General features: G+C 59.1%; 82 protein-coding genes, 3 tRNA genes, 4 rRNA genes and 1 pseudogene (2 of these 90 only partly in view). 65 read left to right on the forward strand and 25 right to left on the reverse strand.

All coding sequences use genetic code 11. From position 1 onward, the window contains the following. The 5 genes from scpC to ACA059_RS00575 form a co-directional block, all read right to left on the reverse strand. Nucleotides 1-447: the beginning of a succinyl-CoA:acetate CoA-transferase ScpC gene (scpC, locus tag ACA059_RS00555; protein ID WP_497632300.1), read on the reverse strand. Its footprint begins 1047 nt before the window's first position; 447 of the gene's 1494 nt are visible here — the first part of the coding sequence; its start codon is at nt 445-447; its stop codon lies off the left edge, out of view. 180 nt (nt 448-627) lie between these two features. Further along, nucleotides 628-2064 carry an NAD(P)(+) transhydrogenase (Re/Si-specific) subunit beta gene (locus ACA059_RS00560; RefSeq protein WP_497632302.1) on the reverse strand — a complete coding sequence of 479 codons (1437 nt, stop codon included), beginning with the start codon at nt 2062-2064 and terminating at the stop codon, nt 628-630. Next, nucleotides 2064-2387, reverse strand: a complete 324-nt coding sequence (locus ACA059_RS00565) for an NAD(P) transhydrogenase subunit alpha part 2 (RefSeq protein WP_003187010.1) — start codon at nt 2385-2387, stop codon at nt 2064-2066. Before ACA059_RS00565 ends, ACA059_RS00560 begins: the two co-directional genes overlap by 1 nt. Before the next feature lie 15 nt (nt 2388-2402). After that, nucleotides 2403-3524: a Re/Si-specific NAD(P)(+) transhydrogenase subunit alpha gene (locus ACA059_RS00570; protein ID WP_497632303.1), complete on the reverse strand. Its 1122-nt coding sequence runs from the start codon at nt 3522-3524 to the stop codon at nt 2403-2405. A 435-nt stretch (nt 3525-3959) separates the two neighbouring features. Beyond that, complete coding sequence (locus tag ACA059_RS00575; protein WP_201184411.1) at nt 3960-4859, reverse strand: LysR family transcriptional regulator; 900 nt, start codon at nt 4857-4859, stop codon at nt 3960-3962. Nucleotides 4860-5016: 157 nt separating this feature from the next. On the opposite strand from ACA059_RS00575, the gene ACA059_RS00580 reads away from it, so the two are divergent. From ACA059_RS00580 to rrf (ACA059_RS00615), 8 genes are all read left to right on the forward strand, one after another. Continuing rightward, nucleotides 5017-6198 (forward strand): acyl-CoA dehydrogenase, encoded by a 1182-nt coding sequence (locus tag ACA059_RS00580; RefSeq protein ID WP_123369330.1) that lies wholly within the window; start codon nt 5017-5019, stop codon nt 6196-6198. A 13-nt stretch (nt 6199-6211) separates the two neighbouring features. Next, nucleotides 6212-7432: a CaiB/BaiF CoA transferase family protein gene (locus ACA059_RS00585; protein ID WP_123369329.1), complete on the forward strand. Its 1221-nt coding sequence runs from the start codon at nt 6212-6214 to the stop codon at nt 7430-7432. Nucleotides 7433-8075: 643 nt separating this feature from the next. Further along, a 16S ribosomal RNA gene (locus ACA059_RS00590) occupies nt 8076-9614 on the forward strand. An 82-nt stretch (nt 9615-9696) separates the two neighbouring features. Further along, nucleotides 9697-9773: transfer RNA gene (locus ACA059_RS00595), tRNA-Ile, on the forward strand. 27 nt (nt 9774-9800) lie between these two features. Beyond that, a tRNA-Ala gene (locus ACA059_RS00600) sits at nt 9801-9876 on the forward strand. A 249-nt stretch (nt 9877-10125) separates the two neighbouring features. Then, nucleotides 10126-13017: ribosomal RNA gene (locus tag ACA059_RS00605) — 23S ribosomal RNA — on the forward strand. Between the two features lie 157 nt (nt 13018-13174). Beyond that, nucleotides 13175-13290, forward strand: a 5S ribosomal RNA gene (gene rrf / locus ACA059_RS00610). Between the two features lie 107 nt (nt 13291-13397). Continuing rightward, nucleotides 13398-13513: ribosomal RNA gene (rrf, locus tag ACA059_RS00615) — 5S ribosomal RNA — on the forward strand. Together the 16S, 23S and 5S rRNA genes with 2 tRNA genes alongside form the textbook arrangement of a ribosomal RNA operon. Before the next feature lie 162 nt (nt 13514-13675). Here rrf (ACA059_RS00615) and ACA059_RS00620 read toward each other — a convergent pair. The 3 genes from ACA059_RS00620 to ACA059_RS00630 all read right to left on the reverse strand — a co-directional run bounded on the left by ACA059_RS00620 (nt 13676) and on the right by ACA059_RS00630 (nt 17779). Beyond that, on the reverse strand, nt 13676-16177 hold the full coding sequence (locus ACA059_RS00620; RefSeq protein ID WP_497632304.1) for a TonB-dependent siderophore receptor: 2502 nt from the start codon (nt 16175-16177) through the stop codon (nt 13676-13678). Nucleotides 16178-16265: 88 nt separating this feature from the next. Then, nucleotides 16266-17279 carry a FecR domain-containing protein gene (locus ACA059_RS00625; protein WP_497632305.1) on the reverse strand — a complete coding sequence of 338 codons (1014 nt, stop codon included), beginning with the start codon at nt 17277-17279 and terminating at the stop codon, nt 16266-16268. Then, the gene (locus ACA059_RS00630; RefSeq protein WP_497632306.1) at nt 17279-17779 is read right to left on the reverse strand and encodes a sigma-70 family RNA polymerase sigma factor; all 501 of its coding nucleotides are present in this window, start codon (nt 17777-17779) and stop codon (nt 17279-17281) included. The genes ACA059_RS00625 and ACA059_RS00630 overlap by 1 nt, the downstream gene beginning before the upstream one ends. A 314-nt stretch (nt 17780-18093) precedes the next feature. On the opposite strand from ACA059_RS00630, the gene ACA059_RS00635 reads away from it, so the two are divergent. After that, complete coding sequence (locus tag ACA059_RS00635; RefSeq protein WP_497632307.1) at nt 18094-19974, forward strand: methyl-accepting chemotaxis protein; 1881 nt, start codon at nt 18094-18096, stop codon at nt 19972-19974. 154 nt (nt 19975-20128) lie between these two features. Here the strand turns inward: ACA059_RS00635 and ACA059_RS00640 are convergent, their stop codons facing one another. The 5 genes from ACA059_RS00640 to ACA059_RS00660 all read right to left on the reverse strand — a co-directional run bounded on the left by ACA059_RS00640 (nt 20129) and on the right by ACA059_RS00660 (nt 27144). Beyond that, nucleotides 20129-20596, reverse strand: coding sequence for an SRPBCC family protein (locus tag ACA059_RS00640; protein WP_497632308.1), 468 nt, complete (start codon nt 20594-20596; stop codon nt 20129-20131). 22 nt (nt 20597-20618) lie between these two features. Further along, complete coding sequence (locus tag ACA059_RS00645; protein WP_497632309.1) at nt 20619-24035, reverse strand: amino acid adenylation domain-containing protein; 3417 nt, start codon at nt 24033-24035, stop codon at nt 20619-20621. A 13-nt stretch (nt 24036-24048) separates the two neighbouring features. After that, complete coding sequence (locus ACA059_RS00650; protein WP_223433171.1) at nt 24049-24978, reverse strand: diiron oxygenase; 930 nt, start codon at nt 24976-24978, stop codon at nt 24049-24051. Continuing rightward, nucleotides 24975-25751, reverse strand: coding sequence for a DUF3050 domain-containing protein (locus ACA059_RS00655; protein ID WP_497632310.1), 777 nt, complete (start codon nt 25749-25751; stop codon nt 24975-24977). Before ACA059_RS00655 ends, ACA059_RS00650 begins: the two co-directional genes overlap by 4 nt. Before the next feature lie 682 nt (nt 25752-26433). Next, complete coding sequence (locus ACA059_RS00660) at nt 26434-27144, reverse strand: GntR family transcriptional regulator (protein ID WP_497632311.1); 711 nt, start codon at nt 27142-27144, stop codon at nt 26434-26436. Nucleotides 27145-27375: 231 nt separating this feature from the next. Between ACA059_RS00660 and lapG the strand changes: the two genes are divergently transcribed. Continuing rightward, nucleotides 27376-28068 (forward strand): cysteine protease LapG, encoded by a 693-nt coding sequence (lapG, locus tag ACA059_RS00665; protein ID WP_497632312.1) that lies wholly within the window; start codon nt 27376-27378, stop codon nt 28066-28068. Between the two features lie 14 nt (nt 28069-28082). Beyond that, entirely contained in the window at nt 28083-30029 is a 1947-nt protein-coding gene (gene lapD, locus ACA059_RS00670; RefSeq protein WP_497632313.1) for a cyclic di-GMP receptor LapD, read from the forward strand. 121 nt (nt 30030-30150) lie between these two features. On the opposite strand, the gene ACA059_RS00675 is transcribed toward lapD, so the two are convergent. Both ACA059_RS00675 and ACA059_RS00680 read right to left on the reverse strand, forming a co-directional pair. Next, nucleotides 30151-30489, reverse strand: a complete 339-nt coding sequence (locus ACA059_RS00675; RefSeq protein WP_201184392.1) for a tryptophan synthase subunit beta — start codon at nt 30487-30489, stop codon at nt 30151-30153. Between the two features lie 153 nt (nt 30490-30642). Continuing rightward, a complete protein-coding gene (locus ACA059_RS00680; protein ID WP_497632314.1) occupies nt 30643-43560 on the reverse strand; it encodes a retention module-containing protein in 12918 nt (4305 codons plus the stop codon). Between the two features lie 359 nt (nt 43561-43919). Between ACA059_RS00680 and ACA059_RS00685 the strand changes: the two genes are divergently transcribed. The 12 genes from ACA059_RS00685 to ACA059_RS00740 all read left to right on the forward strand — a co-directional run bounded on the left by ACA059_RS00685 (nt 43920) and on the right by ACA059_RS00740 (nt 60058). Then, nucleotides 43920-45272 carry a TolC family outer membrane protein gene (locus tag ACA059_RS00685; RefSeq protein WP_497632315.1) on the forward strand — a complete coding sequence of 451 codons (1353 nt, stop codon included), beginning with the start codon at nt 43920-43922 and terminating at the stop codon, nt 45270-45272. Between the two features lie 42 nt (nt 45273-45314). Continuing rightward, nucleotides 45315-47471 (forward strand): type I secretion system permease/ATPase, encoded by a 2157-nt coding sequence (locus ACA059_RS00690; RefSeq protein ID WP_497632316.1) that lies wholly within the window; start codon nt 45315-45317, stop codon nt 47469-47471. Continuing rightward, nucleotides 47461-48828 carry an HlyD family type I secretion periplasmic adaptor subunit gene (locus tag ACA059_RS00695; protein ID WP_415772568.1) on the forward strand — a complete coding sequence of 456 codons (1368 nt, stop codon included), beginning with the start codon at nt 47461-47463 and terminating at the stop codon, nt 48826-48828. Before ACA059_RS00690 ends, ACA059_RS00695 begins: the two co-directional genes overlap by 11 nt. A 275-nt stretch (nt 48829-49103) precedes the next feature. Then, on the forward strand, nt 49104-50000 hold the full coding sequence (locus tag ACA059_RS00700; RefSeq protein ID WP_056745751.1) for a TauD/TfdA dioxygenase family protein: 897 nt from the start codon (nt 49104-49106) through the stop codon (nt 49998-50000). Nucleotides 50001-50018: 18 nt separating this feature from the next. Continuing rightward, nucleotides 50019-51044 (forward strand): ABC transporter substrate-binding protein, encoded by a 1026-nt coding sequence (locus ACA059_RS00705; protein WP_046047244.1) that lies wholly within the window; start codon nt 50019-50021, stop codon nt 51042-51044. 5 nt (nt 51045-51049) lie between these two features. Next, nucleotides 51050-51910 (forward strand): ABC transporter ATP-binding protein, encoded by an 861-nt coding sequence (locus ACA059_RS00710; RefSeq protein ID WP_348124776.1) that lies wholly within the window; start codon nt 51050-51052, stop codon nt 51908-51910. A 20-nt stretch (nt 51911-51930) separates the two neighbouring features. Continuing rightward, nucleotides 51931-52797 (forward strand): ABC transporter permease, encoded by an 867-nt coding sequence (locus tag ACA059_RS00715; protein ID WP_033058673.1) that lies wholly within the window; start codon nt 51931-51933, stop codon nt 52795-52797. 155 nt (nt 52798-52952) lie between these two features. Next, on the forward strand, nt 52953-53870 hold the full coding sequence (locus ACA059_RS00720; protein ID WP_497632317.1) for a LysR family transcriptional regulator: 918 nt from the start codon (nt 52953-52955) through the stop codon (nt 53868-53870). Between the two features lie 196 nt (nt 53871-54066). Further along, entirely contained in the window at nt 54067-55602 is a 1536-nt protein-coding gene (locus ACA059_RS00725) for an MFS transporter (RefSeq protein WP_497632318.1), read from the forward strand. 26 nt (nt 55603-55628) lie between these two features. Next, on the forward strand, nt 55629-56693 hold the full coding sequence (locus tag ACA059_RS00730; RefSeq protein WP_497632319.1) for an HlyD family secretion protein: 1065 nt from the start codon (nt 55629-55631) through the stop codon (nt 56691-56693). After that, complete coding sequence (locus ACA059_RS00735; RefSeq protein ID WP_497632320.1) at nt 56690-58267, forward strand: efflux transporter outer membrane subunit; 1578 nt, start codon at nt 56690-56692, stop codon at nt 58265-58267. Before ACA059_RS00730 ends, ACA059_RS00735 begins: the two co-directional genes overlap by 4 nt. Before the next feature lie 219 nt (nt 58268-58486). Further along, on the forward strand, nt 58487-60058 hold the full coding sequence (locus ACA059_RS00740; protein ID WP_497632321.1) for a glycosyltransferase family 39 protein: 1572 nt from the start codon (nt 58487-58489) through the stop codon (nt 60056-60058). A gap of 177 nt (nt 60059-60235) precedes the next feature. Here the strand turns inward: ACA059_RS00740 and ACA059_RS00745 are convergent. From ACA059_RS00745 to ACA059_RS00755, 3 genes and pseudogenes are all read right to left on the reverse strand, one after another. Beyond that, nucleotides 60236-60600, reverse strand: a pseudogene (locus ACA059_RS00745) (DUF6124 family protein). A gap of 403 nt (nt 60601-61003) precedes the next feature. Beyond that, the gene (locus ACA059_RS00750; protein WP_129439535.1) at nt 61004-61762 is read right to left on the reverse strand and encodes a slipin family protein; all 759 of its coding nucleotides are present in this window, start codon (nt 61760-61762) and stop codon (nt 61004-61006) included. Between the two features lie 2 nt (nt 61763-61764). Then, entirely contained in the window at nt 61765-62295 is a 531-nt protein-coding gene (locus tag ACA059_RS00755) for an NfeD family protein (RefSeq protein WP_497632322.1), read from the reverse strand. 197 nt (nt 62296-62492) lie between these two features. Here ACA059_RS00755 and ACA059_RS00760 point away from each other — a divergent pair, with 197 nt between their 5' ends. The 15 genes from ACA059_RS00760 (at nt 62493) to ACA059_RS00830 (ending at nt 80489) form a co-directional block, all read left to right on the forward strand. Continuing rightward, nucleotides 62493-62954 carry an aminoacyl-tRNA deacylase gene (locus ACA059_RS00760; RefSeq protein WP_497632323.1) on the forward strand — a complete coding sequence of 154 codons (462 nt, stop codon included), beginning with the start codon at nt 62493-62495 and terminating at the stop codon, nt 62952-62954. A 137-nt stretch (nt 62955-63091) separates the two neighbouring features. Further along, nucleotides 63092-63337 carry a DUF2789 domain-containing protein gene (locus tag ACA059_RS00765; protein ID WP_497632324.1) on the forward strand — a complete coding sequence of 82 codons (246 nt, stop codon included), beginning with the start codon at nt 63092-63094 and terminating at the stop codon, nt 63335-63337. Between the two features lie 126 nt (nt 63338-63463). Continuing rightward, a complete protein-coding gene (locus tag ACA059_RS00770; protein WP_218536767.1) occupies nt 63464-63892 on the forward strand; it encodes a MarR family winged helix-turn-helix transcriptional regulator in 429 nt (142 codons plus the stop codon). Beyond that, nucleotides 63889-65961, forward strand: a complete 2073-nt coding sequence (locus tag ACA059_RS00775) for an FUSC family protein (RefSeq protein ID WP_497632325.1) — start codon at nt 63889-63891, stop codon at nt 65959-65961. The genes ACA059_RS00770 and ACA059_RS00775 overlap by 4 nt, the downstream gene beginning before the upstream one ends. Then, nucleotides 65958-66167 (forward strand): DUF1656 domain-containing protein, encoded by a 210-nt coding sequence (locus ACA059_RS00780; protein WP_033058629.1) that lies wholly within the window; start codon nt 65958-65960, stop codon nt 66165-66167. The genes ACA059_RS00775 and ACA059_RS00780 overlap by 4 nt, the downstream gene beginning before the upstream one ends. Beyond that, the gene (locus ACA059_RS00785) at nt 66164-67051 is read left to right on the forward strand and encodes an efflux RND transporter periplasmic adaptor subunit (RefSeq protein ID WP_497632326.1); all 888 of its coding nucleotides are present in this window, start codon (nt 66164-66166) and stop codon (nt 67049-67051) included. The genes ACA059_RS00780 and ACA059_RS00785 overlap by 4 nt, the downstream gene beginning before the upstream one ends. Next, complete coding sequence (locus ACA059_RS00790; RefSeq protein ID WP_497632327.1) at nt 67048-68496, forward strand: efflux transporter outer membrane subunit; 1449 nt, start codon at nt 67048-67050, stop codon at nt 68494-68496. Before ACA059_RS00785 ends, ACA059_RS00790 begins: the two co-directional genes overlap by 4 nt. 82 nt (nt 68497-68578) lie before the next feature. Further along, entirely contained in the window at nt 68579-69217 is a 639-nt protein-coding gene (locus ACA059_RS00795) for an NADH:ubiquinone oxidoreductase subunit N (RefSeq protein WP_497632328.1), read from the forward strand. Nucleotides 69218-69504: 287 nt separating this feature from the next. Beyond that, nucleotides 69505-71010: a YdgA family protein gene (locus ACA059_RS00800; RefSeq protein WP_497632330.1), complete on the forward strand. Its 1506-nt coding sequence runs from the start codon at nt 69505-69507 to the stop codon at nt 71008-71010. Between the two features lie 251 nt (nt 71011-71261). Beyond that, nucleotides 71262-73331 carry a type VI secretion system Vgr family protein gene (locus ACA059_RS00805; RefSeq protein ID WP_497632331.1) on the forward strand — a complete coding sequence of 690 codons (2070 nt, stop codon included), beginning with the start codon at nt 71262-71264 and terminating at the stop codon, nt 73329-73331. Further along, complete coding sequence (locus tag ACA059_RS00810) at nt 73328-74161, forward strand: DUF4123 domain-containing protein (protein ID WP_497632332.1); 834 nt, start codon at nt 73328-73330, stop codon at nt 74159-74161. Before ACA059_RS00805 ends, ACA059_RS00810 begins: the two co-directional genes overlap by 4 nt. After that, nucleotides 74158-77442 (forward strand): toxin VasX, encoded by a 3285-nt coding sequence (locus ACA059_RS00815; RefSeq protein WP_497632333.1) that lies wholly within the window; start codon nt 74158-74160, stop codon nt 77440-77442. Before ACA059_RS00810 ends, ACA059_RS00815 begins: the two co-directional genes overlap by 4 nt. After that, nucleotides 77439-78407 (forward strand): hypothetical protein, encoded by a 969-nt coding sequence (locus tag ACA059_RS00820; RefSeq protein ID WP_497632334.1) that lies wholly within the window; start codon nt 77439-77441, stop codon nt 78405-78407. Before ACA059_RS00815 ends, ACA059_RS00820 begins: the two co-directional genes overlap by 4 nt. A gap of 326 nt (nt 78408-78733) precedes the next feature. Next, nucleotides 78734-79351: a hypothetical protein gene (locus tag ACA059_RS00825; protein WP_497632336.1), complete on the forward strand. Its 618-nt coding sequence runs from the start codon at nt 78734-78736 to the stop codon at nt 79349-79351. A gap of 187 nt (nt 79352-79538) precedes the next feature. Further along, complete coding sequence (locus tag ACA059_RS00830) at nt 79539-80489, forward strand: transposase (protein ID WP_497632338.1); 951 nt, start codon at nt 79539-79541, stop codon at nt 80487-80489. An 84-nt stretch (nt 80490-80573) separates the two neighbouring features. On the opposite strand, the gene ACA059_RS00835 is transcribed toward ACA059_RS00830, so the two are convergent. Next, nucleotides 80574-82103, reverse strand: coding sequence for an FAD-dependent oxidoreductase (locus tag ACA059_RS00835; RefSeq protein WP_497632339.1), 1530 nt, complete (start codon nt 82101-82103; stop codon nt 80574-80576). Nucleotides 82104-82242: 139 nt separating this feature from the next. Between ACA059_RS00835 and ACA059_RS00840 the strand changes: the two genes are divergently transcribed. From ACA059_RS00840 to ACA059_RS00860, 5 genes are all read left to right on the forward strand, one after another. Beyond that, complete coding sequence (locus ACA059_RS00840; RefSeq protein WP_129439513.1) at nt 82243-82803, forward strand: YbhB/YbcL family Raf kinase inhibitor-like protein; 561 nt, start codon at nt 82243-82245, stop codon at nt 82801-82803. Between the two features lie 87 nt (nt 82804-82890). Beyond that, entirely contained in the window at nt 82891-84600 is a 1710-nt protein-coding gene (locus ACA059_RS00845; protein WP_497632340.1) for a vWA domain-containing protein, read from the forward strand. A gap of 1 nt (nt 84601) precedes the next feature. Beyond that, nucleotides 84602-85168 (forward strand): RNA polymerase sigma factor, encoded by a 567-nt coding sequence (locus tag ACA059_RS00850; RefSeq protein WP_497632341.1) that lies wholly within the window; start codon nt 84602-84604, stop codon nt 85166-85168. Beyond that, nucleotides 85165-85788, forward strand: a complete 624-nt coding sequence (locus tag ACA059_RS00855) for a hypothetical protein (protein WP_497632343.1) — start codon at nt 85165-85167, stop codon at nt 85786-85788. Before ACA059_RS00850 ends, ACA059_RS00855 begins: the two co-directional genes overlap by 4 nt. Nucleotides 85789-85808: 20 nt before the next feature. Continuing rightward, a complete protein-coding gene (locus ACA059_RS00860) occupies nt 85809-86078 on the forward strand; it encodes a hypothetical protein (protein WP_497632344.1) in 270 nt (89 codons plus the stop codon). Nucleotides 86079-86220: 142 nt separating this feature from the next. On the opposite strand, the gene ACA059_RS00865 is transcribed toward ACA059_RS00860, so the two are convergent. Further along, a tRNA-Arg gene (locus tag ACA059_RS00865) sits at nt 86221-86297 on the reverse strand. Between the two features lie 350 nt (nt 86298-86647). On the opposite strand from ACA059_RS00865, the gene gabD reads away from it, so the two are divergent. The 3 genes from gabD (at nt 86648) to ACA059_RS00880 (ending at nt 90915) form a co-directional block, all read left to right on the forward strand. Beyond that, nucleotides 86648-88090: an NADP-dependent succinate-semialdehyde dehydrogenase gene (gene gabD / locus ACA059_RS00870; protein WP_054050229.1), complete on the forward strand. Its 1443-nt coding sequence runs from the start codon at nt 86648-86650 to the stop codon at nt 88088-88090. A gap of 183 nt (nt 88091-88273) precedes the next feature. Continuing rightward, on the forward strand, nt 88274-89551 hold the full coding sequence (gene gabT, locus ACA059_RS00875; protein ID WP_134419251.1) for a 4-aminobutyrate--2-oxoglutarate transaminase: 1278 nt from the start codon (nt 88274-88276) through the stop codon (nt 89549-89551). Nucleotides 89552-89700: 149 nt separating this feature from the next. Then, the gene (locus tag ACA059_RS00880; protein WP_497632345.1) at nt 89701-90915 is read left to right on the forward strand and encodes an HDOD domain-containing protein; all 1215 of its coding nucleotides are present in this window, start codon (nt 89701-89703) and stop codon (nt 90913-90915) included. Between the two features lie 74 nt (nt 90916-90989). On the opposite strand, the gene ACA059_RS00885 is transcribed toward ACA059_RS00880, so the two are convergent. Next, entirely contained in the window at nt 90990-91979 is a 990-nt protein-coding gene (locus ACA059_RS00885; RefSeq protein ID WP_497632347.1) for a GGDEF domain-containing protein, read from the reverse strand. Between the two features lie 246 nt (nt 91980-92225). After that, complete coding sequence (gene desA, locus ACA059_RS00890) at nt 92226-93407, reverse strand: delta-9 fatty acid desaturase DesA (RefSeq protein WP_497632348.1); 1182 nt, start codon at nt 93405-93407, stop codon at nt 92226-92228. A gap of 147 nt (nt 93408-93554) precedes the next feature. On the opposite strand from desA, the gene dibA reads away from it, so the two are divergent. From dibA to ACA059_RS00920, 6 genes are all read left to right on the forward strand, one after another. Continuing rightward, nucleotides 93555-95474: a phosphodiesterase DibA gene (gene dibA / locus ACA059_RS00895; protein ID WP_497632349.1), complete on the forward strand. Its 1920-nt coding sequence runs from the start codon at nt 93555-93557 to the stop codon at nt 95472-95474. 254 nt (nt 95475-95728) lie between these two features. After that, entirely contained in the window at nt 95729-95911 is a 183-nt protein-coding gene (oscA, locus tag ACA059_RS00900; protein WP_007945260.1) for a sulfur starvation response protein OscA, read from the forward strand. Between the two features lie 142 nt (nt 95912-96053). Then, nucleotides 96054-97067 (forward strand): sulfate ABC transporter substrate-binding protein, encoded by a 1014-nt coding sequence (locus tag ACA059_RS00905; protein WP_497632350.1) that lies wholly within the window; start codon nt 96054-96056, stop codon nt 97065-97067. 70 nt (nt 97068-97137) lie between these two features. Then, entirely contained in the window at nt 97138-97956 is an 819-nt protein-coding gene (cysT, locus tag ACA059_RS00910) for a sulfate ABC transporter permease subunit CysT (protein ID WP_007899634.1), read from the forward strand. A 12-nt stretch (nt 97957-97968) separates the two neighbouring features. Then, nucleotides 97969-98838 carry a sulfate ABC transporter permease subunit CysW gene (gene cysW / locus ACA059_RS00915; RefSeq protein WP_347803096.1) on the forward strand — a complete coding sequence of 290 codons (870 nt, stop codon included), beginning with the start codon at nt 97969-97971 and terminating at the stop codon, nt 98836-98838. 3 nt (nt 98839-98841) lie between these two features. Further along, nucleotides 98842-99831, forward strand: a complete 990-nt coding sequence (locus tag ACA059_RS00920; RefSeq protein WP_497632351.1) for a sulfate/molybdate ABC transporter ATP-binding protein — start codon at nt 98842-98844, stop codon at nt 99829-99831. Nucleotides 99832-99945: 114 nt separating this feature from the next. Here ACA059_RS00920 and ACA059_RS00925 read toward each other — a convergent pair whose 3' ends face one another. Beyond that, nucleotides 99946-100470: an Mpo1 family 2-hydroxy fatty acid dioxygenase gene (locus ACA059_RS00925; protein WP_497632352.1), complete on the reverse strand. Its 525-nt coding sequence runs from the start codon at nt 100468-100470 to the stop codon at nt 99946-99948. 85 nt (nt 100471-100555) lie between these two features. Between ACA059_RS00925 and ACA059_RS00930 the strand changes: the two genes are divergently transcribed. Both ACA059_RS00930 and ACA059_RS00935 read left to right on the forward strand, forming a co-directional pair. Beyond that, nucleotides 100556-101242: a Crp/Fnr family transcriptional regulator gene (locus ACA059_RS00930; RefSeq protein WP_497632353.1), complete on the forward strand. Its 687-nt coding sequence runs from the start codon at nt 100556-100558 to the stop codon at nt 101240-101242. Between the two features lie 70 nt (nt 101243-101312). After that, nucleotides 101313-101678, forward strand: a complete 366-nt coding sequence (locus ACA059_RS00935) for a response regulator (RefSeq protein ID WP_223432435.1) — start codon at nt 101313-101315, stop codon at nt 101676-101678. A 156-nt stretch (nt 101679-101834) separates the two neighbouring features. On the opposite strand, the gene ACA059_RS00940 is transcribed toward ACA059_RS00935, so the two are convergent. Next, complete coding sequence (locus ACA059_RS00940) at nt 101835-102839, reverse strand: AraC family transcriptional regulator (protein WP_497632354.1); 1005 nt, start codon at nt 102837-102839, stop codon at nt 101835-101837. Between the two features lie 100 nt (nt 102840-102939). Between ACA059_RS00940 and ACA059_RS00945 the strand changes: the two genes are divergently transcribed. The 8 genes from ACA059_RS00945 to ACA059_RS00980 all read left to right on the forward strand — a co-directional run bounded on the left by ACA059_RS00945 (nt 102940) and on the right by ACA059_RS00980 (nt 110666). After that, the gene (locus ACA059_RS00945; RefSeq protein ID WP_497632355.1) at nt 102940-104013 is read left to right on the forward strand and encodes a fatty acid desaturase; all 1074 of its coding nucleotides are present in this window, start codon (nt 102940-102942) and stop codon (nt 104011-104013) included. Nucleotides 104014-104529: 516 nt separating this feature from the next. Next, nucleotides 104530-105111 (forward strand): alpha/beta hydrolase, encoded by a 582-nt coding sequence (locus tag ACA059_RS00950; protein WP_497632356.1) that lies wholly within the window; start codon nt 104530-104532, stop codon nt 105109-105111. Between the two features lie 75 nt (nt 105112-105186). After that, the gene (locus ACA059_RS00955; protein ID WP_497632357.1) at nt 105187-106116 is read left to right on the forward strand and encodes a sigma 54-interacting transcriptional regulator; all 930 of its coding nucleotides are present in this window, start codon (nt 105187-105189) and stop codon (nt 106114-106116) included. 264 nt (nt 106117-106380) lie between these two features. Continuing rightward, on the forward strand, nt 106381-107163 hold the full coding sequence (locus tag ACA059_RS00960) for a MetQ/NlpA family ABC transporter substrate-binding protein (protein WP_046052269.1): 783 nt from the start codon (nt 106381-106383) through the stop codon (nt 107161-107163). 555 nt (nt 107164-107718) lie between these two features. Beyond that, nucleotides 107719-108384 carry an amino acid ABC transporter permease gene (locus tag ACA059_RS00965; RefSeq protein ID WP_008148239.1) on the forward strand — a complete coding sequence of 222 codons (666 nt, stop codon included), beginning with the start codon at nt 107719-107721 and terminating at the stop codon, nt 108382-108384. Next, a complete protein-coding gene (locus ACA059_RS00970; protein ID WP_008148241.1) occupies nt 108365-109024 on the forward strand; it encodes an amino acid ABC transporter permease in 660 nt (219 codons plus the stop codon). The genes ACA059_RS00965 and ACA059_RS00970 overlap by 20 nt, the downstream gene beginning before the upstream one ends. Then, on the forward strand, nt 109021-109803 hold the full coding sequence (locus ACA059_RS00975) for an amino acid ABC transporter ATP-binding protein (protein WP_497632358.1): 783 nt from the start codon (nt 109021-109023) through the stop codon (nt 109801-109803). The genes ACA059_RS00970 and ACA059_RS00975 overlap by 4 nt, the downstream gene beginning before the upstream one ends. Next, nucleotides 109800-110666, forward strand: coding sequence for a transporter substrate-binding domain-containing protein (locus ACA059_RS00980; RefSeq protein WP_497632359.1), 867 nt, complete (start codon nt 109800-109802; stop codon nt 110664-110666). The genes ACA059_RS00975 and ACA059_RS00980 overlap by 4 nt, the downstream gene beginning before the upstream one ends. Before the next feature lie 117 nt (nt 110667-110783). Here the strand turns inward: ACA059_RS00980 and ACA059_RS00985 are convergent, their stop codons facing one another. Continuing rightward, a complete protein-coding gene (locus tag ACA059_RS00985; RefSeq protein ID WP_497632360.1) occupies nt 110784-111944 on the reverse strand; it encodes an AAA family ATPase in 1161 nt (386 codons plus the stop codon). A gap of 261 nt (nt 111945-112205) precedes the next feature. Here ACA059_RS00985 and ACA059_RS00990 point away from each other — a divergent pair, with 261 nt between their 5' ends. The 3 genes in view from ACA059_RS00990 to ACA059_RS01000 are tightly spaced (each overlapping or abutting the next) and all read left to right on the forward strand, a layout consistent with a single transcriptional unit that may run on beyond the window. Further along, on the forward strand, nt 112206-113309 hold the full coding sequence (locus tag ACA059_RS00990; protein WP_497632361.1) for an efflux RND transporter periplasmic adaptor subunit: 1104 nt from the start codon (nt 112206-112208) through the stop codon (nt 113307-113309). After that, nucleotides 113306-114373 (forward strand): efflux RND transporter periplasmic adaptor subunit, encoded by a 1068-nt coding sequence (locus ACA059_RS00995; RefSeq protein WP_497632362.1) that lies wholly within the window; start codon nt 113306-113308, stop codon nt 114371-114373. The genes ACA059_RS00990 and ACA059_RS00995 overlap by 4 nt, the downstream gene beginning before the upstream one ends. Further along, nucleotides 114370-115343, forward strand: the start of a protein-coding gene (locus ACA059_RS01000; RefSeq protein ID WP_497632363.1) for an efflux RND transporter permease subunit. 2080 nt of this gene lie beyond the right edge of the window; only the first 974 of its 3054 coding nucleotides appear in the window; it begins with the start codon at nt 114370-114372; its stop codon lies off the right edge, out of view. Before ACA059_RS00995 ends, ACA059_RS01000 begins: the two co-directional genes overlap by 4 nt.

Consider the following 115343-nt stretch of genomic DNA (forward strand, 5'->3'; position numbering starts at 1 on the left):
GTTACCCACCGAAGTGGTCGGCACGATATGGCCCTGCTCGGTGATGGCCACGGCCTCAATCACCGCGATGTCCGGCAGTTTTAGCTGCTGGTTGCGCAGTTGCTCCACGGTTTCCGAGAGGTGCTGGTCAATGAACATCACTTCGCCGGCATTAATGGCCTTGCGCAGGGTGCTGTCGACCTGGAACGGCATGCGTCGTGACAATACGCCGGCTTCGGTGAGCTGTTTATCGAGGTCGTTGCCCAGGCTCGCGCCGGTCATCAGGGTGATTTTCAGCGGGGTGATTTTGGCGCGTTCGGCCAGTGCGTGGGGCACGGCTTTGGCTTCGCCGGCGCGGGTGAAGCCACTCATGCCGACGGTCATGCCGTCCTGAATCAGAGCGGCAGCGTCAGCGGCGCTCATCACTTTATCCAACAACGAAGGCAAGCGAGTACGATCACGGTACATGGATTGTTATCTCGGGCAACGAAAGCAAGGTGTGCAGTCTAGTGATTTCAAAAAAATTCCTCCCGCTACCATGGTCGAATGCAGAGCCCTGATTTAGAGCCTTTGGTCGGGTTTTGGCAGGCAATAAAAAACCCCAGCCTACTAAAGGCTGAGGTTTTGGGTATTGCGCTGGAGCAGGTTTTACTCGACGGCTTTGACCATGTCTTCGATGACTTTCTTGGCGTCGCCGAAGACCATCATGGTTTTGTCGAGGTAGAACAGCTCGTTGTCCAGACCGGCATAGCCGCTGGCCATCGAGCGCTTGTTGACGATCACGGTCTTGGCTTTATAGGCCTCGAGAATCGGCATACCGGCAATCGGCGATTTTGGATCGTTCTTCGCGGCCGGGTTGACCACATCGTTGGCGCCGAGCACCAGCACCACGTCGGTCTGACCGAACTCGGAGTTGATGTCATCCATCTCGAATACCTGCTCGTAAGGCACTTCGGCCTCGGCCAACAGGACGTTCATGTGCCCTGGCATCCGACCCGCCACCGGGTGGATCGCAAACTTCACGGTCACGCCGCGATGGGTCAGCTTCTCCGCCAGTTCCATCAGTGAGTGCTGGGCGCGTGCCACCGCCAGGCCGTAGCCCGGAACGATGATGACGGTGTCGGCGTTGGTCAGCAGGAAGGTCGCGTCGTCAGCCGAACCGGATTTCACTGGACGGGCTTCTTTCGAGCCAGCAGGGCCGGCCGCATCCGCCGTGTTGCCGAACCCGCCGAGCAACACGTTGAAGAACGAACGGTTCATCGCCTTGCACATGATGTACGAGAGGATCGCACCGGACGAACCCACCAGCGAACCTGCGATGATCAGCATCGAGTTGTTCAGCGAGAAGCCGATACCCGCCGCTGCCCAGCCCGAGTAGCTGTTGAGCATCGACACCACTACCGGCATGTCTGCGCCGCCGATCGGGATGATGATCAGCACGCCCAGCACGAAGGCCATGGCCAGCATCAGCGCGAAGGCGCTGAGGTTGCCGGTCAGCATGAAGGTGATGCCCAGAGCCAGTGTCGCCAGACCCAGCAGCAGGTTCAGTTTGTGCTGGCCGCCGAACTGCACGGGTGCGCCCTGGAACAGGCGGAACTTGTACTTGCCCGACAGCTTGCCGAACGCGATCACCGAACCGGAGAAGGTGATTGCACCGATGGCCGCACCGAGGAACAGCTCCATGCGGTTACCGGCAGGAATGGAGTCACCCAGTTGCTTGACGATACCCAGCGATTGCGGTTCAACGACAGCAGCGATGGCAATGAACACCGCGGCCATACCGATCATGCTGTGCATGAAGGCGACCAGTTCCGGCATTTTGGTCATTTCAACGCGCTTGGCCATGATCGACCCGGCGGTACCGCCGACCAACAGACCTACGATGACGTAACCGATGCCAGCGGTGGCCAACTCGGCGCCCAGCTTATAGACGAGGCCCACGGTGGTGAGGATCGCCAATGCCATGCCGAGCATGCCGTACACATTGCCGCGTCGGGAGGTCGTCGGGTGTGAGAGGCCTTTGAGGGCCTGGATGAAACAGATCGACGCGATCAAGTAGAGCGTCGTTACAAGATTCATGCTCATTACTTAGGCGCCTCTTCTTTTACTGCTTTTGGGGCTTTTTTCTTGAACATCTCAAGCATCCTGCGGGTAACCAGGAAGCCACCAAATACGTTCACCGCTGCCAGAGCTACCGCCAGGGTGCCCATGGTTTTGCCCAGAGGTGTGACGGTCAACGCCGCGGCCAGCATGGCGCCGACGATCACGATCGCCGAGATCGCGTTGGTTACCGCCATCAAAGGCGTGTGCAGTGCAGGTGTAACGTTCCAGACCACGTGATAACCGACATAAATCGCCAGCACGAAGATGATCAGGTTGTAGATACCGGGGGAGATAAGCTCTTCCATCGTCTGAATCCCTGCTTAGGCGTTTTTGCGGATGACTTGGCCGTCGCGGCACATCAGGCACGCGGCGACGATGTCGTCTTCGAGGTTGATCTCGAACTGGCCTTCTTTGTTGAAGACCAGCTTCAGGAAGTCCAGCAGGTTGCGTGCGTACAGTGCCGAAGCGTCTGCCGCGACTGCGCCGGCCAGATTGGTCGGACCGCAAATGGTCACGCCATTCTCGATCACAACCTGATCAGCCACAGTCAGCGGGCAGTTACCGCCCTGGGCTGCCGCGAGGTCGATGACCACCGAGCCCGGCTTCATCTGCGCTACGGTTTCCGCGCTCAACAGCGTCGGCGCCTTGCGGCCCGGGATCAGTGCGGTGGTGATGACAATGTCGGCCTGTTTGGCGCGTTCGTGCACGGCCAGGGCCTGACGTTGCATCCAGCTGGTGGGCATTGGTCGCGCGTAACCGCCGACACCAACGGCGCATTCGCGCTCTTCATCGGTTTCGTAAGGTACGTCGACGAACTTGGCGCCGAGGGACTCGATCTGCTCTTTTACCGCAGGACGTACGTCAGACGCTTCGATCACTGCACCCAGACGTTTCGCCGTAGCGATCGCCTGCAAACCAGCCACGCCAGCGCCGAGAATCAGCACGCGAGCCGCTTTCACGGTACCCGCAGCAGTCATCAGCATCGGCATGAAGCGAGGATAGTGGTGAGCGGCCAGCAACACGGCTTTATAGCCGGCGATGTTGGCTTGAGAGGACAGCACATCCAGGCTCTGAGCGCGGGAGGTGCGCGGCGCGGCTTCCAGTGCGAAAGCGGTAATGCCGCACTCAGCCAGCTTGGCAATGATTTCATTGCTGAACGGATTGAGCATGCCCACCACAACGGTGCCGCTTTTTATCAGCGGCAGTTCGCTGTCGCTGGGGGCGACCACCTTGAGAATCAGCTCGGCACCAAACGCATCGTTGGCGCTGCCAATAATCGCGCCTGCCGCTTCATAGGCACTGTCGACAACGCTGGCGTTAATACCGGCGCCGCTTTGAACAGTGACCTTATGACCCTGGCCGATCAGCTTCTTGATGGTTTCCGGGGTTGCAGCAACCCGTGTTTCACCCGTCTGGGTTTCGAGAGGAACACCAATGTGCACGTCAAATCTCCTGCGTGATCTTATTGAGTAAACCCAGGCACTTCGGATGGTGCGGCTGGGGCGGCCGATCAGCACGATCCCGCCAAATCAGGGCGGGGCGCGGCATTTTGCAGGCGAACTTAGTGCCCTTCAAGGGTTTATGACGGGTGACGGAAAATTAACTACAAGTCACCCCGTGACCGAATGTCGCAACTGACCGGTTCAATCCCTTGCAGGCCGTGCCTTGTAAGGATTCTTGTAAAAATTGAAGAATTTACGCATCGGTCAGGTGAATGAGTCGTTATTGCTCCGCAATAGAGGCTCAAGGCCACGTTTTCAGGCTCTTGTGGGACGTTTGTACTGCTTGTCGGTACAGTCTTCGAATATGCGACAAATACTTATATCTGTAGTGCTTTGATTTTGCTGACTACGGGGTCAGCTAATAGCGCAAGGCCTTTATCCTTCTAGGCTGTAGCTCTGTGCCTGATTGACCAGCCAATCACGAAATGCCCTTAAAGAGGCCGATTCGACCTTTCGCTCGGGAATCATCAAGTAATACGCCTTGATGCTTGATAACGCCTGGGCGTTGGCAATGACCAGGCGTTTCTCGGCCAGTTCACGTTGAATCAGGAACGGTGGAATCAACGCTATTCCCATATCGTGCATGGCCGCTTGGGCAAGCATGGAGAATAGCTCGTAGCGCGGCCCTGTCATGTCTCGCGGGATATTTAGGTTTTGAGAATTGAACCACTGGCGCCAGGCATAAGGGCGAGTGGTCTGCTGCAACAGGGGCAATTCGGCGATGTCGCCGGGAGACAGGGTTGTCTTTTTCCCCATGAGATTGGGGCTGCACACCGGCATCGGATTTTCACCCATCAGCCTGTGGGATTCGGTACCTGACCAGTCCGCGTCGCCAAAATAGATCGCGGCATCGAAGTCGGTGTCGGCAAACAGGAAGGGGCGCGTTCGGTTGGTGAGGTTGACCGTCACTTCCGGGTGTTTTTGCTGGAAATCCTTGAGCCGTGGCAACAGCCATTGAGTGCCGAAGGTTGGAACCACCGCCAGCTCGATCACGTTGGCACCTTGCTGGCCCATCACTGACAAGGTGTCCCGTTCAACGGCATCGAGTTGGGTGGCCACCCGGCGGCTGTAGGAAAGACCGGCCTCCGTTAGCTTGACCCCGCGTCGCGAGCGACGGAACAGTTCTACGCTGAGGAACTCCTCAAGGCTGGCGATCTGTCGGCAAATGGCGCCTTGAGTGAGCGAAAGCTCCTGAGCCGCCTTGGTAAAACTTTCGTGGCGAGCCGCAGCTTCAAAGCTGATCAGGGCAGTTGTGCTGGGGATTTTCCTGCGCATGTACGTCAACCTCACTAATACATTGCATAAAAGCTACTTTGCGATGTTTCGGAGTGAGAAATTAGCACAACAGTATGCAAAATCCTCGTTTGCCGTAACGCCGAACCCGGCCTAGGATCAGCCCACGTTATTTGACCCGATTCGAGAGGACACACTCATGGGCGGTAAAGCTAGCTTCAACTGGATCGATCCCCTGCTGCTGGATCAACAGCTCACCGAAGAGGAACGCATGATCCGCGACACCGCTGAGCAATTCGCTCAGCAGAAGCTCGCGCCGCGTGTTCTCGAAGCTTTCCGCCATGAAAAGACCGACCCGGCAATCTTTCGCGAGATGGGCGAAATAGGTCTGTTGGGCGCAACGATCCCTGAGCAGTATGGTGGTAGCGGCTTGAACTACGTCAGCTACGGCCTGATAGCCCGTGAAGTCGAGCGCGTCGACTCCGGCTACCGCTCGATGATGAGCGTGCAGTCCTCGCTGGTCATGGTGCCGATCAATGAATTCGGTACCGAAGCCCAAAAGCAGAAGTACCTGCCGAAACTGGCTTCAGGCGAATGGATTGGTTGCTTCGGTCTGACTGAACCTAACCACGGTTCCGACCCGGGCGCGATGATTACTCGTGCGCGCAAAGTGGAAGGCGGCTACAGCCTGACCGGCAACAAGATGTGGATCACCAACAGCCCGATCGCTGATGTGTTCGTGGTCTGGGGCAAGGACGACGCTGGCGACATCCGCGGCTTCGTTCTGGAGAAAGGCTGGAAAGGCCTGAGTGCTCCTGCGATTCACGGCAAGGTTGGCCTGCGCGCATCCATCACCGGCGAGATCGTCATGGACAACGTGTTTGTCCCTGAAGAGAACATCTTCCCGGATGTCCGTGGCTTGAAAGGCCCTTTTACTTGCCTCAACTCGGCACGTTACGGCATTTCCTGGGGGGCGCTGGGCGCGGCCGAGTTTTGCTGGCACACCGCTCGCCAGTACACGCTGGATCGTCAGCAGTTCGGACGCCCGTTGGCTGCTACTCAGCTGATCCAGAAGAAGCTGGCCGACATGCAGACTGAAATCACCCTGGCGCTGCAAGGTTGCCTGCGTCTGGGTCGTATGAAAGATGAAGGTACTGCAGCGGTCGAGATCACTTCGATGATGAAGCGCAACTCCTGCGGCAAGTCCTTGGACATTGCTCGCATGGCGCGCGACATGCTGGGTGGTAACGGAATTTCCGATGAGTTCGGTGTTGCTCGCCACTTGGTCAACCTGGAAGTGGTGAATACCTATGAAGGTACGCATGACGTCCACGCACTGATCCTCGGTCGTGCTCAGACTGGCATCCAGGCGTTCTATTAATAGGAGAACGGCCATGGGCGCGCTTTCGCATCTACGGGTACTGGATTTATCGCGGGTTCTGGCCGGGCCGTGGGCCGGGCAGATCCTTGCTGACCTTGGCGCCGAAGTGATCAAGGTCGAGCGCCCGGGTAATGGCGATGACACGCGCGCCTGGGGGCCTCCCTTCCTTAAAGACGCTTATGGCGAGAACACTAGCGAGGCCGCCTATTACTTGTCGGCCAATCGCAACAAGCAATCGGTCACCATCGACTTCACTCGGCCTGAAGGGCAGAAGCTGGTGCGCGATCTGGCGGCGAAGTCGGACATCCTGATCGAGAACTTCAAGGTCGGTGGGCTGGCGGCATATGGTTTGGACTATGAGTCTCTAAAGGCGATCAATCCGAATCTGATCTATTGCTCGATTACCGGGTTTGGCCAGACAGGCCCTTACGCCAAGCGCGCGGGTTATGACTTCATGATCCAGGGACTGGGCGGTCTGATGAGTCTGACGGGGCGACCCGAAGGAGATGAGGGTGCCGGGCCGGTGAAAGTCGGCGTGGCGCTGACGGACATTTTGACCGGTCTCTATTCGACCGTGGCGATCCTTGCAGCGCTTGCGCATCGGGATCATGACGGCGGCGGTCAGCATATTGATATGGCGCTGCTGGATGTTCAGGTGGCTTGTCTGGCTAACCAGGCAATGAATTACCTGACTACGGGCAATGCTCCGAAGCGCCTGGGTAATGCTCATCCGAATATCGTGCCTTATCAGGACTTTCCTACGGCGGATGGAGACTTCATCCTCACCGTGGGTAATGACGGGCAGTTTCGCAAGTTTGCTGAAGTGGCTGGTCAGCCGCAGTGGGCAGATGATCCACGCTTTGCGACCAACAAGTTGCGGGTGGCAAATCGTGCGGTGTTGATTCCGCTTATTCGCCAGGCGACTGTGTTCAAGACGACTGCTGAGTGGGTGCTGCAGTTGGAGCAAGCAGGTGTGCCGTGCGGGCCGATCAATGATTTGGCTCAGATGTTTGCGGATCCTCAGGTTAAGGCGCGCGGGTTGGCGATCGAGCTGCCCCATGTGCTGGCCGGGATGGTGCCGCAAGTGGCGAGTCCGATTCGTCTGTCCGAAACGCCTGTGGAGTATCGCAATGCGCCTCCTCTATTAGGGGAGCATACGCTGGAGGTTCTGCAGCGGGTGTTGGGTCTGGATGCTGGTGCTGTGGCGGCATTCAAAGAAGCCGGGGTGCTCTGAGGATTTCTTCTATATAGGGGGGAGTGGTTTTACTCTCCTATATAGAGAGGAAGCGGGCTGTTTTCCGGCGTTCTGCAAGTGTTTGATAGAAAAGCGCAATTAAGGGTTGACGGCAGATTCTGGAAGTCTATAATTCGCCCCACTTCCGGCGCAGTCGAAACGGAAAACTCCTTGGTAAACAATGAGTTACGCAGTTTTCGACAGCGAGTTGCTTCAGGTCATCGAAGCCCAGAAGGAGTTGAAAGAGCGGGGTTGTTTGGCTCTTTTAACGATTCGATCTTCTCGGTCGAAAGCGGTGTAAAAGAGGTGTTGACAGCAGCGAGTAACGCTGTAGAATTCGCCTCCCGCTAACGAGAGATCGGAAGCGCAAGTGGTTGAAGTTGCAAAGGAAACTTTGAAAACTTCGAAAAATAACCGCTTGACAGCAACAGAGGCTGCTGTAGAATGCGCGCCTCGGTTGAGACGAAAGATCTTAACCAACCGCTCTTTAACAACTGAATCAAGCAATTCGTGTGGGTGCTTGTGGAGTCAGACTGATAGTCAACAAGATTATCAGCATCACAAGTTACTCCGCGAGAAATCAAAGATGTAACCAACGATTGCTGAGCCAAGTTTAGGGTTTCTTAAAAACCCAAAGATGTTTGAACTGAAGAGTTTGATCATGGCTCAGATTGAACGCTGGCGGCAGGCCTAACACATGCAAGTCGAGCGGCAGCACGGGTACTTGTACCTGGTGGCGAGCGGCGGACGGGTGAGTAATGCCTAGGAATCTGCCTGGTAGTGGGGGATAACGCTCGGAAACGGACGCTAATACCGCATACGTCCTACGGGAGAAAGCAGGGGACCTTCGGGCCTTGCGCTATCAGATGAGCCTAGGTCGGATTAGCTAGTTGGTGAGGTAATGGCTCACCAAGGCGACGATCCGTAACTGGTCTGAGAGGATGATCAGTCACACTGGAACTGAGACACGGTCCAGACTCCTACGGGAGGCAGCAGTGGGGAATATTGGACAATGGGCGAAAGCCTGATCCAGCCATGCCGCGTGTGTGAAGAAGGTCTTCGGATTGTAAAGCACTTTAAGTTGGGAGGAAGGGCATTTACCTAATACGTAAGTGTTTTGACGTTACCGACAGAATAAGCACCGGCTAACTCTGTGCCAGCAGCCGCGGTAATACAGAGGGTGCAAGCGTTAATCGGAATTACTGGGCGTAAAGCGCGCGTAGGTGGTTTGTTAAGTTGGATGTGAAATCCCCGGGCTCAACCTGGGAACTGCATTCAAAACTGACAAGCTAGAGTATGGTAGAGGGTGGTGGAATTTCCTGTGTAGCGGTGAAATGCGTAGATATAGGAAGGAACACCAGTGGCGAAGGCGACCACCTGGACTGATACTGACACTGAGGTGCGAAAGCGTGGGGAGCAAACAGGATTAGATACCCTGGTAGTCCACGCCGTAAACGATGTCAACTAGCCGTTGGGAGCCTTGAGCTCTTAGTGGCGCAGCTAACGCATTAAGTTGACCGCCTGGGGAGTACGGCCGCAAGGTTAAAACTCAAATGAATTGACGGGGGCCCGCACAAGCGGTGGAGCATGTGGTTTAATTCGAAGCAACGCGAAGAACCTTACCAGGCCTTGACATCCAATGAACTTTCCAGAGATGGATTGGTGCCTTCGGGAACATTGAGACAGGTGCTGCATGGCTGTCGTCAGCTCGTGTCGTGAGATGTTGGGTTAAGTCCCGTAACGAGCGCAACCCTTGTCCTTAGTTACCAGCACGTAATGGTGGGCACTCTAAGGAGACTGCCGGTGACAAACCGGAGGAAGGTGGGGATGACGTCAAGTCATCATGGCCCTTACGGCCTGGGCTACACACGTGCTACAATGGTCGGTACAGAGGGTTGCCAAGCCGCGAGGTGGAGCTAATCCCAGAAAACCGATCGTAGTCCGGATCGCAGTCTGCAACTCGACTGCGTGAAGTCGGAATCGCTAGTAATCGCGAATCAGAATGTCGCGGTGAATACGTTCCCGGGCCTTGTACACACCGCCCGTCACACCATGGGAGTGGGTTGCACCAGAAGTAGCTAGTCTAACCTTCGGGAGGACGGTTACCACGGTGTGATTCATGACTGGGGTGAAGTCGTAACAAGGTAGCCGTAGGGGAACCTGCGGCTGGATCACCTCCTTAATCGACGACATCAGCTGCTCCATAAGCTCCCACACGAATTGCTTGATTCATTGAAGAAGACGATAAGAAGCAGCCCGAAATTGGGTCTGTAGCTCAGTTGGTTAGAGCGCACCCCTGATAAGGGTGAGGTCGGCAGTTCGAATCTGCCCAGACCCACCAATTTTGTGTGGGAACCTGTAGAAATACGGGGCCATAGCTCAGCTGGGAGAGCGCCTGCCTTGCACGCAGGAGGTCAACGGTTCGATCCCGTTTGGCTCCACCACTAACTGCTTCTGTTGTTGAAAGCTTAGAAATGAGCATTCCATCCTGGTGATGGTGAATGTTGATTTCTAGTCTTTGGCTAGATCGTTCTTTAAAAATTTGGGTATGTGATAGAAAGATAGACTGAACGTTACTTTCACTGGTGACGGATCAGGCTAAGGTAAAATTTGTGAGTTGCTCTTTATGAGCAAGCATCGAATTTTCGGCGAATGTCGTCTTCACAGTATAACCAGATTGCTTGGGGTTATATGGTCAAGTGAAGAAGCGCATACGGTGGATGCCTTGGCAGTCAGAGGCGATGAAAGACGTGGTAGCCTGCGAAAAGCTTCGGGGAGTCGGCAAACAGACTTTGATCCGGAGATGTCTGAATGGGGGAACCCAGCCATCATAAGATGGTTATCTTAAGCTGAATACATAGGCTTAAGAGGCGAACCAGGGGAACTGAAACATCTAAGTACCCTGAGGAAAAGAAATCAACCGAGATTCCCTTAGTAGTGGCGAGCGAACGGGGACTAGCCCTTAAGTGGCTTTGAGATTAGCGGAACGTTCTGGAAAGTACGGCCATAGTGGGTGATAGCCCTGTACGCGAAAATCTCTTAGTCATGAAATCGAGTAGGACGGAGCACGAGAAACTTTGTCTGAATATGGGGGGACCATCCTCCAAGGCTAAATACTACTGACTGACCGATAGTGAACTAGTACCGTGAGGGAAAGGCGAAAAGAACCCCGGAGAGGGGAGTGAAATAGATCCTGAAACCGTATGCGTACAAGCAGTGGGAGCCCACTTTGTTGGGTGACTGCGTACCTTTTGTATAATGGGTCAGCGACTTATTTTCAGTGGCGAGCTTAACCGAATAGGGGAGGCGTAGCGAAAGCGAGTCTTAATAGGGCGTCTAGTCGCTGGGAATAGACCCGAAACCGGGCGATCTATCCATGGGCAGGTTGAAGGTTGGGTAACACTAACTGGAGGACCGAACCGACTACCGTTGAAAAGTTAGCGGATGACCTGTGGATCGGAGTGAAAGGCTAATCAAGCTCGGAGATAGCTGGTTCTCCTCGAAAGCTATTTAGGTAGCGCCTCATGTATCACTGTAGGGGGTAGAGCACTGTTTCGGCTAGGGGGTCATCCCGACTTACCAAACCGATGCAAACTCCGAATACCTACAAGTGCCGAGCATGGGAGACACACGGCGGGTGCTAACGTCCGTCGTGAAAAGGGAAACAACCCAGACCGTCAGCTAAGGTCCCAAAGTTATGGTTAAGTGGGAAACGATGTGGGAAGGCTTAGACAGCTAGGAGGTTGGCTTAGAAGCAGCCACCCTTTAAAGAAAGCGTAATAGCTCACTAGTCGAGTCGGCCTGCGCGGAAGATGTAACGGGGCTCAAACCATACACCGAAGCTACGGGTATCACTTAGGTGATGCGGTAGAGGAGCGTTCTGTAAGCCTGTGAAGGTGAGTTGAGAAGCTTGCTGGAGGTATCAGAAGTGCGAATGCTGACATGAGTAACGACAATGGGTGTGAAAAACACCCACGCCGAAAGACCAAGGTTTCCTGCGCAACGTTAATCGACGCAGGGTTAGTCGGTCCCTAAGGCGAGGCTGAAAAGCGTAGTCGATGGAAAACAGGTTAATATTCCTGTACTTCTGGTTATTGCGATGGAGGGACGGAGAAGGCTAGGCCAGCTTGGCGTTGGTTGTCCAAGTTTAAGGTGGTAGGCTGGAATCTTAGGTAAATCCGGGATTCTAAGGCCGAGAGCTGATGACGAGTTACCCTTTGGGTGACGAAGTGGTTGATGCCATGCTTCCAAGAAAAGCTTCTAAGCTTCAGGTAACCAGGAACCGTACCCCAAACCGACACAGGTGGTTGGGTAGAGAATACCAAGGCGCTTGAGAGAACTCGGGTGAAGGAACTAGGCAAAATGGCACCGTAACTTCGGGAGAAGGTGCGCCGGTGAGGGTGAAGCATTTACTGCGTAAGCCCATGCCGGTCGAAGATACCAGGCCGCTGCGACTGTTTATTAAAAACACAGCACTCTGCAAACACGAAAGTGGACGTATAGGGTGTGACGCCTGCCCGGTGCCGGAAGGTTAATTGATGGGGTTAGCTAACGCGAAGCTCTTGATCGAAGCCCCGGTAAACGGCGGCCGTAACTATAACGGTCCTAAGGTAGCGAAATTCCTTGTCGGGTAAGTTCCGACCTGCACGAATGGCGTAACGATGGCGGCGCTGTCTCCACCCGAGACTCAGTGAAATTGAAATCGCTGTGAAGATGCAGTGTATCCGCGGCTAGACGGAAAGACCCCGTGAACCTTTACTATAGCTTTGCACTGGACTTTGAATTTGCTTGTGTAGGATAGGTGGGAGGCTTTGAAGCGTGGACGCCAGTTCGCGTGGAGCCAACCTTGAAATACCACCCTGGCAACTTTGAGGTTCTAACTCAGGTCCGTTATCCGGATCGAGGACAGTGTATGGTGGGTAGTTTGACTGGGGCGGTCTCCTCCTAAAGAGTAACGGAGGAGTACGAAGGTGCGCTCAGACCGGTCGGAAATCGGTCGTAGAGTATAAAGGCAAAAGCGCGCTTGACTGCGAGACAGACACGTCGAGCAGGTACGAAAGTAGGTCTTAGTGATCCGGTGGTTCTGTATGGAAGGGCCATCGCTCAACGGATAAAAGGTACTCCGGGGATAACAGGCTGATACCGCCCAAGAGTTCATATCGACGGCGGTGTTTGGCACCTCGATGTCGGCTCATCACATCCTGGGGCTGAAGCCGGTCCCAAGGGTATGGCTGTTCGCCATTTAAAGTGGTACGCGAGCTGGGTTTAGAACGTCGTGAGACAGTTCGGTCCCTATCTGCCGTGGACGTTTGAGATTTGAGAGGGGCTGCTCCTAGTACGAGAGGACCGGAGTGGACGAACCTCTGGTGTTCCGGTTGTCACGCCAGTGGCATTGCCGGGTAGCTATGTTCGGAATAGATAACCGCTGAAAGCATCTAAGCGGGAAACTAGCCTCAAGATGAGATCTCACTGGGACCTTGAGTCCCCTGAAGGGCCGTCGAAGACTACGACGTTGATAGGTTGGGTGTGTAAGCGCTGTGAGGCGTTGAGCTAACCAATACTAATTGCCCGTGAGGCTTGACCATATAACACCCAAGCAATTTGTGAACTCGAAAGAGGCCAGATTGCGGTGTGTGAAGACGAAACGAACCGAAAGTTCGAGATACTCACAAAACACCAAACTATCGCATACCCATTCGCTGGAGCGTGATCCGTAAGGAGAACGACCTGGCTACCGAATTTCTTGACGACCATAGAGCATTGGAACCACCTGATCCCATCCCGAACTCAGCAGTGAAACGATGCATCGCCGATGGTAGTGTGGGGTTTCCCCATGTGAGAGTAGGTCATCGTCAAGATTAAATTCCGAAACCCCTATCTGCGTATGCAGGTAGGGGTTTTGTTTTAGTAGAAGTCACCAGTTTTTCTGGCACGTTACGACTGTAACGGGCTAGTCACAGAATTTCTTGACGACCATAGAGCATTGGAACCACCTGATCCCATCCCGAACTCAGCAGTGAAACGATGCATCGCCGATGGTAGTGTGGGGTTTCCCCATGTGAGAGTAGGTCATCGTCAAGATTGAATTCCGAAACCCCTGTCTGCTAACGCAGACAGGGGTTTTGTCGTTCTGGGCTAGCTAAACGCTCAGAAACGCCATCGCCAAACCAGTGGAATGTTCCCGCAGAGACAACAAAGCCAGCCCCCGGATTCAGGCGCTGGCTTTGTTGGAGTGATGAGTGATTAGAACTGGTAGCTCACTGTCGCGGCGACATTCCGTTCTTCGCCCAGGTAGCAGAAGTTCAGGCTGGCACAGGAGGCTACGTAGGACTCATTCGTCAGGTTGTTCGCATTCAAGCGAACATCCACTCCCTTCAACCCTACTTTGCCTAAGTCGTAACCAACAGACGCATCGAACAGCGTGTAGGACGGCACCTTCATGGTGTTTTCCGCGTCGGCCCAGCTATAGCCGACATATCGCACACCACCACCCAGTCGCAGACCATCGAGTGCCGCGCTGTCGAACTTATAGTCAGCCCAGAACGAAGCCATGTGCCGTGGCGCCTGGGTCGGCGAGTTGCCCTTGTTCTCGATTACGTCGGTGGCCGTGCTCAAGGTGCTGATCATCGACTTCGAGTACTCAATGTCGGTGAAGGTGTAGCTGCCGAGCACTTTAAAGTTGTCAGTCAGCTGCATGTGCGCTTCCAGTTCCAGGCCCTGGGAGCGGACAGCACCTACGGCGCGATAGAAGTTTTCCTGCGGCAGTTTGGTCGCCAGGTTTTCCTGATCAATGCGGAACAACGACGCGGTAAACAAGTTGTCGGTGCCCGGCGGTTGGTATTTCAGGCCCACTTCCCACTGAGTGCCATCGGTTGGTGCCAGGGGATTACCGGCATTGTCCGAGTAGGAGTTCGGGTTGAACGACTCGGAGTAGCTGATGTAAGGCGCAATGCCGTTATCGAACAGGTACAGCGCGCCGGCGCGACCGGTCAGCTTGGTGCGTTTGTCACTAATTTCAGTGCCTTGCGAACGCCCGGTTTCAGCCAGCCGATTCTCATCGGACGTTTCGACCCCGTCTTGGCGCAGCCCGAGCGAGAAGCGCCACTGGTCCATCTCGATCAGGTCCTGCAGGTACACGCCGGTTTGTTCCAGGCGACGCAGATAACTGGTCGGACTGTAGAATTCGATATCCGAATTTCCATACACCGGGTTGAACGCATCAATCGGTGCAAGACCACCGCTGGTCCAGTCGACCACGGTTTTGCGACGCTGGTAGTCCGCTCCCATCAGTACAGTGTGTTTGGTTGCACCGGTGAAGAACTCCGCTTGCAGCATGTTATCGACAATGAATGCATGAAGTTTCTCGTCGCCACCGGTGTAATAACGATTCAACTCATTACTGGTGGGTGTGGTCCAGCCATAGGCATAAACCTGATCCAGCTTCACTTTGGAATCGAGGTAACGGAAGTTCTGTCGTGCAGTGAAGACGTCGTTGAAGCGATGCTCGAACTGATAACCGAAGGACTGCTGATCACGCTGGAAGCCATCAATGCTCGGTTCTCCCTCGAAGAAGTGGGGGGAGATCCGATTACCATTGCGCTGATGGATTGTGCCGTCGGCCGGCACGCCACCGTGATAACCGCCGTCCGGATCGTGTTGCAGATAGGCTTGCAGGGTCAGCGAGGTGTCTTCGGTGAAATCGATGCTCACCGTAGGCGCGAGGGCGAAGCGTTTTTCTTTGTTGTGATCGAACTGTGTGTCGGACCGATCCGCCAGCCCTGTCAGGCGATAGGCGATGCGTTTGTCATCATCCACAGGGCCGCTGAAGTCGAAACCCATGCCGCGCTGACCCTGAGTGCCCGCCGTGGCTTGGACTTGGTGATAAGCCTCATACAGCGGCCTCTTGCTAGTTAGCGCCACCAGGCCGCCGGGTGAGCTGCGACCGTAGAGCACCGATGACGGCCCTTTGAGAATATCGACGCGCTCCAGGAAGTACGGGTCTACCTGCATGGTGCTGTAGGTGCCACTGTCCCCCATGGACTTCAAGCCATCCAGATAGATGTTATCCACCGAACCATCGTTGAAGCCGCGCAGCGCCACGTAGTCATAGCGGTGGGTTGCGCCGTAAGGGTTGGTCAGCACGCCGGGGGTGTAACGCATGGCCTGGGACACGGTTTGCGAACCTTGATCGTCCATTTGCTCACGGGTTACCACAGAGACACTTTGCGAAGTTTCCAGCAACGCGGTACTGGTCTTGGTGGCGATCTGGCTATGCGTCGCGTTGTAGCCGTCCATGCTGCCCAGCGCATTGCCGAGGGCAAAGCCTTTGATGTCGGTAGTGGGCAATGCCAGCGCTTCGGTTTCGGCGACCGGGCGCAACACGTAGCTGCTGCCATCCTGACTCATGGCCTCCAAACCCGAACCGCTGAGCAAACGTCGCAGTGCCTGATCCGCCGAATATTCGCCCTGCACGCCTGGTGACTGAAGGCCCCCGGTTTGCGAAGGCGTCGTCGACAAGGTAATCCCCGCCTGACGCGCAAACTGGTTGAGCACATCGCTCAATGGGCCTGCGGCAATGTTGTAACGGTGGCTGCTGACTTCGCTGCCCGCTGCCGCTACGCCCAGTGTCGGCAACACGCCGACACCCAGCGCGGTAGAGAACAGCGCAGCGCGTACGGCGTAGCGCAGGACGCCTGAATCGGAGGTGAAATGAAGAGGGTTCTTACTGGTGGCGCGCACAGTCATTGTAGGTTTCCGTAGGAAGTCGCTGAGGTCAGGATTGAAGTGCTTACTGACTAAGCCGGACTTGCCCGGAAAACCCGCCAAAAATAATTCAGGCCTGTCGCTCCAGCGTCACCCACCAGCGAGTGCGATAGCGCAGTTGCACCGGCAGGGTTTGCGGCAGGATGGCCAGCAACCTGTCGGTGTTCTCCAGTCGGAAAACCCCGGACAGCCGCAAGTCGGCAATGTCCGCTGAGCACGTCAGATACCCGTGGCGATAGCGTCCGACTTCATCAAGGAAATCCCCCAGCCGCATATTGCGAGTCACGATCAGCCCGTCGACCCAAGCGCCTGCATCCATGTTCAGCGGTGGCGCCAACCTCGCCTGGTGATGATCGATCAGGTAACTCTGCCCGGCCTGCACCTGGGTCGGTGTGCCATCGGCGGCAAGTGGTGAATGTATGAGGACCATGCCGCCGGTAACACTGAGCCGCGTGCAGTCGCCGTCCTGCCGCAGGATGAAACGTGCCCCCACGCCTTCATACACACCCTGGCGACTTTGCACCCGCAGCGGTCGATCAAACGAAGATCCTTCGTCGATCCCGCCGCACGTCACGATGATCTCGCCGCGAGTCAGTTTGATCAGCCGCTGCTGCGCGTTGTAATCCAGATCCACGGCACTGGCGGTGTTGAGTTCCAGTCGTGTGCCGTCGGGCAATTGGAAACCGCGCCGTTCGCCCGTGGCGGTGGCGAAATCGGCGGACCACTGTTGCCAACCCACTGCATCTTTGCCCAGCCACGCCGCCGACCCCATCAGCAACGCCCCCGACAGCAGCTTCAAGGCCTGGCGGCGTCCCAGTCCCTGAGCGCTGTTTTCCAACGTGTTGAAGGCCACTTGAGCACCGGGCACTGCCCGCAGGTTGCTGCTCAACTCGGCTTGCAGCGACTGCACCCGTTGCCAGGCCAGTTCGTGTTCATGGTGTTCGGCCCGCCAGACCTCGCATTGCTGACGTAGCCTGGCATTAGCCGAGTTGTTACGCAGACGCAGCAGCCAATGGATGGCTTGTTTGACCGCCTGCTGATGCGGTTCACCGCGCCGATTCAGCGACAAGTTATCCACAGGCATCACGTTTCATACCGAAGCACGTAGCAGTGATACAGCGCGTCGGCCACATAGCGTTCCACCGAACGCAGAGACAAGCCCATCTGCTCGGCGATGTGCTTGTGGGTAAGCCCTTCGCACTGCGCCAGCAGAAACGCCTGACGCACTTTCGGCTTCAGGCCTTCGAGCATGCGGGCGATGCTTTCCAGCAACTCAAGCACTAATGCCCGCGATTCGACGCTCGGGGTTTCGGACTCGGGTAAATGGGCGATGGTTTCCAGGTAGGCGCGTTCGATTTCTTCACGGCGCCAAAGGTCGATCACCAGCCCACGGGCGATCGTTCGCAGAAAGGCGCGGGGAGCCTTGAGTTCCAGGCGTTCGGTTCTGTGCAGCAGACGCACAAACGTGTCCTGAGCCAGATCCGCCGCATCGGCTGCATTACCCAAACGCGCGCGCAGCCACGTGTTGAGCCAACCGTGATGGCTACTGTAAAGCGCCTGTACTGCAAACTCAGGTGAGGACATGAACGCGACAGCCCGGACGTCACAAATGATAATTAATCGCATTGTCATCAAGGGTTGGGGAATTTGCAACTGCCGTACGAACAACCGTCATCACAAAAAGATTGAGCAGGCGCTCTGGCACGCCGTTCGGCGGGTATCTGACAGGAATGCCGACCATTTCGTACAAACGCCTAAGTTTTCTTCGGTTTGTGCCGACAGCCTGATGAGACATGCGTGCACCAAAGTAGAGCGGCCCCAGAGCCCTGCCTGCGCTGTTACATGGAATGTTGCAACCCGGAACGCATCCCCACTTTTTGCATAAGAAGTCCCATGAAATGAATCTCAAATTCAGCCATAAAATCCTTCTGGCCGCCTCTGGCGTCGTGGTGTTGGCTTTTGCGTTGTTCACTTTGTACAACGACTATCTGCAGCGAAACACCATCCGCCAAAACCTCGAATCGAGCGTCCAGCAGGCCGGCGATCTGACCGCCAGCAGCGTGCAGAACTGGATGAGCGGCCGCGTGCTGGTGCTGGAAAACCTCGCGCAAAACGTCGCCCATCAAGGCGCCAATGCCGACCTCCCGGGGCTGGTCAATCAACCGGCCCTGACCTCGAACTTCCAGTTCACCTACGTGGGCCAGGCCAACGGCGTGTTTACTCAGCGCCCGGACGCGAAGATGCCTGACGGTTACGATCCGCGTCAGCGCCCCTGGTACAAACAAGCCGTGGCTGCCGACAAAACCATGCTGACCCCGCCTTACATGGCCGCCGTCGGTGGCCTGGTGGTGACCATCGCCCTGCCGGTGAAAAAGAACGGCGAGTTACTCGGCGTGGTCGGTGGTGACCTGAGCCTGGAAACGCTGGTGAAGATCATCAATTCGGTGGACTTCGGTGGCATCGGCCACGCATTCCTGGTCAGTGCCGATGGCCAGGTGATCGTCAGCCCGGACAAAGACCAGGTGATGAAAAACCTGAAGGACATCTACCCGAACGCCGGCGTGCGCATCGAGAAAGGCAATCAGGAAGTCATTCTGAACAAGCAGGACCGTATCCTTTCGTTCACGCCGGTCAGTGGTTTGCCGAATGCCGAGTGGTACATCGGTCTGTCGGTCGACAAGGACAAGGCCTACGCACCACTCAGCCAGTTCCGCACTTCTGCACTGATCGCGATGTTCATCGCCGTGACGGCCATTGCCGTGCTGCTGAGCCTGCTGATCAACGTGCTGATGCGTCCGCTGACCACCATGGGCCGTGCGATGCAGGACATCGCTCAAGGTGAGGGCGACCTGACCCGACGTCTGGCTGTGGAAAGCAAGGACGAGTTCGGTGAGCTGGGCGGTTCGTTCAATCAGTTCGTGGAACGAATTCACGCGTCGATTTCCGAAGTGTCGTCGGCAACCCGCCAGGTTCACGACCTATCGCAACGGGTGATGGCTTCGTCCAACGCCTCGATCGTCGGTTCCGACGAGCAAAGCGCCCGCACCAACAGTGTGGCCGCGGCGATCAACCAGTTGGGCGCCGCCACCCAGGAAATCGCCCGCAATGCCGCCGATGCTTCCCAGCATGCCAGCGGTGCGAGCGAGCAGGCCGATGACGGTCGTCAGGTGGTGGAGAAAACCATTCTGGCGATGACCGAGTTGTCGCAGAAAATCAGCCTGTCCTGCACGCAGATCGAAACACTGAACGCCAGCACCGACAACATTGGGCACATTCTGGATGTGATCAAAGGCATCTCCCAGCAGACCAACTTGCTCGCGCTCAACGCGGCCATCGAAGCGGCCCGCGCTGGTGAAGCCGGTCGTGGTTTTGCGGTGGTGGCGGACGAGGTACGTAACCTCGCTCACCGTACTCAGGAATCGGCGGAGGAGATCCACAAGATGATCACCTCGCTGCAGATCGGTTCGCGCGAAGCGGTGACCACGATGAACGCCAGTCAGGTCTCCAGCGAGCAGAGCGTCGAAGTGGCGAACCAGGCCGGTCTGCGACTGGTCAGCGTGACCCAGCGCATCGGCGAAATCGACGGCATGAACCAGTCGGTGGCCGCGGCGACCGAAGAGCAAACGGCGGTCGTGGAAACCCTCAATGTCGACGTCAACCAGATCAACCTGCTGAACCAGCAGAGTGTGGCCAACCTCAATGAAACGTTGAAGGATTGCGATGCGTTGTCCCTGCAGGCGAACCGGTTGAAGCAGTTGGTCGATAGCTTCAAAATCTGATTCAGGTCAGTTGGACCGCGTTATCGTTCAATCGCGAGCAAGCTCGCTCCCACAGGGGTTCTCAGTCGCTCACAAATATTGTGATCACTGAAAATCAATGTGGGAGCGAGCTTGCTCGCGATAGCGGTGGATTTGTCACCGCTGAACCAAAGCCTTACGCAAACAGCTTCAGCACATTGCTCATCGAGTCATCGGCAAAGCCCTGAACGAAATCCTTGAACCCCGGCAATGCCTCGGCGCCGTCCTGTGCGGGTTCGGCGATGATGGTCCAGGTCGCCCGCGACTGACCTGCCCCCAGCGGTTCAACACTCATCGCCGCCCACAAGTTGGCCACGCCCAAGGTGTTGTAAATCGTGGTCCAGGTCATGTTCAACGCCTGGTCATCCCGGGAGTTGAGTTGCTCGACCACCAGGTTGCCGTCCTTGAAGAATTTCTTGCGCAGGGACGACACGCCTTCGCCGGTCATCTCGATGTGCGACAGCGCCGGAATGAATTGATCGAAGCCGGCAAAGTTGCCGACCACCGCCCAGACCTTCTTGGCATCGGCCGGCACTTCCACCGAGGACACCACGTGGCAGCCTTGAGGGTTTTTGATCAGGGTATCGGGTTGTAGGGCTTTCATGGTTTTGCTCCGGTTGAGTGAGTCAGATGAAGTTGATTTCTTTGAGGTAGTCGCAGCCGCGACGCAGCAGCGCCGGGGATTTTTCCGGGTAATGCGCGCCCATCTGCCGCACGCCCGCTTGGGCGTTGGCGTGGCCGATCATTGAGATGTCGCCGATGTCTTCCTCGAAGCCGTTGAGGTAGAAACCGAGCACGCCGAACAACGCGTTGTCGCTGTCGACCCGACCCAATTGCTGCTGCCAGTCGGCGACGCTGACCATGGAAAACTCCCGACCCGCCTCACGAAATGATGCGACGTAGGCATCCCAGCTCAGAGGCTCGGGGTTGTGCAGGTTGAACACCGCTTTTTCGGGTGAATAACGGCTGGCATGGAAGGCGATGAACCGGGCGAGAAAGTCCACCGGCATCAGGTCGAAATTCAACGCGAACTCCGGCACCTGGCCGAGCTGGATCGAGCCTTTGAGCATCAGCATCAAGCGGTTTTTGTGCGGCTGGCAGACGCCCGTGAGGCTGTTGAAACTGATGTTGCCAGGGCGATAAAGATTGACCCGTACGCCACGTTCGCGAGCCCGTTCGAGGATCCGCTCACCGACCCATTTGGACAGGTTGTAGCCGTTCTTGATGTAGATCGGCGGGGTTTGCGCGGCGGGCAGTTCCAGCACCCGGCCATCGGCGGCAATCGTGCTGGAGGCCGAAAGCGTCGAGACGAAGTTGAAGATCTTTTTGCTGCGCCCTTCGCACAACCGAAGGCACTCGAAAATCGGCTCGACGTTGTCCCGCGCCAGCGACTCGTAATCGAGTACGTGATTGACGTTGGCGGCGTTGTGCACCAACGCACCGAACTGCCGATCCAGTCGCTCGTAAACATCCGCTTCGAGCCCCAATGACGGACGCGTAATGTCCGCCGCATAAACCCGCACTCGACTAAGGTCCAGATGCTCCAGGCGGTTTTCTCGCAACGCATGGGCAAACCGCTCGGCCGCCGATTGCCCACCGCCATCGCGCACCAGGCAGGCGACTTCGCTCGCGCCCCAGGCGAGCAATGCTTCGACGACGTGCACGCCGACAAAGCTGTTGGCGCCGGTAACGATCACCTTGTGCACATCGCCCATGCGGTTGACTGGCAACGGCTGGATATCCAGTTCGCGGAAAGCATCGGCCAAGGCCTTTTCGCTCAATACTTCTTCAGTACCGGAACCGCGCACCAAGGTTGCCAACTTCGCGATGGTCGGCAATTCGATGAAGCGGTTGATCGAGATACTGCGACCGAACTCTTCACGCAAACGCAAGAGCATGCGCGACAGCAGGATCGAGTGGCCGCCCAGGTTGAAGAAACTTTCGTCGGTGGAAATATCGCTGGCCGGCAGCTCCAGCAGCTCGGCCCAGATCTCCAGCAGCAGCGCCTCGTCGGCACTGACGGGCAAACGCCGCAACGTGTTTTCGGAGACATTCACGGGCATTGCCAGCAGCGCCTTGCGGTCGACCTTGCCGTTGCTGGCGAACGGCATGCTCGGTAGTTCGGTCCACGCTGTGGGCTGCATGTAATCCGGCAGAAACTGCATCGAGTGGGCTTTCAGCGCTTCGCGACTGGTGCCGGGTTGATCCTCCTGAGGCTGCGCGAGGAAGGCCAGAATCCGTCGATGGCTGTCGATGACCACTGCCACCTGGCGGTACAACTGACTGTCGCGCAGGCAGCGTTCGATCTCTTCCGGCTCGACGCGAAAGCCGCGAATCTTCACCTGATTGTCCCGCCGTCCGCACAGCTCGATGCTGTCGCCGGTCCACTTCGCCATGTCGCCGGTGCGGTAGGCGCGCAGGCTCTGGCCATTCGGCAGGCTCAGGTTCAGATAACGTTCGGCGGTCTGCTGCGGGTCGTTCAGGTAGCCCAGGCACACCCCAGGCCCGACGATGTACAACTCACCGACGGTTTGCTCGGCCACCGGTTGGAAATCCTCGTCGAGAATCAGCACCTGACTGTTAGCGATTGGCGCGCCGAGGGTGCGATTGCTGTCGCCGGTGCGCAGTTGCCGCGCGGTGATCAACACCGTCGCTTCGGTAGGGCCATAGAGGTTGTAGAGGTTGCCCTGACGGCTGAGCTGCTCGATGACGTAGGGTTCGCAGACATCGCCGCCGGTCATCACGTGATCGAGGCAGTGCAATTGATCCAGCGGCAGGATGCTCAACAACGCCGGCGGCAAAAAGGCGTGGCTCAGTTGCTGATGGCGGATCAGCTCGACCAGTTGCAACGGATCGCGGCGCTGATCGTCGCCGGGCACGATCAGTTCGGCGCCCTGGAGCAGGGTCGGGAAGATATCGATCAGCGACGAGTCGAAACTCAACGATGAAAACTGCAGAACCCGGCTCTGTTCGGTCAGCTGCACATAGTCGGCGTACCACGCGGTGAAGTGCGCGAGGTTGGCCTGACTGAGCAACACGCCTTTGGGATGGCCGGTGGTGCCCGAGGTATAGAGCGCCATGCACGGCGCATCTGGATCGGGTCGTTGGCGCATCAAGGGTTGATCGAGATCCACGTCACCGATGTCGATGCGGCTGATGTCGAGTCCCGGCATTTGCGCCGCGAGCGGATGCTCACCGTCATGCAGCAGCAACACTGCCCCGGCGTTTTCCAGGATGTACTGCTGGCGTTGCAGAGGATGGCTCGGCTCCAGCGGCAGGTACACCGCGCCACTGCCAAGAATCGCGAGAATCCCCGCATACAACGCGCTGCATTTTGGCAGGCAGACCCCGATCACCAACGGCCCGTGATGCTGAGCGAGCAACGGCTGCAAACGCTGCTGGATGGCGCGGCTGTGGGCGTGCAAATGCCGATAGCTCAGGGACGTGCCGGCAATGTTCAGCGCGGGTCGTTCGGCACACTGGATGAAGCGCTGCTCAAGTCGCTCGATCATCGGGATTTGGCTGAGCTCCAGCAGCGCGGGTGCCGTCGTGAGATTGAGCCGATGGAAAAACGCGAGGTTCTCCAAGTAGAGCAAGTTTTCCACGTACTCGAAGCGAGCGGGAGCAGCAGGGGCGGTCAGCAGAAAATAGTCGGCATCGCGAGAGAGCCGGCTGACCAGCAGCGCCACGTGATCGACCAGTTCTGCCACTGCCCGCAGGCGCAATGCCTGGCCGTTGCCCGAAGGTTCGTCGGTGATCGGCACGCGAGTGAACAGCGTTGAACCGTACGTGCACAGCAAGTCCAGCGGCGGCAGGCCAGAAATCCCAGGCACACCGATGCCCAGTTGCAGCGTCAGTCGCGGTGCATCGCCGACGTCTTGAACAGGCAGGCTGGCGTCGTCGATCAGCAAATCAGCGTTACCCAACGGCTGCTCGTCGACGGCTGTCAGGCGCACCAGAGAGTGACCGTGTTGTTCAAGTTCCAGCGCCAGGTCGGTCAAGGCCTGGCTGTGTCCAATGAGCAGAATGTCGAGACGTCTCATGATGGGCTCCTCGTTAAACCAGGTAATCGCTGAGGGCGTCTTGCACGCACGGCGAATCGAGCAGCGAACTGCTGCGGAAAAACCGCACGATGTTGGCGACCAGCGGGTGATGGCGATTAATCGGGAAGGCCAGCCCCGACACTTCGCTCTTCAGTGCGTGGCGTGCGCCATCGCTGATCTGCAAGGACTCGATCAGGCGGAAGTCGAACGATTTCTGGATGTCGTTGGTCAGGTAATGGCCGATGAACACCGGCAGGATGTGCGCGATGCAGCGGCGGTCGTCTTCGCTCGCGGTGTGCCAGTAGATGCGCACCAGCCGCGCCCAGAATCCGGAGTGGCGACCTTCGTCGAGCAAGTGGTCGGCCATCAGGCCCTTGATCGACTGCTTGACCGTGTCGTCCTTGGCGAACGCCGCAACATCGCCGGTCACGGTGTTCTCGGCGATGGCCACGCAGATCAATTCCACGGCGCTGCGCAAGTGTTCCGGCGCAAGCGCCACGGCCGCTGGAATGGCTCGGCTGAGTTCGATTTCATCCGGCAGTTCGATGGGCGTGATGCCGGTCATGGCGACGGTCTGTTGCATGAAATCCATCGCCACGAGTGCGTGGTAGTCCTCGTCCACCACCACGGTCATGGCGTCGTAGCGACAGGCAAACGGGAAGGCCACGGCGAAGCGATTCTTGGCGATGCTGCGGGCGGTCTTGTCGACGATTTCGGTTTCGAAAATCACCACGTCGTTGATGAATTTGTAGAGCGTCTGCACCAGCGCAAAGTCGCGCTGCTCCGGGCATTCGCGCAGGAACGTTTCGCTCAGCACCAACGGTTGGCGGCTCAACGGGTAGATCAGCTTGTCGTCGTTCTCCAGCACACGCCGGGGGCGGGTACGGATGGTCGCGCGGCTTTCCCAGGCGTCGGCGAAGGATTGGTAGTCAGCGGCGTTCATGCATTCACCTCGGCAACCGGTTCGCTCATGCTCAGGCGCAGGCCGTCCCACAGGGCGATGCGGCTTTCCACGGCAGCGATGGCGCTGGCGTAGACGTCTTCTTCGCGTTGCGGATCGCCATCGACCAGCCGGGCGAGAAGTCTTTCCGCCGCCGGGCCGTGGTCTTCGGAGTCGACTTCGATGTGGCGTTCGAGGTAGTAACGGAAGGTCGGCGCCTGTTCGATGCCGATGCCCCAGTCATCAAGGATTCGCTGGAACATCTGCGGGATGACGCTCTCGCGACCATGCAGAAATGCCGCCGCAACGCTGTGCCCCGGCGCATGCAACGCGGTGTGCAACGTGTTGCGCACGAACTGCGCTGCCGCCGGATCGACGTCCACGCTTTGCAGTGCCACGTCGTAACTCACGCCTTCTTTTTGCAGCGCGACGAAGCGTTCGACCACCGCCGTGCTGGCGCCGACTTCGCGCATCGCATCCAGGTACAACTCGAAATGGCTGTAGTGACCCTGGGCTGGGCGATCATCGGACTCCTCACCCAGCACAATTTCATTGATCAGCCGAGCCGCTTGCGGGTCTCTTGGCGGCAACCAGGGCAGTTGCACGCAGGTGAGCTCCTGTTGCAGACGTTTGGTCAGCGACATGAAATCCCACACCGCAAAGACATGGGTTTCCATGAAACGTTGAAGCACCGACAGCGAATGAATTTCGGAGAAGATCGGATGCGCACTAAGTTCTACTTTCTTTTGGTTAAGGCGGTCTTTATTCGTTTTCATGAGTGAGCCTATAAGTGATCTGGAATGCCGTTATGGGTGCTGTGATCAATAAGTGACTGTCGGTTTAAGTTTTCTGTTGGCGAGCGAATGCCTCAAGCTAATTGATGTGTGTGCATTAAAATTAAGTTGCCGAGTAATGGCTTGCCGCCTGTATTTAAGGGCGGCGGAGAAAAACTAATACACGAATAAAGTGTCGAGCAAGTTATTTTTAAATTAATTGAAAGTTCATATTTATTCGGCGCGAGAAGTTCCAATAAGACTTTTGTTTTAAGTTTTATTTTGGCGTAGTTACTCCTTCCGACTGATAAGTGTCAGAATTTAAATAAAGAGTGAATGCCTCACTCGAAGCAACTTTCTAGTTGAATCGCTGAAGTGGTTAGAGGGGGCGGAAGTTGACTGGGATCAACGCCGGTTCTTCCTTTCCCGTGGCAAGACTCCTTCCGTAGGTTCTTGGTGCGGGGACTGCTCCGCTTGTGCAGTGCGTCGCCCGTTCATTATTCGTTGGCAGCCCAAGAGTGAGCGTAAATCACGACAGCCGCTATCACCGGCGCGTCATCGACTCGGAGTCATTGTGGGTCTTGAGAGGGGTAAATCGAGGGCAGGGCTTTGGAGAGGGGCGTAGCGCAGCGCGGCAAGCGAGAACGAGCAGTTCGATCTGCTCGCTCAGGCTTGCCGGCGCGGTTTACTTAGAGGTTTTCTTGTTCAGCGCTTCAGGGCTGTTCAGGTAGCGTGTGATGACCTCGACGCCCCGGTTGAGGTGATGTTCGAGCAACTTCACCGCGCGCTCGACGTCCCGGTCTTCGACGGCCAGCAACAGCGCCCGGTGATCTTCCTGGGACAGTTTGCCCAGGCCCATGGCTTCCAGGTTGAAGCGCAGGAAGCGCTCCTCTTCGTTCAGTCCGTCTTCCACCAGCCTCAAAAGCCGTTGATTCGGCGCCTTGCAGTACAGCGCCATGTGGAAAAGCCGATTGAGCCGGCCGATTTCGGTGTAGTTGTTTTCCGTTTCCAGTTCGTCGATGTAGCGGGCAGCCTGTTCGAGATCCTCATTAACCAGTAACGGGATCGACAGGCGCAACGCTTCGGATTCCAGCAGGATCCGCAGTGCATAGGTTTCCACGGCATCGCCCTGAACCAGCGGCGCGACGACCGCGCCTTTATGAGCGATCACGTTGAGCAACGCCTGGGCTTCGAGTTGGCGCAAAGCTTCGCGCACTGGCATGCGGCTGACACCGAAAAGATCGGCCAAATCTTGCTGACGCAGGGCGGTGCCGCAGGGAATGCGACCGTCGAGAATGGCCGAACGCAGGGTTTCTTCGATGACCGAGCGTGCCAGGTGAGCGGGAATCGGCCCGTTGACCTTGATGCTGTTCAGAGGATTGGGCTTCTGTGTCACAACTACGCACCCTGTTTGACTGAAATAAATTTGGATCCAAGGGGACACTAGTGACTGCCTGACAGGTTGTCAAACGGACAAAAGGTCGCCCTGACGTGGCCCCGATGTTTTTAATGACACCTGCCATACAAAGTTTAGCGCGCCAGCAGTGATCTCACCGTGCCATTGTCTTTTACCGGGCTAACCTGCACCATCGACCGATTTCCACCTGCCTGACCTGGATGCCTCGCATTGGCGGTACGTTTCGCGATCCCTCGGACTTTGCGCTGGCTGTGCTGCGCGTTGCTGCTGGCCGGCGTTATGCTGGGCGGGCTGCATGCCGATTGGGATTTTTCGCTGATCAGCCGTCGCGCGCAGGCATTGTACGGGCCATTGGGCGAAGGGCAGCCACGCATTGATGCCTGGCAGCACTTATTGGTCACGCAAAAGCAGGTCGGCGAGCTCGAACAGCTTAAAGTGGTCAACCAGTTCTTCAATAAGCAGATGCGTTACGAGGAAGACATCGACCTGTGGCACGAGGTCGATTATTGGGAAACACCCATCGAGGCCCTGTGGAAGGGCGCCGGCGATTGCGAAGATTACGCGATCGCCAAGTATTTCAGCCTGCGTCATGTCGGCGTCGCCAGTGACAAGCTACGCATCACTTACGTCAAGGCCTTGCGCCTGAATCGGGCGCACATGGTGTTGACTTACTACTCAAGCCCCGAGGCCATGCCGCTGGTACTCGACAGCCTGATCGACGCGATCAAACCGGCCAGCCAACGAACCGATTTGCTGCCGGTCTACTCTTTTAATGCCGAAGGGTTGTGGCTGCCGGGCGCCAAGGGCAACAAGAAAGTCGGTGATACCAAGCGCCTGTCTCGTTGGCAGGATGTGCTGAAAAAAATGCAGGCCGAAGGTTTTCCGGTCGAGACGACTAACTAGGAGCACGCGCTCAGATGTCTTTGTTCAAACAGCTGTTGATCGCTATCTGTCTGTTCCTGGTGATCGCCTTCACCGGTAGCTTCGTGGTCAGCCTGGAAAGCTCGCGCACCCAATACGTCAACCAGTTGCGCTCCCACGCCCAGGACGCCGCGACCGCGTTGGCACTGTCCCTGACACCGAACATCGACGACCCGGCGATGGTCGAGTTGCTGGTCAGCTCGATCTTCGACAGCGGTTATTACGCGAGCATCCGCGTGGTCGACCTCCAGACCGATCAGACCATCGTCGAGCGCAGCGGCATTCCAGCGGTGAACAACGTGCCGGACTGGTTCGTCAAAATGATCGGGCTGGAAGCGGCCGGTGGTGATGCCCTCGTCAGCCGTGGCTGGGAGCAGGCGGCGCGGGTCGAGGTGGTCAGCCATCCGATGTTCGCGTTGGCCAAACTCTGGCAGAGCGCGCTGGGCAGTCTTGGCTGGTTGCTGATCTGCGGTGCGGTGAGCGCGGTGCTGGGCGCACTGTTGTTGCGCCGGCAACTGAAGCCGCTGGATTACATGGTCAAGCAATCCCACGCCATCGCTCGCCGAGAATTCCTCAGCCTGCCGGAACTGCCGCGCACGCCCGAATTGCGCCGCGTGGTGCAAGCCATGAATCAGATGGTCGAGAAGCTCAAGGCGTTGTTTCAGGAGCAGGCCGTGCGCAGTGAAAAACTGCGGGCCGAGTCCTATCAGGACAACCTGACGGGGCTGGCCAACCGTCGTTATTTCGAAATGCAATTGAACGCCCGGGTGAGCAATCCGGAGCAGGCGAGTTCTGGTTATTTGCTGCTGTTGCGGGTCAAGGACCTGGCCGGGTTGAACCAGCGGTTGGGCGGTCAGCGCACTGACCAGTTGTTGAAAGCTGTTGGCGAGCAGCTGTCCAGAGAGTGCGCCAAATACCCGGAAACCCTGAACCTCGTGACGCGGATTCGCGGCGGTGAGTTTGCCGTGCTGGCGCCGGGGCTGGTGCGCGAAGAAGCGCTGCAACTGGCGCAGAACCTCGACAGTGCCTTGGCGAGCCTGCATGCGACGGGCGCCACCGACGTGGCGTCGGTGGCCTCGATTGGGCTGGCACCGTTTGTTTATGGCGACTCCCCGCAAGCGGTGCTCGGGTTGGGCGATCAGGCGTTGGCTCAGGCGGAAGGCCAGGGCGATTCGAGCTGGGTTTGCCTGGATCACAGCGCGTCGGCCAGCGTCGGCGACGACCATCATGCCTGGCACAACTTACTGGAACAGGCGTTGAGCCAGCAGCGTTTCGAGCTGTATTTCCAGCCGGTGGTGGCCGCCCAGGACACGCAGTTGGTGCTGCATTACAAGGTGCTGTCGCGTTTGATCGACGACGAGGGCCAGACCATTCCCGCCGGACGCTTCCTGCCGTGGCTCGAGCGCTTTGGCTGGACCGCGCGGTTGGACCGTCTGATGTTGGAGCTGGTGCTTGAGCAGATGGCCGACCATGAAGAGTCGCTGGCGCTGAACCTGTCTTCAGCAACGTTGGCCGATCCGCAGGCGTTGAATAAAGTATTCGAAATCCTGCGCCAGCATTCGGATCTCGGGGAGCGATTGACCCTGGAAATCGGCGAGGAGCAGTTGCCGGAGCAAGCCATGCTGGAAGAGCTGACGCGACGTCTGCACGAACTCGGGTTCTCCCTGAGCCTGCAACGCTTTGGCGGGCGCTTCAGCATGATCGGCAACCTGGCGCGGCTCGGGTTGGCGTATCTGAAGATCGACGGCAGTTACATCCGGGCGATTGATCAGGAGAGCGACAAGCGCCTGTTCATCGAGGCGATTCAGCGGGCGGCGCACAGCATCGATTTGCCGTTGATTGCCGAGCGGGTCGAGACGGAAGGGGAGTTGATGGTGATTCGTGAGATGGGGTTGTATGGGGTTCAGGGGCAATTGTTTGGTGAACCGAAGCCTTGGCAGTGAGGCTGATTCCGCCATTGCGGTGAGGCGAAAAAAAGATCGCAGCCTTCGGCAGCTCCTACATGGAAATGCGTTCCCCTGTAGGAGCTGCCGAAGGCTGCGATCTTTTTTCTTTTCCGGGGGTTTAGATCAACCCCGTCTCATCATCATCGATCAATTGACTCAACCCACCCAACGCCTCACGGGCCTGGTTCCGGTCCATCAGCTTGGCTTGTGCGGCCGGCGGCAGGTCGGTGACGCGGATCACGCCTTTACTGGTCAGCACCTGGATCAAGTCGTCGAGTACCCGGATCATTTCCAGGTCGCTCTGCTTGAGCTGTTTGAGGCTGGTTTCCACGACCTCGTTGGCGTACCAGGCCTGGATTTCATGGTGGTCGGCCGGCAGTGTTTCCGTGGCCTCGGCGTAGGCCGCGGCTTCCACGCGCACTAACTGACCTTGCGCATCGCGTTGCACGTAGAACATTGAACATCCCCTCGGAAATGGACCAGCGTCATGCTGTCAGCAGCATAGGCCAACTGGACGCGAGTATGCGGTGGGAAGAGAAAATCGTCACCCGGCGTGAAGATTGGCAAGTGCCCGACGGCCGCCCAAGAAGAGCGGCCGCCAGATCACCCATCAGCTGTTGTTGTGATCGACCTTGATGGTCGGATCGCTGCCGGCAATCAACGAGTGAATGTTGGCGCCGGACCAGTTATTGCCTTCCAGTTTGATCGTCACGTCAGGGGCAACCGCTGCACCGCCGCCAGCCGCGTTGAACTTGCCTTCGGAACTGACCTGCAGCGTCGACACGCCTTCAACGGTACTGATCTTCAGGAAGTTGTCGATGGTGCTGCCGGTCTCGCCCTGCAACAGATCGCGCAGGTCGATGCGGTCGCCTTCATCGGCTTTGAAGTCCTTGATCACATCGTTGCCGGTGTCGCCTTTGAGCCAGGCGAAGGTGTCAGCGCCCGAACTGCCATACAGCGTGTCGTCACCACGTCCGCCGATCAGCATGTCATTGCCGTTGCCACCGGTAAGGATGTCGTTACCACCTTGGCCGAACAGAATGTCATTGCCGTCGCCACCCAATAACGTGTCTTTGCCATCGGAAGTGCCGGTGACATTGAACTCACTGATGTGGTTGGTGATGTACTGATGCATCTGCTGATCGGTGACCAGGCTGGCGTCAGCTACACCGGTCTTCGACGCCACGAAGGCCTGGATCGCCTGGACGCCATCGCCGCTGATGCCAGTGAAACTCACCAGGTCGCCGAAGAGGATGTCATTGCCGCTACCGCCATTGCCGTTGTCGTCACCCGGTGCGATCGCGACGGTTGATCCCTGAATCGCCGAAGCCAGGTCACCGGCGCTCACGCCGGTATGCACGACGTGATCGGTATCGAACAGCTGCAAGATGCCCTTGTTGATATCGTTGTTGATGCCGATCGCTTCTACCGTCGAGACTTTGCTCAGTGCGGCGTAGCCTTCTTTTGCATTGTCGATCGCGTCGGTGGTCGGGGTGTTCGACCCCGTGCCTACCGTGAGACTGTACTCCATACCACCATGGCCGTCGGCGTGGGAAGACAGGGTACCCAGGGAGACGCTGTCGAACCTGCCGGACTTACCGTAGTTTTTTTCCACCAACTCGTAAACTTCGCCTTTGGCACTGATCAGCGTGTGTTGGCCGTCCGCCAAGGTGATGTTGAGCGCCGTGCCCGGCTTCCATTGAGCGATGTAGTCGCTCAATACCTTGTCGGTGTCGACGTTGAAGTCGATAACCTTCGACGAGATGCTCTGGTAGTAATTGGGCTGGCCGTCGGTGATGAAAAAGGTCAGGTTGGTTGCGCCGACATTGCTCTTCGCCAAGGTGCTGGAGAACCAGTTGGCTGTCGTCTTGAACGCGTCCTCATAGTTGGTGACGCCGTCAGAGTTGATTGATTTCAACAGGGCGGTGAGCTTGGTCATAGCGGCGTTTTTGTCGGACAGGTCGACCGCGACGGACTTGCCTGCGTTGGTATCGAAGTCGAGGAGGTAGAGGTTGACCGTACCCGAATTCGCTTTACCGGCGTTGGTCGCCAGTTGGTCGAAAACTGTATTCAATTGCGCCTTGGCGGTCGCCAGCGAGTTGTCCATGCTGCCCGAGCTGTCGAAAATGAAGGCGATGTTGTAGTTTTTTCCTTCGACAATCGTGGTGCCAGCAGTGTCGCCGACCAGAATGTCATTGCTGGTGGTACCGGTCAGGGTGTCGGTGCCCGGCTTTCCATCCTGATGTTCATACACACCCGCTGTCACAGTGATGTTCAGCGGTGTGGTAGTCGTCAGCGATTGGCTGGTGGAGGTTTCGGTCGAGGTCGCCGTCACCGTCAGCGCGTTAGTACCGCTGGTATACGGCGCCGGAGTGTAGCTCAGCTTGCTCACGTCCCATCCGCTGAGATCGGCCACGGCACTACCGGTGGTGCCGGTAAAGGTGTGTGTGCCGTCGGTTAGAGTCGCACCTACCGGGATGCCGCCAATCTTGGTGATGACCTGGGTTTCAGAACCATCGGTGTCCACCGAGGTGACCTTCAGGCCCAGCGCAACACTGTTGTTTTCGACCACCTGAGTGGTGGTGGCGGAGACGATCGGTGCATCGACTTGCGCAGTCACGCCGATATTCAGTGTGGTGCTAGAACCGGTGTTGGTGGTGTAGGTCACCGTCGCAACGGTGCCACTCCAATTGTCGACCGGGGTGAAACTGTAGTCACCGGTGGCACCGACGGTCAATTTGCCGACGTTTGCGATGGTCGCAGTACCGCCTGCTGTGTACTCGGTACCGCCAACAGTGAACTTGACCACGGCCAGGGTGTTGTCCACGTCGCGGTCGTTGGTCAGTACGTTGCCGGTGGCCGTGGTGTCTTCTGCGACGGCTTTGGTGTCAGCCGTCAGCACGCTCGCATCGTCGACCGGGGTGACACTGATATTCAGCGTGCTGGTCGAGCCGGTGCTGGTGGTGTAGGTCACTTGTGGAACGTCGCCGTTCCAGTCGGCAGCCGGCTTGAAGCTGTACTCGCCGTTGCTGGCGATGGTCAGCGTGCCGGCACCGGTGATCGTTGCAACTTGACCGGCGGTGACGCTGCCGTCTACGCCCTTCACGCTGAAGCTGGTGACGCTGAGGGTGTTGTCGATATCGCGGTCGTTGGTCAGTACGTTGCCGGTGGCGGCGGTGTCTTCGGCAACGGTTTTGATGTCTGGTGCCAGGACGCTCGCATCGTCGACCGGGGTGACACTGATGTTCAGCGTGCTGGTCGAGCCGGTGCTGGTGGTGTAGGTCACTTGTGGAACGTCGCCGTTCCAGTCGGCAGCCGGCTTGAAGCTGTACTCGCCGTTGCTGGCGATGGTCAGCGTGCCGACACCGGCGATGGTCGCGGTCTGGCCGGCGGTGACGCTGCCGTCGACGCCCTTCACGCTGAAGCTGGTGACGCTGAGGGTGTTGTCCACATCGCGGTCGTTGGTCAGCACGTTGCCGGTGGCCGTGGTGTCTTCAGCAATGGTTTTGGTGTCAGCCGTCAGCACGCTTGCGTCATCGACGGCACCGACGTGCACCACCAACGGCAGCGAGGTGCTGGCGCTTGGGGCATCGCCGTCTTTGGCGGTGGCCGTGACGGTCAGGGGGATATCGCCATTGAAGTTCGTCGGCGGTGTCAGCTTGAGCGCGGACAGGTTCCAACCAGTAATGTCCACCGACGTCGAGCCGTCGGCAGCATTGAAGATGTGGGTGCCGTCGGTGAGTTTGGAACCCGCCGGCAAGCCGTTCAGTGTGAGGGTGAGTGTTTCCGAACCATCGACGTCGTTGGTGTGGGCCTGGATGGTCGACAACAGGATCGCGTGGTCTTCAAGGCCCGAGTTGAGAACCTGAGCGACATTGATGTTGTCCAGCAGGCCGCCCAGGCTGTTGCTGTCAACGGCGCGGAACTCGAGTTTCTGGCTGCCATCGGCAGTGACCGGAACGTCGAAGCTGTAGTGCTGCATGCCGGTGGTCGCGGTGTTCAGGGTGCCAATCAGTTGACCACCCCAGTACAGATTGATGACCGAATTATCTACACCGGCACGCGGTGCGTAGTCGAACGACACGTTATAAGTGGTGCCGGCCTTGGCATCGATATTGGTGTAGAGGTTGCTCGCATCACCGGTGTTGCGCTCCAGTTCGATGACCTGGTTATCGCCGCCGGCACCGTAGACGCTGGCCTTGCCGATTTCGACCATGCCACCGCTGTTGTCGGTGTGCCACACGCCATTGCCGAGCTTGCTGACATTGACGTCGCCAAAGGCGCTGTTCAGAGCGACTTCCTGGAAGTCGGTCGAGACGACCATACCGCCACCGGTCAGTGAAAGGCTTGGGGTATCGGTTACTGGCGCGACGACAATGGTGCCGGTTGCCGAAGACGCGGAAGGCATGCCTTGGTTGTCGGTCGAGTTGTAGGTGAAATGGGTGGTGCCACTCCAGTCGCCGGTGGGCTTGAAGTAAACCGTTGCGCCGTTGGCGGTCGCGGAGATCACGCTGCTGGCGGTCAACGCGATGGTGCCGGCGGCGTCAGCGTAAAACACGCCATTGGCCGGCAGGCTGGTCAGGGTGAAGTGGCCGACGCTGCCATCGACGTCATTGCCGCCGAGCTGCACAGCGATCAATTGATCTTCATTGCCGCTGGCTGAGGTAGTAGTGACGGTCGGTGCGTCGTCGACCGGGGTGACACTGATATTCAGCGTGCTGGTCGAGCCGGTGCTGGTGGTGTAGGTCACTTGTGGAACGTTGCCGTTCCAGTTGGCAGCCGGCTTGAAGCTGTACTCGCCGTTGCTGGCGATGGTCAGCGTGCCGACGCCGGCAATGATCGCGGTCTGGCCTGCGGTGACGCTGCCGTCGACGCCCTTCACGCTGAAACTGGTGACGCTCAGGGTGTTGTCGATATCGCGGTCGTTGCTCAGTACGTTACCGGTGGCCGTGGTGTCTTCGGCAACGGCGATCTTGTCCGCCTGCAGCACGCTCGCGTCGTCGACCGGAGTGACGCTGATGTTCAGCGTGCTGGTCGAGCCGGTGCTGGTGGTGTAGGTCACTTGTGGAACGTTGCCGTTCCAGTTGGCAGCCGGCTTGAAGCTGTACTCGCCGTTGCTGGCGATGGTCAGCGTGCCGACGCCGGCAATGGTCGCGGTCTGGCCCGCAATGACGCTGCCGTCGACGCCCTTCACGCTGAAACTGGTGACGCTCAGGGTGTTGTCGATATCGCGGTCGTTGCTCAGTACGTTACCGGTGGCCGTGGTGTCTTCGGCAACGGCGATCTTGTCCGCCTGCAGCACGCTCGCGTCGTCGACCGGAGTGACGCTGATGTTCAGCGTGCTGGTCGAGCCGGTGCTGGTGGTGTAGGTCACTTGTGGAACGTTGCCGTTCCAGTTGGCAGCCGGCTTGAAGCTGTACTCGCCGTTGCTGGCGATGGTCAGCGTGCCGACGCCGGCAATGATCGAGGTCTGGCCTGCGGTGACGCTGCCGTCGACGCCCTTCACGCTGAAACTGGTGACGCTCAGGGTGTTGTCGATATCGCGGTCGTTGCTCAGTACGTTACCGGTGGCCGTGGTGTCTTCGGCAACGGCGATCTTGTCCGCCTGCAGCACGCTCGCGTCGTCGACCGGAGTGACGCTGATGTTCAGCGTGCTGGTCGAGCCGGTGCTGGTGGTGTAGGTCACTTGTGGAACGTTGCCGTTCCAGTTGGCAGCCGGCTTGAAGCTGTACTCGCCGTTGCTGGCGATGGTCAGCGTGCCGACGCCGGCAATGATCGCGGTCTGGCCTGCGGTGACGCTGCCGTCGACGCCCTTCACGCTGAAACTGGTGACGCTCAGGGTGTTGTCGATATCGCGGTCGTTGCTCAGTACGTTACCGGTGGCCGTGGTGTCTTCGGCAACGGCGATCTTGTCCGCCTGCAGCACGCTCGCGTCGTCGACCGGAGTGACGCTGATGTTCAGCGTGCTGGTCGAGCCGGTGCTGGTGGTGTAGGTCACTTGTGGAACGTTGCCGTTCCAGTTGGCAGCCGGCTTGAAGCTGTACTCGCCGTTGCTGGCGATGGTCAGCGTGCCGACGCCGGCAATGGTCGCGGTCTGGCCCGCAATGACGCTGCCGTCGACGCCCTTCACGCTGAAACTGGTGACGCTCAGGGTGTTGTCGATATCGCGGTCGTTGCTCAGTACGTTACCGGTGGCGACGCTGTCTTCGGCGACGGTTTTGGTGTCTGGAGCCAGAACGCTCGCGTCGTCGACCGGAGTGACGCTGATGTTCAGCGTGCTGGTCGAGCCGGTGCTGGTGGTGTAGGTCACTTGTGGAACGTTGCCGTTCCAGTTGGCAGCCGGCTTGAAGCTGTACTCGCCGTTGCTGGCGATGGTCAGCGTGCCGACGCCGGCAATGGTCGCGGTCTGGCCCGCAATGACGCTGCCGTCGACGCCCTTCACGCTGAAACTGGTGACGCTCAGGGTGTTGTCGATATCGCGGTCGTTGCTCAGTACGTTACCGGTGGCGACGCTGTCTTCGGCGACGGTTTTGGTGTCTGGAGCCAGAACGCTCGCGTCGTCGACCGGGGTGACGCTGATGTTCAGCGTGCTGGTCGAGCCGGTGCTGGTGGTGTAGGTCACTTGTGGAACGTTGCCGTTCCAGTTGGCAGCCGGCTTGAAGCTGTACTCGCCGTTGCTGGCGATGGTCAGCGTGCCGACGCCGGCAATGGTCGCGGTCTGGCCCGCAATGACGCTGCCGTCGACGCCCTTCACGCTGAAACTGGTGACGCTCAGGGTGTTGTCGATATCGCGGTCGTTGCTCAGTACGTTACCGGTGGCGACGCTGTCTTCGGCGACGGTTTTGGTGTCTGGAGCCAGAACGCTCGCGTCGTCGACCGGGGTGACGCTGATGTTCAGCGTGCTGGTCGAGCCGGTGCTGGTGGTGTAGGTCACTTGTGGAACGTTGCCGTTCCAGTTGGCAGCCGGCTTGAAGCTGTACTCGCCGTTGCTGGCGATGGTCAGCGTGCCGACGCCGGCAATGGTCGCGGTCTGGCCCGCGGTGACGCTGCCGTCGACGCCCTTCACGCTGAAACTGGTGACGCTCAGGGTGTTGTCGATATCGCGGTCGTTGCTCAGTACGTTACCGGTGGCGACGCTGTCTTCGGCGACGGTTTTGGTGTCTGGAGCCAGAACGCTCGCGTCGTCGACCGGGGTGACGCTGATGTTCAGCGTGCTGGTCGAGCCGGTGCTGGTGGTGTAGGTCACTTGTGGAACGTTGCCGTTCCAGTTGGCAGCCGGCTTGAAGTTGTACTCGCCGTTGCTGGCGATGGTCAGCGTGCCGACGCCGGCAATGGTCGCGGTCTGGCCTGCGGTGACGCTGCCGTCGACGCCCTTCACGCTGAAACTGGTGACGCTCAGGGTGTTGTCGATATCGCGGTCGTTGCTCAGTACGTTACCGGTGGCGACGCTGTCTTCGGCGACGGTTTTGGTGTCTGGAGCCAGAACGCTCGCGTCGTCGACCGGGGTGACGCTGATGTTCAGCGTGCTGGTCGAGCCGGTGCTGGTGGTGTAGGTCACTTGTGGAACGTTGCCGTTCCAGTTGGCAGCCGGCTTGAAGCTGTACTCGCCGTTGCTGGCGATGGTCAGCGTGCCGACGCCGGCAATGGTCGCGGTCTGGCCCGCAATGACGCTGCCGTCGACGCCCTTCACGCTGAAACTGGTGACGCTCAGGGTGTTGTCGATATCGCGGTCGTTGCTCAGTACGTTACCGGTGGCCGTGGTGTCTTCAGCAATGGTTTTGGTGTCAGCCGTCAGCACGCTTGCGTCATCGACGGCGCCGACGTGCACCACCAGCGGTAGCGAGGTGCTGGCGCTCGGGGCATCGCCGTCTTTGGCGGTGGCCGTGACGGTCAGGGGGATGTCGCCATTGAAGTTCGCCGGCGGTGTCAGCTTGAGCGTGGACAGGTTCCAACCAGTAACGTCCACCGACGTCAAGCCGTTGGCAGCGTTGAAGGTGTGGGTGCCGTCGGTGAGTCTGGAACCCGCCGGCAAGCCGTTCAGTGTGAGCGTGAGCGTTTCCGAGCCATCGGCGTCGTTGGTGTGGGCCTGGATGGTTGACAGCAGGATCGCGTTGTCTTCAAGGCCCGAGTTGAGCACCTGAGTGACATTGATGTTGTCCAGCAGGCCGCCCAGGCTGTTGCTGTCCCCGGCGCGGAACTCGAGCTTCTGGTTGCCATCGGCAGTAACCGGAACGTTGAAGCTGTAGTGCTGCATGCCGGTGGTCGAGGTGTTAAGGGTGCCAATGAGTTGGCCGCCCCAGTACACATTGATCAGCGAATTATCCACACCCGCACGCGGTGCATAGTCGAACGACACGCTATAGGTTGTGCCGGCCTTGGCATCGATAGTGGTGTAGAGGTTGCTCGCATCGCCGGAGTTGCGCTCCAATTCGATGACCTGATTATCGCCCCCGGCACCATAAACACTGGCCTTGCCGATTTCGACCATGCCACCGCTGTTGTCGGTGTGCCACACGCCATTGCCGAGCTTGCTGACATTGACGTCGCCAAAGACGCTGTTCAGAGCGACTTCCTGGAAGTCGGTCGAGACGACCACACCGCCACCGGTCAGTGACAGGCTTGGGGCATCAGTTATTGGCGCGACGACGACGGTGCCGGTCGCCGAAGAGGCGGAAGGCATGCCCTGGTTGTCGGTCGAGTTGTAGGTGAAGCTGGTGGTGCCACTCCAGTCGCCGGTGGGCTTGAAGTAAACCGTTGCGCCGTTCGTGGTTGCGGAGATCACGCTGCTGGCGGTCAACGCGATGGTGCCGGCGGCGTCAGCGTAAAACACGCCATTGGCCGGCAGGCTGGTCAGGGTGAAGTGGCCGACGCTGCCATCGACGTCATTGCCGCCGAGCTGCACGGCGATCAAATGATCTTCATCACCTCTGGCCGAGGTGACGCTGACGGTCGGAGCGTCGTTGACCGAGTTGACCGTGATATTCAGCGTGCTGATGGAATTGGTGTTGGTGGTGTAGCTGATCTGTGGAACGGTGCCGTTCCAGTTCGCTGTTGGGGTGAAACTGTAGTCGCCGTTGGTGGCGATAGTCACAGTGCCGACGCCGGTGATAGTCGCGACTTGACCCGCGGTAAAGGAACCGGTGACGCCTTGTACGGTGAAGGTCGCAACACTCAGGGTGCTTTCGACATCGCTGTCGTTGTCGAGCACGTTGCCGATGGCCGTGGTGTCTTCGGCAATGGTTTGGGCATCGGCGGTCAGGACGCTCGCGTCGTCGACCGGGGTAACGCTCAGGTCCAGGGTGCTGGTGGAACCGGTGTCGGTGGTGTAGCTGATCTGTGGGGCGGTGCCGTTCCAGTTCGCTGCCGGGGTGAAGCTGTAGTCGCCGTTGCTGGCGATGGTCACCGTGCCGACGCCGGCGATGGTTGCAACTTGACCCGCAGTAAAGGAGCCGGTGACGCCTTGTACGGTGAAGGTCGCAACACTCAGGGTGCTTTCGACATCGCTGTCGTTGTCGAGCACGTTGCCGATGGCCGTGGTGTCTTCGGCAATGGTTTGGGCATCGGCGGTCAGGACGCTCGCGTCGTCGACCGGGGTAACGCTCAGGTCCAGGGTGCTGGTGGAACCGGTGTCGGTGGTGTAGCTGATCTGTGGGGCGGTGCCGTTCCAGTTCGCTGCCGGGGTGAAGCTGTAGTCGCCGTTGCTGGCGATGGTCACCGTGCCGACGCCGGCGATGGTTGCAACTTGACCGGCGGTGAAGCTGCCAGTCACACCGGCGACGGTGAAGCTGGCCACGCTCAGGGTGCTTTCGACATCGCTGTCGTTGTCGAGCACGTTGCCGATGGCCGTGGTGTCTTCGGCAATGGTTTGGGCATCGGCGGTCAGGACGCTCGCGTCGTCGACCGGGGTAACGCTCAGGTCCAGGGTGCTGGTGGAACCGGTGTCGGTGGTGTAAGTGACTTGCGGCACCGCGCCGTTCCAGTTCGCTGCCGGGGTGAAGCTGTAGTCGCCGTTGCTGGCGATGGTCACCGTGCCGACGCCAGCGATGGTTGCAACTTGACCGGCGGTGAAGCTGCCAGTCACACCGGCGACGGTGAAGCTGGCCACGCTCAGGGTGCTTTCGACATCGCTGTCGTTGTCGAGCACGTTGCCGATCGCCGTGGTGTCTTCGGCGACGGTGTTGGCATCGGCGGTCAGGACGCTCGCGTCGTCGACCGGGGTAACGCTCAGGTCCAGGGTGCTGGTGGCGCCGGTGTCGGTGGTGTAGCTGATCTGTGGGGCGGTGCCGTTCCAGTTCGCTGCCGGGGTGAAGCTGTAGTCGCCGTTGCTGGCGATGGTCACCGTGCCGACGCCAGCGATGGTTGCAACTTGACCGGCGGTGAAGCTGCCAGTCACACCGGCGACGGTGAAGCTGGCCACGCTCAGGGTGCTTTCGACATCGCTGTCGTTGTCGAGCACGTTGCCGATCGCCGTGGTGTCTTCGGCAATGGTTTGGGCATCGGCGGTCAGCACGCTCGCGTCGTCGACCGGGGTAACGCTCAGGTCCAGGGTGCTGGTGGCGCCGGTGTCGGTGGTGTAAGTGACTTGCGGCACCGCGCCGTTCCAGTTCGCTGCCGGGGTGAAGCTGTAGTCGCCGTTGCTGGCGATGGTCACCGTGCCGACGCCAGCGATGGTTGCAACTTGACCGGCGGTGAAGCTGCCAGTCACACCGGCGACGGTGAAGCTGGCCACGCTCAGGGTGCTTTCGACATCGCTGTCGTTGTCGAGCACGTTGCCGATCGCCGTGGTGTCTTCGGCAATGGTTTGGGCATCGGCGGTCAGCACGCTCGCGTCGTCGACCGGGGTAACGCTCAGGTCCAGGGTGCTGGTGGCGCCGGTGTCGGTGGTGTAGCTGATCTGTGGGGCGGTGCCGTTCCAGTTCGCTGCCGGGGTGAAGCTGTAGTCGCCGTTGCTGGCGATGGTCACCGTGCCGACGCCAGCGATGGTTGCAACTTGACCGGCGGTGAAGCTGCCAGTCACACCGGCGACGGTGAAGCTGGCCACGCTCAGGGTGCTTTCGACATCGCTGTCGTTGTCGAGCACGTTGCCGATCGCCGTGGTGTCTTCGGCAATGGTTTGGGCATCGGCGGTCAGCACGCTCGCGTCGTCGACCGGGGTAACGCTCAGGTCCAGGGTGCTGGTGGAACCGGTGTCGGTGGTGTAAGTGACTTGCGGCACCGCGCCGTTCCAGTTCGCTGCCGGGGTGAAGCTGTAGTCGCCGTTGCTGGCGATGGTCACCGTGCCGACGCCAGCGATGGTTGCAACTTGACTGGCGGTGAAGCTGCCAGTCACACCGGCGACGGTGAAGCTGGCCACGCTCAGGGTGCTTTCGACATCGCTGTCGTTGTCGAGCACGTTGCCGATCGCCGTGGTGTCTTCGGCAATGGTTTGGGCATCGGCGGTCAGCACGCTCGCGTCGTCGACCGGGGTAACGCTCAGGTCCAGGGTGCTGGTGGAACCGGTGTCGGTGGTGTAAGTGACTTGCGGCACCGCGCCGTTCCAGTTCGCTGCCGGGGTGAAGCTGTAGTCGCCGTTGCTGGCGATGGTCACCGTGCCGACGCCAGCGATGGTTGCAACTTGACCGGCGGTGAAGCTGCCAGTCACACCGGCGACGGTGAAGCTGGCCACGCTCAGGGTGCTTTCGACATCGCTGTCGTTGTCGAGCACGTTGCCGATGGCCGTGGTGTCTTCGGCAATGGTTTGGGCATCGGCGGTCAGGACGCTCGCGTCGTCGACCGGGGTAACGCTCAGGTCCAGGGTGCTGGTGGAACCGGTGTCGGTGGTGTAGCTGATCTGTGGGGCGGTGCCGTTCCAGTTCGCTGCCGGGGTGAAGCTGTAGTCGCCGTTGCTGGCGATGGTCACCGTGCCGACGCCGGCGATCGTTGCAACTTGACCCGCGGTAAAGGAACCGGTGACGCCTTGTACGGTGAAGGTCGCAACACTCAGGGTGCTTTCGACATCGCTGTCGTTGTCGAGCACGTTGCCGATCGCCGTGGTGTCTTCGGCAATGGTTTGGGCATCGGCGGTCAGGACGCTCGCGTCGTCGACCGGGGTAACGCTCAGGTCCAGGGTGCTGGTGGAACCGGTGTCGGTGGTGTAGCTGATCTGTGGGGCGGTGCCGTTCCAGTTCGCTGCCGGGGTGAAGCTGTAGTCGCCGTTGCTGGCGATGGTCACCGTGCCGACGCCGGCGATCGTTGCAACTTGGCCGGCGGTGAAGCTGCCAGTCACACCGGCGACGGTGAAGCTGACCACGCTCAGGGTGCTTTCGACATCGCTGTCGTTGTCGAGCACGTTGCCGATGGCAACGTGGTCTTCATCGACGGTGTTAGTGTCAGCCGTCAGGACGCTCGGGTCATCGACTGGCGTGACGTTGATGTTCAGCGTTGAGGTGACGTCAGTGCCCAAGCCGTCGGTCACGGTGTAGCTGACCGTTGGCACAGCACCGTTGTAGTTGGCAGCCGGGGTGAAGGTGTAGGCGCCATCGGCCGCAATGACCAGGGTGCCGACGTTGGCAATGGTGGCGGTCTGGCCGGCTGTGAAGGTGCCATTGACGCCGGCGATGGTAAAGGTGGCCACGCTCAGGACGTTGTCGATGTCGCTGTCGTTGCTCAGCACGTTGCCGATCGCAGCGGTGTCTTCTGCAATGGTCTGGGTGTCGGTAGTCAAAACGGTCGGATCATCGACCGCCGTCACGGTGAGATCCAGCGTGCTGGTCGAGCCGGTGTTGGTGGTGTACGTGACTTGCGGTACGACGCCGTTGTAGTTGGCGTCCGGAGTAAAGGTGTAGTTGCCATTGGTGCCGATGGTCAGCGTGCCGACGCCGACGATGGTCGCCGTCTGGCCTGCGGTGAAGCTGCCGGTCATGCCGGCGACGGTGAAGCTGGCGACGCTGAGGGGCGTTTCGGCATCGCTATCGTTGTTCAGTACATTGCCGGTCGCGACGCTGTCTTCGGCCTGAGTGCCAGTATCAGCGATCAGTACACTCGGAGCGTTGGTGGCCGTGGTGTTCTGGCTGCCGGTATCGAGCGTGGTGGTTGTGGCAGTGGAATCAGGACCGCCGGTTGGGAAACCTATGGTCGGGTCGACCCGGCCAGCGGTGGCATCCAGCATCACGAAGCTGTGGCCGCCACCTGCCGCGCCGCCTGTGCCGGCAGCTGTCGGGCCGGCCGCGGTGGCTTCAAGATCGGTGGTCGGGTCGGCGCCGGCAACGATGGCTTGCTGCAGCTCTTCAACCGATGGCGCGGCTTGTGCAGTGGCTTGTGCAAGGTCAGCGCTGGAATCCGGATCGCTGCCGCTCCACTGAGTGTCGCGGCCCAGGTCCAGGGTCCGGCCGTCAGCCAGTTCGAGCGTGACAGCACCTGCCGCGCCAGTGTCTACCTGATCGCCGACAAACAACCGATCGCCTTCAACGAGTACGCGGCGCACGCCCTCTGGGGAAACAGCGAAAACCTGACCGACAATGCTTTTGACGATGGCCACAACACTGCTCATTGAAGACTCTCCGGGTGTCGCATTCAGTTGACGTCCATGGACCTGAGAGCGGTTGATCGCGTTCAGTCTGGATGTACTTTCAAGATATTAGAGGCACAACTTTGACGCGGTTATTCGTCAATAAGTTGGCTATATTCTTTCGCTATAAACTTTATGCCAAACTATTGACCTTCTGCCTGTCATCCTAAACACTCGCCTCCGTAATGTCACATTGATATTTAGGTGCTGACCTGCTCCACAGAGTGTGACGCTGTTCCAAAATACAACTTTCCGACACACGGTCATTCCGGTTGTCATCATCCGATGCAGCGGCACGTTCTGCAGTGATTCAAGACAAGTAATTCCTGGAAACTCCAACCATGCGTTTGCACCTGCTCAAGGCTTTACCCTTCGCCATAGCCGCCAGTTTTGTTCAGGCGCAGTCCCTTCCGGAGGCCATGCAACAGGCACTGGATGTCCATCCGGAAATCCAGGCAGGCGTTAACAGTCGATTGGCCGCGGATTATCAGTTAAAGGCAGCAAAAGGGGGATACCTCCCACGGGTCGATCTGCTGGGCGGTTATGGTCGCGAAGGCACTGACAATGTCACCACACGTGCCGCTGGCAACAACAATCACTGGGAAAACCTGAATCGCAGCGAATCGAGCGTGCGGTTGTCGCAAATGGTTTTTGACGGTTTTGCGACCTCCAGTGAAGTGGGGCGCCAACAAGCCACCGTTAATTCCCGCGCCTACTCCTTGCTGGGCACGTCCGAACGCACCGCGCTCACCGTTGCGCAGGTGTATCTCGACGTACTGACCCGCCGCGAATTCGTGCGCCTGGCGACCGACAACCTGAAGAGCCACGAACGGATTTTCGACCAGATCAAGTTGCGCACCCAGCGCGGCGTGGGCAGCGGCGCCGACCTCGATCAGGCCGAAGCGCGTATGGCCCAGGCCCGCAACAATCTGATCACCGAGCAGACCAACCTGGCTGACGCCGAGACCAACTTCCTCAGCGCCGTCGGCCAGATGCCCGATCAGCTGGAGCGCCCTTCCGATTTCATGGCGCTGTTGCCAGCCAACCTGAATGAAGCCCGGGCGCAGATGCTGGAAAACAGCCCGATCCTGCGTTCCGCCGAGTCGGACATTGCCGCTGCCGAGAAACAGTACGCAGCCGCCAAGTCGACCTTCTACCCGCGCTTCGATGCCGAATTGGGTCGCACTGCCGACAACGATCTCGACGGCCAGAACGGTCACAGCAATGAATGGCAGGCCATGTTGCGCATGCGCTTCAATCTGTATGCCGGCGGCAGCAACAAGGCTGATCTGGAAGCCAAGTCCTACCTGTCCAATCAGGCACTGGATATTCGCAACAACGCCTTGCGCGTGTTGAACGAAGATCTGGGCCTGGCCTGGAATGCCTTGAACAACGCCAACGCCCAAGTGCCGATCGCCCAGCAATATGTCGATCACAGCACCCGCGTGCGCACCGCCTATCAAAAACAGTTCAGCCTCGGCGAGCGCACTTTGCTCGACCTGCTCGACAGTGAAAACGAGCTGTTCTCGGCTTCTCGTCGCCTGGCGGAGATCAAGAACATTCAGTTATTTACTCAGTACCGAATCAAGGCGACCATGGGCGAGTTGCTCAAGAGCCAGGGAGTGGTCGCACCGTTGGCATCCGTTGTGCAGAACGACGTGAAGCCGAAGGTTCAACTGCCCGGTATGAATTGAGCAGAACCTTCATTGTTCAATTGTTAGCCAAGAGTGCCGAGCGTGGAATCAGAAGTCAGTCGAGTTCAACTCATTCATGATCCACGCGCGCTGCACGACGATCCGCTACTGGACGGCTTGCTGGCTCTTTGCACCCTGCATCAGAAACCGGCCAGCGCCGCGATGTTGACCACCGGCCTGCCGTTGCCCAAGCAGCGCCTGAGCGTTGAGTTGCTGCCCCGCGCGGCCGCTCGCGCCGGCCTGCAAGGGCGGGTGCTGGTGCGCAAACTGGAGCAGATCCCGGCGATTGCCATGCCGGCGCTGTTGCTGCTCAAGGATGGCCGCAGTGCCGTCCTGCTCGGCTGGCTCGGTGAAGACCAGGCACGGCTGCTGATCAGCGAAAGCGATGGCGGCGAAAGTGTCGTCAGCCGCGAACTGCTGGCCGATGACTACATCGGCAAAGTGTTCTTCGCTCAACCCCAGCACAAGTTCGACGTCAATCACGGCACGCTGATCCCGCGCGCGCGCTCGTGGTTCCGCGACACCCTCAAGCGTTCACGCTGGCTGTACGCCGACGCCATCGCCGCCAGTTTCCTGATCAACATCATTGCCATGGCCGCGCCGCTGTTCGTGATGAACGTCTACGACCGCGTCGTGCCGAACCAGGCCGAATCGACCCTGTGGGTATTGGCCATCGGCATCACCGGGGCTTACCTGTTCGACCTGATCCTCAAGAGCCTGCGCAGCCTCTGCCTGGACCTGGCCGGGAAGAAAACCGACCTGATCATCTCGGCCACGTTGTTCGAGCGCATCGTCGGCATGGCCATGAAGTACCGCCCGGCACGGGTCGGCAGCTTCGCCCAGAACATCCATGAGTTTCAGAGCCTGCGCGATTTCCTCGCCTCGCTGACCCTCACCAGTTTGATCGACCTGCCGTTTACGCTGCTGATATTCATGGTCATCGCGATTCTCGGCGGGCATCTGGTGTGGATTCCGGTGCTGGCGTTCCCGATTGCCTTGCTGATCGGCTATGCCTTGCAGAAGCCGCTGGTGGCGACCATGGAGCGAACCATGGCGCTGGGCGCCGAGCGTCAGTCGAGCCTGATCGAAACCCTCGCCGGCCTCGATGCAGTGAAGGTCAACAACGCCGAAAGCGAACGCCAATATCAGTGGGAGCAGACCATCGGCACCCTCAGCCGCCTCGAGCTGCGGGTGAAAATGCTCTCCGGTCTGGCGATGAACATCACCTTGCTGATCCAGCAACTGGCCGGGGTGATCATGATCGTCTTCGGCGTGTACCAGATCATCGACGGTCACCTGAGCATGGGCGGTTTGATCGCCTGCTACATGCTCAGCGGTCGCGCGCTCAGCCCGCTGGCCTCGCTGTCCGGCCTGTTGACGCGTTACCAGCAAGCGCGGGTGACCATGACCTCGGTCGACCAGATGATGGAGCTGCCGCAAGAGCGCAATTTCGAGGAACGCCCACTGAGCCGCAAGGTGCTGCAAGGCGCCATCGAATGCCGGCAGATGAACTTCACCTACCCGAACCAACAGAACGCGGCGCTGAAGAACATCAACCTGATCATCAAGCCTGGCGAGAAGATCGGCATCATCGGTCGCAGTGGCTCGGGGAAAAGCTCCCTGGCCAAACTGCTCGTAGGTCTCTACCAGCCCGACGACGGCGCCCTGTTGGTGGATGGCGTCGATATCCGTCAGATCGACGTCAGCGAATTGCGCCACAACATTGGCTACGTGGCCCAGGACATCCAGCTGTTGGCCGGGACCCTGCGCGACAACCTCGTGTCGGGTGCGCGCTATGTCGAAGATGAAATGGTGCTGCAAGCGGCCGAACTGGCCGGCGTCCACGAATTCGCCCGTCTGCATCCGCAGGGTTATGAGCTGCAAGTTGGCGAGCGTGGGCAGAACCTGTCTGGCGGTCAGCGCCAGAACGTCGCCCTGGCCCGTGCGTTGTTGCTAAACCCGCCGATCCTGCTGCTCGACGAACCGACCAGCGCCATGGACAACACCGGTGAAGAACGCCTCAAGCAACGCCTCGCGGCGGTGGTTGAAAACAAAACCGTGGTGCTGGTGACGCACCGGGCTTCGCTGTTGTCGCTGGTGGATCGTCTGATCGTCATCGACCGCGGGCAGGTTCTTGCCGACGGCCCGAAAGCCGCCGTGATGGAAGCGTTGAAGAAGGGGCAGATCAGTGTTGCTTAAGTCGGGTTTCAAGAATTCGATCGGCCGTTATTTCAAAGGCTCCGATTCGCTGCATGGCCAGCCACTTCCCGAGGTCAACAAAGCCCTGATCGAAGACGCCCCGCGCGTGGTGCGGCTGACCATCTGGGCGATCATCGGCTTTTTCGTGTTCCTGATGCTCTGGGCCAACTTCGCCGTGATCGACGAAGTCACCAAGGGCGACGGCAAGGCGATTCCGTCGTCCAAGATCCAGAAAATCCAGAACCTTGAAGGTGGCATCGTCTCCGAGTTGTTCGTGACCGAAGGGCAGATCGTCGAGGCCGGCGCACCGTTGATTCGCCTGGACGACACGCGATTCGCCTCCAACGTCGGCGAAACCGAGGCCGATCGGCTGTCGATGCTGCTGCGAGTCGAACGCTTGAGTGCGGAAGTCGATGACCGTCCGCTGAACTTCCCGGCTGACGTGCTGAAGGCCGTGCCCGGTCAGGCGGCCAGCGAAGAGTCGCTGTACATCAGCCGCCGTCAGCAGCTGCACGATGAAATTGGCGGTTTGGAGGAGCAGTTGATCCAGCGTCAGCAAGAGCTGCGCGAGTTCACTTCCAAACAGTCGCAGTACCGCAACGGTCTTGCGCTGCAGCGTCAGGAAATCAACATGTCCGAACCGTTGGTGGCCCAGGGCGCGGTATCACCGGTTGAAGTGCTGCGGCTCAAGCGCGCCGAGGTTGAAACCCGCGGGCAATTGGACGCTACCACTCTTGCCATTCCTCGCGCCCAATCGGCGATCAAGGAAGTGCAGCGCAAGATCGACGAGACTCGCGGCAAATTCCGCAGTGAAGCACTGACTCAACTCAATGAAGCACGCACTGATCTGAACAAGGCCCAGGCCACCGGCAAGGCGCTGGAAGACCGGGTCAGCCGGACATTGGTGACATCGCCGGTGCGCGGCATCGTCAACAAGTTGCTGGTGAACACCATTGGCGGCGTGATTCAGCCGGGCAGCGACCTGGTGGAAATCGTGCCGCTGGACGACACCTTGCTGGTAGAGGCGAAAGTTCGCCCGCAAGACATCGCCTTCCTGCATCCGGGGCAGGAAGCGACAGTGAAGTTCACGGCGTATGACTACACCATTTATGGTGGGCTGAAGGCCAAGCTTGAACAGATCGGTGCCGACACCATTACCGATGAAGACAAGAAAACCACTTACTACATCATCAAGCTGCGCACTGATCGCAGCCACTTGGGGACGGATGAAAAGCCGTTGCTGATCATCCCGGGGATGGTGGCTTCGGTGGATATCATCACGGGTAAGAAGACTGTGCTGAGCTATCTGCTCAAGCCGATCATTCGGGCCCGGGCCGAGGCGCTGCACGAGCGGTAGTTCTTTGGGGCGCCCGAAAAGATCGCAGCCTTCGGCAGCTCCTACGGGATTTTGCGTACACCAGTAGGAGCTGCCGAAGGCTGCGATCTTTTGACTTTCGGCCATATCGTTATTCGCTAACGGTATTTAAATTTAAGTTCTTATATCTATAAAGTCATTCTCCTGCGTACCTGCCGACCAATCGGCGCGCCGCACGACACGAACCAACACGGGACCTCCGTGAGTTTCTTGATCGACGCGCGCGCCCTTGAGCGTGCCGTGCGTGGGAGTGATTTATGTCTGCAGCAACGGCTTCCCCAAGCGCCGCGAACATCGCGCCGCAAACCTTCGACATCCGCCCGTTCAGTGGCGCTGTCGGTGCCGAAATCATCGGCCTCGACCTGTCCCGCCCGATCAATGATCAGGACTTCGCCCGCATCCACCGCGCGCACCTGGATCATCACGTCGTGGTGTTCCGCGACCAGCGCATTACCCCCGAGCAACAAATTGCCTTCAGCCGCCGTTTCGGCGTGTTGCAGATCCATGTGCTCAAGCAATTCCTGCTGGCCGGGCATCCGGAAATTCTCATCGTTTCCAACATCATCGAGAACGGCCAATCCATCGGCCTCGGCGACGCCGGCAAGTTCTGGCATTCCGACCTGTCCTATAAAGAGCTGCCAAGCCTGGGCTCGATGCTGCACGCCCAGGAGCTGCCGTCCGAGGGCGGCGACACGCTGTTCGCCGACATGCACAAAGCCTGGGACAACCTGCCCGAAGCGCTGCGTAAAGCCGTCGAAGGTCGCTCGGCCGCGCACTCCTACACGGCGCGTTACAGCGAGACCAAATTCGAAGGCAACTGGCGTCCGACGCTGACGCCCGAGCAGCTTGCTCAGGTCGCTGAAGTGGTCCACCCAATCGTTCGCACCCACCCGGAAAACGGCCGCAAGGCGTTGTTCGTCAGCGAAGGTTTCACCACCCGCATCGTTGGTTTACCGGAAGACGAGAGCAAGCAGCTGCTCGATGAGCTCTACGCCCATAGCGTGCTGCCGCAAAACATCTACCGCCATCAATGGCAGGCCCACGACCTGGTGTTCTGGGACAACCGTTCGCTGATTCATCTCGCCGCCGGATGCCCAAGCTACCTGCGCCGCAAGTTGTATCGCACCACCATCCAGGGCGACGCGCCTTTCTGATTTGTCGGAGAAACTCTCATGTCCAAACGTCTTCCATTTGCACCGTTGGCTGCGGCCATCGGCCTGGGTTTCAGCTTGATCGCCGGCAGCCTGGTGGCGCCGACCGTGGCCCACGCCGAAGGTGAAATCCGCATCGCCGAGCAGTTCGGCATTGTTTACTTGTTGCTCAATGTGGTGCGCGATCAAAACCTGATCGAGAAGTATGGCAAGCAGGAAGGCATCGACATCAAGGTCGACTGGACTCAGCTCTCCGGCGGGGCGGCAGTCAACGATGCGTTGCTCTCCGGTTCGATTGATATCGCCGGTGCGGGCGTCGGTCCGCTGCTGACCATCTGGGACCGCACCCACGGCAAGCAGAACGTCAAAGCCGTCGCCTCCCTCGGTAACTTCCCGTACTACCTGGTGAGCAACAATCCCAAGGTCAAAACCATCGCTGACTTCACCGAGAAGGACCGCATCGCGGTGCCGGCGGTCGGTGTGTCTGTGCAGTCGCGCATCCTGCAGTACGCGGCCGCCAAGCAGTGGGGCGACAAGGAGTTCAATCGCCTCGACAAGTACACCATCGCCGTTCCGCACCCCGACGCCACGGCGGCGCTGATTGCCGGCGGCACCGAGTTGACCGGGCACTTTTCCAACCCTCCGTTCCAGGATCAAGAGCTGGCCAACCCTAACGTCCACGTTGTGCTGAATTCCAATGATGTGCTCGGCCCGAACTCGCCGACGGTACTGTTCGCCACCGAGAAATTCCGCGACGAGAACCCGAAAACCTATAAGGCGTTCGTCCAGGCGCTGACTGAGGCGGCCGAGTTTGCCCAGAACGATAAAGGCGCGGCGGCGGACACTTACATCCGCGTCACCAAGGCCAAAATCGACCGTGCCGCGCTGCTGAAAATCATCGATAACCCGCAGTTCGAATTCAGTGTCACGCCGAAAAACACTTACCCGCTGGCCGAGTTCCTCTACCGCGTCGGTGCGATCAAAAACAAACCGGATTCGTGGAAGGATTACTTCTTCCAGGACGCCAAACCGCTGCAAGGGAGCTGACCGAGATGAACGCCCCTTTGCAAGGCCACACGGTCAGCAAACCGATCGCGGCAGCCCAAGCGCTGCTGTCGGTCGACAACGTCAGCCTCGAATACCGCACGCCTCAGCGTGTGGTTCGTGCGACCCATCAGGTCAGTTTTGAAATCGATCCGGCGGACCGCTTTGTGCTGCTCGGTCCGTCCGGTTGCGGTAAATCAACGTTGCTCAAGGCGGTCGCCGGGTTCATCCAGCCGTGTGAAGGGGAAATCCGTCTTCAGGGGCAAACCGTTCATGCCCCGGGGCCGGACCGGATCGTGGTGTTCCAGGAATTCGACCAACTGCCGCCGTGGAAAACCGTCAAACAGAACGTGATGTTTCCGCTGCTTGCCTCGAAAACCCTCAAGCGTAAAGAAGCCGAGGAACGAGCGCTGCACTACCTGGACAAGGTCGGTCTGGCGGCGTTTGCCGATGCTTATCCGCACACCCTGTCCGGAGGAATGAAGGCGCGTGTAGCGATCGCTCGAGCGTTGGCGATGCAGCCGAAAATCCTCTTGATGGACGAACCCTTCGCCGCCCTCGATGCGCTGACCCGCCGCAAGATGCAGGAAGAATTGCTGCTGCTCTGGGAAGAAGTGCGCTTCACGCTGCTGTTCGTCACTCACTCCATCGAAGAAGCGTTGGTGGTGGGCAATCGAATCCTGCTGCTGTCGCCGCATCCGGGGCGGGTGCGGGCGGAAGTCCACAGCCATCAATACGACTTGCACAGCCTCGGCGGCGTGGCCTTTCAGGAGTCGGCGCGGCGCATTCATCGGTTGTTGTTCGATGAAGGTCAGTCCCCGGAAACCGAGCGTGAGCTGGATTTCTCCGACATCCGTATCGCTTATTGAGCCATTGAGAGGATTGCCCGATGAGCCTTTTATCATCCCCGCGTGAAGAATTTGAAACGGTGTTGCAACCGCTGACGAGTGTGCCGCTGGAGCGTGAATTACCGCTCGGCCAGCGCCTCTGGCAACAAGGCTGGTTACGAAAAAGCCTGATCCTGATTTTGCTCGCAGTCCTGTGGGAGGTGGTTGCCCGTGTTCAGAACAACGACCTGCTGCTGCCGAGTTTTCTGCAAACCGGGAGCGCGCTGTACGACGGTTTGCTCAGTGGCGAGTTGCTGGGCAAGGTGTGGATTTCGCTGGTGGTGTTGCTCAAGGGTTACCTGATCGGCATCGTCCTGGCGTTTGCCCTGACGACCCTGGCGGTGTCGACGCAATTCGGTCGCGACCTGTTGAGTACGTTGACCTCGATGTTCAACCCGCTGCCGGCGATTGCGTTGTTGCCGTTGGCGTTGCTGTGGTTCGGCCTGGGGCAGAACAGTCTGATTTTCGTGTTGGTGCATTCGGTGCTTTGGGCATTGGCGTTGAATACTTATGCCGGGTTCCTCGGTGTCTCGGAAACCCTGCGCATGGCCGGGCGCAATTACGGCCTCAAAGGCATGCGTTTCGTGCTGTTCATCCTGATCCCGGCAGCACTGCCGTCGATTCTTGCCGGGCTGAAAATCGGCTGGGCCTTCGCCTGGCGCACGCTGATCGCCGCTGAATTGGTGTTCGGTGCCACCAGTGGCAAGGGTGGCTTGGGCTGGTACATCTTCCAGAACCGAAATGAGCTGTATACCGACAAGGTGTTTGCCGGGTTGGCGGTGGTGATCCTGATCGGCTTGCTGGTGGAAAATCTGGTGTTCAGCACGCTGGAGCGGGTCACGGTGAAGCGTTGGGGGATGCAGCGTTGATCTATTGGATTTATGTGTGGTTGAGAAAAAGGATCGCAGCCTTCGGCAGCTCATACAGGTGTGCGCGGAATCCTGTAGGAGCTGCCGGAGGCTGCGATCTTTTGATCTGCTAGCATTGCGTCTGAATCAATCCAGATCAGACACGAGTGCTCAGCATGCAACTTCCGGACATGAACCTGTTGGTCGCCCTCGACGCCTTGCTCGACGAGGGCAGTGTGGTGGGAGCCGCACGGCGGATGAACCTCAGCCCGGCGGCGATGAGCCGGACGCTGACGCGCATTCGCGAGGCCATCGGCGATCCGATCCTGGTGCGCGCCGGTCGCGGTTTGGTGCCCACGCCCAAGGCGCTGGCGTTGCGCGAGCAGGTGCGTGACGTGGTGGAGCAGGCCGCGCTGTTGTTTCGTTCGGCTGATGCGGTGGAGCTGGGCACGTTGCGCCGTCGGTTCAATATTCGGGCCAATGACTTTTTCGTCGGCGTTTACGGCGGAAAGCTGTTCGACACCCTGGATCGTCAGGCGCCGCACTGCGAACTGCGTTTTGTGCCGGAAGGCGATGGCGATGATGAGGCGCTACGTGAAGGGCGGATTGACCTGAGCATCAGCAATACCCGGCCGCTGACCCCGGAAGTGAAGATTCAGAATCTGTTCTCTACTCATTTCGTCGGCCTGGTTCGCGAAGGCCATCCGCTGTTCGACGAGGAGATCACGGCCGAACGTTTCGCCGGGTTTTCCCATATCAGCATGTCCCGTCGCGGCATCGCCCGTGGCCCGATCGATACCGCGCTCAATGCCTTGGGGCTGGAGCGGCGGGTGGCGGTGATTGCGCCGAGTTTCCATGCGGCGATGTTTGCCTTGCCTGATTCCGATTTGATACTGCCGGTGCCCAAGGAAGCCTTGCTGAGCGTCCAGCGCCTGGGCTTGAAGCTGCGTTCCTTCACGCTGCCGATTCCTTTGCCAACTCTAATGCTGACCCAGGCCTGGCACCCGCGCTTCGACAAGGATCCGGCGCATCGCTGGCTGCGCGAGACCCTCAAAACCTGCTGCGACGAGACGTGGCTGGCCGCGCAACCTTGAAGATCAAAAGATCGCAGCCTTCGGCAGCTCCTACAGATGTACGCGAAACCGTGTAGGAGCTGCCGAAGGCTGCGATCTTTTGATCTATGGCGGAATCATTGCGCCTGATGCACTTATAAGCTGCCGATAAGTCAATTTTCGTAAGGCATCGCGCTTCTTAAAATGCTCCGGTATTCAAACCCCGGAGCTTGCAGTCATGACTTCCCTCACGGTCACGGCACCTCTCGCCGCGGCCAGCCCGGCTGCCGTCACGCCACCGGTCTTTGGTCCGCGGATCATCATCGGCCTGGTGGGCGTGTTGTTGGCGGTGCTGGTGTCGGGCCTGAACGAAATGGTGACCAAGGTTGCCCTGGCCGACATCCGCGGCGCATTGGCCATCGGCTACGACGAAGGCACCTGGCTGGTCGCCAGTTACACCGCGACCTCGGTGGCGGCCATGGCTTTCGCGCCGTGGTGCTCGGTGACGTTTTCGCTACGACGGTTCACCCTCTGCGCCATCAGCGCATTCACCCTGTTGGGCGTGCTGTGCCCATTCGCTCCAAACTATGAAAGCCTGCTGCTCATGCGCACCTTGCAAGGCCTGGCGGGCGGCGCGTTGCCGCCGATGCTGATGACCGTGGCGCTGCGCTTTTTGCCGGCCAACGTGAAGCTTTATGGTCTGGCCGGTTACGCCCTGACCGCGACGTTCGGCCCGGGGCTTGGCACTCCGCTGGCCGGGTTGTGGACCGAGCACGTCGGATGGCAGTGGACCTTCTGGCAAATCATCGCACCGTGCCTGATCGCCATGGTCGCGGTGGCCTATGGCTTGCCCCAGGACCCGTTGCGCCTGGAACGCTTCAAACAATTCAACTGGCGCGGCTTGTTGCTGGGGTTTCCGGCGATCTGCATGCTGGTGATCGGCCTTTTGCAAGGCAATCGGCTGGACTGGTTCGAGTCGAGCCTGATCTGCGGATTGCTCGGTGGTGGGTTGCTGTTGCTGGTGTTGTTTCTGATCAACGAATGGTCGCAGCCGGTGCCGTTTTTCAAGATGCAGATGCTCGGCATCCGCAACCTGTCATTCGCCTTGCTGACCTTGGCCGGGGTGCTGGTGGTGTTGTTGGCGGTGATCATTATTCCGTCCAGCTACCTGGCGCAGGTGCAGGGTTATCGCCCGGTTCAGACCGCGCCGATCATGCTGTTGGCGGCGTTACCGCAGTTGATCGCGCTGCCGTTGGTGGCGGCGCTGTGCAACCTGCGCTGGGTCGATTGCCGCTGGGTGCTGGGGATCGGCCTGAGCATGCTGGCGCTGTCCTGCATCGGTGGGTCGCAGCTGACGTCGGTGTGGATACGCGACGACTTCTATGTGCTGCAACTGCTGCAAATCTTCGGTCAGCCGATGGCGGTGCTGCCGCTGTTGATGCTCTCCACCGGCAGCATCAGCCCGATGGAAGGGCCCTTCGCTTCGGCCTGGTTCAACACCGTAAAAGGCCTGGCGGCGGTGATCGCCACCGGTGTGCTAGAGGCGTTGACCACCTCAAGGCTGCATTTTCACTCGATGATGCTGGTGGACAACCTCGGCAACTCACCTCTGGTCGACAGCGACAGCGCGGGCCTTGCCCATCGGCTGCATGAGCAGGCCGTGGTGCTGACGGCATCGGATCTTTACCTGTGCATGGCCGGCGTTGCCTTGGCGCTGATCCTGCTGATTTTCTGGCTGCCGACGCGGATCTATCCGCCGCGCGCGCCGACTTGAATGCTTCACTGAAACAGAAGGTTTTTATGACGACTCAATCAAAGCAAAAAGTGGCCGTTGGCGTCGCCGCGGTGGTGGCGCTCGGTGTGCTGGTGTATTGGCTGGCGCCCGGTCTGTTCGGCAAGCGCACGCAGCAGAACACCAATGACGCCTTTGTCTCGGCGGACTTCACGCTGGTGGTGCCGCGCGTGGCCGGGTTCATCAAGGAAGTGCTGGTGGAGGACAACCAGCAGGTCAAGGCCGGGCAGTTGCTGGCGTTGATTGATGACCGGGATTTGCGTGCCGCCGCCCAAGCGGCAGACGCTGAAACCCTGGTGGCCAGGGCGCAACTGCAAAATGCCCGTGCGACCCTTGAACGCCAGGCTTCGGTGATCGCTCAAGCCCAGGCCACGGTCGTGTCGGCCAAGGCTGAAATGGCCTTCGCCGAGCATGAATTGAATCGCTACAACCACCTCGCCGGAGTAGGCGCCGGCACGGTGCAGAACGCCCAACAAGCGCGGACCCGCATCGATCAGGCCACCGCGCGGCTGGCGAACGTGACGGCGGTGCTGGCGGCGGAGCGCAAGCAGGTGGAGATCCTCACCGCTCAGCGTGACGCGGCGGAAGGAGGATTGAAACGGGCGCAAGCGGCGCTGGAAATGGCCAGCTACGAGCTCTCCTACACACGCATCGTCGCGCCTCAGGACGGTATGGTCGGCGAGCGCGCTGTTCGGGTCGGCGCCTATGTCACGCCGGGGAGCAAAATCCTCGCGGTGGTTCCACTTGCGCAGGCCTATGTGGTCGCCAATTTTCAGGAGACCCAACTGACCGACGTGCAGCCGGGGCAGGACGTGCAAGTGCGTGTCGACAGCCTCGGCGGTGAGGCCCTGAGCGGTCGCGTCGAGAGCATCGCACCGGCCACGGGTGTGACGTTCGCCTCGGTCAAGCCGGACAACGCCACCGGTAACTTCACCAAGGTGGTGCAGCGGATTCCGGTGAAAATCATGCTTGATCCGGGTCAGGCATTGGCGGAGCGGTTGCGCGTGGGGATGTCGGTTGAGGCGAGTATTGATACTGCCAGTGCGAGCGAGCATGAGGTTGCTCAACGATGAAGATTTTCATTGATAGGGCTGACGTCATCGCGAGCAAGCTCGCTCCCACATTGAATCGGTTCAATGCACACAATCTCTGCACAAATGGAGATCCCCTGTGGGAGCGAGCTTGCTCGCGAAGAGGCCGTCAGCCCCAACTCACCCTTTGTGCCTTGCTCGTCATGAGCCTCTCAGCCTGCGCCGTCGGCCCGGACTTTCAAAAGCCTCAGGCACCGCAAATCACCGAGTGGTCGAAACCGTCAAAGTCCGCCGCCAGCCAAGCCATCGCCGCCACCATGGACGAACGCTGGTGGGACGTCTTCCACGATCCAAAACTCTCGGCCCTGAGCCAGCGTGCCCTGACCGATAACCTCGACCTGAAACTCGCCAGCAGCCGTTTGCAGCAAAGTCGCGCTGTGCGTCAGGTGATCACCGCCGACCGTTACCCGAATACCGCCGCCACTGGCAGCTACGGGCGTAAACGCAACAGCGGCGAAGGCTTGAACGATCCGTCGGGACACAACGGTGACTCGGCTTACAACCTGTGGGACGCGGGCTTCTCCGCGTCCTGGGAACTGGATTTCTGGGGCCGTGTGCGTCGCGAAACCGAAGCCGCCGATGCCAACCTGGAAGTCGCGGAAAACGACCGACGCGGCGTGCTGCTGTCGGTGCTCGCCGAAACCGCTCAGGACTACATTCAGCTGCGCGGTGTACAAAGCACGCGAGCCGTCACCGAGGAGAACCTCGACGTCGCCCGCCACAGCCTGAAACTCTCGCAGCTGCGCCTGGCCGACGGTGTCGCCACCGACCTGGATGTCGCCGAAGCCGCCGCCCAAGTAGCGGCTATCGAGTCGCGTCTGCCCGCGCTGGAGCAGCGCCAGTCGCAACTGATCAACGCCTTGAGCCTGTTGATGGGCGAGCCGCCGCAAGCGCTGTCTACTGAGTTATCCACAGACGCCCCGGTGCCGCAAACCCCGCGTCAGGTCGCTATCGGCCTGCCGTCGCAACTAGCCGAACGCCGCCCGGACATCCGCCAGGCCGAAGCCCGTCTGCATGCCGCAACCGCGAGCATCGGTGTGGCCAAGGGCGATTTCTATCCGCGGATCACCCTGTCGGGCAACATCGGTTCGCAAGCCATGCAACTCAGCGATTTCGGCTCCTGGGGATCGCGCTCGTTCGGTATCGGCCCGCAATTCAGCCTGCCGCTGTTCGATGGCGGACGCTTGCGCGGCGTGCTGCACTTGCGCGAAGCCCAACAACAGGAAGCCGCCATCGCCTACCAGCAAACCGTGCTGCGCGCCTGGCATGAAATCGATGATCAACTGACCGCCTACAACGCCAGCCAACTGCGTCGCGACAGCCTTGCCGAAGCCGTCCGCCAAAACCAGATCGCCCTGCGAACCGCGCAACAGCAATACGTGGAAGGGGTGGTGGATTTCGTTAACGTCCTGACGGTGCAAGGCGCGTTGTTGGCGACTCAGGAGCAGTTCGTGGAGAGTTCGACCGGGGTGTCGTTGGCGATGGTCGGGTTGTACAAGGCGTTGGGTGGGGGATGGGAGTCGGTGTATCCGGTGACGGAGATGGCACAGCGTTGACTTGCTTGTCGGATGGCTCGGATATTGCGGGCAGACCGTTGTGATCAGCCGATTCCTTTCATCTCCGTGGCTAAGTCACACCATGCCAGAGCGTAGACCCGGATCCAGATGGCCGCCGGATGTCGTCGGTCGCAAAGCCAGCATCGACGTCGGCGCTGCCGCTGTCCTACAGTGATTGCAAGTTTCAAGATTTTTCACCGGCAGTCCCGAGGGGAGGCAATGGAGGCGCGCAGAGAAACGCCGCTTGACGGCACCCAAGGCCCCCACGCGGCACCCGGCGCCTGGGCGAGTGTTCAGCGCTTGCTTCGATGGGTGCGCGAGCATTGGTTGCTGCCGATCCTGGCATTGGCCGCGCTGGTGCGTTTTTATGACCTGACCGCGGCGGCGGTCTGGGGCGACGAAGGGTCCAGTCTGCTGCTGAGCCAGTATTCGCTGGCCGGGATCTGGGTGCATGCCGCCCATGATGTGCATCCGCCGCTGTATTTCATGCTGCTGCATGGCTGGATCGAGCTGTTCGGCGATGGCATTTTTTCGATTCGCAGCCTGAGTGCGCTACCGGGGATTGCCACCGTGGCGCTGGGCGTCTGGCTGGTGGACTTGCTCGCCACTCGCCGCGCCGCGTTGTTGGCCGGCGTCCTGTTGGCGTTGCTACCGACCGCCGTGCGTTACAGCCAGGAAGTGCGCATGTATTCATTGCTGGGGCTGTGGCTGATCGGTGCCACGATCGCCCTGGTTTACTGGATCAAACGCCCCGGACGTAAACGCTATCTGGTGATTTACGCACTGCTGATGAGCGCGGCGTTTTACACCCATTACTTCACCGCCCTGTGCGTGCTGTGTCACTGGCTGTATCTGGGGCTGATCCGCGTACAGCCTGGCTATCGCTTGCGGCATATCCAGCAGCCCGGCTGGTGGTGGGCGAACGTGGCGATTGTGTTGGTGTACTTGCCGTGGGTGCCCAACCTGATCGATCTGATTCAACACATGGATCAACTCAAAGCCAATGGCGATGTGGGGTGGGAAACTCCGGTCACGTTCGGTTCGTTGCCTTCGATGATCTGGTCGTTCCTGATCCAGGACGATGGCGAGACCCTGACTACACCGATTTTCATGACGTTGCCTTTGGCGTTGCTGGCCTTGGTGTGGGTGGCGCTGGCGCGGGATCGCAGTGTCATTCGTGGCAGTGCATTGGTGGTGATCTACACCGTTTTGCCGTTGTTGCTGGTGTTCTCGGTGTCGTTCATCTCGCCGGTGTTCATCGAGCGTTATCTCACCGCGTACGCCCTCGGCCTGCCGATGATTGCCGCATTGGCCATCGATCGCCTGTACGCCGTCTTTCGGGTGTTGGCCGTGACGGTGCTGGTGTTGTTTGTCGGCGTCGAACTGGTGGGCCTGAACAACAACGCCACGGTCGATACCAACGATCAAATCAGCGTCATGGTCGACTACGTGAACCAGCACTTCGTTGCCGGTGACCGGATCGTCACCAGCGACATGCTCTGGTACCTCAGTTACGTCTATTACAACCGCACCGACGCCAAACCGCTGCTGTACACCCCGCCGTTGGCCAATGGCGTTTCGAGTCGGCCGAATGCCTATGGTTTCGGCACGCTGGTGACCCAGGACATTTACCTCGACAGCCTCGGCGATTTGCCCAAAGGCACTGGCCGGGTGTGGTTGATCGGTACCCTCGATGTGCCGGACGAGTTCGCGCCGTTGCCCGCAGGCTGGCAGAGCGTTGGCGTAACCCAGGCGGGAGGCGCCAACGCGCGCCTGTTCGTGTTGCATTGAGTCTGTAACGGGTAGAACGTTGGGTGCGAAAGCCTTATGAAGCGCTAGTTGCCGAGTCATGTATCGACGGCACTGACGCCTTCGCGAGCAAGCTCGCTCCCACAGGGGAATGCATTCCAAATGTGGGAGCGAGCTTGCTCGCGAAGGCGGTGGTCAACTCACCACAAATCTACCCGGCTAAACCTTGACCCGAGCCTGCATGATCTCCGACTCCTCCCAATGATCCAGCGCTCGCTCTACAAGCAACTGCACGCCATCGGCCATGCGGCTGAGCGCCAGGGCTACCGAGCGCCGTGTCCCGTCCACATCGTCTGCCAGATTGGCAGCGATGGCGCTGATGGACAGCAGGTCTTCGGAGGCGTTGGCCAGAAGGGTTTCGGTGTTGACCTCGGGGGCGACGGTGAAGAGGTTGCCTTTGCGGTGCCTGGGGGGAAGTAGTGGGCGAAGGCACGGTCGGCGGCTTCTTTGAGTTTTTCGGTTTCGAGTGGATCTTCGGATGGGGTGCCAGAGTTGTCTGGCGGATTGGGCGTTACCTTGAACATATAAAATTCCCTAAACAGTAAGTAGGAACCGCCACCGTTCGTTTGCACGCGAATTGGGTGGCGGCCGTGCGCAGGTGTGCAAGACCGGGACTGTTTAGGACACCCAGCAGATCCGAGGATCTCCTGCGCGCAGCCGCCATAAAGCAATGAGCCATGGCAATTGCGCCCTAAACAGTTTCGTCGGACTTGCACGTCCGTGTCACCGTTTTTTCAGTGACAAGGCCAGACTAGACCTGGGTTCGGACCGGAACAAGTTCACCAACACCGCTACAACTTGAAGGAAATCTCCGACGCGGTTACCGGACGTTGGTGTTTGCGGAGAAGGTCAAAAGATCGCAGCCTTCGGCAGCTCCTACAGGTGTACGCCGCGCCCCTGTAGGAGCTGCCGAAGGCTGCGATCTTTTCAAGGTTTTGACGACAAATCCGCCATCCCCTTGAGCAACTCGATCGGCAGCGGAAAGACAATGGTCGAACTCTTGTCCCCGGCAATCGAACTCAATGTCTGCATATACCGCAGCTGCATGGCCCCAGGCTGGCGGCCGAGCATTTCGGCGGCTTGCATGAGTTTTTCCGAGGCCTGCAATTCGCCTTCGGCGTGGATCACCTTGGCCCGGCGTTCCCGCTCGGCCTCGGCCTGTTTGGCGATGGCGCGGATCATCGATTCGTTGAGGTCCACGTGCTTGATCTCGACGTTGGCGACCTTGATGCCCCAGGCGTCGGTCTGGGCGTCGAGCACTTGCTGGATGTCGATGTTCAACCGCTCACGTTCGGCCAGCAGCTCATCGAGCTCATGTTTACCGAGCACCGCCCGCAACGTGGTCTGGGCCAATTGGCTGGTGGCCATGAGAAAGTCTTCAACCTGAATAATCGCTTTCTGCGGATCGAGTACACGGAAATACAGCACCGCGTTGACCTTGACCGAAACGTTGTCGCGGGTGATCACGTCTTGTGGCGGCACGTCGAGGACCACGGTACGCAAGTCGACGCGAACCATTTGCTGCACCACCGGAATCAACAGGATCAGGCCAGGGCCTTTGACCTGCCAGAAGCGCCCGAGCTGGAACACCACCCCGCGCTCGTATTCGCGCAGGATGCGGAAGGTCGACCCCGCCAATGCAATCACCAGTAACAGCAGCGCGGCAAAACCCAGTTGCAGGCCCATGGTTATTCTCCACCCGGCGCCGCGTCAGCCGCGGCCACTTCCAGCAATAATCCCTTGCGTGCCACCACCCGGACCCTTTGCCCGGGTTGCAGCGGCGTGGCGCTGAGCACTTGCCACTTTTCTCCTTGCAGGTGCACCCAACCGTTGTAGGCATTGCCGGCCAGCGACATCACCGGGGTCACGCTGCCAACCAGCCCTGCATCGCCACTGACGTTTTCGCGCGGTCGGGTTTTCAGGGCGTGGATCAGCAGGAAAATCAGCAACAGGGCACTGATCAGTCCCAGGCCGATCATCAACGGAACAGGCACCTCGGTGTTGGTCAGAATCACCGCACCGATCACGAACATCACAATGCCGCCCAGACCGATCACGCCGTAATTGGGCAGGGCTGCCTCGGCGATCAGAAACGCGATGCCGAACGTGATCAGCCAGATCCCGATGGGGTTGGGCACCAGCAAGACGACGGTGTCCGCCGCGAATACCGAGCCGCTCAAGGCCAACAGCAGCGCAACCGCAAAACAACGAGTGTTCACGTGACCCTCCGGGAGAGTCATTGATGGTCTTTATACAGTCTAGCTGAGCTCTGAATTGTACGAATTTTGATCAGTTGTTGACGTTGTTCCGGCGGGCAGATTTCCCGCGCGATTGCGTCAGCGGGCCTAGACTTTTAGTGGAGAGAAAAGGTTTAACCATCGTCCGCGAAACGTTGTTGCGGACTCCGAGGTGCATCATGCGTATGGCAAGAACAGTGCAGGACAGCCTGAATAAGGCTCACTGCGAATTTGACGTCGTCACCCATCCGCACTCGGCCAGCAGCCTTGAAACGGCGCGGGTCGCAGGCATTCCTGCCGAACGGGTGGCCAAATCGGTGATCCTCGACGACAACCACGGTCATTTCCTGATGGCTGTGCTGCCGGCGAGTCGTCACCTGGACCTGAGCAAAGTACGCGGCAGTGGCGAATGGCAGATCACCCGGGAAAGCACCCTGGCGCATCTGTTCCAGGATTGCGAACGCGGCGCGGTGCCTGCGTTGGGCGAATCCTATGGCATGGACATGGTCATCGACCCACTGCTGACCCGGCAAAAAGACATCTACCTGGAGGCTGGTAACCACAACAACCTGGTGCACATGAGCGTGCCGGAATTCCTGAAAATGGTGCCGCATGCTGAAGTGTGTGAGTTGAGTCAGTAGATTCTCGGCGTCAGTTACATCGCCATCGCGAGCAGGCTCGCTCCCACAGTTGAGCGCGATTCCATGTGGGAGCGAGCCTGCTCGCGATTGACTGCGCAGCAGTCACCCAATCATTTGCCATGAAAAAGGAGCCCACCATGGAATCCCCAACCCACAGCCTCCCCTCCCTGTTCAAACAACTCGGCCTGCCTGACGACGCCGAAAGCATCGATAAATTCATCGCCACCCACTCACCGCTCAAACCCGAATTGCACCTGGCGGATGCGTTCTTTTGGAGCGAGAGCCAAGCGGAGCTTCTGCGTGACGAAATTCTGGATGACGCCGATTGGGCTGAGGTGGTGGATCAGTTGGATGTGCTGTTGCGGAAAGGGCGGGGAGGTTAAAACCGGGCCCTTCGCCTAAGAATTGTTTCAAAACTTGACCAGCTTTCCCCTCAAATGCCATATTGATAGTTAGCAAACTAACAGTGTGTGTTTCCCCTCGTGCCGAAGAACCTCGACGCTCTCCAGATGAACATCAGCAGCTCCATGGTGGTGGCCGCCAGGCATTGGCGCAGGATCTGCCAGACCACGCTGGTCAACTATGGAATCTCCGAAGCCTGCGCCGTTCCGTTGTTGATGATCGGGCGTTTGGGCGAGGGTGTGCGGCAGGTGACGGTGGCGCAGGCGGCCGGGATGGAGAGCCCGTCCCTGGTGCGGCTGCTGGATCAGTTGTGTCATGCCGGCTACGTCTGCCGTACCGAAGACGCCCATGACCGGCGCGCCAAATGCCTGAGCCTGACCGAGACCGGTCGTGAGTTGGTACAAGCCGTGGAAATCGAGCTGGTGCGCTTGCGCCATGAAGTGCTCGAAGGGATCGATCAGAGTGATCTGGAAGCGGCGTTGCGGGTACTGAGGGCTTTTGAATCGGCCAATCATCTGCCGGTGATCAACCCTTGAGCGGATTTTTTACCGGCATGCCCCCGGCGCGGGACTGGTTCTACGGTGTGCGGACGTTCGCGGCATCGATGATTGCGTTGTACATCGCCATGCTCATGCAAATGCCGCGTCCGTATTGGGCGATGGCCACGGTCTACATCGTTTCCAGTCCGTTTGTCGGCCCTACCAGTTCCAAGGCGTTGTACCGTGCGGTCGGCACCCTTCTCGGTGCCGCCGCCGCGGTTTTTTTTGTGCCGATGTTTGTCCAGAGCCCTTATGTGCTGGTGGTGGTCATCGCGCTGTGGACCGGGATTCTGCTGTTCCTGTCGCTGCACCTGCGCACGGCCAACAGTTACGCCCTGATGCTCGCCGGTTACACCCTGCCGCTGATCGCTCTGCCGGTGGTGGATAACCCCTTGGCAGTGTGGGACATCGCAGAGGCGCGGACCGAAGAGATCTTCCTCGGCATCGCCGTGGCAGCGGTGGTCGGCGCCATGTTCTGGCCCCGGCGGCTGGCGCCGGTGTTCAATGATTCGGTGAACAAATGGTTTGCCGCTGCCTCGACGTATAGCCTGCGTTTCCTCAGCCGCAACGTGCAGCCGGACGAAGTCAGCGCGCTGCGTTCGTCGATGGTCGCGACCTTCAACACACTGGAGTTGATGATCGGCCAGTTGCCCCACGAAGGCGCACGGCCGCAAACGGTGCGCAATACCAAGGAACTGCGCGGTCGCATGATTCACCTGTTGCCGGTGATCGATGCCCTCGACGATGCACTCTATGCCCTTGAGCGGCGCACGCCCGAGCTTGTGGATAAGTTCCCGCCGCTGCTGACCGCAACCACCGAATGGCTCGATCACAAAGACGCCGACCTCGAGCGCTGGCAAGCGCTGAAAGATCAGCTCGAAGCGCTGCAACCGTCCGCCGAAGCGTTGGATGATCGCAAACAGCTGCTGTTTTCCAACGCCCTGTATCGCCTCGGCGAGTGGATCGATGTGTGGCAGGACTGCCGCAGCCTGCAGTACGCCATCCAGTGCGAAAGCCAGGACAGCTGGCGCGCGGTGTATCGGCACTGGCGGCTCGGTCGGCTGTCGCCGTTTCTCGACCGTGGGCTGATGCTTTATTCGGCGGCGTCTACGGTCACCGCCATCATCGTCGCTTCGGTGCTGTGGATTCTGCTCGGCTGGACCGACGGCGGCGCCGCGGTGATTCTGGCGGCGGTGGCATGCAGCTTTTTCGCCTCGATGGACGACCCGGCGCCGCAGATCTACCGATTCTTTTTCTGGACGGCGATGTCGGTGTTGTTCGCCAGTCTTTATCTGTTTCTGGTCCTGCCCAACCTGCATGATTTCCCGATGCTGGTGCTGGCGTTTGCCGTGCCGTTTATTTGCATCGGCACCCTGACGGTCAAGCCGCAGTTCTATCTGGGCATGTTGCTGACCCTCGTCAACACGTCATCTTTCATCAGTATTCAGGGCGCCTACGACGCGGACTTTCTCAGCTTCGCCAACTCCAACCTGGCCGGCCCCGTGGGCTTGTTGTTCGCCTTCGTCTGGACCCTGATCGCCCGACCGTTCGGCGCCGAACTGGCCGCCAAGCGCCTGACCCGTTTCAGCTGGCGCGACATTGTCAGCCTCACCGAACCGGCCACGTTGTCTGAGCACCGGCATTTGGGTGTGCAGATGCTTGATCGCCTGATGCAGCATTTGCCGCGCCTGGCCATGACCGGCCAGGACACGGGCATCGCCCTGCGGGAAGTGCGCGTGGCACTGAATCTGCTGGACTTGCTCGCCTATACACCGCGAGTACTCGGCGCACCGCAAGTGCTGCTGCACCAGGTGGTGGCCGAGGTCGGCGAGTATTTCAAGGCCTGCCTCAAGGCTGGCGAACGTTTGCCGGCGCCGAGTCCGTTACTGATGACCCTGGACCGCACCCGTCGTGCCCTCAACACGGAGTGCGATGAAGGTGCGCGTCTGCATCTGCTGCATGCCTTGAGCGGCCTGCGTCTGTCGCTGCTGCCAGGGGTGGAATTCGTCGGCACCGGCGAGCTTGAAGAACCGCTTCCCCATGGCATCGATGGAGCGCCTTTATGATCGGTGATCTGGATATCAGCGGGGTGTTTCTGCCCACGCTGCTGGTGCTGATGGGCATTACGTATGTGTTGTTCCTGCTGGTGCACGGGTTGCTGACGCGTCTGCACTTTTACCGTCTGGTCTGGCACCGGGCATTGTTTAACGTGGCTCTCTACGCTGTGCTGCTCGGCGCCGTGGACTCACTCAGTCGATACCTGATGACATGAAAAAACCTTTTTTGACCATCGGTCGCGTGGTCCTGACCCTGCTGATCGTGACCTTCGCCGTTGTCATGGTCTGGCGCATGGTGATGTATTACATGTTCGCGCCCTGGACTCGGGACGGCCACATTCGTGCCGACATCGTGCAGATCGCGCCGGACGTGTCCGGGCTGATCCAGCGAGTCGACGTGCGTGACAACCAATTAGTCAAACGTGGCCAGGTGTTGTTCAGCATTGATCAGGACCGTTTCAAACTGGCCCTGCGTCAGGCCAAGGCGGCGGTCGCCGACCGGCAGGAAACCCTGGCGCAGGCGCAACGCGAAGCCAAGCGTAACCGCGGCCTCGGCAATCTGGTGCCGGGCGAGCAACTGGAAGAGAGCCAGTCCCGGGTGGCCCGCGCCGAAGTGGCGTTGATGGAAGCTCAGGTGGCGGTGGACAGCGCCCAGCTCAACCTTGATCGCTCGACCATCCGCAGCCCGGTGGATGGCTACGTCAACGACCGTGCACCGCGCAATCAGGAATTTGTCACTGCCGGGCGTCCGGTGTTGTCGGTGGTGGACAGCAATTCATTCCACATCGACGGTTATTTCGAAGAAACCAAACTGGACGGCATTCATGTCGGCCAGAGCGTCGATATTCGGGTGATCGGCGACCGCGCTCGCCTGCGCGGGCATGTGGAAAGCATCGTCGCCGGCATCGAAGACCGCGACCGCAGCAGCGGCAGCAACTTGCTGCCCAACGTCAACCCGGCGTTCAGTTGGGTGCGGCTGGCCCAGCGGATTCCGGTGCGGATCGCTTTCGATGACGTGCCGACGGATTTCCGCATGATCGCCGGACGTACCGCCACGGTGTCGATCATTGACGATCAAGCCCAGGAGCCTGCGAAATGAGCAGGGCCTCGGGTTTGGCTATCGCTGGATTAGGCCTGTTGTTGTCAGCCTGCCAGGTGGTCGGGCCGGACTATCACTTGCCGGACGAGGCCGCCGTACACCGTGAAGACTTGCAGGGCGACTTGGCGGTGAACGGCAAAAATGTCGTCTCGGCACCGGTGCCCAGCGATTGGTGGCGCTTGTATCAGGATCCGCGCCTCGATCAATTGGTCCAGCAGGCCATGGCCTCCAACACTGATTTACGCGTGGCGGCGGCGAACCTTTCCCGGGCGCGCGCGCAGGTCGATGAAGCTCAAGCGGCAGGTGGCTGGAGCGGCGGCGTGAAGATGGGCGCCCAGCGTTTGCAGGAGTCCGGCGAAGCATTCCTGCTGCCGGAGAAAGTGCCGGTGGCCAACGTCGGCGACATTGGCATTACCACCTCGTATCAGTTCGATCTGTTCGGCACCTTGCAGCGCGGCATCGAAGCGGCCAAGGCCAATGCCGATGCGACTCAAGCCGCAGCCGATACCGCACGAATCACTCTGGTGGCCGACGTCGTTCGGGCCTACACCCAAGTCTGCGCGGCCAATGAAGAGCATGAAATCGCCCAGCATTCCCTCGACTTGCAAGCCCAGAGCACCACGCTGATCCAGCGTTTGCGTGACGCCGGGCGCGGTGACGAAACCCAGGTGACCCGCTCGCAAACCCAATTCAAATCCCTGCGCGCCGACATGCCGCGTTATGAGGCGGCCCGTCAGGCTGGGTTGTTCCGCTTGTCGATGTTGCTGGCCAAACCGCTGGATCAACTGCCGGCCGGCACCGACCGCTGCGCGGAACTGCCGAAAATTGCGCAATTGTTGCCGGTCGGTGACGGCGCGACGTTGCTCAAGCGCCGTCCCGATGTGCGACAGGCCGAGCGACGACTGGCTGCTGCGACCGCCGGCATCGGCATCGCCACGGGCGAGTTGTACCCGGACATCAGCATCGGCGCGACCGTGGGTACCGTCGGCATCCTGGAAAACCTCGGCAAACCGGCGACCAATCGCTGGGGCTTCGGGCCGTTGCTGACCTGGACCGTGCCGTCCAACGGCTCCCGGGCGCGAATCCGCGAGGCCGAAGCGACGACCCAAGGCGCGCTGGCCCATTTCGATGGCGTGGTGCTCAACGCCATCCGCGAAACCCAGACGGGTCTGGCCCAGTACTCCGCGTTGTTGCAACGTCGCGACGCGCTGGCCGACGCCGAGCAATCGGCGCAACTGGCGGCAGATCAGACTCACCGCTTCTTCCAGGCCGGTCGCGCATCGTTCCTGGCGGACTTGCAAGCGACCCGCACCTACACCGACGTGCGGGCGCAACTGGCTTCCGCCAGCACGCAGGTTGCCATGAGCCAGATCGATTTGTTCCTGGCATTGGGTGGCGGCTGGGAAAGCGGACGAACGCAAGGCACGAACTCCGGCAAACCCTGAGGCCGTTGCTATGCTTTGATTTGATGAGGTCGCGCGTCGAACTCATCAATCAAGGCTCGCGTTGGTCATGGGGATTCCAATAATGAAAAACCCTTATGCTCCCGGCTTCTGGTGCGCTATAGCGGCATTGGTGTTGCTGTCGGCCACCTATTTCTACGGCATCATGCTGGCCCACCAGATCGACAAGGCGCTGGTGTTCCTCGACAGCGCCGCGGCATTGATTGCCGTGATGGCAATCGTGGTGGTGGCCTGGGCTTCGGTCCAGGGTCAGCGCATCAAAAAAAGACAGCTCGAACAAGGCAAGACCCTGGTGCTGATCTGGGACACCAAGGTCGCGCTGCGCCGTGTCGAAACGGTGTTCGATCGGTATTTCTGGGGCAGTTACTGGCAACCGGGGCGTACGTTCCAGGAAGTCATGGGCGAACTCACCGGCACGCCGCTGGAAAAAAGCCTCGAAACCCTGAAACAACAATGCCTGGCGCTGGACAAGCAAATGTCCGAGGAGGGCTGGCACTGGCTCAGCAACGCCCGTGAACTCTCCGATGTCGCCAACGCCATGGCCCGCGAACGTTATCAACTGGACTTCTGCGACCCGCGCTCGGAATCCCCAAGCGGCACGGCGGTGATCAATCGCGACTTCGAAGTGCTGGTCTATACATGGACCGCACGGCTCAAGAGCTTTGATCATCAACTTGATGAGATCGAAACGCAGTATTCGTGATCCTAAAAGATCGCAGCCTTCGGCAGCTCCTACAGGTAAACGCATTCCCATGTAGGAGCAGCCGAAGGCTGCGATCTTTTAGGGGCGCTACATATCTCCCAATGGTTCACCTTTGTGAACGATCGCCTTCCTGTGTGCTCATAGACACTCTTTAACCTTTAATCATTGGGTCGCCTGGTGCGCCTGATGCTAATCTCCATCGCACTTTTAACGCAGTCGTGACCACAACCCGACGGGTTCAGGGAAGACGACCACACCTTCAACAACGGACATTGATCGGGTCATTCATGAATAAATCAGCAGGCGTGCTTCTTGGAATCGTCGTTGCCATCGGTGCAATCAGCGCCGGCGGTGCCTGGTACACCGGCACCAAACTCGAAGGTGTGCTGAACACCTCGATCGCCGATGCCAACAAAGAGCTGCAAGCCGCGCTGGTCGGTTCCAACGGCACCGCGTCCCTGGAACTGGTGTCGCTGGAGCGCCATGTGTTCAGCAGCACCGCGCACTACCGCCTCAAGGGCGAAGGCGAGATGTTCGGCGAGGCACCGGTGGAGCTGCTGTTCGTCGATAACATCGAGCACGGTCCGCTGCCGTTTTCGCGCCTGGTGTCGCTGAAGTGGCTGCCGGTCCTGGCCACCAGTCACTACGAACTGGAAAGAACCCCGACCACCGAGAAATGGTTCGTCGCTGCCAAGGACAAATCGCCGCTCACGGGCGTGGTCAATATCGGTTACGACAATGCCACCAACGGCACTCTCCAATTGCTGCCGCTGGACGTGGCGCTTGACGACAAGTCCAGCCTGAAATTCTCCGGGTTGAACCTCGATGTCGCCGCCAGCGCACAAGCGCAGAAGGTCAAGGCCGACGGTTACATGGACAGCCTGACGCTAAGCACGGTCGCCGAAGATCAGACGCCGGTGAAGGTCGAACTGAACGGTCTGACCCTGGCCAGCAACCTGACAAAAAGTACCTACGGCTACTACACCGGCGAGAACACCGTCGAGCTGACCGACAGCAAGACCACCTTCGGCGCCAAGCAGTCGGTCTTGGGTTTCAAGAAATTTGAAATGAAGAACCAGACCGAGGAATCCGGCACCAGCGCCTCGGGGCGTGCCGATTACAAGGTGGGTGAAGTGTCTTTGAACGGCAAGACGGTCGGCTCTGCGCAGATGGCCATGAGCCTGAAGAACCTCGACATCCCGGCAACAATGTCGTTGATGCAGATTTACCAGACCAAACTGCAACCGTACGAGAGGGCCGCCGCTGAGGCCGTCGCTGCGGGTGAGCCGGCACCAGAGCTGATCCTTACCCCGGCCGAAGAGGCGCAGGTCAAAACCGGCCTGGAGAAACTGCTGGCCGCCGGCCCGCAGGTCGCCCTGGAGAATCTGTCGTTCAACACCGCCAATGGCGAAAGCCGCGCCAACCTGGTGCTCGACCTGACCAAACCACAATCCATGGACCTGCCGCCGGACCAGTTGACCCAACAACTGATTGCGCTGCTGGACGTCAACGTGAAAGTGTCCAAGCCAATGCTCGTTGACCTGCTGAGCGTGCAGTCGCAAATCGACGGTCAGACCGACGCCAAGCTCATCGCCGATCAGGCCACCGCCACCGCCGACATGTTTGGCAGCATGGCAGTCGGCACGCAGTTGGCAAAACTGGAAGACAGCAACATCGTTTCCAAACTGCACTACGCCAATAATCAGGTGGAATTCAACGGCCAGAAGATGACCGTCGAAGAGTTTGTCGGGTTTGTCATGAGCAAATTCGGCGGTGCTGGCGAGGTCCAGTAAAACCGAGGGTTACACACCGACGCCCGGCCTCTGCGCGACGCAGACGCCGGGCGTTTTGCTGTCTGGCGTTTGAAGCGGGACAAGGAGTGACGCCCAATTTTCTGAAGAACGGAAAGGTCTGACGGTATTCGAAGACCCTTCCGACATTAATCCTTTTTCCCCGTTGCTAACGTGCCCGCCAATTTCGCGTGCACAGACCATGGACGGTTTGGACATCGCGCTTCATTTCCTCTTTGCTTAAGGATAAGCGTATGTTCGGTTCGGCCAATACGGCGCACTTCGCGCTGCACATCCCCGCTGTTCGTAACGATTTCAAAGTGCTCGCCTTTGACGGTGTTGAGGCCATCAGCGCCTTGTACGCGATCCAGGTTGAACTGGTCAGCGAACACCCGGATTTCGATCTCGAAAGTCTGCTCAGTCAGCCCGCCTTTCTCCAGTTCGGTCTTAACGGCGAAGGCCTTCATGGCCGTATCGAAGACGTATTCGTGGGTGAGGCCGGCAAACGCCTGACCCGGTATCACCTGACCCTGGTACCGGCGCTGCACTACTTGCAGTTCAGCCACAATCAGCGGATTTTTCAGAAGCTGACGGTGCCGCAGATTATTGCTCAGGTGCTCAAAGGCCACGGCATTCAGGCCGATGCCTTTACCTTCCATGTCAGCACCAGCCCCGAACGCGAATACTGCACGCAGTATGGGGAAAATGACTTCGAGCTAGTCCAGCGTCTATGCGCCGAGGACGGCATCGCCTGGCATCACCAGCATTCGCCAGACGGTCATCTGCTGGTGTTCACCGACGATCAGACCTACTTCCCCAAACTGGGCGAAACCCCTTATCAGCAAGACTCCGGCATGGTGGCAGAGCACCCGGTGGTCAGCCAGTTTTCCATGCGTTTCCGCACCCGCACCAGCACCACCACGCGCCGGTACTACGACTTTCAACGCCCGAGCCTGTTGCTGGAGAGCCGCTTCACCGCCGAGTTCAGCCCAGAGCTGGAAGACTATCGTTACCCGGTGTTCATCGAGAACGAAAAACGCGGCAAACAGCTCGCCCGCCAGGCCTTGGAGCGGCACCGCACCGATTACCAGTTGGCTGAGGGCAACAGCGATCAGCCCACGCTGCGCTGCGGTCACTTGTTCGACCTGACCGAACACCCACGTAAAACCTGCAACGATTTGTGGCTGTTGCTCAGCGTGACGCATGCTGGCAAACAGCCTCAGTCACTGGAAGAGGCCGTCACCAGCGACGTCAAACCCGAAGACGGCTTCACCCAAGGCTATCGCAACAGTTTCCGCGCCATTCCCTGGGACGTGCTCTACCGACCGCCGATGCGCCCACGCAAAACCGTGCTGGTCAGCCAGACCGCCCGCGTCACCGGACCGGTTGGCGAGGAGATCTATTGCGACGAGTTTGGCCGTGTGAAGGTCGAGCTGCCGTGGGATCGGGCCGAACTCAACAGCGAAAAAAGCAGTTGCTGGCTGCGGGTTTCCTCCAGTTGGGCCGGAGAAAACTTTGGCGCGGTGACCATCCCGCGCATTGGCATGGAAGTCGTCGTCACCTACCTGGAAGGCGACCCCGACCAACCGTTGATCACCGGGTGTGTGGCCAACACCGTCACCTCAGTACCGTATTCGTTGCCCGAGCACAAAACCAAAACCGTCTTGCGTTGCCACAGCTCTCCGCACACCGGTGGTTACAACGAACTGTCGATTGAGGACCGTGCCGGGCAGGAACAAATCTACCTGCGCGCCCAACGCGACCTCGAACAGCTGATCCTCAACGACAGCGACACCAAGATTGGCAACGACCGTCGCGAGCAGATCACCCGCGACAGCCACAGCCTGATCAGCAACGACCGTTTCGAACAGGTGGACAACCACAGCGCCAGCCTGATCAAGGGCGACGAGTTGCACACCACCCAAGGCGTGCGCAACACGGTGATCGGCGGCAATGAACTGATCACCATCACCGGTAATAGCAGTACGACGGCCGGCGGTACGCTGGTGATCCAGGCCGGTTCGCAGGCTCACGTCAGCGCTGCCAACGTGGTGGTCGATGCGGGGATGAGCCTGACGCTCAAGGCTGGCGGTCATCACATCGTGATCAACTCGGGCGGAATTTTCAGCAGTGTGGCCATTATCGAGGGTGGGGCGCCGTTGGCCGGGATGGCTCCGGAGGCAGCTCGCTCATTGACCCCCGTGGCGCCACAGGCCCTGATTGCGCCATCACTGGCCGCGCAAAAACTGGCATTGACTCAGGCGGCACAACAGGCCGCACCGATCTGTGCCGTGTGTCAAAAACTGGCGGAGATGACGGCATGAGTCAGGCTTACCTGCTGTTGGATCGCGCCCAGATTGAGCGTCTGCCTGAGCGTCTGTTTGAGCTGGGGAGCACGACGTTTCAATCGCTCTATCAGACAACCGCCTATAGCCCGTTGGAGGAAGCTGGACCGGTCTTGGTGCCTGTTTCTCCCAATAGCCCGCTGGCTCATACCTTTTTTCGGGATTGGAGCGCGACATGTGGTGTCTGGCTAGAGTCAGAGGCGCAAGAAGCTGTAGTGCTTGAGCATCTACGTAGCCTGATTCACGTTCGTGTCGAAGGGGATGTCACAGTCTTATTCCGCTACCACGACCCTCGTATCGCGGCTTTGTGGCTAGCGGATCTGCCAACCCACGAGCGTGATCGCTTGATGGGGCCGGTGCGACTGATCCGGCTCCCGGAACTGGATATTCATCAAGAAACCCCGGATCAACCCGCTGCACAGTTTGCGCATGAGCCTTGGTTGTTCCTGTCTGCGGAGCAACTGGAGCACTTGGGCACCGCCCAACGACAGCGCTTCGCTCAACGGTTGATCGAGCATTGCCAACAGTACTTTTCCGAACACCTGCAAGGGCTGGACGACTTTGCATTGCAACAGTGGGCTTCTCATTGCCAGCACCGTGCTGGTCGTCACGGTTACAGCGCCATCGATGAAGTCCTGCTCTGGGCTCGTTTCCACGCGGTGCTGGGCACTGACTTTCCCGATGCACCGGGTCACGACGCTTACCGGAGCATATTGGCCGAGCCCGGTGTATCGCCCGAGCAACGGCTGGATAACCTGAATGCCGAACTGACGCGTCAGCAGCTCATCGGCAAGGAGTCCGGCGTATGAGCGCAGAAAAACTGGCGATGATCGACCGAGCCGCTCAGGCCGAACGCGCCGCCAAGGCGCAGCCTCATGCCGATATCAACAGTACGCTTACGCCGTGCCCAGCCAGCCAGGCCGAAATTTTCGTCGTGCCCGTGCGTTATGCCTTGGCTGAGGAAAAGGCCGAGAACCCCAGCTGCGTTCCCGGCGTGACCACGCAAAGCCGCCCTATGGCGGCACGACGCCTGCGGACCGGGTTTGTTTATCTATGGCAGGACAAAGGCCCCCTCAAACGGTATGCCGTCTCGCCGAATGGCCAGCTCAAAGAACAGGCACTGAACGCTGACGCGACACCGGTGCTTGACGCTACCCTGACGGGGCTGGCCCTGCAAAAAGTCCACGATGCCTGGATGCTCTACAGCGAGTTCCCTCTGAACGCCGAGCACTGCCAATCGCTAAGCGACAGCAGCGTCAAGCGTCGTGAACACATGCGCCACGTGGCGTTGCGCACCGTGGCCAATGAACTGCAAGCCAAGCATTGCCCGCCGCTGGACAACGCCACTCAGGTCATGGCAGAACTCATCCCCGACATCTTCGCCCGGTCCATGAAAGTGGACCAGCTAAGGGGCGCCGAGGATATCGAAGCGCTGGGTGCAACGCTGATGAAAGAACCGACCCCGGTCAACATCAAGGCCTACACCGACGCCATGCATGGCGCCCGTGAGCGTGAAAAAGTCCTCGCCCAACACCCCGAGGTCGGCGATCAACCGCCGGGCGAGTGGAGCGCCGAACCATGGGACGGTCAGGGCACTCAGGATTGGCTGGACAGCGCCAAGGCAGAAGCCAAGGAATTGTTTCCCGTGTTCGCCTGCCTGGATGACGATCTGGGCGTGCTACGGGACATCAACTACGAGCAGGAGTGGGCCGAGGCGAGTCACGAAAAGTGGCTAGGTGATAACAACGTGCGGCTGAGCATCGGTGGGTTTGTGCGCAGCCTGATCTCTGAAGATGGTGCCGAACTGGCCGGGTCCATCAGCTACCGCTACAAGGATCGCGATATCACCCTCACGCCCGAACAGGGCCAAGTCATGCTCGACACCCAGCATCGGCTGGATGAGGAACTCAAGGCCGAAACCCGGGCCCGTCAATACGGCGGTCAGCCCACTCAGGCCGAAACCGCCGCCCGCGATGTGCGTATCGCGGCCATTGTCGCCCCGGTGCGGGCCTTTATTCCGGCGGACTTGTACAACGAAGTGGAATTCGTCGTCCGCGAATACCGCGCCGAAAAGCAGGCGAATCTCAACAATCACGCGTTCAGCGCCAAGGTCGGCGAATACATCGACCTCAAGGCGATGAACACCTGGTTCGCGCAGACCGCAGCGGCGCACTACCAACAGATCGAGCAACGTCACACCGCGTTGTTTGCCGACCGGGGCGTGTACCTCAACCGCTCGCTCAGCGGCACCTGGTTTGTCGATTACCACGACCTTGAAACGCGGCATTGGCTGACCGAGCTGGCCACCGGCTGCCTGACCGCCCAATGCCTCCGTGCCCAGGGCGCCGAGCAATACGCCGACTATGTGCGCGCCGCTGACGGCGGAGCGCTGAAACAACTGTTCAACGCCTGGACCCCCTCGATCGATGCGGCCGTTAACAACACCTCTCGCCTGGGCGAGTTGATGGCGGCACTGGCCTCCGACAACATCAGCGCCACCCATCAGGCATTGGCGCCGTTGAGCGCAGCGGTTCTGGACGACATCGCGGCCATGGCCCGAGACGTCAGCAGCCAATGGAGTATGTTGGTCAACCGTCTGGCGGCGGCGCTGTTGTTGCTCAAGGCTGACGGCGCCTTCAGCCGCTCATGGATGGGCGTCCTCATCGCCACCCGACTGGGCAGTAATACGCCTTTACGGCTTGTCATCGAGAACGGTCGGCAGGTATGGAAGTTGTTGGGGCAACAGGCCGAAGCACTGGGCGACTGGGCGAAGACGACCGGGAAGGCCATTGGTGCGGGGCGTGTGGGACGGATTGTTAGTTCGCCAGTTGTGGCCAATAGCGGAGGGGTGGTGCCGTTGGCGGCGTTGCTGTTGAACGTGCTGAATGCGCATAACTATTTGAGAGAGGCCGGGGTGTTGGAGGGGATGGACAGCCGGCGGGTTCGTGACACGGCTTCGGCGACGTTGTATGCGGCGGCGTTGGTGGCGGTGGTTGATAACCAGGTGCGGAAGGGGTTTGGGGTCAAAGAAATGTCCTTACGGCTGCCTGATGGTAGGGCCGGGATTGCTCCAACACTTACTTTGTTTGGTGGGGTGATTGGCGGGTTGTCGGCCGCTGCGGCATTCGCAGAGTTCAAATCCCTGCAAATACAACTCGAGAGCGCCCAAAACCGAGTCGACCCGTGGCTGGAGATGCGCCAGATCGTGGTCGGTGGGCAAGTAGCGGCCTTCGGCGCCCAAGCGCTGTTAGGGTTTGGCTACACTGCCCGCGCCTTGGCAGGCTCAATAACAGCCGACGCCGCCATCTTGCGTTACACGCTGTACATGGGACCGTTGAACTGGCTCATTCTCGGGCTGGGTGTTCTGCACCTGATCACCACGCTCTCGAAGCAAACCCCGCTGCAAAACTTCCTGAACTTCTGCTGCTGGTCAAAAGCGCGGGCTATCGATCTGGAACCTATCGCGCCCAAAGCTCAGCAGGACGAACTCGACCGGCTGTACTTCATTCTTTATGCACCTCGGGTCAGCATGCAAAGCAGCTCGGTGGTGGGCAGTGGCAATGGCCCATCCGGGCTGACTTCCGTCAGTTCCATTAATGCCCTGACCATTGATTTGCCGGGGGCCGAGCCCGGCAGTGTCTACCTGGAACTGAGCATGGTCGGTGACCCGGAGGATACCCAGGGCTACCGTCATCTGATCAAAAACAGCCGTACTGATAATTTCAAGCCACCGCGTCCTTGGCGAGACATGACGCCTCACTGGTTGTCCAGCAGCGTCTGTCAGTGGATACCGTTCAAGGAAGGTCAGGGCTTACGCCTGAGTGGCCCGTTTAACACACTGCCAAATGTATTGAGGACACCACCCAGCACCGTTTCCCTACGGTTGCGTTATCGCACACCATTGACCGCGATGCTCGGCGCCCGCACCTTTATCGGCGGCGAGCGAGGGCTTGCCTTTACCCTGAATGACTCAACGGGCGTGATAGCGCTGTGGACGGACCCGACGCCTGAGCTGGATCGTGTACCGAATTACCCGCTCGGCGAGGACCACCCCGGCGCTATTTACCTGCAACCCAAGGACAAAGCATGAGCACGCCACAGGCAGGCACCACGAAAAAAAGGATATTTTCGCGCAATGACTACCTGGCGCCGTTGCCCATACCTACCGGACAAAAACCGCAGGACGTTCTCAATACTATTTGGCGCAAGAACGACGTGTTTTTGGATGTTGGTAACTACAGCATCGGTTCGGCGGTGATGGTGATGTGGCCGACGCTGATGGTGTTTTTAGCCATATCTTTCTTCACTCGAAATCTTGACCCTGAATACAGCCAAGGTGTTTTGATCCTAGGGGCGGTTATTTTGGGCGTTCCTACACTGATTTTGATCCAAGGCCTCTTCCGCGAAGTCCCTTTGCCGGTGCGCTTCAATCGTCAACGCCGCGAAGTCTGCGTCCCCCGCGACAATGGCGAGTACTGGATCGTCCCATGGGAAACCGTGACGGCCGCCGCCACCCAGCACTCGTCGGTCAGTCAGGCCGGTAAAGCCACGATGGGTTTACTGATCATCGGTTTCGAAAACCCGGACCCGCTGGCCAAGGAAGACAACAAGCATTTTTCGCTGGGTTTCAACTGTGGTGGCGGCACCACGGCCATGGCGTTGTGGGAGTGCATGCGCAGCTATATGGAAGTTGGGCCGCAGGTTCTGCCAATCACAAATGACTTTGAGGGCGGACGAGAAAAGCTGCGGGGCAGAAGCGTCTTTTGGGGCATTTGTTGCGCATATTTAGATGGCATCAGACAGCACTTGGTAGCGCAGGAAATCGGCAAAGCGCTGTGGCTGGTAATTGGCGCGGTGCTTCTGGGTGCCCCACTGGCAATGATGTTGCAAGAATGGAAATTATCGCCGCCGCCCGATTTGCTCTATCCCGACATCATCGAATGGTCAAAACCATTACCCCCGGAACAGTGGGCCAAACGCTCCCCGGAACTGGAAGAAGCCATAGCCAAACGCGAGGCTGAACTAGTCGCTCACTCCGAGCGAGAGTTAGCTTGAAGGCGAGTATTCAAGGCTGCGGGAATCTGATCAAAACAGCCCGCTCAGCCCCTACATGCCACTCCGTCCTTGGCGCGATATGACGCCTAAATGGTTGCGCTGTAGCACCTGTCAGCGAATGCCTTCCAAGGAAAATCGACGAATTGTCATTACCGTATGCCCCCGAGCAGGGTGCCAAACTTTCATTGGCATTGGAGCGGCGATTATAAAATTTTGAGGTCGGACAGACAGTGGGATGAAGTGCAGTAGCTGGAGGGTGGTTTGTGTTGCGGTAATTTTTTACTTTAACAATGTTGTTAACTGATTTTGTAAGCGGAGAAGTTGAAGTGAGTGTGATAATTCCATTGAGTTACATAGAGAAGACCTATCGTTATCCTAAGTTGTCATCTGAAGTGCTATCTGAAATGGCATCTGAAATAGCATGCTCTTTGTGGTGGAGGTTAATGGTTGCAACTACCTATGTAATGTTTGGTTTTCTGGTGTTCGCAGTCGCCATTGTGCGTTTCTTTTTGGTGCCCCGGTATTCTGAGGTTTTTGCATATTCGATGCTTGGTTTAGGTGCGTTACTTCTCGTTATGACAGTAATCATTGTGGTTGTGGAGTGGTCTGAGAGTAAGGGTAAGTCTATCGATAGTAATCTCATTGAGAAAGTTTTGAGTGTTTGTTTCAGCTCGGCAGGCGTTTCTGTCGAAATGTCGCTGGGTTCAGAGCGATTTATGCACGTGCTATCTATCGCCGGCATTAGATCCGTTTCAGGCTATGTTCAAGATGGGTGGCTCTGGGTTCGGGATCGTGGTGTTGTAATTGAAACAAATGACGGAAAGCAATTTCGTTTTGTTTTGTCTTTGAGTAAGGCTGAGTTAAATCGTTTTTTAAATGATTTTACATTGTCGCTGAGTGAAATAAATTTCCCTGTAAGAAGCCTCAGGAAGTTTCTAGTGTGAGTTGGTAGTTGTGATGATGTTGTACTGCAATCGAAGTTTCGACCTGCCTCGACATCATCGAGTGGTCACCCCCGGAACAGTGGGCCAAACGCTCCTCTGAGCTGGAAGCCGCCATCACCAAACGCAACGCTGAACTGACTGAGCAAACGGAACAGGCGTTGCTTAGGGAAAGGACGTAGAGACAATCATGACCCAACTCCCCTCACTCCCCATCCCCGGACACGATGATCTACCGGACTACGACGTGTGCCTCCCGGCAAACCTGCGCCCCGACGCCGATCGGTTGATCCGCTATGTGCACGAATTGTCATATCGACCCGTGCGGTACTGCCCGTGGTGTGGCAATACTAACGTGACCCTGCATAACAATCGCGGCCGACAACGGCTCCCGCGTTACTACTGCCGCTCTTGCCGCAAGAGCTGCAATAGTTTGAGCGATTCACCTTTTGCGAACATGCATCGGATGGAATTGTGGTCAACGTTTGCTGTGTACCTGCTGGCCGGTTGGTCCAGCGTCCAGATAGCGTCGCGCTTGGAAGTGACTCCAAAGGTCTACTTCAACTGGGGGCAGGCGGTCGGGGAGGTGATGGCTGAGGAGTGTCCGGAGTTGCATCAGTGGTGGACGACACGCCATTACCGGGAAAACCTGCAACCACCCGAGCACCTCGCGGCGCAACAGCAAGCGGTCGTCACCTGGATCGAGACGACGCTCAATGCACAGCACGCGACATGCCACAGGTGCGGGGGAGCGCGGACCTATCGAATTAAAGGCATACGCCCGAAATTCAAGTGCGATACCTGCGTGACCTGCTTCTCCATTCTGTCCGGGACACCGCTGGTCGGGATGATTCGGCCCGATCTCTGGGTCGATTTCGTGAAAGGGGTGATGGATGGCCAGAGCATCCAGGACCTTAAACGGCGCTCAGGGTTGGGCATCGGCGGCAGTACACGCTGGCGTGAGCAGTTTTTGTTGTTGATCGAAGCGTTGGGGCACCCTGAACTGTTGGGATGGATCACTTGGATGCGCAGTCGTCGGCACAATGAAGTGGCCAGTTTTGTGCGCCAGGGTGGTTATCTGGACAAGGCAACACGCTCGATCTATCCGCAAGGGACGCGTAAAGGCAGGTTCGTGAGTTGAAGACCAATGATCGTCAGCTTTCCACCGCTCAGGGCAGGTCGGACGCCAACGAGAGCATTTCAGGCCCGTTGTAAATCATGGCGTCTAGCCAACATCCTGAATCAACCGCCACGCCTCATCCACCGTCAACGGCTGTTTCATCCGTTCGGCGAGCATCGCTATCGCACGTTCTTCATCGCAAGCCACCGCGGCGACCACCAACCCGTCCTTGCCGAACAGGCCGATAAAGGGTGGATGGTCAGGATCGCCTTTGAACTCGACCTCATCCCAGGTCGCGGCGTGGCCGAGGTAGTCGTAGTTTTTACCGAAGTGCCAGGTCCAGAAATACGGCACGTCGAGGTAATGCTCGTCGCCGCCGAGCATGTTCATCGCCGCGATCCGTGCCTGTTGTTGTGCCAGGCGCCAATGTTCGATTCGTTGGGGCTGGCCGTTGAGCGGGAAGGTCGCGATATCACCGGCGGCCCAAAGCCCATCGGTCACGCGCATCCCGCCGTCGACCTTCAGCGACTGGTCTTTTTCCAGGGGAAGGCCGGTGAATGCGCCGGTTGCCGGGCTGACGCCAATGCCGACCAACACCAGATCCGCCGGTAAACGTTGACCGTTGTCCAGGCGTACCGCTTCAACCTTGGTCGTTCCTTCGACGTGCGTTGCGTTGCCATGCGTATGAAACACCACGCCGTTGGCCTCGTGCAGGGCGCGAATCGCCTTGCCGACGGCCTCGCCAAACTGTTTGGCGAAAGGCACTGCGTGACGGGCCAGAACGGTGACGTCCAGGCCGTATTGACGCAGAGAGGACGCGGATTCCATGGCGATGAAACTGTCGCCGATGATCACCGCTCGTTGGCCGGGTTTTGCCGAGTCCAGAATCCGCTGCGCCTGGTCCTTCGAACGCAGCACGAACACCTGCGGCAGTTCGGCGCCAGGCAGCGTAAGCGGATTGGGTGTGCCACCGGTGGCGAGCAGGGCAGCGTCGTAGCTCAGCGATTGACCATCCGCCAGGCGCAACGTCTTGTTCACGGCGTCCAGGCTCGTCACTTCAGCGTTTATTCGCTCAATGCGCTGTTCGCGGTAAAAGCTCTCATCACGCAGCGGTGGGACTTCTTCCGGCGGCATCTCCCCGGCAATTACGAATTTGCTCAAGACCGTGCGGTCGTAACCGGCGTCGGTTTCACGGTCGATCAACAGCACCCGGCCACCGAAGCCCTTTTCGCGCAACGCCGCCGCGCACGCCGTGCCTGCCGCACCGGCACCGATGATCACGAAGGTTCGCTCGTCGTCCGCTGGTGGGGTATGAGCGTCGGACATCGGCTGATCGTCGACCCAGACCTCGCCATCGCGCACTTCCAGCGGATAGCGCTTGAGGCTGTCCAGGGCCGGCGGTTCGCACAGCGCACCGTCCTCGATCCGATACGCAGCCTTGTGCCACGGGCAGATCAAACGACCGTTGCACAGAGCACCGTCGGCCAGCGGCGCCCCGGCATGGGGGCATTCGCCCTGAAAGGCGCGCAGATGATCGCCTACCCGCAGCAAGACAATTTTCGTGTCCGCGATCTGGACTTCAAGGCCCCGGGTTTCGGACACATCGGCGAAGCGGGCAACGCGGTGCAGTGCCATGTTCACTCTCCAGGCAGGCGTTTCAATTAAGAGTTTGGTGCTTATCTGGAGGTTCAGCCAATTCCCGCTGCCACCGAATGAACGGTCCGGCTATAGTTTGCACGCCGACGACGGCCCCACCCGCACAAGGTGCTCCGGTATGACCCGATTGACCTCTCTGAACCCTTGGCTGGCGGCCGTTGCAGTCGCCCTTTGCGTGCAATTTCCGGCGCAGGCCCAGGAGCGTTTTACCCTGAACATCCCAGGTGTCACCGACGATCGACTGTTCACCTCGGCTGCCGCCAGCGATGCGCCCAATTGTGGTGGGCACAACCAGTCACCGGCCTTGAATTGGAACGCCGGCCCGGCGGGCACCCTCAGTTACGCCATTGTCATGCACGATCCTGACGGCCAAAAAGGCCAAGGCGTTGATCACTGGGTGCATTACGGCATCAAAGCCACGACTCATCAGATTGCCGCCGGCGTCGGCGCAAAATCCGCCCTTGAAGGTGTCGGTGGCACCAACAGCAAAGGCACCACCGGTTATGTCGGTCCTTGCCCGCCGGTCGGCGACAGTGCGCACCACTACATCATCCAGCTCTATGCCCTGGACCTGGCGCCGGAAGCTTTGCCCGCCGGTCTGACACGCGCGCAGCTACTGGAAAAAATCAAAGGCCATGTGCTGAAAAACAGCAGTGTTGTGCGGCGTTATCACCGCTGAAGTTTTTTTCAGCGGTCTTAACCCGAATCGTCGGGGCTGGCCGTCTCAGAGGATGAATGGATCAATTTCCTCCTGAGGTCAGCCCCCATGTCCCTCCCTCTGCATTTCCTCCGCCCGGCCGCCCAGGGTTTCGCCGCCGGGTTGCTGCTGGCCATTGCCGGTTGCGGCGTTTCATCCAAACCTGATTCCGCCTCGGTTCCGCCACCGGCTCAAGGTGCGCTGCCGGCTGAAGTACTAGTGCGCAGCGAGGCTGTCATGGCGGACACCTCGATGGCCAAGCGCAGCGTGCGTCCGGCGCCGACGGCGAGCTATGCGCCGATGCCCGCGGGCGAGGCAGCTCCGCAGGGATATCGGGATGAGCAGCGGGAGCAGTATCAAGCGCTGGCGGATAACCCGATTCACAGCGTGGCCGAAGCGCCCGTCTCGACGTTCAGCGCCGACGTCGACACCGGTGCTTACGCCAACGTCCGCCGCTTGCTCAATCAAGGGCGCTTGCCGCCGGAAGGTGCGGTGCGACTGGAGGAGATGGTCAATTACTTTCCCTACGATTACGCACTGCCGACCGATGGCTCGCCTTTCGGCGTGACCACAGAGCTGGCGCCGTCGCCGTGGAACCCGCATACCCGATTGCTGCGCATCGGCATCAAGGCCTCGGACCGCGCGGTCGCGGAACTGGCCCCGGCGAACTTGGTGTTTCTGGTGGACGTGTCCGGCTCGATGGACCGACGCGAGGGTTTGCCGCTGGTCAAAAGCACCCTGAAATTACTGGTCGATCAATTGCGCGAGCAGGACCGGGTTTCATTGGTCGTCTATGCCGGCGATTCGCGTGTAGTGCTGGAACCGACGTCCGGACGCGAAAAAGCGAAAATTCGTACAGCCATCGATCAATTAACCGCCGGCGGATCAACCGCCGGGGCGTCAGGCATCGAACTGGCCTATCAGATGGCGCAGCAGGCGTTTATTCCCAAGGGCATCAACCGCATCCTGCTGGCCACCGACGGTGACTTCAACGTCGGCATCAGCGACTTCGACAGCCTCAAGCAAATGGCTGTGGATAAACGCAAGACCGGCGTTTCCCTGACCACATTGGGTTTTGGTGTGGATAACTACAATGAACACCTGATGGAACAGTTGGCCGATGCCGGCGACGGCAACTATGCCTACATCGACAACCTGCGCGAGGCGCGCAAGGTGCTGGTGGATCAGCTCGGTTCGACCCTCGCGATCGTGGCGAAAAACGTGAAGCTGCAAGTGGAGTTCAACCCGGCACAAGTCAGTGAATATCGGCTGTTGGGGTATGAGAATCGTGCGTTGAAGCGTGAGGATTTCAGTAACGACAAGGTCGATGCGGGTGAAGTGGGTGCAGGGCATACAGTGACGGCGTTGTACGAAATTGTGCCCAAGGGCGAGAAGGGCTGGCTGGAGCCGCTGCGGTATGGCAATCCTGGGGCTGCTATTTCCGAAAAGGCTGGGGAATTGGCGATGTTGCGCGTGCGCTATCAGCTGCCTGAGGGTGGGAACAGTCGCTTGATCGAGCGGCCGATCACTGACAGTGCTGCGCCAGCCAGTGAAGACCTGCGATTTGCGGCGGCCGTGGCAGCGTTTTCCCAGCAGCTCAAGGACGGGCGTTATACCGGTGATTTCAGCCTGAAGGACACCGAGGCTTTGGCGCGCGGTGCGCGGGGCGAAGATCGATTTGGTCTGCGTGCAGAGTTCGTGCAATTGGTGGAGTTGGCGCAAAGTCTGCGCACCACGACTGCATCGAACAGTGAGCCGCTTAAAGGAGGCTACAACTGAAATGTCTGCTCCTGAATCGAGCGACGAATCGCTGCTGGCCCGTTATCGCGCAGGCGACAGGCCGGCGTTCGAGATTCTGTACGCTCGTCACCGCCAAGGGCTCTACCGATTCCTGCTCGGCCTGAGCGGCAAGTCCGAGCTGGCCGAAGAGGTTTACCAGGAAACCTGGCTGAGCCTGATCCGCAGCACCAGTCAGCCACAAGGCCGGGCGAATTTTCGTACCTGGCTCTACCAGATTGCCCGCAATCGACTGATCGATCACTGGCGCAAACACGGAATCCACAACCCCTTGCACGACAGCTATGACGAACAGATCCACGCGCTGAGCGATGACGCTGCTGATCCCGAACAACTGCTGAGCCTTAGCCGCGACAACCAGCGCCTTGAAGCGGCCCTGCAAAACCTGCCCGCTGACCAGCGCGAAGTGTTCCTGCTGCGCGCCCACGGCGATCTCGACCTGCCGCAGATCGCCACCCTCACCGAAACACCGCTGGAAACCGTCAAAAGCCGCTTGCGCTACGCCCAGCAAAAACTGCGTCGGCTGCTGGCCGAGGAGGTACTGACATGACTGACGCCCGTCCTACGCCAGAAGACGAAGTGTTGAAGCACTATCGTGAACACGCGACCAGCGAACCACCGGCCCATCTCGACGCGTTCCTCCTGGCTGCCGCACACCGTGAAGTCCCTGTGCAGAAGCCAGGTCTGTGGAAACGCTGGGTCCAGGCCTGCCAGAAACCCCGTTGGCAGGTCGCATTTGCCAGCCTCGTCGGAGTGGCCCTGATGCTTGCACTGGTGCAACGCACGGAGGAGCAACTGCCGAGTTACGACTTCGCGCCTGCACCCAAAGCGTCTGCACCGGTCACAAAAAAAGAAGCACCGTCATCAGTTGCGCGTTCTCTGGCTGCCCCGGCCGGTGCGATGTCCGCCCCCGCGCCTGCGGCCCCAATGGCCGATCTTGCCGCCCCTGCGCAGAGCGAATCGATCAGCGCTGAAATGGCTGACGAAGCGAAGGCCAGCAAACGCCCGGCGATAGCTCCGGCAAAGTTTATCGACGATCAATTAAGGGAAGTGATCCGCCTGCAAAAGGCTGGTCAGGCTCAAGCGGCCGCTGACCTGATGGCGACATTGCACAAACGCTTTCCCAAGGAAAATCTCACGGCCAGACTCAAGGATTTGCAGAAAAACTGAGAGGCAGAGCGGTCAGTCATTTGGCATCGACACCCGAAAGCGCGCACTATCGACCTATAGCCGATGCGTTGGAGGAAGCCATGGCGAAAAAAATCGATCGCATCGCCCAAATGCTCAACTGCCCGGTGAAGGGTCAGGAATTACGGCGCGCGGTGACTGAGAGTCGTAAGGAGTTTCTGCTGGCGAAACAGGCAGAGGAAGCGTTTGAGGAAGACGTTCTTGATGATGAGTTGATCGAGGATGAAGAAGACGATGATGAGTACGACGAGTTCGACTGGACGACTGAATGAAAAAACCGCTTCGGCGGTTTTTTTTCAGGCTCAGTTGTTCGGTTGAACCGAACAGCTGCATCCAGCGCCCGCCCTGAGGCTTTAACGACACCCACAAAAAAGCCCCAGACCCTGCGGTCTGAGGCTTTTTCGTTTCTACGTATGGTGCACCAGGCGGGATTCGAACCCACGACCACTGCCTTCGGAGGGCAGTACTCTATCCAGCTGAGCTACTGGTGCAATGCGGGCGCCATGATACTCATATGCACCGCGGGCGTCCATGCTGCTGAATCGCCTGTGTTTTTCCAAAGCGTAACCTGCGGTTGCTACGTTGATCAGAAAATTTAGGCAAATGCGGCGTTTTCGTTCTTTTTTTCGAACAGGCTATTGTCCTTTACCCCCTTTGATCCTAGGATTCGTTTGAGATTTCAAACGCTCTTGTCTGGGTGCTGAACCGCACGAGTTTCAATCAGTGCGCTATTTATGTGCTTCAGCCCGGTGAATGATTTCCCTGACGGCAGCCTATAAGGCGCCTTTCTACAATCATAATTCGCTCCGCGCTTGCCGCGGTGCTGTTAAGGAAAGCCGACATGCAGCTTAAAGACACCCAGTTGTTCCGCCAGCAAGCCTTTATCGATGGCGCTTGGGTTGATGCGGACAATGGTCAGACGATCAAGGTCAACAACCCGGCAACGGGTGAAATTCTGGGCACCGTGCCGAAAATGGGCGCTGCCGAAACCCGCCGTGCAATCGAAGCCGCTGACAAAGCGCTGCCGGCCTGGCGTGCACTGACCGCCAAGGACCGCGCGAACAAGCTGCGTCGCTGGTTCGAACTGATCATCGAGAACCAGGACGACCTGGCTCGCCTGATGACCCTCGAACAAGGCAAGCCATTGGCCGAAGCCAAGGGCGAAATCGTTTACGCCGCTTCCTTTATCGAGTGGTTCGCCGAAGAAGCCAAGCGCGTCTACGGTGACGTGATTCCGGGCCACCAGCCAGACAAGCGCCTGATCGTGATCAAGCAGCCAATCGGCGTGACCGCTGCAATCACCCCGTGGAACTTCCCGGCCGCGATGATCACCCGTAAAGCCGGCCCGGCCCTGGCCGCCGGTTGCACCATGGTGCTCAAGCCTGCTTCGCAAACTCCGTTTTCCGCATTCGCTCTGGCTGAACTGGCCCAGCGTGCCGGCATTCCAAACGGTGTGTTCAGTGTTGTTTCCGGCAGCGCCGGCGACATCGGCAGCGAGCTGACCAGCAACCCGATCGTGCGCAAACTGTCCTTCACCGGCTCGACCGAAATTGGTCGTCAGCTGATGGCTGAATGCGCCAAGGACATCAAGAAAGTGTCCCTGGAACTGGGCGGCAACGCGCCGTTCATCGTGTTTGACGACGCGGACCTGGATAAGGCCGTCGAAGGCGCGATCATTTCCAAGTACCGCAACAACGGCCAGACCTGCGTCTGCGCCAACCGTCTGTACATTCAGGATTCGGTCTACGACGCGTTCGCCGAGAAGCTGAAAGTGGCCGTGGCCAAACTCAAGATCGGTAACGGTCTGGAAGAAGGCACCACCACTGGCCCGCTGATCGACGAAAAAGCCGTGGCCAAGGTTCAAGAGCACATTGCTGATGCGATCAGCAAAGGCGCAACCGTCCTGGCAGGTGGCAAGGTCATGGAAGGCAACTTCTTCGAGCCGACCATTCTGACCAACGTGCCGAAGAACGCTGCCGTGGCCAAGGAAGAAACCTTCGGTCCTTTGGCGCCGCTGTTCCGCTTCAAAGACGAAGCCGAAGTGATTGCGATGTCCAACGACACCGAGTTCGGTCTGGCTTCCTACTTCTATGCTCGCGACCTGGGTCGTGTGTTCCGTGTGGCTGAAGCCCTGGAATACGGCATGGTCGGCGTCAACACCGGGTTGATCTCCAACGAAGTCGCGCCGTTTGGCGGCATCAAGGCGTCGGGCCTGGGCCGTGAAGGCTCCAAGTACGGCATCGAAGATTACCTGGAAATCAAATACCTCTGCCTGGGCATCTAAGCCCGGCAAGGGATTGCTTCAAGCGGAAAGGGCACGAGAGCGCTGTCCCTTTCTGCGCTTCAAATGGAATTTTCTCTGTGGCCGGGAAAGCTGTGGCAGTCGATCATCGCATGCTGCCGTAGTTGCCTCCCCGCCGCATTTTCCTTGAACCACGCCGCCCGATGAGCGGTGAATGAGGACTTTATGAGCAAGACTAACGCATCCCTGATGAAACGCCGCGAAGCCGCTGTACCACGCGGTGTTGGCCAGATTCACCCGATCTTCGCCGAGTCCGCGAAGAACGCCACCGTGACCGACGTTGAAGGTCGCGAGTTCATCGACTTCGCCGGCGGTATCGCCGTGCTGAACACCGGTCACCTGCACCCGAAAATCATCGCCGCCGTGACCGCGCAGCTGAACAAGCTGACTCACACTTGCTTCCAGGTACTGGCTTACGAACCGTACGTAGAGCTGTGCGAAAAAATCAACGCCAAGGTGCCAGGTGATTTCGCCAAGAAAACCCTGCTGGTGACCACCGGTTCCGAAGCGGTAGAAAACGCCGTGAAAATCGCCCGTGCCGCCACTGGCCGTGCCGGCGTGATTGCCTTCACCGGCGCTTACCACGGTCGCACCATGATGACCCTGGGCCTGACCGGTAAAGTCGTGCCTTACTCGGCCGGCATGGGCCTGATGCCAGGCGGCATCTTCCGCGCGCTGTACCCGAACGAACTGCACGGTGTGAGCATCGACGATTCGATCGCCAGCATCGAACGCATCTTCAAGAACGACGCCGAGCCGCGTGACATCGCTGCAATCATCATCGAGCCGGTTCAGGGCGAAGGTGGTTTCTACGTTGCGCCTAAAGAGTTCATGAAGCGTCTGCGCGCGCTGTGCGACCAGCACGGCATCCTGCTGATCGCTGACGAAGTACAAACTGGCGCTGGTCGTACCGGCACCTTCTTCGCCATGGAACAGATGGGCGTTGCTGCCGACCTGACCACCTTCGCCAAATCCATCGCTGGCGGCTTCCCGTTGGCCGGTGTTTGCGGCAAGGCCGAATACATGGACGCCATTGCTCCAGGCGGCCTGGGCGGCACTTACGCCGGTAGCCCGATTGCTTGCGCCGCGGCCCTGGCCGTGATGGAAGTGTTCGAAGAAGAGCACCTGCTGGATCGCTGCAAGGCTGTCGGCGAGCGTCTGGTCACTGGCCTGAAAGCCATCCAGGCCAAGTACCCGGTGATCGGCGAAGTCCGTGCCCTGGGTGCGATGATCGCGGTCGAGCTGTTCGTCGACGGCGACAGCCACAAGCCGAACGCTCCAGCGGTAGCCGCCGTTGTGGCCAAGGCTCGCGACAAGGGGCTGATCCTGCTGTCCTGCGGCACTTACGGCAACGTTCTGCGCGTCCTGGTACCGCTGACTTCGCCGGACGAGCAACTGGACAAAGGTCTGGCGATCATCGAAGAGTGCTTCTCCGAGCTGTGATCTCCAGGCTCTGATCGATTTGTGACTTGATCGACAAAAAAACCCGCTTTGGCGGGTTTTTTTGTGTCCCTGGAACCCATCGATGGCAAATGCGCTGTATCGAATGGCCTGCATTGACTAAGGTGCAAGCACTACTTTGGAGTGTGTAAATGACTGCTGTGGTGTTACCCGCTGCTCCGCGTGTGCTGATTGCCGAGGCCGACCCTTGGTCCCGCGACCTGCTCAAGCAGGTTTTGTTGAATGTGCGCTGCGACGCGCGGCTGGATCTGTGTGCCGATGGTCAGGAAGCGCTGCATCTGTTGGCGGAAAATCCTTACGACCTGGTGATCGTCGACTGGGAACTGCCCGGCGTCGATGGTTTGAATGTCTTGCGCAATGTCCGTCAACGCAAGCGTAATCCACCGCTGCCGTTCATTCTGATGAGCAGCCGCAATGACAGCGCCAGTGTGCGCGAAGTCTTGCCCCTGGCGCCTGCGGCGTACCTGACCAAACCCCTGAACATGGAAAGCCTGACCCACCGCCTGCAGGATTTACTGCTGAACGCCGGTGAAGAGGTGTCTTGCGAGACGCCGTCATTGGCGCCGGGCATCACCTTGTCGGCGTACCTGGAGCGTCGTCGTGAGTCTGCGGACGGTGCGCCGCTGATGACTGACGTGCAGTTGGCGGTCAAACGCAGCCTCAATCCCAACGGCCTCGATTTGACTGTGCTGGAAGACGAGATCAAGACCGATCCCCAAGTCACCGCCGTGCTGATCGCCGCTGCCAACAGCGCCGCTCACCACCTGGGTGCCACGGTGCAGACCCTGTCCCAGGCGCTGCACCGCCTCGGCACCGGGCAAAGCATGAACCTGATTCTGGGGCTGGCGCTCAAGCGCAGTGCCAAGCTCAGCGATCCGTGCCTGGCGGACTATGCCGAGCGCTATTGGGAGCTGTCGCTGCGCACCGCCGAGTATGGCCGGACCCTGGCGCGCTTGCTGGATCTGGATCAGGAGCGCTGTTATTGCGCCGGCATGCTGCATCGCCTCGGCGACCTTGCGCTGTTGCGGTGTTTGCAGGAATGGAAGCAGGCCGGTGGTGAGCTGGATGAATGGGAGGAGGTTGGCGAGGCGCTGGCCGAATTCGGTGCAGCTTATGGTTCGGCGCTTCGCACTCGCTGGCGCCTGCCGCTGGAGCTGCGAGAGCTGATTGCGGCGGTCTACCAGCTCGGTGGCGGGGTTTACTCCCGCGAAGCGCTGGTGATGAACATGGCTGCGCAACTGGCGCGACTGACCGAGCATGAGGGCATTGAGGAGCTGTCGAAGAGCCGGACGGCGCGGTTGCTCAAGATCGGGTTGCCGGAATTGATGCGTTTGCGCAAGAAATAAAATCACCGCCATCCAATGTGGGAGCGGCGGTGCGGCGATCCCACATTGGATTTGTGTTGTGCCTGAGTTCGGGCTCAGCTGGAAATGATACGGTTCTTGCCCTGGTGTTTGGCTTTGTACATTGCCGCATCCGCGCGGGCAAACAGGCTGTCGACGTTTTCGTCCTCGGCGGTGAGGCTGGTCAGGCCCTGGCTGACGGTGATGCCGAACGTCTGGTCGCCATGGCTGAAACTCAATCGCTGAATCTCCCGTTGCAGGCGCTCAGCCACCTGCATGGCCACGTCTGGCGCACAGCCGGGAAATACCGCTGCGAATTCCTCACCGCCAACTCGTCCGAACACATCACCGAGACGCAAGGCCGCGCGACCGCTCTCGGCGATTCGTTGCAGCACGTTGTCGCCTTCCTGGTGGCCGTAGGAATCGTTGATCACTTTGAAGTCATCGATGTCCAGCAGCAGGAACGCCAGCGGCGTGCCTTGGTGCCGTGCCTGTTCGAATTCACGGTGGGCGCAGTCGAAGAAGTGTCGGCGGTTGCTGCTCTGGGTCAGCACGTCGGTGGTGGCCAAGCGTTGCAGCTCGGTTTCCATCTGCTTTTTGTCAGTAATGTCTTCGGCAATGCCGACGATGATCACCGGTTGCCCCGGCTCGGCCTGACGGTTGATGAAGCACTTGTCACTGAGCCAGCGGACCTGGCCGTCGGCGGCAATGATTCGGTATTCACGGTCTTCAACGGCGCCTTTCACCAATACTTCAGCCAGGCTGCGTTCGGCATAGTCCAGATCGTCGGGGTAAATGCTGTCGCGCCATTGGTTGTAGTCGGACAGCAACAAGCCAGCAGAGCGGCCGAAAATCCGTTCATACGCGGCGCTGACATAGAGCACCCGACGGGATTCCCAGTCGAAGGCCCAAAGTACCGCGTTGACGCTCACCAGCAGAGCGCTGAATAGCTGTTCGCGTTCGCTCAGGCGCGCCACTTCGCCTTGTGCATGCATTAGCGCCAGCAGGGTTTGCGCGGTCTCGGGCCACTGCGGGAGGGATGAGTCTTGCAGGCTTTTATTGACCATCGGCACAAAATCTCAAAGGGCGTGTGCCGCTCGAGGTTCGAAAGCGACCAATACCAGGGCCCGCCTGGATGGCGAAGTGTCTTTGAGATAGGGGATTTGGAGCTAAGTTCCCGCCTTATGTGGTGAGGGAGCTTGCTCCCGCCGGGCGGTACTGGCGACGCGTTTGTAGGAGCTGCCGCAGGCTGCGATCTTTTTATTTTGCTCTTTCAAGATCAAAAGATCGCAGCCTGCGGCAGCTCCTACAGGTCAGGCGGCGGGGCGCAGGGAGTAGGTTTTCAACTGATCGGCGAAGTCGCGCAAGGATTGAATCCCGCTGGCTTCGGCTTCGTGTACCCAATCCTTGATGGCGGCCAGCATGTCGTGACCATTTGAGCTGGTCTTGACCCAGATCTGCTGCAAGGCCAGGCGTTTCTCGTAAATTACCTTCAGCGCCTGACTGTGCTCGAGCATGGTCTGGATGCGAATGTGGTGTTTGTCATCCAGCAGGCTGGTTTCCCGCGAGAGCAAGCGCTTGGCACGGTGGAACTGGTGACGGACCGAGTGATCGACCTTTTCCAGCTCTTGTTTGACCAGCGGTGCGATCACCAATTTGCGGTACTGGGCCATGATCTGGAAGCGGTTGTTGAGGATCGCCATGGCGGTGTCCATGTCCAGGTTGCCTTTGCCTTCGACCCGATGGGCGATGGGCGCGACCCGCTGAACCTTGGCCAGACGCAGGAAGCTGAAGACCTGGATCCAGGCCCAGCCGAGATCGAATTCCCACTTCTTCACCGACAGTTTTGCCGAATTAGGGTAGGTGTGATGGTTGTTATGCAGTTCTTCGCCGCCGATCAGGATGCCCCACGGCACCAGATTGGTCGCCGCATCGCGGCATTCGAAGTTGCGGTAGCCGATGGCATGGCCCAGGCCATTGACCACGCCGGCGGCCCAGACCGGGATCCACATCATCTGGATCGCCCAGATGGTGATGCCGATGGTGCCGAACAGCAACAGGTCGATGACACCCATGATCGCCACGCCCAGCAGCGGGAAACGGCTGTACAGGTTGCGTTCGATCCAGTCTTCGGGGCAGTTCTTGCCGTAGATGCGCAGGGTTTCGGGGTTTTCCGCCTCGGCACGGTACAGCTCGGCGCCTTTGCGCAGAACGGTGGACAGGCCCTTGATGACCGGGCTGTGCGGGTCATCGACGGTTTCGCATTTGGCGTGGTGCTTGCGGTGGATAGCGGTCCACTCACGGGTGTTCTGTGCCGTGGTAAGCCACAGCCAGAAGCGGAAGAAATGTTTCAGGCCAGCATTCAGCTCGAGCGAGCGATGGGCTGAATAACGATGCAGATAGACCGTGACGCCGATGATCGTCACGTGGGTCATCAGCAGGGTGACTGCCACCAGTGACCAGGGCGACAAGCCGAGAAAACCTTCGTACCACATAGGCTATTGGGCCCTCGATAAAGAAAAAAACAGCCGTTGCATTATCACTTAGCCCACAGATAAAACCAGTCGCCCTTTCAGATAAGAGTGGCTGGATGTTTCTTTAAACTATAATTCCATCCATTTTGAAGGGACATGGACAGCCGAATGTCTGCCACCTATCGCGATGCTTTGCGTGCAGCACTGCTTTACCTTCTGGTTTCTGTCGGTTGGCTGCTGTTCAGCGGCCATTTATTGAACAGTTTCTTCGATAGCTCTGCTGAGCTAATGCGATGGCAACTGATCAACGGTTATGCCTGGGTGGTATTCAGCGCTGGTTTGATTTTTCTCGCCCGAGCGCGATTGTTTCGTTGCCTGGGGATCGGCGCAAAATTGCGTGAGCGCAATGAAGACCACGAGCGTTTGCGTCAAGCGGCCGCGGTGTTCGATTGCACGCGTGAAGGGGTGCTGGTCACCGACAACAAAGGGTTGATCGTCCATGTAAACCGGGCCTTCATGGCAATCACCGGCTATCAGAGCGAGGAGGTGCTCGGCCAGCGCCCCAGTCTGTTCAAGTCCGGTCATCACCCGCCGGCTTTCTACCAGACGATGTTCGCGACACTCAACAGCACCGGCGAGTGGAGCGGAGAAATCTGGAACCGCCGCAAAAGCGGCGAGATCTACCCACAGTGGCAGACCATCCGCGTCATTGACGACGAGAGGGGGCGGCGCAGCCATTACGTGGCAGTGTTTTCCGACATTAGCGCAATCAAGAACTCCGAACATGAGCTGACGCATCTGGCTCACTACGATCCGCTGACCGATCTGCCCAACCGCTTGCTGTTCACCGACCGCACCGAGCAGGCCCTGGCTTCGGCGCAGATCCACAAGCGCGGCTGTGCGTTACTGATGATCGATCTTGATCACTTCAAGATGATCAACGACAGCCTCGGGCATAGCATTGGGGATCAGCTGCTCAAGGGCGTGGCCGAGCGTTTGAAAGCGATGGTCGGTCCGGGAATCACGCTGGCGCGCCTCGGCGGTGACGAGTTCGCCGTGCTGGCTGAAAGCTGTCCGCAAATGGTGCACGCGGCGGCGCTGGCTCAGCGGATCATCGATGGCCTCAAAGAGCCGTTCCAGATCGACGGGCATCAGTTGTTTGTCAATATCAGCGTCGGCATCAGCCTGTTCCCCGGCGACGCTTTGAGCGCCGAGCAGCTGTTGCGCAACTCCGACTCGGCGCTGTTCAAGGCCAAGAGTGCCGGTCGCAACGGCTACGCCCTCTATACCGAAGAATTGACCGCCCATGCCCAGCAACGGGTCGAGACGGCATTCGAATTGCGCCGTGCGCTGGAGCAGCAGGAGTTGCGGGTTTATTACCAGCCGGTTCACGACCTCAAGACCAGCCGCCTGATCGGCGTCGAGGCATTGGTGCGCTGGGAGCATCCACAGCGAGGGTTGGTGTCGCCGGCAGAATTCATTCCCATTGCCGAGCGCACCGGTCTGATCGCCGAAATTGATGCCTGGGTTATGCGCCAGGCGTGTGAGCAGATGTGCCAGTGGCAGCAGGCCGGGGTGGTGTTGTCGTTTGTCGCGGTGAATGTTTCTTCTCGATTGTTCGCCCGCCGTGAGCTGTTTGGGCAGGTGGCGAAGGTGCTGAACGAAACCGGGCTGGATCCTGCCTGTCTGGAGCTGGAAGTTACCGAGAGCGCTGTGATGGATGACCCGGAAGTCGCGCTGGAGCAGATGCACCGGTTGCGTGAGTTAGGAGTGCGGCTGGCCATCGATGACTTCGGTACAGGCTATTCGTCGTTGCTGCGCCTCAAGCGGATGCCGGTACAGAAACTCAAGATCGATCAGGGCTTCGTTGCGGGGTTGCCGTGGGATGAGGATGACGCGGCGATTGTGCGGGTGATCATTGCGCTGGCCCAGAGCATGGGCATGCAGGTTCATGCCGAGGGGATCGAGCAGGTCGAGCAGGCGAGTTTCCTGCTCGAACACGGCTGCGATCTGGGGCAGGGCTACTGGTTTGGTCGGCCAGTGCCGGTGCAGCAGTTGGATTGGGCCAAAGCTCCAGAAATTCTATGAAAGCAAAAAGATCGCAGCCTTCGGCAACTCCTACATGGGGATGCGTACCCCTGTAGGAGCTGCCGAAGGCTGCGATCTTTTGATCTTTGGGCCCATAACCCTCCGCAAACCCTTGTCCCGTCAGATAATCTCCTTTGGTTATATAAACATTCTTAAATAGTCTTTTTAAGAATAACCACACCTATCTACTATTGCTCTCACGCCGCAAGCAGTCTCGCCACTGCCAGGCAACCTCTAGTTGAAGGAGCAGCACCATGAGCGCATCCCTACGTAGCGTTGACGGCCAGGACGAAGCAACCATTTTGCGTGAAATCCAGAGCGCCTTGCGCGATCTGCGTTTTGGCGCAGTGGAAATCACCGTGCACAACGCCCAGGTGGTCCAGATCGAACGCAAAGAGAAATTCCGGTTGCAGAACCCAAGCAACAAACCGAGCTGAAACAAAGATCAAAAGATCGCAGCCTGCGGCAGCTCCTACGGGGGCTTTGTGTAGGAGCTGCCGAAGGCTGCGATCTTTGACAGGCAACCCCGATTCCAGACCATAAAAAGCCATTACAAACAGAATTCCAGGAGCTTTCACCATGTCGTCGATTCGTCATTTCGCTTTGGCCGCCCTGGCCAGTGCCCTTTTTGCTGGTTCCGCGGTTGCCAAGGATTACGAACTGCTTAACGTGTCGTACGACCCGACTCGCGAGCTGTATCAGGACTACAACGCTGAATTCGTCAAGTTCTGGCAGATAGACCACGCTGGCGACAGCGTGAAAATCCAGCAGTCCCACGGTGGTTCGGGCAAGCAGGGCCGGGCAGTGATCGACGGTCTGCGTGCCGACGTGGTGACCCTGGCCCTGGCCGGTGACATCGATGAAATCGCCAAACTCGGCAAGACCTTGCCGGCGGATTGGCAGAAGCGTCTGCCGGAAGCGAGCACGCCTTACACCTCGACCATCGTGTTCCTGGTGCGCAAGGGCAACCCAAAAGGCATCAAGGACTGGGGCGACCTGACCAAGAACGGCGTGGAAGTCATCACCCCGAACCCGAAAACCTCCGGCGGCGCACGCTGGAACTTCCTCGCGGCGTGGGCCTATGGCCTGAAAGCCAACGGCGGTAACGAAGCGAAGGCCAAGGAATACGTGCAAACCCTGTTCAAGCACGTTCCTGTGCTGGACACCGGTGCTCGCGGTTCGACCATTACCTTCGTCAACAACGGTCAGGGCGACGTGTTGCTGGCCTGGGAAAACGAAGCCTTCCTGGCCCTGAAAGAAGACGGCGGCGCTGACAAGTTCGACATTGTCGTGCCTTCGCTGTCGATCCTCGCCGAACCTCCGGTAGCCGTGGTCGACAAGAACGCCGAGAAGAAGGGCAACACCGAGATCGCCGAAGCGTACCTCAAGCACCTGTACAGCCCGGCCGGTCAGGAAATCGCGGCAAAAAACTTCTATCGTCCACGTGACAAGGATGTTGCCGCCAAGTACGCCAAACAGTTCCCGACACTGGACCTGGTGACCATCGACAAGGACTTCGGCGGCTGGAAAACCGCTCAACCGAAATTCTTCAACGACGGTGGCGTGTTCGACCAGATTTATCAGGCGCAATAACCTGAAATAAGCCATAAACGAGCCCCGGATTTACGTTCGGGGCTTTGCGCGTTCTCAACCAAGGACTTTTATGTCGCGTCGTATCTCCCCCGTCATACCCGGCTTCGGGCTGACGCTGGGCTACACCTTGGTGTACCTCAGCTTGATTGTGCTCATTCCACTGGCGGCGATGTTCGTGCATGCCGCTCAACTCACCTGGGACCAGTTCTGGGCGATTATCTCGGCGCCACGGGTGCTGGCGGCGTTGAAGCTCAGCTTCGGCACCGCGCTCTATGCCGCGATCATCAACGGCATCATCGGCACGCTGCTGGCCTGGGTGCTGGTGCGCTATACCTTTCCTGGACGCAAAGTCATCGATGCGATGATCGACTTACCCTTCGCATTGCCCACCGCCGTGGCCGGTATCGCGCTGACTGCGCTATACGCGCCCAATGGTTGGGTGGGTCAGTTTGCAGCGGACCTGGGTTTCAAGATCGCGTATACCCCCCTCGGCATCACCCTTGCCCTCACTTTTGTGACACTTCCATTCGTAGTACGTACCGTACAGCCAGTATTGGCTGATATCCCGCGTGAAGTGGAAGAAGCGGCGGCGTGCCTGGGTGCAAAACCGTTGCAGGTTTTCCGTCATATTCTGGTGCCCGCGCTGCTCCCGGCCTGGCTCACAGGGTTTGCCTTGGCCTTTGCCCGCGGGGTCGGCGAGTACGGTTCGGTGATTTTCATTGCCGGCAACATGCCGATGAAAACCGAGATCCTGCCGCTGCTGATCATGGTCAAACTCGACCAGTACGATTACACCGGCGCCACGTCCATTGGTGTACTGATGCTGGTGGTTTCCTTCGTCCTGTTGCTGCTGATCAACTTGCTGCAGCGGCGCATCGAAACCCCATAAGGAGGCGCAGAAATGTCCCAATCGTCTATTGCTGCTGCTTCCTCGAACGCCGCCCGCCGTGGCAGTGCTTCATCGCGGCGAATCCTGATCGGCCTTGGCTGGCTGGTGTTCGCCCTGTTCCTGTTGCTGCCGCTGGTGATCGTGGTGTCTCAGGGCCTAAAGCTCGGAATCGGTGCGTTCTTCACCGCGATCTTCGAACCTGACGCTTTGTCGGCCCTGAAACTCACGGTGATCGCCGTGCTGATTTCAGTGCCGCTGAACCTGGTATTCGGTGTCAGCGCTGCATGGTGCGTGAGCAAGTACTCGTTCCGTGGCAAAAGTATGCTGGTCACGCTGATTGACCTGCCGTTCTCGGTGTCGCCGGTGATCGCCGGTCTGGTCTACGTGCTGATGTTCGGCGCCCAGGGAATTTTTGGCCCGTGGTTGCAGGACCACGACATTCAGATCGTCTTCGCCTTGCCGGGCATCGTGCTGGCGACGATCTTCGTCACCGTGCCGTTCGTGGCCCGCGAGCTGATCCCGCTGATGCAAGAACAAGGCACGCAGGAAGAAGAGGCCGCGCGTCTGCTCGGGGCCAATGGCTGGCAGATGTTCTGGCACGTCACCGTTCCCAACATCAAATGGGGCCTGATCTACGGCGTGGTGCTGTGTACAGCGCGGGCCATGGGTGAGTTCGGTGCGGTGTCGGTGGTTTCCGGGCACATTCGCGGGGTGACCAACACCCTGCCGCTGCACGTCGAGATCCTCTACAACGAATACAACCACGTGGCCGCGTTCGCCGTGGCGAGCCTGTTGCTGATCCTGGCGCTCTTCATCCTGCTGCTCAAGCAGTGGAGCGAAAACCGTATTAACCGCCTGCGCGCCAGCGCCGCGGAGGAATAAGTCATGTCGATTGAAGTGCGTAACGTCAGCAAGAATTTTCACGCGTTCAAGGCGCTGGACAACATCAGCCTGGACATTCAAAGCGGCGAACTCGTGGCGCTGCTTGGCCCGTCTGGTTGCGGCAAGACCACCCTGCTGCGGATCATCGCCGGTCTGGAAACCCCGGATAAGGGCAACATCGTGTTCCACGGTGAAGACGTCTCCGGTCACGATGTGCGTGATCGCAACGTCGGTTTCGTGTTCCAGCACTACGCGCTGTTCCGCCACATGACCGTGTTCGACAACGTCGCGTTCGGCCTGCGCATGAAGCCGAAAAACCAGCGCCCGAGCGAAAGCCAGATCGCGGTGAAAGTCCACGAGCTGCTGAACATGGTGCAACTGGATTGGCTGTCGGATCGCTACCCGGAACAACTCTCCGGCGGTCAGCGTCAACGTATTGCCTTGGCTCGTGCCTTGGCGGTGGAACCGAAAGTCCTGCTGCTCGACGAACCCTTCGGCGCCCTCGACGCCAAGGTTCGTAAAGAACTGCGTCGCTGGCTGGCGCGGCTGCACGAGGACATCAATCTGACCTCGGTATTCGTGACCCACGACCAGGAAGAAGCGATGGAAGTCGCCGACCGCATCGTGGTGATGAACAAGGGCGTGATCGAGCAGATCGGCTCACCGGGCGACGTCTACGAAAACCCGGCCAGCGATTTCGTTTATCACTTCCTGGGTGACTCGAACCGGTTGCATCTGGGTGAAGACAACCATGTGCTGTTCCGTCCTCACGAAGTGTCGTTGTCGCGTCATGAGCTGGAGGATCACCACGCGGCCGAGGTGCGAGATATTCGTCCGCTGGGCGCGACGACACGGGTGACGCTGAAGGTCGAAGGCCAGAGCGAATTGATCGAAGCCGAAGTGGTGAAAGATCACGACAGCCTGATCGGGTTGGCGAAGGGCGAGACGCTGTTCTTCAAGCCGAAGGTTTGGCAGAAAGTCGCCGACCTCTAAGATCAAAAGATCGCAGCCTGCGGCAGCTCCTACAGTGGATTTGTGTCGATCACGAAATTGTGGTCAACCTAAACCCCGTAGGAGCTGCCGTAGGCTGCGATCTTTTAAAGCGGCCTAAGCCGCCGCGTTTTTCTGACGCAAACGCACGCCACCCACCCGCGCCTCGATCTGCTCTTTCAACTCCCGCCGCGTCCCCAGCAAAAACGCCAACTCAACCACCACGAACAACGGTCCGACAATAAGCCCCGTCACATCATCGACAAACGCCGGTTTGCGTCCTTCGTAGTGATGACCGACAAATTGAATCGCCCAACCCACCACAAACATCCCGATGCCGCTCGCCAACCAGACCAGCGTGCTTTGCTGCGCGAGCACATGACCCAGCCAAACACAAAGGCTCAGCAACACGGTCATCAGCACGCCCAACCGTAGCTCCAATCGCAGATAAAACCATGCCGACGCCAGCGCCAAAAGCACCGCCGGTGACACCCAAACCCCGGCCAGCGACCACTCGGGCCGTGACAGCAGCACCGCAACGGCGACGACGATCAGCGGAATACCGATAAAGTGGGTGGCAATATTGCGCGGGTCACGGTGGTAGGCGGCGTATTGACTGAGATGGTCGACGAGGCTTTTCATTGTTGTTCCTCCTGTTGGGTGATGGATCATGCCCCGGGTCCACATTTTCGCTCTGTCAGGCAGACGACAATCTCCAGGAGTTTTCATGGACATGCAGGTTTGGCGTTCGCGGCTGGATAAAGGGCAGTGGTTCAGCCATTTACCTGTTCCTTTACAGGATAGTCTGCTGGCCGCCGCCAGGGTGCGGCGGTTGTCGCCGGGCCAGCGGCTGTTCAAGCGCGGCGATCCACCGTGCGGGCTGTACGCGGTGCTCGAAGGTTCGGTGCGGATCGGCGCAGTGAGCGAGCAGGGCAAGGAGGCGCTGTTGAGCCTGGTGGAGTCGCCCCACTGGTTCGGCGAAATCTGTCTGTTTGATGGCCAGCCGCGCACTCATGATGCGTTCGGTCTGGGTCATTGCGTCCTGTTGCACATCTCGCAAACCGTGCTGCTGACGTTGCTTGATGAACAGCCGGCGTACTGGCGGCAACTGGCATTGCTGATGAGCCAGAAACTGCGCCTGACCTTCATCAATCTCGAACAACTGAGCCTCATGCCAACCGCCGCTCGACTGGCTCATCGCTTGCTGATGATCGCCGAGGGTTACGGCGAAATCGACCCGCCGCGACGGGTGTTGCAACTGCCCCAGGAACAATTGGCGTCGATGTTGTCGCTGTCGCGCCAGACCACCAACCAGATTCTCAAGGACTTGCAGGGGCAGGGGATTGTGAATCTCAAGTACGGCGAGATCGAGATTCTGGATGCGCAACGATTGCGGATGTTGGCGATTATCTAAAACCCGGCGTTAGTGGTGGGCTTTGGACGCGAAGGCGCCTAGCCTGTGATGACGACAATCGAGGTGTGCCATGCGTGTGCTGTTAGTGGAAGACGAACCGGAGACCGCCAAACTCCTGGCCAAGGGCCTGAGCGAGGCAAGTTACTCAGTCGATGTGGCGGTCAACGGTATGGACGGCCGTCGTTTCATCGAGTCTGGCGAATACGAGCTGATCATCCTCGACGTGATGCTGCCCGGGCTCAATGGATGGCAGTTGCTGCAGCAGATCCGCAAGCTCGGTGATACGCCGGTGCTGTTCCTGACCACCAAAGACGGCATCGAGGATCGCCTGCGCGACCTGGAGTTGCATGAGGATGATTACCTGCTCAAGCCGTTTGCCGTGAGTGAATTGGTGAAGCGAGTGCGCAAGTTGTTGCGGCGGGATCGGGGGCGCTGAGCGTTTCTGTAGTGTCTGGTCTGGCCTCATCGCGAGCAAGCTCGCTCCCACATTTGATCTCCAGCGGATACGAAAATCGGTGAACACCACAGAACCCATGTGGGAGCGAGCTTGCTCGCGATGTGGCCGGACGAAGCAACACACCTCCCGGATCTGTCACCGCAACCCATCCCGAAACTGCCCCGGTGTCATCCCGGTCCAGCGCTTGAACGCGCGGCTGAAGCTGCTCGTGTCCGCAAATCCCAGCAGATAGCTGATCTCGCTCAATGAGCATTGCGGATCGCGTAAATGCAGCAGCGCCAGGTTCTCGCGACTCTCGTTGAGCAGCGTATCGAACCGGCAACCCTCGTCCGCCAAGTGCCGTTGCAGGCTGCGCAAACTCAGGTGCAGGGCCTGGGCGATGTGTTCGGCGCTGGGCTCACCTTCCGGCAATTGCTCCTCAATGGCGTCGCGAACCTTGCGTTCCCAGGTCAGGGGTTTGAGTTGTGCGAGGGTGCGTTTGAGCACGGCTTCGTTGTGCTCGGCCAGTTCCGGGTTGGCGTCGTCCAGGTGGCTGTCGAAGTCCACGACGGCGAATTCCAGTCGGTCTTCATCGGCGGCGAAGTACACCGGTGAGCGGAAGACTTTGTGCCATTGATGCGGGTCTGCCGGTTCCGGGCGGCGCAGGTACACCGCCAGCGGGGCGTAATCGCGGCCCAGTCGATTGCGGCAGGTGCGTACGTAAATCGCCGTGAAGGCGTCGATGGCTTCGAAGGCTGGGGCCGGATTGCCAGGCGGGATTTTCAGGCGGAAGCGGTAGCGGTCCTCGGCGCGGGTCAGTTCCAGCTCCAGGGCATCGCTGACCACCTGGTGATAACGCACGATGCGCTCGAACACTTCTCGCAGACTGCCACTGGCCACCAGCGCATAACCGAGTGCGTGAAACGTGGTGGGGCTGACGAAGCGCGATACCCGCAAACCAATCGCCGGATCGCCGCTGACCTGCACCGCGATTTCCCACAGGCGCGTGGTGCCCGACAACGGGTAACGGGCGTTCGGGTCGTCCATCAATAGCGGGTCGAGCCCCGCCTGTTGGCACAGGGCGGTGCTGTCAAGGCCCAGCGCATCGAGTTGCTTGCGCAGGGCGCGGGTCCAGCTGGCGAGGGAGGTCGGTTCAGTCATGCTGATTGGCGCTTCCGGTCAACAGGTTGGCGTTCACGGCTACCGCTTTGCGAGGGTTCACAAGGCAGGATGCGAACATCAATAACCAGAGGATGGAAGCATGCACGGTACTTCTGCAAGTCCCCAGCGACTGAATGCAGCACAACGATCAGCGCATATTCGCCAAGTGGTGCTGGCCAAGGGGGTCGAACTGCGTCAGCGCTACCCGATTCTCAACCATCAGGACGCCCTGGGCGCGGGCATTCTGGCCTTCGCGCTGGTCGGCATGATTGGCTCGGCGACGCTCTACATGACCGGGCACATGGCGTGGTGGGCATGCCTGTTGCTCAACGCATTTTTTGCCTCGCTGACTCACGAGCTGGAACACGACCTGATTCATAGCATGTACTTCCGCAAACAGCGCGTGCCGCACAACCTGATGATGGGGCTGGTGTGGCTGGCGCGGCCGAGCACGATCAATCCGTGGATTCGCCGGCATCTGCACCTCAATCACCACAAAGTCTCCGGCACAGAATCCGACATGGAAGAGCGCGCCATCACCAACGGCGAACCTTGGGGTTTCGCGCGGCTGTTGATGGTCGGCGACAACGTGATGTCGGCGTTCATCCGTATGCTGCGGGCCAAGACCTGGGCTCACAAGATCAGCATCATCAAGCGCACCCTGAGGGTCTACGCGCCACTCGCGCTGGTGCATTGGGGGGCTTGGTACATGTTTCTCGGCTTTCACGCGGCGAACGGCATCGCTCATCTGTTGGGTACGTCGATCGAATGGTCGGCGACTACTTTGTCGGTGATGCAGGTCATTGATATCGCTGCGGTGGTAATCATCGGCCCGAACGTGTTGCGTACCTTTTGCCTACACTTTGTCAGCTCGAACATGCACTACTACGGTGACGTGGAGCCGGGCAACGTGATCCAGCAGACCCAGGTGCTGAACCCTTGGTGGATGTGGCCGTTGCAGGCGTTCTGCTTCAACTTCGGCAGCAGTCACGGCATCCATCATTTTGTGGTGAAGGAACCGTTTTACATCCGTCAGATGACCGTGCCGGTGGCCCATAAGGTGATGCGCGAGATGGGTGTGCGGTTCAACGATTTCGGGACGTTTGGGCGGGCGAACCGGTTTGTGCGCAAGGAAACAGCAGAGGCGCAGGAGGTTCGCGCCGCTCAGGCTTGATCGATGCGCTCGGAAACTCAACACGGCAAAGGCGCCCGTCATCAATCTGACCCAAAGGGGCGATACGTTATGACTCAAGCAGGATGACTTGGTAGTTGCTGTATCGCTGATTGAAATATGCGTTTTAGATCTAATAAAGTAATTAAATATTCCTTTATTGGATAACCGTTTCAGTCAATCATCGCATCCAGTGCTGTTGTTCGCGCTAGCAGATTTTGAGTTTCCGGGGCCGTCTCCTTGGCAGGGTGCGGTCCCTTTTTTTTGTCCTCCATAAAGTGCCGCACTGCTGAACCCTTGTGGGAGCGGCGGTGCGACGATTCGACTTGCTCGCGAAGGCGCCCTCACATTCAACATTCATGTCGCCTGACACTCCGCATTCGCGAGCAAGCCCGCTCCCACATTGATCGCGGTTAATATTCCATATGGGTCTTAATAAATAGCTTCTTATTCCTTAACGAATATAACTCTCCTCCCTATACTTGCTCGGGAACAGACACGCAGCAGGAGAGCTCCCCCATGCGCAACGAATCAATTCGCTACCTGATTGTGCCGGGCTGGCAAGGATCGCCAGAAGATCATTGGCAAAGCCATTGGCAGAACAGCCTGCCGAACAGCGCGCGGGTGGAGCAGGCCGACTGGCTGACGCCGCGTCGTGAAGACTGGGTCGCGGCACTGGCTGAGGCAATTGCCGCCGACAGCACGCCGGTGATCCTGATCGCCCATAGCCTGGGTTGCATCACTGTCGCGCATTGGGCGGCCACTGCGCCCGTGCAGTTTTTGCGTCAGGTTCGCGGCGCCTTGCTGGTCGCCCCGGCGGACGTCGAGCGTCCGGCCTGCGCACCGGCCCTGCGCAATTTCGCACCGATTCCGACGAGCTTGCTGCCATTCCCGAGTCAGGTTGTCAGCTCCGACAACGACAGCGCCGTGAGCACACCGCGTGCATTGGAACTGGCACGTCACTGGGGCGCCGAGGCGGGGATTTTGTCAGGTGCCGGACACATCAACGTGAAGTCCGGTCACCAACGCTGGGAGCAGGGTTTTGCTTATCTCTATCGCCTGCAAAACCGAATGGAACACCACGCCCTGCGACGTGCTTGAACCTTTTCTTTTTTTTGCTTTTGTTTTTTAAAACAACGCCCCCCGTCTTCCGGCGGTTTAGGGCGGGAGTCTGCCATGAGTTTTGAAGCCTTCGGTCAGCCACTGCTGACTTTTCCCGACGCAGAAAAAAGTCCTCTGAGCATTCGCGCCAAGGCGCTGGTGTTTGTCGATCCGCGTTCGCGTCAGTTACGCCAGGAGCTGGAGCTATTGGCTCCGCGCTCGATCTCAGTGTTGATCCGTGGCGAAACCGGCAGCGGCAAGGAGTTGCTCGCGCGGCACATCCATCGCGCGAGTGATCGTGGCGGGTTGTTCGTCTCGGTCAATTGCGGCGCGATCAGTCCGACCTACGCCGATGCTGAATTGTTCGGTTATGCCGCTGGCAGTTACAGCGGTTCGGCCAGCAGTCGCGCGGGTTGGTTCGGTTCTGCCAACGGCGGGACGCTCTACCTGGATGAGATCGGCGACTTGCCGCTACCGATCCAGATCAAACTGCTTGCGGCGCTGGAAAACCACGAAGTCACGCGTGTCGGCGCTCACCAACCAAGCCCGGTGGACGTGCGCCTGGTGGCGGCTACCAGCATCGACCTGGCCCAAGCGGTGGCCGCTGGAAAATTCCATGAGCGGCTCTATCACTACCTCAGCGAAGGCCAGCTCGAACTGCCGGCCTTGCGTGAACGGGTGGGCGATATTCTTTCGCTGTCCGAATATTTCCTCGGCATCTATAGCCAGCGCCTGGACCTGCCGGTGCCGCTGATCAGCGAAGCCGCGCAGCATTTGTTAGAGCAACACAGTTGGCCGGGCAACACCCGGGAGCTGGAAAACGTCATTCACTTTGCGTTGTTGGTCAGCACCGGCGATGAGATTTTGCCGGAGCATTTGAATCTGCCTGAAGCTTCTGCGTCATTAGTGCAGATCGAGCGGCAAATGAAGCAGGTTCTCACCAGCGGTTCCACCGCAGAGAAAGAAGCCTTGAAACAACTCCTCAATAACACCGCGATTTTGTAGGAGCTGGCGCAGCCTGCGATCTTTTGATCTTGATCTTCGGTGGCTTGAGCATTCGCCAGGATCAAAAGATCGCAGCCTGCGGCAGCTCCTACATTGTTCGTGGGGCTGTATGAACAAAATGGAATATGAAAGTGAATAAAAGATATTGTTCGGGAATAAAAAATCCCGGTATTGTCCGCTTCACGCCAGCGATAGCACTTCACTGGCACTCGTACTAAATAAGCCGTCGTCGATGACGACCGTGATTTTCGATAAGGACACTGCATGAAAAAGGTTCTGTTGTTCACCGCATTGGCGGCTGCCCTGACCGCGGGCCTGGCCCAGGCTGGCGAGAAACTGGTGGTGGCGGCGACCCCGGTTCCGCACGCCGAGATTCTGGAACTGATCAAGCCAACCCTCGCCAAAGAAGGCGTGGATCTGGAAATCAAAGTCTTCACCGACTACGTTCAACCGAACGTACAGGTCGACCAGAAGCGTCTGGACGCCAACTACTTCCAGACCCTGCCGTACTTGAAAAGCTTCAACGAAGGCAAAGGCACCAACCTGGTGACCGTGATCGGCGTGCACGTTGAACCGTTTGGCGGCTACTCGAAGAAAGTCAAAACCCTGGCTGAGCTGAAAGACGGCGCAACCATCGCTATCCCGAACGAAGGCAGCAACAGCGGCCGTGCCCTGATCCTGCTGCAGAAGGCTGGCCTGATCGAGTTGAAAGACCCGAAAAACGCTCTGGCCACCCCGAAAGACATCGCCAAGAACCCGCACAACTTCAAGTTCAAGGAACTGGAATCGGCCATGCTGCCGCGTGTTCTGGACCAGGTCGACCTGGATATGATCAACACCAACTACGCGCTGGAAGCAGGTCTGAACCCGGCTAAAGACGCGCTGGTGATCGAAGGTGCAGATTCGCCTTACGTGAACTTCCTGGTGGCTCGTCCGGACAACAAGGACAGCGTTGCCATCCAGAAGCTGGCCAAGGCCTTGACCAGTCCAGAAGTGAAGGCATTCATCGCGAAGAAGTACAGCGGCGCGGTATTGCCGGCGTTCTGATTCGCGAGGTAAACCCCTTCAAGGTTTCAAACGCCGACGGCTTGTAGAGCGTCGGCGTTTTTTATTGCGCCAAGATCAAAAGATCGCAGCCTCGTTTCACTCGACAGCTCCTACAGGGGAACGCATTCCAATGTAGGAGCTGTCGAGTGAAACGAGGCTGCGATCTTTTGCTTTAAGGTTCAGGCCACCCTGGCCTTCAAAGCCCTGCGCAACGCGACCAACAACTTCACGATGTCCTGCGGATCCAGCCGCTGTGGCACTTTTACGTCAGCCATTTTCTCTTCCTTGTGATGGTTCGGCCGGGGAGTCTGGCCAAAAGCTGTGCATCCTTGGAGGGCTATTCTGAAAAAAAGATCCTTCCTACAGCGCAAAGAAAAATAGTCGTCTTCCGCTGCCACAGCAAATTCGGAGGATAGTTTTTTGCGTGATATCAATATGCTTTAACGGTATTTAAATTCTTCTTTTTATACCTTTAAAGTCGGTGCCTGCCGGGTCGTTATCCACTGCCCATGGACTGCACCACCGTCGCTTTCCCTGCGGCGTCCAGGATGTTCAATGAACTTCGATTACGCATTTATCCTCAGCACCTTGCCGGCGTTTCTCAAAGCCGTGGGCGTGACGCTGCAGGTCGGCTTTATCGCGATTGGTACGTCGTTGCTGGTGGCGCTGATCAACGCGACGATTCTGGTGTTCCGTACGCCTTACTTGCAGCGCCTGGTCGGGCTGTACGTGGAACTGGCGCGCAATACACCGCTGCTCATTCAACTGTTCTTCGTCTACTTCGCCTTGCCGGCGTTGGGCATCAAGGTCTCGGGCTTTGCGGCGGCGATCATCACCATGACCTTCCTCGGCGGCGCCTACCTCACCGAAGTGCTGCGTGCCGGCGTCGACGCGGTGCCTCAGGCGCAGCTCGAGTCCGGCCGCTCCATCGGCCTGTCCCACGGACAATTGCTGCGCTACGTGATCCTGCCGCAAGCCGGCATCCTCAGCCTGCCGTCGCTGTTCGCCAATTTCATTTTCCTGCTCAAGGAGACCACCGTGGTCTCGGCAGTGGCGGTACCGGAGATTCTCTACACCACCAAAAGCTACATCGCGCTCTACTACAAAACCTACGAGATGCTCGCCGTGCTGACGCTGATTTGCGTGCTGCTGTTTCTACCGCTGTCGCTATTGCTCAGCCGTCTGGAAAGGAGGCTCCAGCATGGCCAGTTCGGGTCTTGAGTTGCTGTGGGTGTCGTTGCCGCAACTGGGCAAGGGCGCCGCGCAAACCCTGTCGATCTCTTTCCTGAGCATCGCCATCAGCACTGCTGGCGGGGTGCTCTACGGTGTGCTGCGCACGCTGAATTCGAAATGGCTGAACGCAATTCTGCGCGTTTATCTGGAACTGTTCAGGGCGATCCCGGTGCTGGTCTGGCTGTATTTGCTGTTCTTCGGTCTGCCGATTTTCTTCGGCCTGAGCATTCCGAGCTTCTGGTGCGCGGTACTGGTGCTGTCGCTGTGGGGCGCCAGCGAAGTCGGCGAAGTGGTGCGCGGCGCGTTGCATTCGTTGCCGCGCGGTCAGCGTGAGGCAGGGTTGTCGATTGGTCTGGACGGCCCGCAACTCTACGGTTACGTGCTGCTGCCACAAGCGCTGAAGCGCATGACGCCGCCGACCATCAACGTCTACACGCGAATCATCAAAACCAGCTCCCTGGCGGTGCTGATCGGAGTGGTGGACGTGATCAAGGTCGGCCAGCAGATCATCGAGCGCACCTACGAATCGGTGCTGATCTACGGCGCACTGTTCCTGTTTTTCTTTTTTATCTGCTACCCGCTCTCGGCCGCCTCGCGCGTGCTGGAGCGGCGCTGGACGCAAGCATGAGCGCATTGATCGAGTTCAAGGGTTTCAACAAGTTTTTCGGCGAGCAGCAGGTGCTCAACGGCATCGACCTGCAAGTGAAGTCAGGCGAAGTGATCGTCATCCTCGGCCCCAGCGGCTGCGGTAAAAGCACCTTACTGCGTTGCCTCAACGGTCTTGAAGTCGCCCACAGCGGCAGCTTGAGTTTTTCCGGTCGCGAGTTGCTGGACAAGGGCACCGACTGGCGCGAAGTGCGGCAGCAGATCGGCATGGTGTTCCAGAGTTATCACCTGTTCCCGCACATGAGTGTGCTCGACAACCTGCTACTCGGCCCGGTCAAAGTGCAGAAACGCGACCGTCGCGAGGCCCGTGCCCAGGCCGAAGCGTTGCTTGAGCGCGTGGGCCTTTCGGACAAGCGCGATGCGTTCCCGCGTCAGCTCTCCGGTGGCCAGCAGCAACGCATCGCCATCGTCCGTTCGCTGTGCATGAACCCGAAAGTCATGTTGTTCGATGAAGTCACCGCTGCCCTCGACCCGGAAATGGTCAAGGAAGTGTTGGAAGTGATTCAGGGCCTGGCCCGCGAGGGCATGACCCTGTTGATCGTCACCCACGAAATGGCCTTTGCCCGCGCCGTGGCTGACCGCATTGTGTTCATGGATGCCGGGCGAATCCTTGAGCAAAACCCTCCCGAGATTTTCTTTACGAACCCGCAAACCGCACGAGCGCAGCAGTTCCTAGAGAAGTTCTCCTACGTCGCCGCACTACCCAAAACGACTCAAACAAAGGAACTGGAACTGCTATGAAAACTGCCAAGTCTTCCCTGCTGCTACTCCCGCTGCTCGGCCTCGCGTTGCTGGCCGGTTGCAACAAAACTGAAGAACCCACCAAACCAGCGGTCACCAATGCCAGTTACCTGGAAAAAATCAAAGCACGGGACAAGTTGATCGTCGGTGTCTTCACCGATAAACCGCCGTTTGGTTTCGTCAATGAAGCCGGGCGTTACGTCGGTTTCGATACCGACATCGGCCGTCAATTCGCCAAAGACCTGCTGGGCGATGAGAACAAGGTCGAGTTCGTCGCGGTAGAACCGGCGAGCCGGATTCCGTTCCTGCAAAGCGACAAGGTCGATTTGATTCTGGCCAACATGACCGTTACCCCGGAGCGTAAGGAAGCGGTGGAATTCACCAACCCGAACCTCAAAGTTGCCGTGCAGGCGCTGGTGCCGCAGGCCAGTTTGGTGAAAAACCTTGATGATCTGGCGACTCGCACCACCATCGTCACCACCGGCACTACGGCCGATATCTGGCTGACCAAGAACCATCCGGACTGGAAGCTTCTGAAGTTCGAGAAAAACTCCGAATCTCTGCAAGCGCTGGCCAATGGGCGCGGCGATGCGTATGCGCAGGACAATCTGGTGCTGTTCAGCTGGGCGAAACAGAACCCTGGCTACCGCGTGCTGACCCAGACGTTGGGCGCTGAAGCACCGATTGCGCCGGCGGTGAAGAAGGGCAATATCGAACTGCGCGATTGGGTGAATGCCGAGTTGGCGAAGCTGGGTGAAGAGAAGTTTTTGCTCAAACTTTATGACCAATATGTGCGTAAAGAACTGAGCGATGACACCAAGCCTGAGAGCGTGATTGTCGAGGGTGGGAAGTGGCAGGGGTGATTCTTCAATCTTTGCGGTGATCTTTCGGCCACCTTCGCGAGCAGGCTCGCTCCCACAGGAGTTAGGTGATCCCTGTGGGAGCGAGCCTGCTCGCGAAAGCGGTTTGTCAGACGCTGATTAATCTGGCCAATACCAAGCCGGCTCATCCAGCATCCGCTGCCCGACAATCCCGGTCTGGCCCAGGTTCTTCTCCAGCACAATGCAATTGCACTCCGGATCCTCCTGCAACGCCGAAATCAACCGCCGTGCATGAGAAACCACCCACACCTGACACTGCTCCGACGCCCGGATAATCAATCGTGCCAACGCCGGCAACAGGTCCGGGTGCAGACTGGTTTCCGGCTCGTTCAGCACCATCAGCGTCGGCGGCCTGGGCGTTAGCAGCGCTGCGACCAGCAGCAAATAGCGCAACGTTCCGTCCGACAACTCGGCCGCCGACAATGGCCTCAACAATCCTTCCTGGTAAAACTCGATCGCAAACCGACCACCCTGAAGCGGCGCGATGTTCAATCGCGCACCAGGGAAGGCGTCGCTGACGGCGGCTTGCAAGGCCTCGGGATCGCCGATTTCGCGGATCGTCTGCAACGCGGCCGCCAGATCCCGACCGTCGTGATGCAGCACCGGCGTGCGGGTGCCCAATTGCGGTTGGCGCACCGGCGCGTCGGCGTCGCTGCGAAAGTGATCATAGAACCGCCAGCGGCGAATGAACTCACGCAACTGCAGGACTTCCGGCGAGGTGCGAAAGCTGCCGACCTGATCGAACAGGCTGTCGAAATTCGGCGTGTGTTGGGCCAGCACCTCCCAGCCGCGACCGGCCCGGGCTCGGATCATCGGGCCGTTTCGATCCACCAGCAGACTGGCCGGGCGATAGAACGGCCCGGACCAGATGCATTCCTTTTTGATTTCCGGGTCCAGAGAAAACTCGGAAAGGCTCGGCTCCGGCAGACCCAGCGCGATCGAGTAGCTGAAATCTTCCCCGGCAAATCCCAGGCGCAGACGCTTGGCGCTGTGCCGAACGGTCGCCTCGATCGGGACTTCGCCATTACGCATCCGCCGGCTGATGTTTTCCGGCCCGGCCCAGAAGGTCGAATCCAGCCCACCCTCACGGGCCAATGCATTGACCACGCCGCCCTGAGCGGTTTCCGCCAGCAGGCGCAACGCGCGGTAGAGGTTGGATTTACCGCTGCCGTTGGGGCCGGTGATCAGGTTCAACCGGCCCAGCGGAATCACCAATTTATTGATCGAGCGGTAATTGGCCACCGCGAGGGTTTTGAGCATAAAGGACGTTCTATGTGGCCCCGAAAAGGCATCAGGATAACCGCGTTGGCGAATTTACATTGTAGGAGCTGCCGAAGGCTGCGATCTTTTGACTTTGGCGGTCGTGATGTCGCCGGAAGATCAAAAGATCGTCCGAACGCGGCCCGAGCCTTCGGCAGCTCCTACAGGGAAATGGTTATCTGCGCGGGCGAAGGTGGAACCCTGTTCTAAGCTCACAGTCGTATCGCCATTGGCACGTTCGTGCAACGCAAAGGAGTCTGCATGGTGGGTCCCGGATTGAAAACAGTGGTTGGCCTGAGCCTCCTTGTCCTGCTGAGCGCCTGTGGCGATAAAAAACCGGTCGAAAAGAACCGTCCGCGGGTATTCGTGCAAGAGGTAAAACCTGCGGATTACGCGGCGACGGTGACCCTGACCGGTGATGTTCAGGCGCGGGTCCAGACCGACCTGTCGTTCCGCGTTGCCGGCAAGATCATCCAGCGTACAGTCGATGTCGGTGATCGTGTTACGGCCAAACAGGTTCTGGCAAAACTCGATCCCAAGGACCTGCAAACCAGCGTCGACTCGGCTCAGGCGCAGGTTGTTGCCGAACAGGCCCGAGTCAAACAGACCGCCGCCGCTTTCGTTCGCCAGCAAAAACTCCTGCCCAAGGGCTACACCAGCCAGAGCGAGTTCGATTCCGCCCAAGCTGCATTGCGCAGCAGCCAAAGCGCTCTGACGGCGGCCCAGGCGCAACTGGCCAATGCCCGTGAACAACTGAGCTACACCGCGCTGGTCGCCGATGCGCCGGGGGTGATTACCGCGCGCCAGGCCGAGGTCGGCCAAGTGGTGCAGGCCACCGTGCCGATTTTCAGCCTGGCCCGGGACGGTGAGCGCGACGCAGTGTTCAACGTCTACGAATCGCTGCTGAAAGAGCCACCAGAGGATAAAACGGTGGTCGTCAGCCTGCTCGACAACCCCGCGATCAAAACCACCGGCACCGTTCGGGAAATCACCCCGGCCGTCTCCGCGCAGACCGGCACGGTGCAGGTCAAAGTTACTCTCAACGGACTACCGGAAGGCATGCAGCTCGGTTCGGTGGTGAGTGCCACGGCCAAGACGCCAGGCAAATCGGCGGTCGAATTGCCCTGGTCAGCGCTGACGAAAAATCTCAGCGACCCGGCCGTGTGGCTGGTGGACGGCGAGGGCAAGGCACAGCTGCACACGGTCACTGTCGGTCGCTACCTGACCGGCAAAGTGATCATCAGCGCCGGCCTGAAGGGTGGCGAAAAAGTCGTCATCGCCGGCGGCCAGTTGCTGCACCCCGGCGTGAAGGTGGAAATTGCCGAAAACACCTACAAGGATTTAGCCGCGGGAGCCCAGCCATGAAGCGTCTGTTACTGGTATGCGCCGGTGTGATGCTGGTGGCCTGCTCGAAAAAGGAACCGCCGCCGGAGCCTGTGCGTCCGGTGCTGTCCATCAAGGTCCAGTCCCTGGACGAAGAAAGCCTGGGCCGCTTCGCCGGCAGCATCCAGGCCCGGTATGAAAGCAATGTCGGCTTCCGGGTGCCGGGGCGTATTGCCAGCCGTAATGTCGACGTCGGTGCCGAAGTCGAGAAGGGCGCGTTGCTCGCCACGCTCGACCCCACCGATCAGCAGAACCAGTTGCGTTCCGCTCAGGGTGATCTGGCCAGCGTCCAGGCGCAACTCATCAACGCTCAGGCCAACGCCCGGCGTCAGCAAGAGTTGTTCGATCGCGGCGTGGGCGCCCAGGCGCAACTCGACGTCGCACAGACCGACCTCAAAACCACCCAGGCCTCCCTCGATCAAGCGAAGGCTGCGGTCGATCAGGCCAAGGACCAGCTCAACTACGTCGAACTGCGCGCCGATCACAAAGCCATCGTCACCGCGTGGAACGCCGAAGCCGGGCAAGTCGTCAGCGCCGGCCAGCAAGTGGTGACCCTGGCGCAGCCGGACATCAAGGAAGCCGTAATCGATCTGCCGGATACTTTGGTCGACCAGTTGCCGGAAGACGTGGTGTTCCAGGTTGCTGTCCAACTTGACCCGAGCATCACCACCACAGCCATCGTTCGCGAAATCGAACCCCAGGCGCAAAGCGCGACCCGCACCCGTCGCGCCCGCCTGACACTGACCGACACGCCACCGGGGTTTCGCCTGGGCACGGCGATCAGCGTGACCCTCAGCTCCGCGATCAAACCGCGTATCGAACTGCCCCTGACCGCGCTACAGGAAGTCGATGGCAAACCGCGGATCTGGGTCATCGACCCGCAGACCCAAACCGTTTCCCCGCGAGACATCAGCCTGATCAGCCGCACTGACTCAACGATGGTCCTGGCCAACGGCGTGAAGTCCGGCGAGCGCGTGGTCAGTGCCGGCGTGAACAGCCTGAAACCGGGGCAGAAAGTAAAAATCGATGAGGACAGCCCGCAATGAAAGGGATTTTCAACTTATCCGAATGGGCCCTCAAGCATCAGTCGTTTGTCTGGTATTTGATGTTCATCGCACTGCTGATGGGCGTGTTCTCGTACCTGAACCTGGGCCGCGAGGAAGACCCGTCGTTCACCATCAAAACCATGGTGATCCAGACCCGGTGGCCGGGCGCGACCCAGGAAGAAACCCTCAAGCAGGTCACTGACCGGATCGAGAAAAAACTCGAAGAGCTCGACTCCCTCGACTATGTGAAAAGCTACACTCGCCCCGGCGAGTCGACGGTCTTCGTGAACTTGCGTGATACCACCAGCGCCAAGGACATTCCGGAAATCTGGTATCAGGTGCGCAAGAAGATCAACGACATTCGCGGCGACTTCCCCCAAGGCCTGCAAGGGCCGGGATTCAACGATGAATTCGGTGACGTGTTCGGCTCGGTGTACGCCTTTACTGCAGACGGTTTGTCGATGCGCCAATTGCGCGATTACGTCGAGCAGGTCCGCGCCGAGATCCGCGAAGTGCCCGGGCTGGGCAAGGTCGAGATGGTCGGTGAGCAGGATGAAGTCCTCTACCTGAACTTCTCCACTCGCAAACTGGCAGCGCTGGGCATCGATCAGCGCCAGGTGGTGCAGAGCCTGCAATCGCAGAACGCGGTGACCCCGGCCGGTGTGATCGAGGCCGGTCCCGAGCGGATTTCCGTGCGGACTTCGGGGCAGTTTGCCTCCGAGAAGGACCTGGAAAACGTCAACCTGCGACTCAACGATCGTTTCTACCGCTTGGCCGACGTCGCCGAGATCAGCCGTGGCTATGTCGATCCGGCGACGCCGGAATTCCGCTTTAACGGCCACCCTGCTATCGGCCTCGCCATTGCGATGAAGAAGGGCGGCAACATTCAGGTGTTCGGCAAGGCGTTGCACCAGCGCATGACCGACCTGACTGCCGACCTGCCGGTGGGCGTCGGTGTGCACAACGTTTC

It is taken from the genome of Pseudomonas sp. LBUM1647 (assembly GCF_059716175.1).

Excerpts from the sequence above, each read along its gene's own strand:
- ACA059_RS00885 (WP_497632347.1), bottom strand. The coding sequence starts at position 91,979 with ATGGTCAATAAAAGCCTGCAAGACTCATCCCTCCCGCAGTGGCCCGAG.
- ACA059_RS00945 (WP_497632355.1), top strand. The coding sequence starts at position 102,940 with ATGCACGGTACTTCTGCAAGTCCCCAGCGACTGAATGCAGCACAACGA.
- ACA059_RS00700 (WP_056745751.1), top strand. The coding sequence starts at position 49,104 with ATGTCTGCAGCAACGGCTTCCCCAAGCGCCGCGAACATCGCGCCGCAA.
- ACA059_RS00785 (WP_497632326.1), top strand. The coding sequence starts at position 66,164 with ATGAAAAAACCTTTTTTGACCATCGGTCGCGTGGTCCTGACCCTGCTG.
- ACA059_RS00735 (WP_497632320.1), top strand. The coding sequence starts at position 56,690 with ATGAAGATTTTCATTGATAGGGCTGACGTCATCGCGAGCAAGCTCGCT.
- ACA059_RS00705 (WP_046047244.1), top strand. The coding sequence starts at position 50,019 with ATGTCCAAACGTCTTCCATTTGCACCGTTGGCTGCGGCCATCGGCCTG.
- ACA059_RS00585 (WP_123369329.1), top strand. The coding sequence starts at position 6,212 with ATGGGCGCGCTTTCGCATCTACGGGTACTGGATTTATCGCGGGTTCTG.
- ACA059_RS00725 (WP_497632318.1), top strand. The coding sequence starts at position 54,067 with ATGACTTCCCTCACGGTCACGGCACCTCTCGCCGCGGCCAGCCCGGCT.
- ACA059_RS00720 (WP_497632317.1), top strand. The coding sequence starts at position 52,953 with ATGCAACTTCCGGACATGAACCTGTTGGTCGCCCTCGACGCCTTGCTC.
- cysW (WP_347803096.1), top strand. The coding sequence starts at position 97,969 with ATGTCCCAATCGTCTATTGCTGCTGCTTCCTCGAACGCCGCCCGCCGT.
- ACA059_RS00925 (WP_497632352.1), bottom strand. The coding sequence starts at position 100,470 with ATGAAAAGCCTCGTCGACCATCTCAGTCAATACGCCGCCTACCACCGT.
- ACA059_RS00985 (WP_497632360.1), bottom strand. The coding sequence starts at position 111,944 with ATGCTCAAAACCCTCGCGGTGGCCAATTACCGCTCGATCAATAAATTG.
- ACA059_RS00955 (WP_497632357.1), top strand. The coding sequence starts at position 105,187 with ATGAGTTTTGAAGCCTTCGGTCAGCCACTGCTGACTTTTCCCGACGCA.
- ACA059_RS00840 (WP_129439513.1), top strand. The coding sequence starts at position 82,243 with ATGACCCGATTGACCTCTCTGAACCCTTGGCTGGCGGCCGTTGCAGTC.
- ACA059_RS00790 (WP_497632327.1), top strand. The coding sequence starts at position 67,048 with ATGAGCAGGGCCTCGGGTTTGGCTATCGCTGGATTAGGCCTGTTGTTG.
- ACA059_RS00835 (WP_497632339.1), bottom strand. The coding sequence starts at position 82,103 with ATGGCACTGCACCGCGTTGCCCGCTTCGCCGATGTGTCCGAAACCCGG.
- ACA059_RS00805 (WP_497632331.1), top strand. The coding sequence starts at position 71,262 with ATGTTCGGTTCGGCCAATACGGCGCACTTCGCGCTGCACATCCCCGCT.
- ACA059_RS00565 (WP_003187010.1), bottom strand. The coding sequence starts at position 2,387 with ATGGAAGAGCTTATCTCCCCCGGTATCTACAACCTGATCATCTTCGTG.
- ACA059_RS00645 (WP_497632309.1), bottom strand. The coding sequence starts at position 24,035 with ATGAGACGTCTCGACATTCTGCTCATTGGACACAGCCAGGCCTTGACC.
- gabD (WP_054050229.1), top strand. The coding sequence starts at position 86,648 with ATGCAGCTTAAAGACACCCAGTTGTTCCGCCAGCAAGCCTTTATCGAT.
- ACA059_RS00935 (WP_223432435.1), top strand. The coding sequence starts at position 101,313 with ATGCGTGTGCTGTTAGTGGAAGACGAACCGGAGACCGCCAAACTCCTG.
- dibA (WP_497632349.1), top strand. The coding sequence starts at position 93,555 with ATGTCTGCCACCTATCGCGATGCTTTGCGTGCAGCACTGCTTTACCTT.
- ACA059_RS00845 (WP_497632340.1), top strand. The coding sequence starts at position 82,891 with ATGTCCCTCCCTCTGCATTTCCTCCGCCCGGCCGCCCAGGGTTTCGCC.
- cysT (WP_007899634.1), top strand. The coding sequence starts at position 97,138 with ATGTCGCGTCGTATCTCCCCCGTCATACCCGGCTTCGGGCTGACGCTG.
- ACA059_RS00905 (WP_497632350.1), top strand. The coding sequence starts at position 96,054 with ATGTCGTCGATTCGTCATTTCGCTTTGGCCGCCCTGGCCAGTGCCCTT.
- ACA059_RS00780 (WP_033058629.1), top strand. The coding sequence starts at position 65,958 with ATGATCGGTGATCTGGATATCAGCGGGGTGTTTCTGCCCACGCTGCTG.
- ACA059_RS00950 (WP_497632356.1), top strand. The coding sequence starts at position 104,530 with ATGCGCAACGAATCAATTCGCTACCTGATTGTGCCGGGCTGGCAAGGA.
- ACA059_RS00710 (WP_348124776.1), top strand. The coding sequence starts at position 51,050 with ATGAACGCCCCTTTGCAAGGCCACACGGTCAGCAAACCGATCGCGGCA.
- ACA059_RS00995 (WP_497632362.1), top strand. The coding sequence starts at position 113,306 with ATGAAGCGTCTGTTACTGGTATGCGCCGGTGTGATGCTGGTGGCCTGC.
- ACA059_RS00630 (WP_497632306.1), bottom strand. The coding sequence starts at position 17,779 with ATGTCCTCACCTGAGTTTGCAGTACAGGCGCTTTACAGTAGCCATCAC.
- ACA059_RS00920 (WP_497632351.1), top strand. The coding sequence starts at position 98,842 with ATGTCGATTGAAGTGCGTAACGTCAGCAAGAATTTTCACGCGTTCAAG.
- ACA059_RS00855 (WP_497632343.1), top strand. The coding sequence starts at position 85,165 with ATGACTGACGCCCGTCCTACGCCAGAAGACGAAGTGTTGAAGCACTAT.
- ACA059_RS00680 (WP_497632314.1), bottom strand. The coding sequence starts at position 43,560 with ATGAGCAGTGTTGTGGCCATCGTCAAAAGCATTGTCGGTCAGGTTTTC.
- ACA059_RS00795 (WP_497632328.1), top strand. The coding sequence starts at position 68,579 with ATGAAAAACCCTTATGCTCCCGGCTTCTGGTGCGCTATAGCGGCATTG.
- ACA059_RS00880 (WP_497632345.1), top strand. The coding sequence starts at position 89,701 with ATGACTGCTGTGGTGTTACCCGCTGCTCCGCGTGTGCTGATTGCCGAG.
- ACA059_RS00815 (WP_497632333.1), top strand. The coding sequence starts at position 74,158 with ATGAGCGCAGAAAAACTGGCGATGATCGACCGAGCCGCTCAGGCCGAA.
- ACA059_RS00715 (WP_033058673.1), top strand. The coding sequence starts at position 51,931 with ATGAGCCTTTTATCATCCCCGCGTGAAGAATTTGAAACGGTGTTGCAA.
- ACA059_RS00560 (WP_497632302.1), bottom strand. The coding sequence starts at position 2,064 with ATGAGCATGAATCTTGTAACGACGCTCTACTTGATCGCGTCGATCTGT.
- ACA059_RS00760 (WP_497632323.1), top strand. The coding sequence starts at position 62,493 with ATGCGTATGGCAAGAACAGTGCAGGACAGCCTGAATAAGGCTCACTGC.
- ACA059_RS00770 (WP_218536767.1), top strand. The coding sequence starts at position 63,464 with ATGAACATCAGCAGCTCCATGGTGGTGGCCGCCAGGCATTGGCGCAGG.
- ACA059_RS00640 (WP_497632308.1), bottom strand. The coding sequence starts at position 20,596 with ATGAAAGCCCTACAACCCGATACCCTGATCAAAAACCCTCAAGGCTGC.
- ACA059_RS00990 (WP_497632361.1), top strand. The coding sequence starts at position 112,206 with ATGGTGGGTCCCGGATTGAAAACAGTGGTTGGCCTGAGCCTCCTTGTC.
- desA (WP_497632348.1), bottom strand. The coding sequence starts at position 93,407 with ATGTGGTACGAAGGTTTTCTCGGCTTGTCGCCCTGGTCACTGGTGGCA.
- oscA (WP_007945260.1), top strand. The coding sequence starts at position 95,729 with ATGAGCGCATCCCTACGTAGCGTTGACGGCCAGGACGAAGCAACCATT.
- ACA059_RS00970 (WP_008148241.1), top strand. The coding sequence starts at position 108,365 with ATGGCCAGTTCGGGTCTTGAGTTGCTGTGGGTGTCGTTGCCGCAACTG.
- ACA059_RS00575 (WP_201184411.1), bottom strand. The coding sequence starts at position 4,859 with ATGCGCAGGAAAATCCCCAGCACAACTGCCCTGATCAGCTTTGAAGCT.
- ACA059_RS00580 (WP_123369330.1), top strand. The coding sequence starts at position 5,017 with ATGGGCGGTAAAGCTAGCTTCAACTGGATCGATCCCCTGCTGCTGGAT.
- ACA059_RS00655 (WP_497632310.1), bottom strand. The coding sequence starts at position 25,751 with ATGAAAACGAATAAAGACCGCCTTAACCAAAAGAAAGTAGAACTTAGT.
- ACA059_RS00620 (WP_497632304.1), bottom strand. The coding sequence starts at position 16,177 with ATGACTGTGCGCGCCACCAGTAAGAACCCTCTTCATTTCACCTCCGAT.
- ACA059_RS00975 (WP_497632358.1), top strand. The coding sequence starts at position 109,021 with ATGAGCGCATTGATCGAGTTCAAGGGTTTCAACAAGTTTTTCGGCGAG.
- ACA059_RS00750 (WP_129439535.1), bottom strand. The coding sequence starts at position 61,762 with ATGGGCCTGCAACTGGGTTTTGCCGCGCTGCTGTTACTGGTGATTGCA.
- gabT (WP_134419251.1), top strand. The coding sequence starts at position 88,274 with ATGAGCAAGACTAACGCATCCCTGATGAAACGCCGCGAAGCCGCTGTA.
- ACA059_RS00830 (WP_497632338.1), top strand. The coding sequence starts at position 79,539 with ATGACCCAACTCCCCTCACTCCCCATCCCCGGACACGATGATCTACCG.
- ACA059_RS00740 (WP_497632321.1), top strand. The coding sequence starts at position 58,487 with ATGGAGGCGCGCAGAGAAACGCCGCTTGACGGCACCCAAGGCCCCCAC.
- ACA059_RS00850 (WP_497632341.1), top strand. The coding sequence starts at position 84,602 with ATGTCTGCTCCTGAATCGAGCGACGAATCGCTGCTGGCCCGTTATCGC.
- ACA059_RS00635 (WP_497632307.1), top strand. The coding sequence starts at position 18,094 with ATGAATCTCAAATTCAGCCATAAAATCCTTCTGGCCGCCTCTGGCGTC.
- ACA059_RS00820 (WP_497632334.1), top strand. The coding sequence starts at position 77,439 with ATGAGCACGCCACAGGCAGGCACCACGAAAAAAAGGATATTTTCGCGC.
- ACA059_RS00685 (WP_497632315.1), top strand. The coding sequence starts at position 43,920 with ATGCGTTTGCACCTGCTCAAGGCTTTACCCTTCGCCATAGCCGCCAGT.
- ACA059_RS00800 (WP_497632330.1), top strand. The coding sequence starts at position 69,505 with ATGAATAAATCAGCAGGCGTGCTTCTTGGAATCGTCGTTGCCATCGGT.
- ACA059_RS00810 (WP_497632332.1), top strand. The coding sequence starts at position 73,328 with ATGAGTCAGGCTTACCTGCTGTTGGATCGCGCCCAGATTGAGCGTCTG.
- ACA059_RS00650 (WP_223433171.1), bottom strand. The coding sequence starts at position 24,978 with ATGAACGCCGCTGACTACCAATCCTTCGCCGACGCCTGGGAAAGCCGC.
- ACA059_RS00675 (WP_201184392.1), bottom strand. The coding sequence starts at position 30,489 with ATGTTCTACGTGCAACGCGATGCGCAAGGTCAGTTAGTGCGCGTGGAA.
- lapD (WP_497632313.1), top strand. The coding sequence starts at position 28,083 with ATGTCTTTGTTCAAACAGCTGTTGATCGCTATCTGTCTGTTCCTGGTG.
- ACA059_RS00765 (WP_497632324.1), top strand. The coding sequence starts at position 63,092 with ATGGAATCCCCAACCCACAGCCTCCCCTCCCTGTTCAAACAACTCGGC.
- ACA059_RS00980 (WP_497632359.1), top strand. The coding sequence starts at position 109,800 with ATGAAAACTGCCAAGTCTTCCCTGCTGCTACTCCCGCTGCTCGGCCTC.
- ACA059_RS00965 (WP_008148239.1), top strand. The coding sequence starts at position 107,719 with ATGAACTTCGATTACGCATTTATCCTCAGCACCTTGCCGGCGTTTCTC.
- ACA059_RS00625 (WP_497632305.1), bottom strand. The coding sequence starts at position 17,279 with ATGCCTGTGGATAACTTGTCGCTGAATCGGCGCGGTGAACCGCATCAG.
- ACA059_RS00730 (WP_497632319.1), top strand. The coding sequence starts at position 55,629 with ATGACGACTCAATCAAAGCAAAAAGTGGCCGTTGGCGTCGCCGCGGTG.
- ACA059_RS00930 (WP_497632353.1), top strand. The coding sequence starts at position 100,556 with ATGGACATGCAGGTTTGGCGTTCGCGGCTGGATAAAGGGCAGTGGTTC.
- ACA059_RS00960 (WP_046052269.1), top strand. The coding sequence starts at position 106,381 with ATGAAAAAGGTTCTGTTGTTCACCGCATTGGCGGCTGCCCTGACCGCG.
- ACA059_RS00940 (WP_497632354.1), bottom strand. The coding sequence starts at position 102,839 with ATGACTGAACCGACCTCCCTCGCCAGCTGGACCCGCGCCCTGCGCAAG.